The 114,505-nt window shown below is 50.7% G+C and carries 119 protein-coding genes, 2 tRNA genes and 3 pseudogenes (1 of these 124 cut by a window edge); 48 read left to right on the top strand and 76 right to left on the bottom strand.

Going from position 1 to position 114,505, the window contains the following annotated elements:
- Positions 1-167: 167 nt before the first annotated feature.
- From J4645_RS04625 to J4645_RS04610, 4 genes are all read right to left on the bottom strand, one after another.
- On the bottom strand, positions 168-350 hold the full coding sequence (locus J4645_RS04625) for a DUF1869 domain-containing protein (RefSeq protein ID WP_000513733.1): 183 nt from the start codon (positions 348-350) through the stop codon (positions 168-170).
- Positions 351-352: 2 nt separating this feature from the next.
- Positions 353-715, bottom strand: coding sequence for a DUF1971 domain-containing protein YeaR (gene yeaR / locus J4645_RS04620; RefSeq protein WP_001248994.1), 363 nt, complete (start codon positions 713-715; stop codon positions 353-355).
- A 171-nt stretch (positions 716-886) separates the two neighbouring features.
- The gene (leuE, locus tag J4645_RS04615) at positions 887-1,525 is read right to left on the bottom strand and encodes a leucine efflux protein LeuE (RefSeq protein WP_000457186.1); all 639 of its coding nucleotides are present in this window, start codon (positions 1,523-1,525) and stop codon (positions 887-889) included.
- A 196-nt stretch (positions 1,526-1,721) separates the two neighbouring features.
- Positions 1,722-2,267: a chorismate mutase gene (locus J4645_RS04610; protein ID WP_000617984.1), complete on the bottom strand. Its 546-nt coding sequence runs from the start codon at positions 2,265-2,267 to the stop codon at positions 1,722-1,724.
- 82 nt (positions 2,268-2,349) lie between these two features.
- On the opposite strand from J4645_RS04610, the pseudogene J4645_RS22165 reads away from it, so the two are divergent.
- Both J4645_RS22165 and J4645_RS04605 read left to right on the top strand, forming a co-directional pair.
- Positions 2,350-2,504: pseudogene (locus J4645_RS22165) on the top strand (hypothetical protein).
- Positions 2,505-2,582: 78 nt separating this feature from the next.
- A complete protein-coding gene (locus J4645_RS04605; RefSeq protein WP_000208086.1) occupies positions 2,583-2,831 on the top strand; it encodes a biofilm/acid-resistance regulator YmgB/AriR in 249 nt (82 codons plus the stop codon).
- A 254-nt stretch (positions 2,832-3,085) separates the two neighbouring features.
- Here J4645_RS04605 and J4645_RS04600 read toward each other — a convergent pair whose 3' ends face one another.
- From J4645_RS04600 to J4645_RS04575, 6 genes are all read right to left on the bottom strand, one after another.
- Positions 3,086-3,934, bottom strand: coding sequence for a MerR family transcriptional regulator (locus J4645_RS04600; RefSeq protein ID WP_000190269.1), 849 nt, complete (start codon positions 3,932-3,934; stop codon positions 3,086-3,088).
- 68 nt (positions 3,935-4,002) lie between these two features.
- Complete coding sequence (locus J4645_RS04595) at positions 4,003-4,596, bottom strand: helix-turn-helix transcriptional regulator (protein WP_023214502.1); 594 nt, start codon at positions 4,594-4,596, stop codon at positions 4,003-4,005.
- Between the two features lie 144 nt (positions 4,597-4,740).
- Positions 4,741-5,529: a cryptic aminoglycoside nucleotidyltransferase ANT(3'')/ANT(9) gene (gene aadA / locus J4645_RS04590; protein WP_023214503.1), complete on the bottom strand. Its 789-nt coding sequence runs from the start codon at positions 5,527-5,529 to the stop codon at positions 4,741-4,743.
- 108 nt (positions 5,530-5,637) lie between these two features.
- Positions 5,638-6,285, bottom strand: coding sequence for a metal-binding protein ZinT (zinT, locus tag J4645_RS04585; RefSeq protein WP_001537483.1), 648 nt, complete (start codon positions 6,283-6,285; stop codon positions 5,638-5,640).
- Between the two features lie 111 nt (positions 6,286-6,396).
- Positions 6,397-6,473: transfer RNA gene (locus tag J4645_RS04580), tRNA-Arg, on the bottom strand.
- Between the two features lie 8 nt (positions 6,474-6,481).
- Positions 6,482-6,808 carry a four-helix bundle copper-binding protein gene (locus J4645_RS04575; protein WP_023136871.1) on the bottom strand — a complete coding sequence of 109 codons (327 nt, stop codon included), beginning with the start codon at positions 6,806-6,808 and terminating at the stop codon, positions 6,482-6,484.
- A 193-nt stretch (positions 6,809-7,001) separates the two neighbouring features.
- Here J4645_RS04575 and J4645_RS04570 point away from each other — a divergent pair, with 193 nt between their 5' ends.
- Entirely contained in the window at positions 7,002-8,135 is a 1,134-nt protein-coding gene (locus tag J4645_RS04570) for a mechanosensitive ion channel family protein (RefSeq protein ID WP_000456065.1), read from the top strand.
- 81 nt (positions 8,136-8,216) lie between these two features.
- On the opposite strand, the gene J4645_RS04565 is transcribed toward J4645_RS04570, so the two are convergent.
- From J4645_RS04565 to J4645_RS04545, 5 genes are read right to left on the bottom strand one after another with little or no spacing between them, the layout of a single operon-like run.
- Positions 8,217-8,807 (bottom strand): ATP-binding cassette domain-containing protein, encoded by a 591-nt coding sequence (locus J4645_RS04565; RefSeq protein ID WP_000947460.1) that lies wholly within the window; start codon positions 8,805-8,807, stop codon positions 8,217-8,219.
- Entirely contained in the window at positions 8,801-9,598 is a 798-nt protein-coding gene (locus J4645_RS04560; RefSeq protein WP_023212259.1) for an ATP-binding cassette domain-containing protein, read from the bottom strand. The genes J4645_RS04565 and J4645_RS04560 overlap by 7 nt, the downstream gene beginning before the upstream one ends.
- Positions 9,592-10,404: an ABC transporter permease gene (locus J4645_RS04555; protein ID WP_000966649.1), complete on the bottom strand. Its 813-nt coding sequence runs from the start codon at positions 10,402-10,404 to the stop codon at positions 9,592-9,594. The genes J4645_RS04560 and J4645_RS04555 overlap by 7 nt, the downstream gene beginning before the upstream one ends.
- Entirely contained in the window at positions 10,394-11,368 is a 975-nt protein-coding gene (locus J4645_RS04550; RefSeq protein ID WP_001662605.1) for an ABC transporter permease, read from the bottom strand. The genes J4645_RS04555 and J4645_RS04550 overlap by 11 nt, the downstream gene beginning before the upstream one ends.
- On the bottom strand, positions 11,368-13,002 hold the full coding sequence (locus tag J4645_RS04545; RefSeq protein ID WP_000946072.1) for an ABC transporter substrate-binding protein: 1,635 nt from the start codon (positions 13,000-13,002) through the stop codon (positions 11,368-11,370). Before J4645_RS04545 ends, J4645_RS04550 begins: the two co-directional genes overlap by 1 nt.
- Positions 13,003-13,683: 681 nt before the next feature.
- On the opposite strand from J4645_RS04545, the gene J4645_RS04540 reads away from it, so the two are divergent.
- Both J4645_RS04540 and J4645_RS04535 read left to right on the top strand, forming a co-directional pair.
- Complete coding sequence (locus J4645_RS04540) at positions 13,684-13,998, top strand: TRL-like family protein (protein WP_000182479.1); 315 nt, start codon at positions 13,684-13,686, stop codon at positions 13,996-13,998.
- 148 nt (positions 13,999-14,146) lie between these two features.
- A complete protein-coding gene (locus J4645_RS04535; protein WP_000929974.1) occupies positions 14,147-14,677 on the top strand; it encodes a cytochrome b in 531 nt (176 codons plus the stop codon).
- 82 nt (positions 14,678-14,759) lie between these two features.
- On the opposite strand, the gene J4645_RS04530 is transcribed toward J4645_RS04535, so the two are convergent.
- From J4645_RS04530 to J4645_RS22330, 4 genes are all read right to left on the bottom strand, one after another.
- Positions 14,760-15,803 (bottom strand): exo-alpha-sialidase, encoded by a 1,044-nt coding sequence (locus tag J4645_RS04530; RefSeq protein ID WP_001529161.1) that lies wholly within the window; start codon positions 15,801-15,803, stop codon positions 14,760-14,762.
- A 338-nt stretch (positions 15,804-16,141) separates the two neighbouring features.
- On the bottom strand, positions 16,142-16,609 hold the full coding sequence (locus J4645_RS04525) for an Hsp20 family protein (protein WP_001218118.1): 468 nt from the start codon (positions 16,607-16,609) through the stop codon (positions 16,142-16,144).
- Positions 16,610-16,806: 197 nt separating this feature from the next.
- Positions 16,807-17,034 (bottom strand): hypothetical protein, encoded by a 228-nt coding sequence (locus J4645_RS04520; RefSeq protein WP_031623502.1) that lies wholly within the window; start codon positions 17,032-17,034, stop codon positions 16,807-16,809.
- A 211-nt stretch (positions 17,035-17,245) separates the two neighbouring features.
- Positions 17,246-17,371, bottom strand: coding sequence for a hypothetical protein (locus tag J4645_RS22330; RefSeq protein WP_000758944.1), 126 nt, complete (start codon positions 17,369-17,371; stop codon positions 17,246-17,248).
- Between the two features lie 377 nt (positions 17,372-17,748).
- Between J4645_RS22330 and J4645_RS04515 the strand changes: the two genes are divergently transcribed.
- Positions 17,749-18,093: a c-type lysozyme inhibitor gene (locus J4645_RS04515; protein WP_000977720.1), complete on the top strand. Its 345-nt coding sequence runs from the start codon at positions 17,749-17,751 to the stop codon at positions 18,091-18,093.
- Positions 18,094-18,847: 754 nt separating this feature from the next.
- Here J4645_RS04515 and J4645_RS04510 read toward each other — a convergent pair.
- A tRNA-Arg gene (locus J4645_RS04510) sits at positions 18,848-18,924 on the bottom strand.
- Positions 18,925-19,329: 405 nt separating this feature from the next.
- Positions 19,330-19,887: a virulence membrane protein PagC gene (gene pagC / locus J4645_RS04505; protein ID WP_001529121.1), complete on the bottom strand. Its 558-nt coding sequence runs from the start codon at positions 19,885-19,887 to the stop codon at positions 19,330-19,332.
- 806 nt (positions 19,888-20,693) lie between these two features.
- On the opposite strand from pagC, the gene pagD reads away from it, so the two are divergent.
- The 4 genes from pagD to msgA all read left to right on the top strand — a co-directional run bounded on the left by pagD (position 20,694) and on the right by msgA (position 22,669).
- Positions 20,694-20,957 (top strand): virulence protein PagD, encoded by a 264-nt coding sequence (gene pagD, locus J4645_RS04500; RefSeq protein ID WP_001605721.1) that lies wholly within the window; start codon positions 20,694-20,696, stop codon positions 20,955-20,957.
- 131 nt (positions 20,958-21,088) lie between these two features.
- Positions 21,089-21,301 (top strand): cold shock-like protein CspF, encoded by a 213-nt coding sequence (gene cspF, locus J4645_RS04495; protein WP_001537306.1) that lies wholly within the window; start codon positions 21,089-21,091, stop codon positions 21,299-21,301.
- A 416-nt stretch (positions 21,302-21,717) separates the two neighbouring features.
- On the top strand, positions 21,718-22,239 hold the full coding sequence (locus tag J4645_RS04490) for an RICIN domain-containing protein (RefSeq protein ID WP_024134268.1): 522 nt from the start codon (positions 21,718-21,720) through the stop codon (positions 22,237-22,239).
- Positions 22,240-22,429: 190 nt separating this feature from the next.
- On the top strand, positions 22,430-22,669 hold the full coding sequence (gene msgA / locus J4645_RS04485; RefSeq protein WP_000497451.1) for a virulence protein MsgA: 240 nt from the start codon (positions 22,430-22,432) through the stop codon (positions 22,667-22,669).
- A 210-nt stretch (positions 22,670-22,879) separates the two neighbouring features.
- Here the strand turns inward: msgA and J4645_RS04480 are convergent, their stop codons facing one another.
- Positions 22,880-23,044 carry a hypothetical protein gene (locus J4645_RS04480; RefSeq protein WP_023214508.1) on the bottom strand — a complete coding sequence of 55 codons (165 nt, stop codon included), beginning with the start codon at positions 23,042-23,044 and terminating at the stop codon, positions 22,880-22,882.
- 497 nt (positions 23,045-23,541) lie between these two features.
- Between J4645_RS04480 and cdtB the strand changes: the two genes are divergently transcribed.
- Entirely contained in the window at positions 23,542-24,351 is an 810-nt protein-coding gene (gene cdtB / locus J4645_RS04475) for a cytolethal distending toxin S-CDT (protein ID WP_001529135.1), read from the top strand.
- 72 nt (positions 24,352-24,423) lie between these two features.
- Positions 24,424-24,801 carry a DUF1353 domain-containing protein gene (locus J4645_RS04470; protein WP_001277616.1) on the top strand — a complete coding sequence of 126 codons (378 nt, stop codon included), beginning with the start codon at positions 24,424-24,426 and terminating at the stop codon, positions 24,799-24,801.
- 147 nt (positions 24,802-24,948) lie between these two features.
- Here J4645_RS04470 and J4645_RS04465 read toward each other — a convergent pair whose 3' ends face one another.
- The 3 genes from J4645_RS04465 to pltB all read right to left on the bottom strand — a co-directional run bounded on the left by J4645_RS04465 (position 24,949) and on the right by pltB (position 26,833).
- Positions 24,949-25,491, bottom strand: a complete 543-nt coding sequence (locus J4645_RS04465) for a glycosyl hydrolase 108 family protein (protein WP_000158845.1) — start codon at positions 25,489-25,491, stop codon at positions 24,949-24,951.
- Between the two features lie 183 nt (positions 25,492-25,674).
- Positions 25,675-26,403 (bottom strand): typhoid-like toxin S-CDT ADP-ribosylating subunit PltA, encoded by a 729-nt coding sequence (gene pltA, locus J4645_RS04460; RefSeq protein WP_000733630.1) that lies wholly within the window; start codon positions 26,401-26,403, stop codon positions 25,675-25,677.
- A 16-nt stretch (positions 26,404-26,419) separates the two neighbouring features.
- Positions 26,420-26,833: a typhoid-like toxin S-CDT binding subunit PltB gene (gene pltB / locus J4645_RS04455; RefSeq protein ID WP_023214509.1), complete on the bottom strand. Its 414-nt coding sequence runs from the start codon at positions 26,831-26,833 to the stop codon at positions 26,420-26,422.
- 605 nt (positions 26,834-27,438) lie between these two features.
- Here pltB and J4645_RS04450 point away from each other — a divergent pair.
- The 3 genes and pseudogenes from J4645_RS04450 to J4645_RS22380 all read left to right on the top strand — a co-directional run bounded on the left by J4645_RS04450 (position 27,439) and on the right by J4645_RS22380 (position 29,987).
- A pseudogene (locus J4645_RS04450) lies at positions 27,439-28,408 on the top strand (IS3 family transposase).
- 262 nt (positions 28,409-28,670) lie between these two features.
- Positions 28,671-29,459, top strand: coding sequence for a hypothetical protein (locus J4645_RS04445; RefSeq protein WP_023214512.1), 789 nt, complete (start codon positions 28,671-28,673; stop codon positions 29,457-29,459).
- A 321-nt stretch (positions 29,460-29,780) separates the two neighbouring features.
- On the top strand, positions 29,781-29,987 hold the full coding sequence (locus tag J4645_RS22380) for a hypothetical protein (RefSeq protein ID WP_001628910.1): 207 nt from the start codon (positions 29,781-29,783) through the stop codon (positions 29,985-29,987).
- A gap of 192 nt (positions 29,988-30,179) precedes the next feature.
- Here the strand turns inward: J4645_RS22380 and J4645_RS22160 are convergent.
- From J4645_RS22160 to icd, 3 genes and pseudogenes are all read right to left on the bottom strand, one after another.
- Positions 30,180-30,260, bottom strand: a pseudogene (locus J4645_RS22160) (tail fiber assembly protein); the annotation flags it as partial.
- Positions 30,261-30,449: 189 nt separating this feature from the next.
- The gene (gene sopF, locus J4645_RS04440) at positions 30,450-31,574 is read right to left on the bottom strand and encodes a type III secretion system effector SopF (RefSeq protein ID WP_023214514.1); all 1,125 of its coding nucleotides are present in this window, start codon (positions 31,572-31,574) and stop codon (positions 30,450-30,452) included.
- Between the two features lie 446 nt (positions 31,575-32,020).
- Positions 32,021-33,271: an NADP-dependent isocitrate dehydrogenase gene (gene icd / locus J4645_RS04435; protein ID WP_000444508.1), complete on the bottom strand. Its 1,251-nt coding sequence runs from the start codon at positions 33,269-33,271 to the stop codon at positions 32,021-32,023.
- Between the two features lie 171 nt (positions 33,272-33,442).
- On the opposite strand from icd, the gene rluE reads away from it, so the two are divergent.
- From rluE to J4645_RS04390, 9 genes are all read left to right on the top strand, one after another.
- Positions 33,443-34,108 (top strand): 23S rRNA pseudouridine(2457) synthase RluE, encoded by a 666-nt coding sequence (gene rluE, locus J4645_RS04430; protein WP_023214515.1) that lies wholly within the window; start codon positions 33,443-33,445, stop codon positions 34,106-34,108.
- Positions 34,105-34,434, top strand: coding sequence for a lysozyme inhibitor LprI family protein (locus J4645_RS04425; RefSeq protein ID WP_208208939.1), 330 nt, complete (start codon positions 34,105-34,107; stop codon positions 34,432-34,434). The genes rluE and J4645_RS04425 overlap by 4 nt, the downstream gene beginning before the upstream one ends.
- A gap of 11 nt (positions 34,435-34,445) precedes the next feature.
- Positions 34,446-34,907 (top strand): NUDIX hydrolase, encoded by a 462-nt coding sequence (locus J4645_RS04420; protein WP_023214516.1) that lies wholly within the window; start codon positions 34,446-34,448, stop codon positions 34,905-34,907.
- Between the two features lie 53 nt (positions 34,908-34,960).
- A complete protein-coding gene (mnmA, locus tag J4645_RS04415; RefSeq protein ID WP_001293799.1) occupies positions 34,961-36,067 on the top strand; it encodes a tRNA 2-thiouridine(34) synthase MnmA in 1,107 nt (368 codons plus the stop codon).
- Between the two features lie 86 nt (positions 36,068-36,153).
- Positions 36,154-36,795 carry a high frequency lysogenization protein HflD gene (hflD, locus tag J4645_RS04410; RefSeq protein ID WP_001519653.1) on the top strand — a complete coding sequence of 214 codons (642 nt, stop codon included), beginning with the start codon at positions 36,154-36,156 and terminating at the stop codon, positions 36,793-36,795.
- 3 nt (positions 36,796-36,798) lie between these two features.
- Entirely contained in the window at positions 36,799-38,169 is a 1,371-nt protein-coding gene (gene purB, locus J4645_RS04405; protein ID WP_000423763.1) for an adenylosuccinate lyase, read from the top strand.
- Positions 38,170-38,295: 126 nt separating this feature from the next.
- The gene (gene phoP / locus J4645_RS04400) at positions 38,296-38,967 is read left to right on the top strand and encodes a two-component system response regulator PhoP (protein WP_001537766.1); all 672 of its coding nucleotides are present in this window, start codon (positions 38,296-38,298) and stop codon (positions 38,965-38,967) included.
- Positions 38,967-40,430 carry a two-component system sensor histidine kinase PhoQ gene (gene phoQ / locus J4645_RS04395; protein ID WP_001031687.1) on the top strand — a complete coding sequence of 488 codons (1,464 nt, stop codon included), beginning with the start codon at positions 38,967-38,969 and terminating at the stop codon, positions 40,428-40,430. The genes phoP and phoQ overlap by 1 nt, the downstream gene beginning before the upstream one ends.
- 80 nt (positions 40,431-40,510) lie before the next feature.
- Positions 40,511-41,632: a cupin domain-containing protein gene (locus J4645_RS04390; RefSeq protein ID WP_000456512.1), complete on the top strand. Its 1,122-nt coding sequence runs from the start codon at positions 40,511-40,513 to the stop codon at positions 41,630-41,632.
- A gap of 39 nt (positions 41,633-41,671) precedes the next feature.
- Here J4645_RS04390 and J4645_RS04385 read toward each other — a convergent pair whose 3' ends face one another.
- Together J4645_RS04385 and pepT are read right to left on the bottom strand one after the other, a co-directional pair.
- Positions 41,672-43,006: a hypothetical protein gene (locus J4645_RS04385; RefSeq protein ID WP_023214970.1), complete on the bottom strand. Its 1,335-nt coding sequence runs from the start codon at positions 43,004-43,006 to the stop codon at positions 41,672-41,674.
- Positions 43,007-43,009: 3 nt separating this feature from the next.
- Positions 43,010-44,239, bottom strand: a complete 1,230-nt coding sequence (gene pepT / locus J4645_RS04380) for a peptidase T (RefSeq protein ID WP_000359410.1) — start codon at positions 44,237-44,239, stop codon at positions 43,010-43,012.
- Positions 44,240-44,489: 250 nt separating this feature from the next.
- Here pepT and potA point away from each other — a divergent pair, with 250 nt between their 5' ends.
- The 5 genes from potA (at position 44,490) to potD (ending at position 49,978) form a co-directional block, all read left to right on the top strand.
- A complete protein-coding gene (gene potA, locus J4645_RS04375; RefSeq protein ID WP_000531583.1) occupies positions 44,490-45,626 on the top strand; it encodes a spermidine/putrescine ABC transporter ATP-binding protein PotA in 1,137 nt (378 codons plus the stop codon).
- Positions 45,610-46,473 carry a spermidine/putrescine ABC transporter permease PotB gene (gene potB, locus J4645_RS04370; RefSeq protein ID WP_000799391.1) on the top strand — a complete coding sequence of 288 codons (864 nt, stop codon included), beginning with the start codon at positions 45,610-45,612 and terminating at the stop codon, positions 46,471-46,473. The genes potA and potB overlap by 17 nt, the downstream gene beginning before the upstream one ends.
- A gap of 328 nt (positions 46,474-46,801) precedes the next feature.
- Positions 46,802-47,812: an SPI-2 type III secretion system effector SifA gene (sifA, locus tag J4645_RS04365; protein ID WP_023214971.1), complete on the top strand. Its 1,011-nt coding sequence runs from the start codon at positions 46,802-46,804 to the stop codon at positions 47,810-47,812.
- Between the two features lie 315 nt (positions 47,813-48,127).
- Positions 48,128-48,907, top strand: coding sequence for a spermidine/putrescine ABC transporter permease PotC (potC, locus tag J4645_RS04360; RefSeq protein WP_000580299.1), 780 nt, complete (start codon positions 48,128-48,130; stop codon positions 48,905-48,907).
- 24 nt (positions 48,908-48,931) lie between these two features.
- Positions 48,932-49,978, top strand: coding sequence for a spermidine/putrescine ABC transporter substrate-binding protein PotD (gene potD, locus J4645_RS04355; protein ID WP_000759329.1), 1,047 nt, complete (start codon positions 48,932-48,934; stop codon positions 49,976-49,978).
- Positions 49,979-50,059: 81 nt separating this feature from the next.
- On the opposite strand, the gene cobB is transcribed toward potD, so the two are convergent.
- Genes cobB through lolC form a run of 5 tightly spaced genes read right to left on the bottom strand, consistent with a single transcriptional unit; the run spans position 50,060 to position 54,977 of the window.
- Positions 50,060-50,881 carry a Sir2 family NAD+-dependent deacetylase gene (cobB, locus tag J4645_RS04350; protein WP_001191856.1) on the bottom strand — a complete coding sequence of 274 codons (822 nt, stop codon included), beginning with the start codon at positions 50,879-50,881 and terminating at the stop codon, positions 50,060-50,062.
- Positions 50,882-50,899: 18 nt separating this feature from the next.
- Complete coding sequence (nagK, locus tag J4645_RS04345) at positions 50,900-51,811, bottom strand: N-acetylglucosamine kinase (RefSeq protein ID WP_000291330.1); 912 nt, start codon at positions 51,809-51,811, stop codon at positions 50,900-50,902.
- Positions 51,812-51,839: 28 nt separating this feature from the next.
- Positions 51,840-53,084, bottom strand: coding sequence for a lipoprotein-releasing ABC transporter permease subunit LolE (lolE, locus tag J4645_RS04340; RefSeq protein ID WP_000168091.1), 1,245 nt, complete (start codon positions 53,082-53,084; stop codon positions 51,840-51,842).
- Entirely contained in the window at positions 53,084-53,785 is a 702-nt protein-coding gene (gene lolD, locus J4645_RS04335; protein ID WP_001033714.1) for a lipoprotein-releasing ABC transporter ATP-binding protein LolD, read from the bottom strand. The genes lolE and lolD overlap by 1 nt, the downstream gene beginning before the upstream one ends.
- The gene (lolC, locus tag J4645_RS04330; protein WP_001518787.1) at positions 53,778-54,977 is read right to left on the bottom strand and encodes a lipoprotein-releasing ABC transporter permease subunit LolC; all 1,200 of its coding nucleotides are present in this window, start codon (positions 54,975-54,977) and stop codon (positions 53,778-53,780) included. The genes lolD and lolC overlap by 8 nt, the downstream gene beginning before the upstream one ends.
- Before the next feature lie 337 nt (positions 54,978-55,314).
- Between lolC and mfd the strand changes: the two genes are divergently transcribed.
- Both mfd and J4645_RS04320 read left to right on the top strand, forming a co-directional pair.
- Positions 55,315-58,761 carry a transcription-repair coupling factor gene (mfd, locus tag J4645_RS04325; protein WP_001114323.1) on the top strand — a complete coding sequence of 1,149 codons (3,447 nt, stop codon included), beginning with the start codon at positions 55,315-55,317 and terminating at the stop codon, positions 58,759-58,761.
- A gap of 147 nt (positions 58,762-58,908) precedes the next feature.
- The gene (locus tag J4645_RS04320; RefSeq protein ID WP_000482962.1) at positions 58,909-59,874 is read left to right on the top strand and encodes a L,D-transpeptidase family protein; all 966 of its coding nucleotides are present in this window, start codon (positions 58,909-58,911) and stop codon (positions 59,872-59,874) included.
- Between the two features lie 96 nt (positions 59,875-59,970).
- Here the strand turns inward: J4645_RS04320 and bhsA are convergent, their stop codons facing one another.
- On the bottom strand, positions 59,971-60,228 hold the full coding sequence (gene bhsA / locus J4645_RS04315) for a multiple stress resistance protein BhsA (protein WP_023214950.1): 258 nt from the start codon (positions 60,226-60,228) through the stop codon (positions 59,971-59,973).
- A 241-nt stretch (positions 60,229-60,469) separates the two neighbouring features.
- Here bhsA and comR point away from each other — a divergent pair, with 241 nt between their 5' ends.
- Positions 60,470-61,105, top strand: coding sequence for a TetR family copper-responsive transcriptional repressor ComR (gene comR, locus J4645_RS04310; RefSeq protein ID WP_023214949.1), 636 nt, complete (start codon positions 60,470-60,472; stop codon positions 61,103-61,105).
- A 73-nt stretch (positions 61,106-61,178) separates the two neighbouring features.
- On the opposite strand, the gene J4645_RS04305 is transcribed toward comR, so the two are convergent.
- The 8 genes from J4645_RS04305 to hinT form a co-directional block, all read right to left on the bottom strand.
- A complete protein-coding gene (locus J4645_RS04305; RefSeq protein ID WP_001043448.1) occupies positions 61,179-61,718 on the bottom strand; it encodes a glycine zipper 2TM domain-containing protein in 540 nt (179 codons plus the stop codon).
- Positions 61,719-61,896: 178 nt separating this feature from the next.
- Complete coding sequence (ndh, locus tag J4645_RS04300; protein WP_000211053.1) at positions 61,897-63,201, bottom strand: NADH-quinone dehydrogenase; 1,305 nt, start codon at positions 63,199-63,201, stop codon at positions 61,897-61,899.
- Positions 63,202-63,455: 254 nt separating this feature from the next.
- Positions 63,456-63,998, bottom strand: coding sequence for an alpha/beta hydrolase YcfP (gene ycfP / locus J4645_RS04295; RefSeq protein ID WP_000587945.1), 543 nt, complete (start codon positions 63,996-63,998; stop codon positions 63,456-63,458).
- Between the two features lie 24 nt (positions 63,999-64,022).
- Positions 64,023-65,048, bottom strand: coding sequence for a beta-N-acetylhexosaminidase (nagZ, locus tag J4645_RS04290; RefSeq protein ID WP_023376846.1), 1,026 nt, complete (start codon positions 65,046-65,048; stop codon positions 64,023-64,025).
- A gap of 10 nt (positions 65,049-65,058) precedes the next feature.
- Complete coding sequence (gene thiK, locus J4645_RS04285; RefSeq protein ID WP_023214948.1) at positions 65,059-65,883, bottom strand: thiamine kinase; 825 nt, start codon at positions 65,881-65,883, stop codon at positions 65,059-65,061.
- A complete protein-coding gene (lpoB, locus tag J4645_RS04280; protein ID WP_000164359.1) occupies positions 65,864-66,502 on the bottom strand; it encodes a penicillin-binding protein activator LpoB in 639 nt (212 codons plus the stop codon). The genes thiK and lpoB overlap by 20 nt, the downstream gene beginning before the upstream one ends.
- A gap of 13 nt (positions 66,503-66,515) precedes the next feature.
- Positions 66,516-66,890, bottom strand: a complete 375-nt coding sequence (locus J4645_RS04275) for a YcfL family protein (RefSeq protein WP_000589563.1) — start codon at positions 66,888-66,890, stop codon at positions 66,516-66,518.
- A gap of 2 nt (positions 66,891-66,892) precedes the next feature.
- The gene (gene hinT / locus J4645_RS04270) at positions 66,893-67,252 is read right to left on the bottom strand and encodes a purine nucleoside phosphoramidase (protein WP_001532068.1); all 360 of its coding nucleotides are present in this window, start codon (positions 67,250-67,252) and stop codon (positions 66,893-66,895) included.
- Positions 67,253-67,593: 341 nt separating this feature from the next.
- Between hinT and fhuE the strand changes: the two genes are divergently transcribed.
- Positions 67,594-69,768, top strand: coding sequence for a ferric-rhodotorulic acid/ferric-coprogen receptor FhuE (gene fhuE, locus J4645_RS04265; protein WP_023214947.1), 2,175 nt, complete (start codon positions 67,594-67,596; stop codon positions 69,766-69,768).
- An 84-nt stretch (positions 69,769-69,852) separates the two neighbouring features.
- On the opposite strand, the gene ptsG is transcribed toward fhuE, so the two are convergent.
- The 6 genes from ptsG to pabC form a co-directional block, all read right to left on the bottom strand.
- Positions 69,853-71,286 carry a PTS glucose transporter subunit IIBC gene (ptsG, locus tag J4645_RS04260; RefSeq protein WP_000475705.1) on the bottom strand — a complete coding sequence of 478 codons (1,434 nt, stop codon included), beginning with the start codon at positions 71,284-71,286 and terminating at the stop codon, positions 69,853-69,855.
- Between the two features lie 294 nt (positions 71,287-71,580).
- The gene (locus J4645_RS04255; protein WP_000480268.1) at positions 71,581-72,378 is read right to left on the bottom strand and encodes a metal-dependent hydrolase; all 798 of its coding nucleotides are present in this window, start codon (positions 72,376-72,378) and stop codon (positions 71,581-71,583) included.
- Between the two features lie 10 nt (positions 72,379-72,388).
- Positions 72,389-73,393, bottom strand: a complete 1,005-nt coding sequence (holB, locus tag J4645_RS04250) for a DNA polymerase III subunit delta' (protein WP_000872450.1) — start codon at positions 73,391-73,393, stop codon at positions 72,389-72,391.
- On the bottom strand, positions 73,390-74,031 hold the full coding sequence (tmk, locus tag J4645_RS04245) for a dTMP kinase (RefSeq protein ID WP_000535395.1): 642 nt from the start codon (positions 74,029-74,031) through the stop codon (positions 73,390-73,392). The genes holB and tmk overlap by 4 nt, the downstream gene beginning before the upstream one ends.
- Positions 74,021-75,043: a cell division protein YceG gene (yceG, locus tag J4645_RS04240; RefSeq protein ID WP_000736471.1), complete on the bottom strand. Its 1,023-nt coding sequence runs from the start codon at positions 75,041-75,043 to the stop codon at positions 74,021-74,023. Before yceG ends, tmk begins: the two co-directional genes overlap by 11 nt.
- A gap of 2 nt (positions 75,044-75,045) precedes the next feature.
- Entirely contained in the window at positions 75,046-75,855 is an 810-nt protein-coding gene (gene pabC, locus J4645_RS04235; protein WP_023197352.1) for an aminodeoxychorismate lyase, read from the bottom strand.
- Between the two features lie 414 nt (positions 75,856-76,269).
- Here pabC and J4645_RS04230 point away from each other — a divergent pair, with 414 nt between their 5' ends.
- The 6 genes from J4645_RS04230 (at position 76,270) to J4645_RS04205 (ending at position 82,253) form a co-directional block, all read left to right on the top strand.
- Positions 76,270-76,812 carry a fimbrial protein gene (locus J4645_RS04230; protein WP_023214946.1) on the top strand — a complete coding sequence of 181 codons (543 nt, stop codon included), beginning with the start codon at positions 76,270-76,272 and terminating at the stop codon, positions 76,810-76,812.
- Between the two features lie 75 nt (positions 76,813-76,887).
- Positions 76,888-77,565 (top strand): molecular chaperone, encoded by a 678-nt coding sequence (locus J4645_RS04225; protein WP_001046428.1) that lies wholly within the window; start codon positions 76,888-76,890, stop codon positions 77,563-77,565.
- Positions 77,566-77,588: 23 nt separating this feature from the next.
- Positions 77,589-80,144: a fimbria/pilus outer membrane usher protein gene (locus tag J4645_RS04220; RefSeq protein ID WP_023136615.1), complete on the top strand. Its 2,556-nt coding sequence runs from the start codon at positions 77,589-77,591 to the stop codon at positions 80,142-80,144.
- 37 nt (positions 80,145-80,181) lie between these two features.
- Positions 80,182-81,180 carry a fimbrial protein gene (locus tag J4645_RS04215; protein WP_000754357.1) on the top strand — a complete coding sequence of 333 codons (999 nt, stop codon included), beginning with the start codon at positions 80,182-80,184 and terminating at the stop codon, positions 81,178-81,180.
- Positions 81,181-81,192: 12 nt separating this feature from the next.
- Positions 81,193-81,714 (top strand): fimbrial protein, encoded by a 522-nt coding sequence (locus J4645_RS04210; protein WP_012513009.1) that lies wholly within the window; start codon positions 81,193-81,195, stop codon positions 81,712-81,714.
- A 14-nt stretch (positions 81,715-81,728) separates the two neighbouring features.
- Positions 81,729-82,253, top strand: a complete 525-nt coding sequence (locus J4645_RS04205) for a fimbrial protein (RefSeq protein WP_000068580.1) — start codon at positions 81,729-81,731, stop codon at positions 82,251-82,253.
- Positions 82,254-82,323: 70 nt separating this feature from the next.
- Here J4645_RS04205 and fabF read toward each other — a convergent pair whose 3' ends face one another.
- The 8 genes from fabF to yceD form a co-directional block, all read right to left on the bottom strand.
- Positions 82,324-83,565 (bottom strand): beta-ketoacyl-ACP synthase II, encoded by a 1,242-nt coding sequence (gene fabF / locus J4645_RS04200; protein ID WP_000044666.1) that lies wholly within the window; start codon positions 83,563-83,565, stop codon positions 82,324-82,326.
- Positions 83,566-83,650: 85 nt separating this feature from the next.
- On the bottom strand, positions 83,651-83,887 hold the full coding sequence (gene acpP, locus J4645_RS04195) for an acyl carrier protein (protein WP_000103754.1): 237 nt from the start codon (positions 83,885-83,887) through the stop codon (positions 83,651-83,653).
- A gap of 155 nt (positions 83,888-84,042) precedes the next feature.
- The gene (gene fabG, locus J4645_RS04190) at positions 84,043-84,777 is read right to left on the bottom strand and encodes a 3-oxoacyl-ACP reductase FabG (protein WP_000007236.1); all 735 of its coding nucleotides are present in this window, start codon (positions 84,775-84,777) and stop codon (positions 84,043-84,045) included.
- 12 nt (positions 84,778-84,789) lie between these two features.
- Positions 84,790-85,719 (bottom strand): ACP S-malonyltransferase, encoded by a 930-nt coding sequence (gene fabD, locus J4645_RS04185; protein ID WP_000191343.1) that lies wholly within the window; start codon positions 85,717-85,719, stop codon positions 84,790-84,792.
- 15 nt (positions 85,720-85,734) lie between these two features.
- Positions 85,735-86,688 (bottom strand): beta-ketoacyl-ACP synthase III, encoded by a 954-nt coding sequence (gene fabH / locus J4645_RS04180; protein ID WP_000288148.1) that lies wholly within the window; start codon positions 86,686-86,688, stop codon positions 85,735-85,737.
- 79 nt (positions 86,689-86,767) lie between these two features.
- Entirely contained in the window at positions 86,768-87,847 is a 1,080-nt protein-coding gene (plsX, locus tag J4645_RS04175; RefSeq protein WP_001518286.1) for a phosphate acyltransferase PlsX, read from the bottom strand.
- 133 nt (positions 87,848-87,980) lie between these two features.
- Positions 87,981-88,154, bottom strand: coding sequence for a 50S ribosomal protein L32 (gene rpmF / locus J4645_RS04170; RefSeq protein ID WP_000290727.1), 174 nt, complete (start codon positions 88,152-88,154; stop codon positions 87,981-87,983).
- A 51-nt stretch (positions 88,155-88,205) separates the two neighbouring features.
- Entirely contained in the window at positions 88,206-88,727 is a 522-nt protein-coding gene (gene yceD, locus J4645_RS04165; protein ID WP_001174492.1) for a 23S rRNA accumulation protein YceD, read from the bottom strand.
- Between the two features lie 198 nt (positions 88,728-88,925).
- On the opposite strand from yceD, the gene J4645_RS04160 reads away from it, so the two are divergent.
- Positions 88,926-89,510 (top strand): nucleoside triphosphate pyrophosphatase, encoded by a 585-nt coding sequence (locus J4645_RS04160; protein ID WP_001137605.1) that lies wholly within the window; start codon positions 88,926-88,928, stop codon positions 89,508-89,510.
- A gap of 71 nt (positions 89,511-89,581) precedes the next feature.
- Here the strand turns inward: J4645_RS04160 and J4645_RS04155 are convergent, their stop codons facing one another.
- The 3 genes from J4645_RS04155 to rluC form a co-directional block, all read right to left on the bottom strand.
- Entirely contained in the window at positions 89,582-89,806 is a 225-nt protein-coding gene (locus J4645_RS04155; protein ID WP_000528427.1) for a hypothetical protein, read from the bottom strand.
- Between the two features lie 202 nt (positions 89,807-90,008).
- Complete coding sequence (locus J4645_RS04150; RefSeq protein WP_077906407.1) at positions 90,009-90,752, bottom strand: DUF3053 domain-containing protein; 744 nt, start codon at positions 90,750-90,752, stop codon at positions 90,009-90,011.
- Between the two features lie 155 nt (positions 90,753-90,907).
- Positions 90,908-91,867, bottom strand: a complete 960-nt coding sequence (gene rluC, locus J4645_RS04145; RefSeq protein WP_000846319.1) for a 23S rRNA pseudouridine(955/2504/2580) synthase RluC — start codon at positions 91,865-91,867, stop codon at positions 90,908-90,910.
- Positions 91,868-92,440: 573 nt separating this feature from the next.
- Here rluC and rne point away from each other — a divergent pair.
- Positions 92,441-95,647: a ribonuclease E gene (gene rne / locus J4645_RS04140; RefSeq protein ID WP_023214967.1), complete on the top strand. Its 3,207-nt coding sequence runs from the start codon at positions 92,441-92,443 to the stop codon at positions 95,645-95,647.
- Positions 95,648-95,903: 256 nt separating this feature from the next.
- On the opposite strand, the gene flgL is transcribed toward rne, so the two are convergent.
- The 11 genes from flgL to flgB all read right to left on the bottom strand — a co-directional run bounded on the left by flgL (position 95,904) and on the right by flgB (position 105,754).
- Positions 95,904-96,857 carry a flagellar hook-associated protein FlgL gene (gene flgL, locus J4645_RS04135; RefSeq protein ID WP_001223032.1) on the bottom strand — a complete coding sequence of 318 codons (954 nt, stop codon included), beginning with the start codon at positions 96,855-96,857 and terminating at the stop codon, positions 95,904-95,906.
- Between the two features lie 14 nt (positions 96,858-96,871).
- Positions 96,872-98,533, bottom strand: coding sequence for a flagellar hook-associated protein FlgK (gene flgK / locus J4645_RS04130; protein WP_000096425.1), 1,662 nt, complete (start codon positions 98,531-98,533; stop codon positions 96,872-96,874).
- Between the two features lie 64 nt (positions 98,534-98,597).
- Positions 98,598-99,548: a flagellar assembly peptidoglycan hydrolase FlgJ gene (gene flgJ, locus J4645_RS04125; protein ID WP_000578685.1), complete on the bottom strand. Its 951-nt coding sequence runs from the start codon at positions 99,546-99,548 to the stop codon at positions 98,598-98,600.
- Positions 99,548-100,645: a flagellar basal body P-ring protein FlgI gene (locus J4645_RS04120; RefSeq protein WP_001518955.1), complete on the bottom strand. Its 1,098-nt coding sequence runs from the start codon at positions 100,643-100,645 to the stop codon at positions 99,548-99,550. The genes flgJ and J4645_RS04120 overlap by 1 nt, the downstream gene beginning before the upstream one ends.
- An 11-nt stretch (positions 100,646-100,656) precedes the next feature.
- Positions 100,657-101,355, bottom strand: coding sequence for a flagellar basal body L-ring protein FlgH (flgH, locus tag J4645_RS04115; protein WP_001174897.1), 699 nt, complete (start codon positions 101,353-101,355; stop codon positions 100,657-100,659).
- Positions 101,356-101,409: 54 nt separating this feature from the next.
- Positions 101,410-102,192, bottom strand: a complete 783-nt coding sequence (gene flgG / locus J4645_RS04110) for a flagellar basal-body rod protein FlgG (RefSeq protein ID WP_000625851.1) — start codon at positions 102,190-102,192, stop codon at positions 101,410-101,412.
- A 13-nt stretch (positions 102,193-102,205) separates the two neighbouring features.
- The gene (locus J4645_RS04105; protein ID WP_000349278.1) at positions 102,206-102,961 is read right to left on the bottom strand and encodes a flagellar basal body rod protein FlgF; all 756 of its coding nucleotides are present in this window, start codon (positions 102,959-102,961) and stop codon (positions 102,206-102,208) included.
- Positions 102,962-102,981: 20 nt separating this feature from the next.
- Entirely contained in the window at positions 102,982-104,193 is a 1,212-nt protein-coding gene (flgE, locus tag J4645_RS04100) for a flagellar hook protein FlgE (RefSeq protein ID WP_000010562.1), read from the bottom strand.
- Between the two features lie 26 nt (positions 104,194-104,219).
- Positions 104,220-104,918 carry a flagellar hook assembly protein FlgD gene (flgD, locus tag J4645_RS04095; RefSeq protein WP_000020450.1) on the bottom strand — a complete coding sequence of 233 codons (699 nt, stop codon included), beginning with the start codon at positions 104,916-104,918 and terminating at the stop codon, positions 104,220-104,222.
- An 11-nt stretch (positions 104,919-104,929) separates the two neighbouring features.
- On the bottom strand, positions 104,930-105,334 hold the full coding sequence (gene flgC / locus J4645_RS04090) for a flagellar basal body rod protein FlgC (RefSeq protein ID WP_001196448.1): 405 nt from the start codon (positions 105,332-105,334) through the stop codon (positions 104,930-104,932).
- Positions 105,335-105,337: 3 nt separating this feature from the next.
- On the bottom strand, positions 105,338-105,754 hold the full coding sequence (gene flgB, locus J4645_RS04085) for a flagellar basal body rod protein FlgB (protein ID WP_000887043.1): 417 nt from the start codon (positions 105,752-105,754) through the stop codon (positions 105,338-105,340).
- 156 nt (positions 105,755-105,910) lie between these two features.
- On the opposite strand from flgB, the gene flgA reads away from it, so the two are divergent.
- The 3 genes from flgA to flgN all read left to right on the top strand — a co-directional run bounded on the left by flgA (position 105,911) and on the right by flgN (position 107,382).
- Positions 105,911-106,570: a flagellar basal body P-ring formation chaperone FlgA gene (gene flgA, locus J4645_RS04080; protein ID WP_001194086.1), complete on the top strand. Its 660-nt coding sequence runs from the start codon at positions 105,911-105,913 to the stop codon at positions 106,568-106,570.
- Between the two features lie 91 nt (positions 106,571-106,661).
- On the top strand, positions 106,662-106,955 hold the full coding sequence (flgM, locus tag J4645_RS04075) for a flagellar biosynthesis anti-sigma factor FlgM (RefSeq protein WP_000020893.1): 294 nt from the start codon (positions 106,662-106,664) through the stop codon (positions 106,953-106,955).
- 4 nt (positions 106,956-106,959) lie between these two features.
- Positions 106,960-107,382: a flagella biosynthesis chaperone FlgN gene (gene flgN / locus J4645_RS04070; protein ID WP_000197547.1), complete on the top strand. Its 423-nt coding sequence runs from the start codon at positions 106,960-106,962 to the stop codon at positions 107,380-107,382.
- 81 nt (positions 107,383-107,463) lie between these two features.
- Here flgN and murJ read toward each other — a convergent pair whose 3' ends face one another.
- From murJ to rimJ, 4 genes are all read right to left on the bottom strand, one after another.
- Entirely contained in the window at positions 107,464-108,999 is a 1,536-nt protein-coding gene (gene murJ, locus J4645_RS04065; RefSeq protein WP_001537775.1) for a murein biosynthesis integral membrane protein MurJ, read from the bottom strand.
- Positions 109,000-109,302: 303 nt separating this feature from the next.
- A complete protein-coding gene (locus J4645_RS04060) occupies positions 109,303-110,226 on the bottom strand; it encodes a Gfo/Idh/MocA family oxidoreductase (protein ID WP_001259725.1) in 924 nt (307 codons plus the stop codon).
- Position 110,227: 1 nt separating this feature from the next.
- Positions 110,228-110,875 carry a YceH family protein gene (locus J4645_RS04055; protein WP_000873047.1) on the bottom strand — a complete coding sequence of 216 codons (648 nt, stop codon included), beginning with the start codon at positions 110,873-110,875 and terminating at the stop codon, positions 110,228-110,230.
- 35 nt (positions 110,876-110,910) lie between these two features.
- Positions 110,911-111,495: a ribosomal protein S5-alanine N-acetyltransferase gene (rimJ, locus tag J4645_RS04050; RefSeq protein WP_000468204.1), complete on the bottom strand. Its 585-nt coding sequence runs from the start codon at positions 111,493-111,495 to the stop codon at positions 110,911-110,913.
- Between the two features lie 236 nt (positions 111,496-111,731).
- Between rimJ and mdtH the strand changes: the two genes are divergently transcribed.
- The 4 genes from mdtH to pyrC all read left to right on the top strand — a co-directional run.
- The gene (gene mdtH, locus J4645_RS04045) at positions 111,732-112,940 is read left to right on the top strand and encodes a multidrug efflux MFS transporter MdtH (RefSeq protein ID WP_000092178.1); all 1,209 of its coding nucleotides are present in this window, start codon (positions 111,732-111,734) and stop codon (positions 112,938-112,940) included.
- A 63-nt stretch (positions 112,941-113,003) separates the two neighbouring features.
- Positions 113,004-113,651, top strand: coding sequence for a glutaredoxin 2 (gene grxB / locus J4645_RS04040; RefSeq protein ID WP_000780893.1), 648 nt, complete (start codon positions 113,004-113,006; stop codon positions 113,649-113,651).
- Between the two features lie 124 nt (positions 113,652-113,775).
- Positions 113,776-114,336 carry a lipoprotein gene (locus J4645_RS04035; RefSeq protein ID WP_000713057.1) on the top strand — a complete coding sequence of 187 codons (561 nt, stop codon included), beginning with the start codon at positions 113,776-113,778 and terminating at the stop codon, positions 114,334-114,336.
- Between the two features lie 103 nt (positions 114,337-114,439).
- A protein-coding gene (gene pyrC / locus J4645_RS04030; protein WP_000126607.1) for a dihydroorotase crosses the window boundary here: on the top strand, positions 114,440-114,505 show its 5' end (the start). Its footprint extends 981 nt past the window's final position; 66 of the gene's 1,047 nt are visible here — the first part of the coding sequence; it begins with the start codon at positions 114,440-114,442; its stop codon lies beyond the right edge, outside the window.

Below are 114,505 nucleotides of genomic sequence, written 5' to 3'. Positions count from 1 at the left end.
GCAAACAATGCGATATTCTTAATGTTTTCTTAATGTTTCTTTTCAACCCATGTCTGATGTAAATAAACAGCGCTTTTCAATACGCAAAAACCGCATCACGCTGGCGACGCGTGATGCGGTTTCTCATTTAAAAAATCAATTTATATCAAATAGATACTACAAGATCCTTACCAACCGCAAACGTCGTGTTCGTTTTCGGTATCGTAGGAACGCACGGTATTGACCAAATCCTTCACAACTTCTGCTGCAACTTCAGGTACCAGCAACGTCATCGGTGCTTCCGTTTCATAGTCCACAGAGACGCCGTTGCTATTATTCGTGACCGTGACGGTATAAGTAGCTTTTCCCATTATTATTTTCTCCCGGCATGAATGACTTTTCGTGAGGTCGCCCCTTCCATCAGTACTTCCGGCGCGACAAAAAAGTCGATGTTAAAATAGGTATCATCCGTCATGACCTCAATATTGTGCCACTTTTCCGGAGGAAACACGCCAAACTCGCCGGCATTGATCACCATGATCTCTTCCGGCTCAGAGCAATGTTCATCAGCGTATCCGAGATATTTGACCGCCCCCTGCATCACCGAGAGGCGAGGATAAACGCCGGGTCGCGTTCCCTTATCAAGGTGGCGTTCGAAAATTCCGGCAGGCGCCGTCTCTTTGTTCCAGAATGGCGTGGAACGTGTATGAATATGATTTTGTGGAATTTGCCGCATTTGCTTCCCTCTTCCCGCAAGTTACTCAGCGATAATCTCATCGCTGTCGTAAAAAGGTTACGCTCCAAAAACAGCATTTTAAATACCATTTATTGGTTACTATTTTGCTGTTTTCCACGCCATAAAACCGAAAGGAGAGCAATAACCCGCCGTTGACGACGGGTCCAGGGGTTAAGACTGGAGCGTTGCCAGCCGGGCGGCAAATCCGACGAAAAGAAGGCCAATCAAAGAATTGCCCACTTTTGCCAGTTTCTTTTTGGTACCAATATAGTGGGTTACAAAAGCGCCAGAAAGAATTAAAAAGCTCAGATAGCAAAAACTGACGATTTCAAGGGTGGTCGCCAAAATAAAAAATGACACCCCAGTATGCGGCGCAGTAACGTCAATAAATTGCACAAAAAAGGAAACATAAAAAAGTATGGCTTTAGGATTAGTCAGGCTAAGAATTAAAGCACGCTTAAAAATAGCGCCAAAAGGAACTACCGTTTCCGTCGCCGCCCCCCCCTTTGAGGTCAGCGTGGCGTAAAGGATTTTTGCGCCAAGGTAGAGCAGATAAAACGCGCCGAGATAGCGAACAATGTTAAACAGAACCGGCGTTGTTTTGATCAGCGTCGCCACGCCCGCATACGCCAGAAACATTAATATCGCATCGCCGATAAACACGCCGCATGCGGCAAGATATCCTCCTTTAACCCCGCGTCCCACGCTGTTTTTAAGCACAAAAAGCGTATTCGGCCCCGGTACCAGAACGATAAAAATCGCCCCAACCAGGTACGTCCAATAATTCAGAACACCATACTCCGCGAACACATTAACCTCTTCCTGAAAACATTTACGCTTAGCTGCGAAACAGTATGCTAACGAATGCACCGGAAGATGGGAAGCGAAACCACGTCCCTCCAGCCGCTATTCCGCCACGCTTATATCCACATCACCCAAAAACGTTCTTGTATCGCGCCCCCCGCAGGCAATCACCAGGTATTGGCCCACGTTTCCTCATGGGGAATTAACGCGCGCGTCGCACCAAAGACAGAGATGCCAACACATCACTGATATCGCTCTCATTCAGATTCGGCGCATTAAAGTGCGTTCTCAGCCACACCATATCCTCATGGCTGAAAGCGCCGACCATCAGGCGCTGGCTGATAATGATCAACATTTGATTATCAAGTTGTCGAATACGTTGCCGGGTGACCGACAAGGTTTGTATAGGAAAGGAGGGTTCTGGGCCGGTTCGCCACTGCGCTAAATAGCGGTACTGTATCGCTTTACTGGCATCCATTAGCGAACGAATAAAAGGGGTTATCGAATGCGGGTCCAGACCGTTATTTTTCGCTTCTTCTTCAGCCTCGGCAAAAACATTTTGTTCACGCGTGAAATCCTCTATCGGCAGATGGTGCTTCATTTTATAAGCAGCCACATCTTTCATTAATAACATGCGTTCATTGAGCGCGGTTAAGAGTGCGCCAAGCGATACCGACGTTACCGAATCGGCAAAAGTGGTGCTGCACATCAATAAAGAACAAAGAAAAATGGCGATATGACGAATCATTAATCAACCTCCTTTTACGGAGGCCTGACAGTAATTTACCTTTATTAAGATAACATTAAGTAATTATTACAGATTGGTATTAATGCTTATTCGTTTAAACTGGAGTGATAAAAAGAACAGGCCGTTGATTCTGCGGAATCTTCACCTTCACTTAAAGTGCATAAAATATACAACAAATCACACAAATGTGATGCACATCACGTTTTTATGATTTTTTATTACGGTTTTATGATATAGGTCTAATTTTAATAGGTCACTAATTTCTCTCCCCCGCTCAGGGAGATCGGCTTCAATTTACATCGAATATGGTGAAATATGACTACCATTACACTAGTCAACGAACAAAATAGTACTGGCAATCCTTTTTCTGCACATATGTTATGTGAACAGCGAGCTATTCAGGAAATTACTTACGAACTATTGCAATCGCAGCAGCATGTCTCAAATAAAGATATCATCGCCAAACTTATTGAAAAACTGGAAACAGAAAAAGACGTAGTGCAGCTTGATATTTACCGTAATGCCTTAGAAGCCGTTTTGTTTCAGACACCTGACGACATCTAATATATACCCAAAATAATTCGAGTTGCTTAAAGGCGGCAAGGGAGTGAGTCCCCAGGAGCATAGATAACTATGTGACTGGGGTGAACGACAAATCTGCCGGGAGCAGATTTGAACGTCGCGTGCGACGGCCCGTCAGGGCGAGGCCCATGGATGGGCCGAGTAATCCGTAGCCAACACATAAGCAACTTGAAGTATGAAGGGTATAAACAAGGGAGGGGGTTACTCCTCCCCTGTTCGTTAATAATGCAGATGCCTCAACGTGCGGTGCCTGATTTTTCGTAGCCGTTTGCATGGATTTGCGGTGCAACATGCTGCATGCTTTCTGGCATCTCATGCTGCCGGTATACGGCTGGCAGTAATGTTAAGCCTGAGCCATTTTTCACATGAAGACTAAATTTACCCGATTCTTTTAACGCCTGAATAAGATTTTCCTGGGCGGGAGTTAATGTCTCATCATGCCACAGAACAATATGCTCGAAAGACGTTGATAAAAGATCGGGCATCGGCGCCTGCCAGGGGATGACTTCAACTCGCATACCTTCACTACAATATTTAATCGTTTCCAGCCATAGCTCAATGGGGTCGTTCAGCGAAAACGCAGCAATAAGCATTGTGCCTGCTGGCGCCTTTCGTACGCTACTTAGCTGGAACGTGGCGTATTCAATAATCGCAGTATCCAGTAATGCCTTTTCAAATCGGCGTGCATCATCATCGCCTGCGGACAACCACAGCCGTAAAGGACGCAGTATTGACTCAATTACGATACACGGCGGAATTTCCCGACCATAACGCCAGAGTAATTTTCGCAATTTGGCGGGTTCGAATTTTCTACACTGCGCTAAAATCTCTTCCTGGTAGAATAACCATCCCGAGCGGCAATGCGTTTCTTCACCATAGAGGGCAGGTTTAATCTCTTTTAATGAGAAGCCTTTGCTTAACGCGTCGATAATATGCTGTATTCTGATAGCATCTTCTATGCAATAAAAACGATTGCCAACTTCATCTTTGGTAGGTTGAAGCAGGCCATAGCGTTCCCAGGACCTGATATTTGCTGTTGTGACACCACACTGCGCCGCCATTGCGCTAATACTAAAAGTAGCCATGCCTGTCTGGCCTCATGATGATGTAAGAAAGCATAGTGAACCTAAACGCCATCAGAAGCAAATCATTATTAAGCAATGACCTTACTATTTACACGTGAAATTACATTATCGACATTATTTATTGTCAGCCAGTGCGTAAAGGCTTTAGAGACGGACAGTATTTGATAATCCAGAACTGTTCTACAACCTAATTTAGTCAGAACATGGTAGCGTACTGAGTAAATAGTTTTTAAATGTACATTCAGCTCACAGCTTATTTGTCGGATATCCATTCCTTTAACAAGCATCGCCAAAACATTTCTTTCATTCGCCGTTAATCTGACTTTCTCTGACCTGGGAAAAAATTGACCAGCAGCGGCCAAAATCAGTAATTCACGCCACTCAGCTATAGAGGCATCGACCTTTATTCGATATATGGCATGATGTTCATCAATAAAGTTATATTCATTATGGGTAACAATCCCAATGAGTACCGTTTTAAATGTGGAAGTAATATACTGCTGTACTGTGTAGTAATCGTCGATATCAAAAATAATATAATTTACGTTGCCAACTATTATTGCGACGTCCTTAAATAAGGACTCCAGACCATAATTAAGAAACAGGTTTTCGCTCAATAACCTTGTATCTGTCTTTAAAACAGATGATGCGGAACCAGTCATATCCACCTCAACAAAACGAGAGCCATGTGGGAATATCCATTCGATGGCCCGCATAAGATCATCTGCTTACTTCAGCGATGAGAACCTATTAAGTAGTAGTTGAGGAACGCCGTTTGCGCAACCTGACAGACGTCCTGGGGCATCTTATGTGAACTGCGTGGGGATGTGCGTTTTGGCAAAATCCACAAAGCGTACGACCGCAGGCAGCAAAATATGCCAGTCCTTTTGCTCCAGACCTAAATATTCACGCTGCGCCGCACGCAACGTAGCAGCATACTCTTCCGGCAACTGAGGTAACAGCCAGTCAGCCGCCGCATCCTTAGAGGTAAATTTCCCGGTAGAAAGGGTGTACCAGATACGCGCCAGGGTTAAAACGATATGATACTCATCTCCCTGCACATCTGCCGTGGATTGCCAAAGGTCGAGGGGATAACGCAAGGCCTTCAGCAACTGCGCCGCAGGGGCTGGCGTGAACAGCCGTTCCGCGCGTTCGCCCTTTAGCGGTATACTGGTTTCCAGAATTTGGGTTATCAGTAACACCATGTCCCAGTCCTGTTGCGCTGGTTCATAAATCCCCTGACAAATGTCCTCTCTTAGCCACTCGCCAAATTGCATTTCCCGGGAAGGTGGAAAACACCAGGGAACCAGCTGCGAATAAAGCACGACAGTGACCTCCAGAGCGCGTTTTTCTGCCGACGCCCCCGGCGGCGATGAAAGCGCCAGCAATTCCTGCATCAGCATTGCGCGTTGAGTCTCCGTCAGCGGCTGACATATTGTCACCAGCAGATCAATGTCGCTGTTTGGCTTCAGACCGCCCGCGACAGCGGAACCATATAAATGAATAGCACGCAACGTATCGCCTGTGACACGAGTAATCAGGCGACATGCCGCTTCCGTTTGGCATTGAATCGAGGGCGGTATGGACAGCGTCATCATCGCTCCGGGGGCGCAGGTATTTTTTATATTGATTGCCAGAAATATGGCATAACGGCAGAAAAAAAGCTCGCTATTCATAGCGAGCTTTTAACATTGCAATCAGACTTAATGATGTAGCATTTCGTCAACGACCTCATTCGCCTTTAACTGATAAGGATAATAGGTAGGCCAGTTTTCCATCTCTTGCAACAATGCCTGCTGCGAGGTATTTCCCATAAAGATATGGAAATGCGCCGATTTGCGCGGGGCAATGATATGATCGCTAAACTGAACATATTTAGGCGCTTTGCTATTCGCATCTTTACATTCGAACAGATAGCGCACCCCTTTTTTACCCGATGCGTAAGTCAGAATTTTATAGCCGGCATAATTGTATTTACAGGATGCAACGTTATTGTCGCGATGGAATTCTATAACGCCATTTTCAATGCCGATAGTCTCAACATTCGTCGCGTATCCTTTGCGATAATACGCTTTAATATCCTCAAACGTTTTCTCCGGGTCTTTCTTCGCCTTTTGCCTGAAGACAGGGTCCAGTTCGCCGCTGACCAGATAAGGATAGACGGATTGCCACATACCATCCCAGTCGGTGAGCGCGCGATCGCGTACATTAGCGTCATCAAACACGCCCGCTGCCGCTTTTTGCTCAACCTCCGTCATCGGCGCGCCATGAGCATGATGACCATGCGCGAAGGCAGGACTATTTACCAACAGCATTCCCAGAAGCATTGTCAGTTTTTTTAAATGAATCACCAAAACGTTACCCTCATCTTTTTTAGAAAGATGATTGTTATATTATAACATTACATTTATTTCAACAAAAACTCAGCGGCCACCGCGCAGGTGGCCTTTTTTGATATCAACTGGTCCGCCATCGAGGAATTGAACCCCGAACCTTAGAGGTAGAAGCTCTATGCTCTATCCGGTTGAGCTAATGGCGGAAGAAAAATTACGCGGCCATTTTAAGGCAGACGTCTGCGCATTGGCTGCATGCCCGCGCACAATTCTGGCAATGGTCGTGATCGTGCCTTGCACACTCTTCGGCGCAGGCTTTGCAGATATCCGCGCACAGGCGGCATAATTTTTGTGAGTACTCGCTTTCCAACGCCATAAATTGCGCCGCCAGGCGACAAATGGCCGCACATTGCATATCTAACTGGATGCAGTGCTTCATCATTTCGACGTTATCTTCACGCAGACAAGAAGAGGCGCAGATATCACACGCCGCCGCGCATTCATAACACTGCTCAATACACTCACGATGTTCTTGTTGCATAAATGACTCCTTATTTTATTAAGAGGAGTAGATAAGTCTGCACAGAAACGCCGGGATAGCCAAACGGCTACCCCTCTTTTTCATACTTTTTGAACAAAAGTGCTGAATAAAACAGCAATAGTAAAGCCGGAAATCGGCCTCCGTGATGTGACGTCTATACTGTAATGTTCATCTGCTTTTCATCGGAGGTAAAATGGAGTATTTAGCACGACTAAATATCGTTGCGATGCTGATGTCAACGACGTTCTGGATCAATCTGGCGGTCGTTTTTTTCGTCACCCTCATTACTTACTGGCTCATCAACTGGCTACTTAATGTGGTCTATAAAGCGCTACAACGCCCGGATAAAAAGGATGACGCTCATGGGCGGCTGCGGCCTATTGTTTTCGAGATGCTGAAAAAGACCAGTAAAATGCTCATCTTTTTTGCCGCATTTCTCTTTAGTCTGCGCTTTGTCGCCCTGCCCGACCGGTTATTCTCTACCCTCTCTCACGCCTGGTTTTTAGTGGTTGCGATTCAAATGGCGATTTGGCTTGATCAGGGCGTACAGTCATGGATGCGTCATTTACTGTATGCCCCAGGCTCCAATAAAAACCCGGTGACGTTAGTCATTCTTGGTATGATTTTGCGCGTGCTCGTCTGGTCTATGATGCTGCTCTCCATCCTGGCGAACGTCGGCGTGGATATTACCGCACTGGTAGCCAGCCTCGGCGTGGGCGGTATTGCTATTGCCCTGGCGGTACAAACCGTTCTGAGCGATGTCTTCGCTTCGCTGTCGATTGGTTTCGATAAGCCCTTCGAGATCGGCGATTTCGTCGTCTTTAATGATGTAGCCGGTACGATTGAACATATCGGTTTGAAAACCACTCGCATCCGTAGCCTCAGCGGCGAACAGATCGTTTGTGCGAACGCGCAGTTGTTGCAGCAAACCATACACAACTATAAGCGGATGCAAACGCGTCGTATCGTGTTTACTTTTGGCGTCGCCACTGCGACACCGCCGGAAAAGTTACGCCTCATCGGCGATATGGTGAAAAAGATTATTACCGATGTCGGCGAAACACAATTCGACCGCGCCCATCTACTGGCCTTTGGTCAGGATCGGCTGACCTATGAGGTGGTGCATATCGTCAATACCGCGGATTACAATAAATACATGGATATTCAGCAAGAGATAAATATCCGTATTATTGAAAAACTCATTGAGAATGATATCGAACTGGCGCTGCCTAGTCTGGTCGTCAGAGCCCCTGTACAGGTTGAAGAGACCAGGGACTACAGTAATACCGCTGATGCAAAAAACGCAGATAAACGCGTCATGCAGTAAAATCTCTGCCGACAATACCGGGAACCCATGGGTTCCCGGTGCGTTAACGGCGACACGGCAATGCGGAGAAACGACTTGCGGCTATTCCACCTGTAAATGGCGGGTACAGACTTGATCAAGTAGCGCAGACTGATGACTAATCACCAACATCCCTAATGAACGGCTGCGACACACCTCAAGCACGTATACCCATATCGCTTTTTGAATAGACGGATCGAGTTGCGCCGTCATTTCGTCGGCAATCAGAAAACGCGTTCGCGGGTCAAGCGCGCGCAGTATCGCAATTCGCGCCAACTCCCCGCCTGAGAGCTGCATTGGCCTACGCGTCAGCCACTCGGGCTGCACATGCAAACGCCTCATCGTTTCCGGGTCAGGCTGCCAGGCATCACGCACAGCGTCTCCGGCGCTTCGCCAGGGATTAAACGTCAGTTCAGGATGCTGGGGGACAAGCTGTACCGGACAATACTGATGCAGGGGTAACGGGCTACCGTCCAGCAGAACGTCGCCCGCCGTCGGTTTTTGCCATCCGGCCAGGACGCGCCCCAACGTTGTTTTCCCCGTTCCGCTTGGCGCATGAATTCCTACCCGTTCACCGGCAGAAATCGTAAACGTCAGGTTCTGCCATAAGACTTTCCCACCCTGACGAATAACGAGGTCGCGGCAACTTAGCATTCTATTCCCTCTCCGGTCGGCATAAATAACGGGTTTAGTTCAGGCAATGCTTGCCATTGTCGTTTTAACGGCTCACTCATCTCTTCCGGCTGTAATCGTTCACAGCGAATATTGTCCGTGATATAACCCTGATGCAGCGCCACAATGCGATCGGCATACCGCGCCGCCAGCAGCAGGTCATGAGTCACCCACAGCACGCCGCATCCCCGCTCGCAGAGACCTCGCAAGTGCTCAAGCAACTGGTTTGCCAGTGCGGTATCAAGCCAGGCGGTGATCTCATCCGCGAGGATATAACGTGCCTGGCTGAGCGAGGCGTGGCACGCCAGAATTCGTTTAGCCATCCCGCCGGAGAGCTGGCGAGGAAAGCGTTCCAGGACTGTCGGTTCAAGATCGCTTTGCTGCAATAGCTGTACCATCTGCGTCTCATCCCAGGCGCGTCCGGTCAGATGACATGCTCTGTTCAAATGTTTTCTGATATTCAGCATGGGATTAAGCGCCTGTACCCCCTGCGGCACGTAGCTAAACGTATTGCCCCTAAGCTGCCTGATGGTATGTCTGTCCAGCCGGTTGCCATCAAGCGTAATTTCCCCCCGAAAGCGTAAATTTTCCGGCAGCAGATCGAGCAGGCATTGCAGCAGCAGACTTTTTCCCTCCCCGCTGCCGCCAACCAATGCCACCATTTCGCCGGGCGCGATATCAAAAGAGACATTCTGTAATAACGGCGACCAGCGTCTCGCGCCATACCAGCGATAACGCGCGCTTTCCAGCGTAACCTTTTGTAAACTCAGCATACGTCACTCCTTAGCCACAGCCGCTGAGTGGCGCGCGCAAACTGATCGAAGAGCATCACCAGCGTGAATAACATTAGGCCGGGAAACAGCACCAGCCACCAGTTACCATGGCTAATAAACCGTAACGCATCCGCCAGCAACAGCCCCAGCGAAGGCTCATGCGGCGCCAGCCCAAACCCCAGAAAACTTAACGCCGCGCTGTGCAATACCGCATGAGGAAACATCAATAACGTTCCCGTCAACCATTGCGGCAATAGCGCCGGAAAATAGTGATATCGCCAGCAATAAAGGTGTCCATGCCCCAGACGATAGGTCAATGTCAGGTAGTCACTCTGCGCTACCCGCTCTGCGTCGGCGCGCAGAATCAGCGCCAGACGGGGCCAGTGCGTTAACGCCACGGCCGCAATGACGCCGCTTTTACCGCCGCCGAGCGTAAAACAGATAAGGATCAGCAAAAGTAAATGCGGCATGGCGAGCATGGCATCGGTTATCAGCCGCATCAGGAGGTCCAGCCGGGGATGAATGCGCGCCACTGCCGCCATCACTAGCGCGATAACGCCGCTGCACAGCGCGGCGCCAACGCCAATTTGTAAACTTGTGAAGGCCCCCTGAAAGCAACGAAGCCATACATCGCGCCCCAGATTATCGGTGCCAAACCAGTGCTGGATATCAGGCGACAGATGCCGGGCAAGCAGATTAACCTCTGGCGGCTGGCTCAACGTGGCATAACCGTATCCGGCAATAAACAGCAGGCAGGTAACGGAGAGGATCAGACGAAGCAATGTCGGGGCAGGATTATAGAGCATCGGGACGCTCCAGCGATCGATTAAGCACCACCACAAGCCAGGCTGAAATCGTATTTCCGGCAAACACTAATAGCGTACAGAATAAAACGATCCCCATGAGTAGCGGGACATCGCCACGCAGGCCGGCATCGATAGTGGCCTGTCCCAGCCCCGGATACGCAAAGACTTTTTCTGCCAGTAACGCCCCCCCCATCAGTTCGCCCAGAGAAGCAAACTGTAAGCAGAGCGCTGGGGTAATCGCATGACGTAACACCTGGTGACGTAACAGCGACCATCCTTTATCCCCCTGAGCGCGCGCAAAACGAATAAATTCGCTCTTCATTACGCTGGCTATTTTTTCTCGCGTATGCAGCGCAATTTGCCCCATGCCCAATAGACTTAACGCACATACCGGCAACACAAGATGGCGTAAACGTTCCGATAAAAGAGCTGTTCCTGCATTATTTCCGGGGTCCCAGGCGCAACAAACAGGTAATACCGGCCAGCGGACGGCAAACAGCGCCAGCAACAGCATTGCTATCCAGAAAGTGGGCAACGATGACAATAAGTAGCTGATACGGCAAATTATCTTATCCGGCCAACGGTGGAGAAAACGTCCGGCCAGAAAACCCAATGTCACGCCCAGCACACCAGACAACAGCCAGGCGCCAGCCAGCAGCGCGAATGACGTCGCAAAACGTTCCCGGATCACGCTGGCGACAGGCATGTTGAACAGCATGGAATACCCCATGTCTCCCTGGAGCAGACGCCAAAACCAGTGACCGAAACGCTCCCACAGCGGCTGGTCAAGCCCCCAGCGCGCCGCAATCCGCGCATATTGTTCTGGCGGAACATGGAGCAGATCGTTGCCGATATAAGCACGGATAGGATCAACGGGCGAAAAGCTGAGCAAAATGAAGGTGCCGGCAGCCACCAGCACCAACAGAATAATCAGCCGCAAAAAATGGCTGAAGAACAATTTCATCACCGACAGGTCCAGGTCCAGTCATCAAGATTGTTTAACACCGACCAGCTACCGTGGATTTCTGGCGCGCCTTTCCCCAGATCAATACAAGGGTTGGCCAAATAGGTATGCTGAATATTAAGCAGCCATGCCCATGCCGCATCGCCCTGAACGCCCGCGCCCTGCTTTCCATCCCACTCAACCTGCTGCCAGAAAGGAATCGCCTTTTGCCAGTCAGGCGCATCTATAGCCTGTTTCAGATGTGCTTCTACCGCAGGGTTGCTGTAATAGCCCGGGTTATAATATTCCACACCAGCGGCTTTCCCGCTGTAGTGATGGAAGAGTTCCATCGGGTCCAGACTTCCCCAGCCAAACAGCGTAGGGTTAGCGTGCATATGGCGCTCTACGGTTTCCCAGCTTCCCGATTGCAACGAGACGACAATGCCTAAAGGCTGCAACATGGCGCGCACCGCCTCGGCCAGATCCCGCCGGGTGCTGTCGCCACTGGCATACCATAAGGTCAGACGCGCTTCTTTACCTGCTTTTTCACGCACGCCCGCACTGTTTATCTTCCAGCCAGCCTCTTCCAGGATGGCGCGCGCTTTTGCAATATCGCCATCGCTGAATACCACTGAAGGATTTTGCCACGGCAATCCCTGCACCGCGCTATAGGCGGGTATCGCATGGCCTTCCATCACCTGTTCCGCTAGTTGCTTACGATTAATGGCATAGTTAATTGCGCGTCTGATAGCGACATCAGCGGTCACATCGTTGCCGACAGGATAACCGTTAGCATCCTTTTTACCGGCTGGCACCATCGGGAAGACTATGCCCCGGTTTTCAACGCTATCGCGTACCCAGAGTTTAAGATTATCCTGCTGCGGAGCCACCGCCATAGAAGGGGCAATGCGCACCAGTCCCAACTGTCCGCTGCGCGCGGCGGCATAAGCATTATCTTCATCCAGGAAGACAAAAACCAGCCGGTTAAAGTCATTCTTTTTACCTGCATACCAGGGGTTGGCTTCAACAATCAGTTGCTGACCAGGCTGGAAACTGACCAGTCGGTACGGACCGGCGCCTATCGGTTCGCGGGCAAACGTTTTTTCATCATAACGGCTGGCCGGAACAATCCCTAACGACCCGAGTACATTCACAAAGGTGCTCTGCGGATGGCTCAGCGTCATCTCAAGTCGGCGCGCATCCAGCGCTCGCGCATGACTAAAGTTGCCCATGTCAATTTTACCGCCACTCTTCGCCGCTTTGTTATATGTAAAAACGACATCTTCGGCAGTCAATGGCGAGCCATCGGAGAATTTCAGATCGGGTTTTAAGGTCAGTATCCAGGTTTTACCATCGGGGCTGGTGTCCACTTTTTCCGTCAGTAAATTACCCCAACTCATATCGGCGTTTTGCTTGAGCAACGGCGCATGAAGCAATAAGTAACTGCCGTGGCTCCAGCCCAGCATAGGATCAAAGCCTTCCGTTGGCTCAGGGCCAATGGCCAGCTTTAAGGTATGGCCATCTGCCGTGTCCGACGCAGCGAAAAGCGGCGAGGTGAATGCCAGAGCCATCGCGCACGTTATGAGCGCCAGTTTGCCTTTAATCATCAGTTTACCCCAGATTATACGTTGTTTTTGTTCCTCCCGGCGCAGCATAAACGTCGGGAGGCCTCCTGAGGACGGCATTATGGCGAGCATTTGTAATGAAAAAATTGATGCAGAACAGAAAGTATGACGATCTTTTAAAAACATCATACGCACAAACGCCGGGAGCGCCAACGTGGGCTAAAGGCCGCTTTTGATGGGGATAAAACGCAAGAGAAATGATGCCAGGAATAGCGGGTTAATTAACGCCATCTTATTCTCTTATTGCCTTTCTATTCTGTATTACGTCTTCCCATCCGACGCTGTTCATTTTCTCAACGTTATTAGTCAGTGCTGAAACGTAAGAAGGTATCGTAATTAGCGCCTCCTGGCTTTAAACCTAAACCAATATTAAACGAACCGGGCGTTAATGAAACTTACCAGCAGAACGCCAGTCATATGGCAACCCGATGAAATGACATGCTATGGAGTCCAACCGAAAAATGTTAACGCCGCCAGGGCTCGTGATGATTTTTTTAGCCGTACTGTTCTCATTACTGACAGGATGCGCAAGTTATAAAAACACGGCGTGGGGAATATATCCGGCTTCAACGGATATTTGTCCATCAGGTACGACATCAACAGGAGGGTGCAAAGAGTAATATCGCATATTTAATATACACCACTTTTTAAATGACTGTCCGGACATTTTCGGACGGTAAATTTTCTATTAATTTATAATGGACTAATCCCATGACAAATAAAAAACACATTTTTTCAATTATCTTTATTGGTTCTCTTTTAACGGGGTGCGCTACAGGACCATCACCGACAGGGATTGGCTTATATACGGATGTTAAAGGGCCAATTACTGCCACGAGTCTCCCGGCAACCAAAACCGGTAAAGCGTGTGCGCAAACGGTATTGGGTATTGTAAATACCGGCGACGCATCTATTGATTCAGCGAAAAAAGCGGGCGATATTTCTTTAGTGTCGAGTGTTGATTATGAAACTACGGGCTCATATCCGTTTTATGGTAAAACCTGTGTTGTCGTAAGAGGACAATAACAACAGTAAGCCGGCGATGCCGCCGGCTTTTTATCCCATTTTACGTGCCGCTATCTCTGTCTGTTCCTTGCGACTCAGCCCCCGCTTTAAGGTTCTGTTAAGATTTTACGCATACTCTACAAGCAGTTGTTAATAAAGGATAATAATAATGGCACATTTCTCAAGACTGCAAATAACGCTTCACTGGTTAACACTGCTCCTGACAGGCATCGCATATGCGGCTATTGAGTTACGAGGGTGGGCGCCAAAAGGCTCCAGCGTTTATCTGTTTATGAAAGACATGCACTATGATATGGGCGTTCTGGTCTGGGCGCTGATGTTTTTACGGTTATATCTTAAACACAAATACCCGGATCCGGTCATTACGCCTCCCCCTCCTCACTGGCAGCACGTAGCCGCTAAATTAATGCATATCGCGCTTTATCTCACTTTTCTCGCCTTACCGCTGCTGGGCGTCGCGATGATGGCGTCAGGCGGGAAAAGCTGGAGCTTTTTTGGTTTTACTGTACCGGTATTTTTGACGCCAGATAGCACCCTAAAATCGGATATAAAGCGTATTCATGAAATGCTGGCCAATATCGGCTATTTCCTGATTGCCATGCATGCAGCAGCGGCGTTGTTTCACCATTACATACAAAAAGACGATACATTTTCAAGGATGTTACCCGGTAAATCATGACTATTTCGGCCATCCCGGCGTGAGAGAGCACGCCGGGCAAGGCATTATTATTCCAGCGCTATCGGTTTCGACTGATAGCGCCTTATACCGTTTGTAATCGACAATATACGATATTTTTCCGGTTCCACGTGTAGGTGATATGTACGACGCCGCCCTCGCTAATAATAGCGGGATAAGAATACTCACCGTGGTCACTTTCCAGGTCCAGTAGCGGTAGCCATGATTCGCCATTATCCTGGGAAGCAATCAGTGAAAGCGGATAGCGCTTTCCCCAGTTGCCGTTGACCGGATTTAACGCAAGAATCAGCGTACCGTCCTGCATACTAACCAGATCGATACCACTATTATTATTCGGTAAAGATGTCGCGCGGGCAACAGACCAGGTAGCGCCATAGTCGATTGAATCACTGCGAAAAATTGCCCCGCGTGTGCTTCGTAACAACATATGGATATGCCCCGGAGAAGACTCCCACAGCGTAGGCTGAATAACGCCATCCCAGCGCAGGAGGTTTTCCAGACAACATTCCCACAACATCCCCTTTTTTACACCATCCCACAACGCTACGTTTGTCCCGGGAATAGCGTTATCAGCCTCCAGTGGAACAAAAGAGATATTCCAGTGTTTTCCTTCGTCAGAGGATCGATCCACAAATGCCCTCCACCGTTCAGGACTTTCAATCGACCCTGGCGCAATCCAGGCGCCATTTGATGCCAGCAGGAGTTTATTTTTCACGGGACCGCGCGGCAAAATATCATCGTTAACCAACGGAGCTGGCGTACTCCAGGTAAATCCTCTATCGCTGGAGGTGATAAACCAGGTTTTCCACACGTGTACGTCGCTGCCTACTTTATAAAATAACCACAATTTATCCGACGGGTAAAATAACACCGGATTCCAGTGCGCTTCCCCCTCGCGTGCCGCCACTCGCTGCGGTGTTGTCCAGATATTATGTTCATAGCGAGATAGCCAGATGGCTGTATCTTCGCTTCCTTCGCGCAACCCCGCGAACCATGCGGCCACGAGCGTACCGCACGGTAAGCGAACAAGCGTAGAGGCATGGCACTGGAAGGGCTCGGTTCCGCTTTCCGGTAAAATGACCTGCCGATTGACGAGCGCTAATTTCATACCTGCCTCTATTAAATAAGGTAAAAAGCATCAGCTTTTTTATGTATGAAAGTAGTGTTAGCAGAAATAGCATCAACGCGGTGAAAACGATGAACCGCTATACGAATTTATGTTCAGATATCGCGCCCATAACAGGCAGAATGTCGAGAGTGGACAAAAATTGGACTGACCTCGCGGATAATTCCAACTTACCGCCGTCCAATGGCGACGAGGTCAGTGGCACGGGATAATATAGAGGTCAGGGCTATAATATTTAGCGATCTGTGCCTACAAGCATGACGGGATACTTTTCGCTACAGGCAATGAAGGCCCGTCTAAACGGGCCTCTATTAACGCGATTATGATTTGTGTTCAATCGCCTTTGGTTTGCTTTCTATGGCAATTTTTTTCGGTTTCTCGCTTTCAGGGATCTCCTGGTAAATCTCGACCAACAAGAGGCCCTGTTCCAGTTTCGCATTATTCACCTTAGCATGTTCAGGCAAAGAAAAACTCAACTGGAAATCCGCCTTACGAATACCACGATAAATCCAGTGCGTCTGATCCTCTACCGTCTCTTCAGTGTGTTTACCCGTAATATTCAGGTTGCCGCCAACCGTTTCAATTTCAAGCTCTTCCTCTTTCCAGCCAGGAACGCTCACGGTAAGCAGATAGTTATTCGCATCGCGCTTTTGCAGATCGTAAGCTGGCGTCGCAGCGACTGGCGTATCTCCTGTTAATTGACTGAAAAGTCTATCAATACGGTTGAAACGGTCAGAGAAAAGAGAATCAGCAAACACGGGAAGTGCTGACAAGGTTCTGAGTGCCATCATTAACCTCCTGAATCACTATTCAAAAGTTCAACATCAAGGCAAGCATTGCTTGTCCACTGACTACATAGGGACGGAAAAAACATTTTCAAGCCTATAAAAGCCTTTTTTTAGTCACGAATTTAAGTGGTTAACGAAAAGTCTCATCCCGTTCATTGCCATTTCCGCTGTCCCTTCATCTTTACAATTTTTCTTCATCAGCATAATTGATAATGATTATCAATTGCATTAGTGTATACAGGTTGGTTATGGCAGTGACCAACGCCCTTCTCCATTATCAAACCCAGCGCCGCCTTCGGGCGGCCTTTTGGGAGGAAATATGGTCGCCAAAAATAAAATTCACGGTCGTCGTATTCATCAGTCTCTGCAACAGTTACATCATCGTTGTCTTTTTCAGCAACTGGCGGTAAGCCCACCAGGAACAAAATATGTTTCAGTCACCGCTGAAACAAAAAACTGGCTTATTCATCTTGTGACTTCAGAGGGTCGTTAGCACGCGATAGTGGCTGTCCATGTTGTCGCTAAAATTTTAATGAAATGACATTTGAAATGACATTTATACATCTACAATTTGCGCCCGGCTACTCCGGGCGCCATACCTGAAGATATGACACCCGTTGCCAGCTGACAGGAATTTTAGTCATCGTCTCCGGCGTAGAAAAATTCGATATCTTTATTAAACCATTTATCAATGTTGTGCCACATCAGACAACCGGTCAGAAAACTTGCGATCAATATCCCTCCTATAAGCCACTTTTTCACATATACTCCTGAATAACCCCTGTTGATGTCATTATCTGATCGATAATAAAAAGACCATCATTTGAAGAAATAGTTTCACTGACAGATACCGTATGAAACGAGACAGTGAACAGTACCGTTTTCTTCGGTTTTTATGCCATAGTATTGAGCAGTGGTGACAATCATTTTCTATCGCGCCATAATGATTTGCAGCCTATAGTTTATGATTTTAAGATTTGTCTACTCATCACCTATGTCAGTGATGGATAAATTATAATACGCTTTTCTGGCGCACTTTTCGTCAGTAAACAGGAATACTACAGCATTCATCGTATTGATGCCGCTTTATCTCCCGTTCTGCAGGGAATTAACGACAATTTTATGCACAAAGGATACTAATGATGAAACGTAAATTGATCCCATTTGCCCTCTTTCTCGCTGCGCTTAGCGCCAGTACCACCTCTATAGCAGCTTCGCAGGAGATTTCTAAATCTATATACACCTGTAATGATAACCAGGTTATGGAGGTGATTTACGTCAACACTGAGGCTGGAAACGCCTATGCGATTATCAGCCAGGTAAACGAGATGATCCCGATGCGGTTAATGAAAATGGCCTCCGGAGCAAATTACGAAGCCATAGACAAAAATTATACTTATAAACTTTATACCAAAGGCAAAACGGCTGAACTGGTGGAAGGTGATGATAAACCTGTTCTCAGTAACTGTTCCTTAGCTAACTAACCTTCAGAAATGCCTGAAGGCTCATCAGGCATTTCCACTTCAACCTTCCTGTAACGTAACGTTAAAAAATATGTGAATCACTACAATAAAATAATGGCTAATTAGTAACCACTTTTAAACATGGCTAATCCTATTTTTAAAGAAAAGTTCGAACTGTCTTAATTGTCGTTGTTTAGTGTTTAAATGTTTTGCTTTATTAAGTGGCCCAGGTAGAATTCACAGCGGCTGGTAACCATTCATATTCGCACTATTGAACGATTACCAGCCAACCGCGCCAGGGTCTTGCATACGCTCTGGCGCGGTTAAATCCCCAGGCCATAAACGAAATCACAGGTTTCTGCTATTGCTCATATCTTTCACGTTAACCTGCATTATGCTTGCCCACCTGATGTAGAAAAACACCGCTCTGAACCATAGGGTGTGAATTTCATTTTATAAAAAATTGCGGTGCCGGGTGCCTCCCGGTGAACCATACCACAGTCAATATGGCTCGCGAGGAACATTAACTATTTGACTGGACGCCCCGCCGCAAAGGGGGATTCACCGCATAAGAAAAATCTACAACTCACAAGTAATAAAAGACAATAACATTTTTGTGCATTTTTTATAAATGACTATCTTGTCACGTAATAAATGAAATTATTCTGTAACAGTATTGCAGGACAATACTTATTCAAAACTGAAGTGGTCAGTGGGAGTCGAACCCACATCATCAGCCTGACACTGAGGTAATAACATTATACGATAACCACATTGGACCGCCACCGAGGCCTCGAACCTCGCACCATCAACTTAGGAGGTTGATGCTCTATCCAGCTGAGCTAGTGGCGGCTGGGGACTTCTGCCAGGCGCAAAAAAGGTGCTCTCCTGGATAAGATACATACCTTGCTACTTTTCAGTAGTCGTTCAACGGCAGGTACAATATGCGAAGGCGGTCACAAAATCTTGATGACATTGTGATTAATTCCAGGAAAATTTTTCAGAGTGAATCTTGTGAGATCTGGCGTTATTTACACCAGATTGTCCTTCCTGCTTATCACCTACCTGAGCAACCTTGATTGCTTACCACAATCCTTTATCTGTGCTTATGCTGGTGAGATGTTATGTACAGCGTCACTATGACGAAGAGAGTATGACGAAGAGAGAAAAGTCAGGCAGGTACGTGTCACTGGTAAAGAAGCCCTGTTTTATTGACTGGCGGTGCGGAAGGCGAACCTTCCGCATAGCTTATGCTTTTCAGAAACGGTATCCAACCCCGACGTTGAAGCCGTTTATTTTTGTAGAGGAGATGTTGCTTCCTTCATACCCAACATCGACGACGATATTCTCCAGCGGATTCATCTGTACACCTGCGCCCCAGGCAAATCCCGTTTTCCTTGAGGAAATTTTGTTAGAAAAAGAATCGCCATCCTGAGTGGAATGTTCTTTAAACGTCGCCTTTACCGTGCCGACACCTGCCAGCGCGTATAACGAAAAATTGTCAGACAATCGATAGGCTGGCCCAACCATAAAAGAGCCGTACTTCACCTCAAACTTGTCATGGTAATGAATACCTTCAGGCTCAACAGACCCGGAAGCCTGTCTGTCTCCATATAAGTAACTTAGCGAGGAAATAAAACTTACCGGAGAGTCATCCTCATAACGATATTTCACATTTACCCCTCGGATATTTTTGAAATCCTGAACTTTACTTTGTGCATACCCCACGGAAAAGGCGTTAGTATCGGCCTGTGCAACATTTACAACCAAAACGCCTGTAGTAATAACTAAAGTGGATAAAATAATATTTTTCATAACAACTCCTTAATACTACTTATTATTTACGGTGTGTTTAAACACCTGCGGTACCGATCCGGCATTCAGTTATCGCCACTATGCCGAATCGACAAAACCACGAATAATTCACCACTATCGCTCCTGATACGTTTACTTCCTGAAAGAGATTTTTACTACCGAAGTTCTCTATCGCTCCTTAAGGTAACCGGTTCTACAATGTCATCTCACTTTTATAGATTTGAATGCTAATTTTTCTCACGCATATATATTTAACAGAAACTATAAAGTGTTTAGCCACTATGGAACAATAAATTCACCACATAACCTTTTGATATTTAAAGAAAAATCCAACAACCATGCTAAGAGAACTGACGCCGCGTGACTAGAAACATATCAGTAAGCAAACTCGCCATATAACCAGAACATATCTCATTGTGCTTCACAGCCCTCACTTGACGCTCCAGCCGAAATACCGTTATATGCCATCGCTGGTGCCGTAACCATATTCACTATGATGCTCAGCACGCTTTATTCCCGCTCCGATTTAACCTTTTTAATATATCTATCAGTTACAACATTTCTTGTTATAAGAATAGAATCAATACCACAATTACAATATAAATATCACCTGTGTTGAGAGAGAATTTACATTCCAGAAAAATAATAACGGACGCAAATATTGAAAACCCGATAAAAAAGTCTATTTCTCTATAAAACCCATTATTATTAAGAATGGTTAACTCTTCGTTGAATAAAAAATGCCAATGACGTTCCATAATTCTGGAGATGAACTTCACAAGTCATTGCGTATAACAGGAGGCGTTATGAAACATCATGCTTTTATACTTTGGTCATTACTTATTTTTTCATTCCATGTTTTGGCCAGTTCAGGCCATTATCCTGGTTTACAACAGGCATCATGGGAAATTTTTATCTACGATTTTGGTAGTAAAACCCCGCAGCCGCCTGCAAGTACCGATAAAAAGCAAGCCAGGCAGATTAGTTCACCATCCTGCCCGACGGCAAAACCCATGATGTCCGCACCAGTCAATGACGCCAGGAAAGGGAATACTTTCTCCAGAACATAATGTTCTTTATCTACAATGGTGCCGAACGACTACTTTTAGCCGTCCGGAAATCTTGATTGCCATCAAATATAGCTGGCATTATTTATCCTGACGTGTATAGTGCGCCTCGTTATCCCCATTAAGGAATTTATTTGTCTCGTAAAATGACAGGAATTGTCAAAACCTTTGATTGTAAGAGCGGTAAAGGTCTCATCACCCCCTCCGATGGACGCAAAGATGTTCAGGTCCACATTTCAGCATGTCGCCAACACGAAACAGAAGCGCTTATCCCCGGTATACGCGTTGAGTTTTGTCGTATTAATGGCCTCCGCGGACCTACCGCCGCCAACGTTTATCTTTCATAATTCGTCCCTCGGCATTTTTTCAGAAAAATTTAGCGAGCCCGTATACCTCCACAGTCTGCTATGAGGCTTTGCCTGAAAGGCTGCAGAATGTTTTCAGTGGCGAAAATCTAAAGGATTTATTTTGCTGATGACTCCCGTGACCTCTCTTATCATATATCGGGTGTCAGCCCCCTTCTCACTTTGTTTAACGTGAAGAAATGTACAGCCGTTTTTCACTGTGATAGCATCTAATATTGCAAAAGTATTTAACGCTATATACCCATCGTCACAGGAGTGGCTGGCTGCGCGCATTTAACCGAAGTATTTATGTGATTCTATCGGAATTATCTCTATTGCCGCTCAATGCTACGTCATATTCAGTGGGTATAAATCGCCAATATAGTTGTAACGCTATTTATTTTTAGGGTAATAATTGAATGACTTTGCTTTCAGGAAAAACTACACTGGTTCTCTGCCTCTCCTCTATTTTATCTGGATGTACGACGAACGGCTTACCCGCACCTTATAGTATTAATTTGTCGTTCCCGGTCATTACACAAAACCAAATTAATTCCGGTGGTTATTACATAAATGACGCGGAACAAATTCGGACAACTGATGGTCTGTGCCTTGATACAGGCCCAGATCAACAGAATCGTTTGACGCTGCGGGAGTGTAAGCATGTGCAATCTCAGCTTTTCTCATTTCACCGAGACAGAATCATGCAGGGTGAGAAATGTCTGGATGCTGCAGGACAGGGTACGAAAGAAGGCACGCCAATCATTCTTTATTCATGCACGGGTAATGATAACCAGCGCTGGCTCACTGATGATAACAAAATTAAGGGGAAACAGAGCCGAAAATGCCTGGGCACAAATAGCATTATTGTCAGAAAAGGCGACCCTGTTGTATTGGCCGATTGCGATTTTAGTCGTGCCCTGGAATTTACCATCAGGTAGCAGGACACCGCTGTGAAGAGAGAGCCGCTAACCTCATGACACGACAACAGGTTAGCGACCTTTACTTCCACGTGCGGTCAATTTACTTTACGCCCGCAACGTCAGGATGACAAAACGGCGGCTAAACCTTGACACCAGTTATATACCCAGCTTAAATACTGGTCATCCAACCAGTAAAAAGGAAATGGCGATGTTCGTCGAACTCGTTTATGACAAGCGAAATGTTGAAGGTTTGCCAGGCGCACGCGAAATCATCCTCAATGAACTCACAAAACGTGTACATCAACTTTTTCCCGATGCGCAAGTGAAAGTTAAGCCAATGCAGGCGAACGCATTAAACAGTGACTGTACAAAAACCGAGAAAGAACGGCTGCACCGTATGCTGGAAGAGATGTTTGAAGAGGCTGATATGTGGCTGGTCGCCGAATAACGTCCCCTCCTGCGAAAGCGACATATCCGATCGAAAACAGCGCCCTGAGGCGCTGTCTGTGACGATATAACGCAAACGCCACCACTCAGAACATGTAGCGGAAGTGGCGTTTATCGCATGGTCAACATTCTATTTGCCAAATGCCGCCAGCTCCAGTCCTTGCCACTGAACGTTTTGCCCAGTGCCACACCTGTACGCCCTATCAACGGATTATACGTTTTGCTGCGCATCGACACTATTGGTCACGGTTTTACAGTAAAAACGGTACCTGTTCTCAGGTTCTTCCGGCATCAGTGCACCGTTATAATGGTGAGGTGTGACGCTATTGTAGTCGTTCAAGATGTATCCATTAATTTGTCCGGTTTTCTTGTTCATTAAGTCACCTGTTTTGTGTTGAGGTGAGAATATCACCTTTAATCAGGTGACCAAATTTACTGTGTCACTACAAGAATGAGAATAGATGAAATGTTACCTTCCACACAGGGATATAATAATTCTGGTAATTAAAAATTTATGTTTACTTATAAAGTACTAATGATATCGAATCTCTATTTCCGCATATAAATCAACCCAATACAGTTACAATGAGATAAGTGAATGTAGTTTTAAATTCAGTTAGTTGTTTATCTATAGTTGTTTCTTTGGTATTAACAATAATTAATTGATTGTACTGAATAAACTATCATTTTACCTCTGTAATAGACATCTATTTTAGTTTTATTGACGTTAGGCTATGTATCTTACTATCTGCATAAGACATAGAACCAGAAACAAGTCAGGCATTGCCAGAATAAAATCAACGTCATGAAACAATGGGTTATGAACACATATATCATTCAGATAAAAAAGTAATAATCGGGAGAGTAGATATCATGAAAAAACCTGTTTTTTTCCTTCTGACCATGATCATCTGCAGCTATATTTCTTTTGCCTGCGCTAATATCAGTGACTACAAAGTTATGACCTGGAATCTTCAGGGCTCTTCAGCATCTACAGAAAGTAAATGGAATGTCAATGTCAGACAGCTTTTAAGTGGTACTGCCGGTGTGGATATTCTTATGGTACAGGAGGCCGGTGCTGTTCCCACCTCAGCGGTTCCTACCGGACGACATATTCAGCCTTTTGGAGTGGGTATTCCCATTGATGAATACACCTGGAATCTCGGAACCACCAGCCGTCAGGATATAAGATATATCTACCACTCGGCTATTGATGTTGGAGCACGCCGTGTTAATCTGGCAATAGTTTCCAGACAAAGAGCGGATAATGTTTATGTCTTGCGTCCGACAACTGTCGCATCTCGCCCCGTCATTGGCATCGGACTGGGTAATGATGTTTTTCTGACAGCGCACGCACTGGCTAGTGGAGGTCCGGATGCTGCAGCTATTGTCAGGGTTACCATTAATTTTTTTAGACAACCTCAGATGCGGCATTTATCCTGGTTTCTTGCCGGGGATTTTAATCGCAGCCCAGACAGACTTGAAAATGACCTGATGACTGAGCATCTGGAACGAGTTGTAGCCGTACTCGCACCTACAGAACCCACGCAAATTGGCGGTGGTATTTTAGATTATGGGGTCATTGTCGATCGAGCACCTTATTCACAAAGGGTTGAAGCATTACGTAATCCACAACTCGCTTCTGATCATTATCCCGTAGCCTTTTTGGCACGAAGCTGTTAATGAGTAAATAGCGTTGACGACATGTACTTTGAGCGTAAGGTGCAGAATATATATTTATTATAAGGTAAAATTATGAGTTGTTTTACCAGTCCAGCAATTATGGAAATGTTAGGTCATTATAAATGGCGTGTTTATGAGCCATTCAGGTTTTATCTCAGTGAAGATAAAAATGATGTCATTGAAGTACCGGTAGGATTCGTTACCGACCTTGCCACTGTTCCGCGTATTTTCTGGTCATTATTACCACCGGATGGTGAATATGCCAAAGCGGCAATCATTCATGACTACCTGTATCATTATCCATTACGTAACAGAAAAGAGTCCGATCTCATATTCCTGGATGGAATGAAAGTTCTGGGCGTGCCAAAATGGAAAAGGATAATAATGTATTTAGCCGTAAGAATATTTGGCTGGAAATACTATCATTCTCATACCATACAACATAATTAATTTCTCGTTTTTAACACACAAAGAACTATAGAAAAACCTAACGCCTTAATATAGTAATAATGAGACTTAGTGGCTTTCACCAGTTCTCTGTGTGAATATATCATTATATGCTATCATCACAAACCGCCATAGTGGTAAGTAAGGGGATTACAACCTTACCCGTTCCTTTATCCATCCATAAACAAATGACTCATTCGCCTGGCGCTTTTCAGCTAACTCCAGATAGCGTTGTCCCTGACTACAATTCAATGCCCGGATAAGTATCATTTCGCCCTCATCTCTCCGGTGAGAGAGAAAAAATGTTAGTGCCGAAAGCGTCCGTGGCCCAATCTGACCATCTGCTATCAAATCCGGATAAATTTTTTGCTGATCATTAAAAACATTAAGCCAACGCTGGAAGTACTTAATCGGGATTGAGGGTCCCATGTTCACACCAGTATCACAAAGCTCAGCTGCGATAGAGTGAGAGATAATGGCAACCTGATCAAGTCGTGGACCATACCAATAATCTGCCTCAAGGATTTTTAATGCTTGATTACGGGTAAGATTCCGCATATCCCCCATATAGCCATTAGCCCGGGCCGTCGTCAGGGTTATACCCCAATGCGTTGGTCCCCCCCTGTCGTCAGGGTGATCAACGTAACCACCTTCTCTACTAAGGATAGATGCAAAGATTTCATCTTTAGTCATAATGACTCCTTCTAATATTAATAAAATACGTACCTGAATGCTATGATTGATAATGCAATGAATCTGATAAAAAACTTATTGAAGTATATAAACTTAAGTGGATAGCCAACTTAATAAACAATATTAACCAGACCACTAATAAACGGTCTGTTTAATTTAATAGGCAACATAGGTAAGTTTCATTTATTTAGAAAGTATAAGTTCTATTACAGGTCTTGCATCATAAAAAGACATGTTGTATACGTCAGCTCTTTGCCCTCGATGTGATTGACATACGCTACCTATTGAAAAGCATGAACTTATTAATGGGCCGAATGCATCAATTCGTTGTTGGGTATACGTCTGCGGTTCCGGAAGAAAAGGTATCACGCCAGGATTAGACGTAGTGCTTAAACCTAAATAACTGGAATTCATTGTGCTTACACCATCCTTTACCAGACCTGTTGCGCTATCATAAACAAGCGCCACGGCCTTTTGAATATTCTCGGGTAAAATAGATAATGTGGAAACATACTCTCTTTGCAATCGCATCATCGTTTTTTCATAAGCATTAAAGTGACCACCTTGCGTTTCCAGATAGGTGATGGATGGGAGCAAGCTGTAGAAATTATTATCTGCACGAATCTGATATCTGTATAAATTACCTTTGAATGTTGAGCGAGAATAGTACGCTCTGGCTATAGCATATGTTTGATTAACACTTGAGGTTGTTGCAATATAGCGACTGTCACTACTTCCACCACTACATGACCTTCCACTGATAAATTGCTGAAAGTTACGGTTATACCCAAGTAGTGAAAACCCATCGCGAAAAATAACGTCCGGCGGGGTTGAGTCCACACGATACACAAAATCTACTGCATAGTTATTAAAGCTAACTATAGATAAGGTTAAGAGTATTAACTTTTTCATTATTTCTTCCCCCCTCTTACTTGGGTCCAAAGCATTGTGTCGCACTGCACGATGATAGTCCCACAAGAGCATTTGCTGAAAAGGCATTTACAAAAAGCGGATAGGTCCAGATATTTTTTTGAACATGAATCCTTACGGATTGCCCTGTACTATAAAAATATCTTGCCTGGTCAAGAAGTTCTTTAAAGGAGGGTGCCCATATGCTCTGCTTTGATACCGCACATGCAACAACTGGTGTACCACTACCGTTAGCTTTAACCGTTTTTATGCAAAAATAAGGACCAGTATCTATCTGACCAACATGTAATTCACTGATAACTTCGTCTGAGTAATAGGCGTTCGTTTTATCTCCTGTCCACTCAGCGCTGGCATTAAAAGAATAAATGAGAATTAATAATGTATAAACAGGCACAAACTTATTTATATACATACTACTCTCCTGTACATTTAAAATAATTAACAAAGCACAAATTTATTATATCTCATCACATCTAAATCCAGTCTATCATGATTTACTTCAACACAATGTTACCAACCACAACAAACACTCAAATTACTTGTGAATAGCAATTGATACATATATAAAAATTTCATCACTGATAATAAGCACACCTGTTTTATCAGTTACAGAATTCCTGCCACGGTAATAACACAGGTACTTCCGGCTCATATTGATCGCCGTCGTCTGTCTACTGGTTTTCATTTTCAGCAAAGCAGGACATAACTCATTAAGAAATTGACGGTAATTTAACAAACCCGCCCTCTGCAAGAACGTTCTGGATAACTATCAGATCACTATTATAGGATCAAAGAGTGGGGAATAAATCATTATCATCCAACTGAATCATGGACGACATCTTATTAATTAGCAATCTTTTTCCGGTGTAGTGATCCTACCCGCGTAATCTGTCTGTACCCTCCAGGTAAAGTGTCCGGCAATTTAGTCACCCTATTGTTGACCTTCCCCCTGTAAACAGTACCAGTCTAAACTGAAGTTTCCGGGCTTTCTTCCATCTCACAGAAAGGCGCATTGTCATGAAAAAGACCCGTTATACCGAAGAACAAATTGTATTTGCCCTGAAACAGGCTGAAACTGGCACCCGCGTCGGGGAAGTCTGCAGAAAGATGGGAATTTCTGAAGCCACATTTTACAACTGGAAGAAAAAATTTGCCGGGCCGGGCGTGACGGAGCTGCGGCGTCTGCGGCAACTGGAGGATGAGAATCAGCGTCCGGCGGGGATGCTGGTTGCTGATGCAGAGCAGAACCGTTTACCACTGGCAGAGCCGTCGTGACGATCGGGCGATAACCCTGCGTATCCGGGAAATAGCGGAAACCCGGATACGCTACGGTTGCCCGCGTATTCATATTCAGTTGCGCCGGGAGGGATGGCCTGTTAACCACAAGAAAACCCACCGGATTTATTGTCCGGAAGGCCTGAATCTGCTCAGAAAACGCCCCCGCAGACATGTCAGTGCAGCACGCCGTCAGCAGCGCCTGGTCCTGACGCATGTCGATCAGTGCTGGAGTATGGATTTTGTGCCAGATAATCTGTTTAACGGGCGGCGTTTTCGGGCGCTGACTGTAGTGGATAATTTTAGTCGGGAATGCCTGGCGATCCATGCCGGAAAATCGTTAAAAGGCGAGGATGTGGCCAGAATAATGGAGGCACTGCGGGTGCCGGATAAGCGGCTGCCGGTACGAATCCAGACGGATAACGGCAGCGAGTTTATCTCAAAAAGTCTGGATAAATGGGCGTATGAACACGGCGTCACAATGGACTTCTCGCGCTCCGGAAAGCCGACAGATAGCCCGTTTATTGAATCATTTAACGGCAGTCTGCGGGATGAATGCCTGAACAATCACTGGTTCCTGTCACTGGAAGATGCGCAGGAAAAACTCGGCAACTGGCGCAGGGAATACAATCATGAGAGAACGCATTCATCATTAAATGACATGACTCCGGCTGAATTTATCCGAAGTCTCCGGAAAGACGAAGATCTCTGATTTAGCACTTACTGAATTTGGGCCAAGGTCACTTTTATTCGCCAAACTGGCTTTAACGATTACGCCTACTGGGATAGGTTCTAAGTTGATCATCAATACGTAAAATATCTATTTACGAACAAAAAGTAACAGGTAAAAATCTGAAATAAAACCAGCATGACTAAAACTTACTGCAGAGATGCATACGTATTATTACTATGTTTCCAGGATAGCCTTGACTAGTTAAGGCATCTATTTTATATAAATAATGGAAATACTTCACATGAATAAAATACATGTTACATATAAAAATCTCTTACTTCCGATTACCTTCATCGCAGCAACTCTAATTAGCGCCTGTGATAACGATAAAGATGCCATGGTGGAAGCTGAAAAAAATCAAGAAAAATACATGCAAGAAATCCAGCAAAAAGAGCACCAGCAATCAATGTTCTTTTACGACAAAGCCGAAATGCAAAAAGCTATTGCCAATATCAACGCAAAAGGTGGAGCCAATCTTGCGATTATTGAAGTCCGTTTCTTTAAGGGCGGGTATTCATTCATTCGACAGAGCGTTAACACCCCTGCTAAAGTAGAGATGTTTAAATTTAACAACGGCTACTGGGGGGGACCTTCGCCTGTCAACTTAACCATCTTTGGCACTATAACAGAGGAGCAAAAACAAGAAGCACTAAAAGAAGCTTTATTCAAATTCGACTCGATCAATTTCAGCATTATACCAGAGCGTATTAAGGAAACAATTAAACGCGCTAACGCCAGTGGCATCATTTCCGTTACGGAAGATAGCGATATCGTTGTACGAGCAGAGATAGCTCATAATGGCGAATTCGTCTATGACATTACCATTACTGCTAAAAATACAGCACGTGCGGTAATGACCTTAAATAAGGATGGTTCTATTGCCGGATATGAGACCAAAGAACCTTTCGACCCCAAAAAAGAAGCCGAAAAAGCACAGCAACTTGTTGAACAATCGAGAAAAGACATTGAAAGTCAGCGTAAAAAAGCAGCTGAAAAGATGAACGAAATACAGCAGACATTTAAAAAATAGTAGGCGATACAAACATTGATAAAAATTATAGCGCGAAAGAACACGTGCCAGGTACTAAAGCACTGCCTGAAGACAGCGAATCGCCATTTCATTCTCTGACACTGTAATTTTTCGTACTCAAGATGTTTATTTATTGAGTCTTTTTTGGATAACTAGGTGAAGTTATGTGACGCCAGGAACCTGGTCCAGTGGGCGTACTTGTTGGAGCCAGTGTAAGGCCGGGCAGCGCGCAGAAACCGGAGCGTATACGTTGTACGTGAGAATTTCGAGCACTGCCCGGCCTAAAAATGACGAATAAGATAGATAGTTTAAAGAGGCAATATGAAGAATTTTTTCAAAATAATTACTGATTTCATCACGAACATTTCCCTTGATCTATTTGCTATATTTTTATGCATGTTATTCGTATACAAAACAGGACCATCAATTGGTGTGATATCCTTTTTTATTGCATTAATTATGTATCTCATTCTTCATTTTGTTTTTTACTCATTTCGTGAAAAAATCATAAAAAAAATATTCAAATAAGTATTTGAAATTATTGTTTTGAGGTACAAATTCAGCGTAATAAAACAGAGCAACTTAAAAACAAAAAATTAGACGTAGCGAAGTGGAAGAGGACTGCCATGTACTGGACCATGCGACAGGTCGGGAGAGGAATGTACGGGAAAGAGCGCAATACTGTCATTGATATGAACAGGAATATCGATAGCCAGTAAATCACTCCTGTGGTAATGCAGGCCACCTGATGACTGTGAAGGTCGCTTCATCTGAAGCGCCGGTGAAGTCCAGCGATTTAAGTGAAAAGTAGCCAGCAGGCGCTTCTGCTGGTCCATATTCCTCTATTTTGCCAGGCCATACTGAAGTGCCACACAGGTATCTGCCAGAGCGGTCCTAAGCTAATAAATATAAAAGCAGTTACTGCCTACCTCAAGAAATATGCGCTCATGATCATTTAAAGCTCTTTTCAAGAAACTGATAATAAGCTTGTCAATATAATATTATGCAGTCTCTATTAAGCGCCTGGTTTATTTGTTTTGCATAATCATATAGTTGACTTTTCGAGTAAGAATTTTCTTGCAAAGACAAATAAACGTGTTTTATATCTCTAAATAAGCATACATCACCATGGATATGAGCCTCTATATAATTCCCTTCATAGCCTGTACCATAATTAGAGTGAGCTAAAAACTTTTCGCCCTTAGCCATTTTAACCAAACTCTTAAAGCAATTATAACCAAAAAAATCATTTTGACAGGATGCGATCAGGTTCTCCATATGCCAAAATGTAGATAATTTACTCGTATCCAGACCAAATCTGTGGCCGTAGGTATCAAAAGGTGAGAATGTACAATTTGTTTTTACATTATCATTTAATTCAAAAAATGATTTCCCATAGGCGCTGGCACCTCCATTTTTACCGTTCAGAAAGTCCAGTGCAGCATAAATTGGTCTGCTTGTAGGGCTAAAGGTTCTACTATTGGGAGTATATGCTACGGAAAAACCGCCTGTCTGACCATATGGGGCATAAGGTGAATCTGCAAGCTTCTCCAGTTCAAATGCTTTAGTTTCAACTGAATCACGTCCGACATTATAAGCAGGTAAATCGCCAGGTCTGCAACCTAATGCATAAGAGTTCAGATATTCTTTATTTTTTAAGAGAGAGACAAAGTCAATTTTGGCTGCATTAAAATTTATTGTCAGTCGGGCATTTTGTAAAATATCCACCATCTTATTTAGCAAAAGAGTGGAATCTATTTCGGCACCACACTCACGGCTTATCCGCCTGAGCGCTTTTTCTCTTATTATGTCAGCGTCGCGCTGACACCTGGAATGAATATGTGCAAGTACTTGTTTTCCAAAAAGGCGACCATACACCTTTTTACGCTCTTCATTGCTGAGACCGCAAAACACTTCGTCAAAAGAAAGCCTGTACGCTGCGCTTACAGAACCTCTCGCCGCTCTGCTTTCTGGAAATGGCGGAACATCTTCAACAACATTTTTAACTTGCTGAATGTCTGAAGACAGAGGAGTATGTCCGACATTTTTTTCCTTATCTGTTTCCAGATATTGCGGAACCTTTACACTTCCACTATAGCAGATAGGTTTGAGCATATGTCTCCTGAATTTTTACGACTAATAGTATTCACTTTCGCTGACGTATTCTTTATCAGGCTGATATTTCAACACTTCTTAGCCGCCTTGTAGAAGTGCAAATAAAGCATACTAATAATTTCATAAAATACTTAATCTACCCACTATTGCAGTCTATAAATTATCACCTTTTATTGAAATATTATCCTGATAATAACAACAAATCTGATAAGGCACTTTCAAAAAATAGCCAAACCACACATCATAAAGAAAACCACTACAATCAAAACCGGTAACTATCAACTTTCAGGGGGGCTCAGGTTACCATGACGATCGGGGTAAAGGATAGATTACTATTGCGGTCTGAATTGAGGGAGTTTTGATAAATTATTTTGATAACCGTTCGAATGCTAATAATAAAAACGGGAACGTTAAGTCCCCGTTTTAGTTTTTAACAATTATCGTTATCACATATTTGCGATGATCGCGTCACCAAACTCTGAACATTTCAGCAACTTAGCGCCTTCCATCAGACGTTCGAAGTCATAGGTCACGGTCTTCGCGGCAATCGCGCCTTCCATACCTTTAACAATCAGATCCGCCGCTTCAAACCACTGCATATGACGCAGCATCATCTCCGCAGACAGAATAATGGAGCCTGGGTTGACTTTATCCTGGCCCGCATATTTCGGCGCAGTCCCGTGAGTGGCTTCAAACAACGCGCATTCGTCGCCGATATTCGCACCCGGTGCAATACCGATACCGCCAACCTGAGCCGCCAGGGCATCGGAAATATAGTCACCGTTCAGGTTCATACAGGCGATAACGTCGTATTCCGCCGGACGCAACAGGATCTGTTGCAGGAACGCATCGGCGATAACGTCTTTAACCACGATCTCTTTACCCGTGTTCGGGTTCTTAATTTTCAGCCACGGACCGCCGTCAATAAGCTCACCGCCGAACTCGTCGCGCGCCAACTGGTAGCCCCAGTCTTTAAACGCGCCTTCGGTGAACTTCATGATATTGCCTTTATGTACCAGCGTAACGGAATCGCGATCGTTAGTAATAGCGTATTCAATCGCCGCGCGAACCAGACGTTTAGTGCCTTCTTCAGAACACGGTTTGATACCGATACCGCAGTGCTCCGGGAAGCGAATTTTCTTCACGCCCATCTCTTCGCGCAGGAACTTGATCACTTTCTCAGCGTCTGCAGAGTCAGCTTTCCATTCAATTCCGGCGTAGATATCTTCAGAGTTTTCACGGAAGATGACCATATCGGTCAGCTCCGGATGTTTCACCGGACTTGGCGTGCCCTGATAGTAACGAACGGGACGCAGACAAACGTACAGGTCAAGCTCCTGACGCAGGGCAACGTTCAGAGAGCGGATACCGCCGCCAACCGGCGTGGTCAACGGACCTTTAATCGCTACGCGGTAATCACGAATTAAATCAAGGGTTTCAGCGGGAAGCCAGACATCCTGGCCGTAAACCTGTGTGGATTTTTCTCCGGTGTAAATTTCCATCCAGGAAATTTTACGCTCGCCTTTATAGGCTTTCTCGACGGCGGCATCGACCACTTTAAGCATGGCTGGAGTGACATCAACACCGATACCATCGCCTTCAATAAACGGGATAATCGGATTCTCAGGAACGTTGAGTTTGCCGTTTTGCAGGGTGATCTTCTTACCTTCCACCGGAACAACTACTTTGCTTTCCATTCACCTCTCCTTCGAGCGCTTCTGGTTTGCTCGTCTGTCATCGCGCTGCATGTGCAATGGCGTCCTGCTGCACGACTGCGTTAGAGCAATTTTTTGTTAATGTTTTGTAATGAGCATGTCAATACTACCCTATTGTTTGCCGCCATGAAAGACACTCATTATTGCGCTATAATGCGGCAATTAATAAGTTCTGAAAACACCATGCAAAAAACTTCTTTTAGAAATCACTACGTTAAGCGATTCAGCTCACGACAAGCATCTAAATCACGGAAAGAAAACCAGCCAAAACGCGTGGTTTTGTTCAATAAACCTTACGATGTGTTGCCGCAGTTCACGGATGAAGCAGGTCGCCGCACGTTAAAAGATTTTATTCCTGTGCAAGGCGTTTATGCCGCAGGCCGCCTGGACCGCGACAGCGAAGGGCTTTTGGTGCTGACTAATGACGGCGCGCTGCAGGCGCTCCTCACGCAACCGGGCAAGCGCACCGGCAAGATTTACTATGTTCAGGTAGAAGGCATCCCGGATAATGAAGCGCTACAGGCGCTTCGTACTGGCGTCACGCTCAACGATGGCCCTACCCTGCCCGCCGGTATTGAGATTGTCGCGGAGCCTGACTGGCTGTGGCCGCGCACCCCGCCGATTCGCGAGCGGAAGAATATTCCCACCAGTTGGCTAAAAGTCACCTTATATGAAGGCCGCAACCGCCAGGTAAGACGCATGACAGCGCATGTCGGTCATCCCACTCTACGATTAATTCGTTACAGCATGGGCGACTACACGCTCAACGGCCTCGATAATGGACAGTGGCGCGAGATCGCACAGGAGAAAGACAGATGAAACGGCTTCTCATTGCTTTTGCTTTATTAACACCGTTATCCGTTAATGCGGCCAGCTTCGACTGCCAGAAAGCGCAGGCTGCGGATGAAAAGGCTATCTGCGCGCACCTGACGCTGAATGATAAAGACGTGGAAATGCACACCAAATATCAGTTTCTGAAAGGGTTGTTCGCGATGGGCAGTCGCGGCGTGCTGCAGGACGCCCAGCAGAGCTGGCTTATACAGCGTCAGCAGTGCAAGGCCGACGTCACCTGCCTGACAAAAGCTTATAACGAGCGTCTGAAACAGCTTGACGCGATCTATGACCACATTGATAAACCGCTTTAATAAGGATGCCTATGTTCAAGCCGCACGTGACCGTTGCCTGCATCGTACATGCCGAAGATAAATTTCTGGTGGTGGAAGAGACCATCAACGGTAAATCGTTATGGAATCAACCTGCCGGACACCTGGAGGCAGATGAAACGCTGGCGCAAGCCGCCGCGCGTGAACTGTGGGAAGAGACTGGCATCACGGCGCAACCACAGTATTTTATCCGTATGCATCAGTGGATTGCGCCGGATAAGACCCCGTTCCTGCGCTTTTTATTCGCTATCAAGCTTGATCATATTTGCGCGACTGCCCCCCATGACAATGACATCGATTGCTGCCGTTGGGTGAGCGCCGACGAGATTCTGAACGCGCCGAATTTACGTTCTCCGCTGGTGGCTGAAAGCATTCGCAGTTATCAAACGGGGCAATGTTACCCCTTATCTATAGTGGGCGAATTTAACTGGCCGTTTACAGAGGGTGTCAAGTAAAGGGCTGCGTGGTAGAATACGCCGCCTTGAAGTTCAATGTCGCGAGTATTCCAATGTCAGAAAACCCAAAAAAAGTGATCGTCGGCATGTCCGGCGGTGTCGATTCCTCCGTTTCCGCCTGGCTGTTGCAACAACAGGGTTATCAGGTAGAAGGCCTGTTCATGAAGAACTGGGAAGAGGACGATGGTGAGGAATACTGTACCGCGGCAGCCGATCTGGCTGACGCGCAGGCCGTGTGCGACAAGCTTGGCATTGAACTGCATACCGTCAATTTTGCCGCAGAATATTGGGATAACGTCTTTGAACTGTTCCTTGAAGAGTACAAAGCGGGCCGTACGCCGAACCCGGATATTCTGTGCAATAAAGAGATCAAATTTAAAGCCTTCCTTGAATTTGCCGCAGAAGATTTAGGCGCCGACTATATCGCCACCGGTCACTACGTTCGCCGCGCGGATGTAAACGGCAAAAGCCGGTTGTTGCGCGGGCTCGATGGCAACAAAGATCAGAGCTACTTCCTCTATACGCTTGGCCATGAGCAGATTGCGCAAAGTCTGTTCCCGGTTGGCGAGCTGGAAAAACCGCAGGTGCGTAAAATCGCCGAAGATCTGGGGCTGGTAACCGCCAAGAAAAAAGATTCTACCGGTATCTGCTTTATCGGCGAGCGCAAGTTCCGCGACTTTTTAGGGCGCTATCTGCCTGCGCAGCCGGGGAAAATTATTACCGTTGACGGCGATGAAATCGGCGAGCATCAGGGTCTGATGTATCATACGCTCGGTCAGCGTAAAGGGCTGGGAATCGGCGGCACCAAAGACGGTAGCGAAGACCCCTGGTATGTGGTGGATAAAGACGTTGAAAACAATGTGTTAATTGTCGCCCAGGGGCATGAGCACCCACGCCTGATGTCGGTAGGCCTCATCGCCCAGCAGCTACATTGGGTCGATCGCGAACCGTTCACCGGCACCCTGCGCTGTACGGTAAAAACCCGCTACCGCCAGACCGATATTCCGTGCACGATTAACGCGCTGGATGACGATCGTATCGAGGTCATTTTTGACGAGCCGGTTGCCGCCGTTACGCCGGGCCAGTCCGCTGTCTTTTACAGCGGCGAAGTCTGCCTGGGCGGCGGCATTATCGAGCAGCGACTGCCGCTGACGGTCTGATTATTCAATACACAACATCATTCAAGTCGCCTCAAAGCGGCTTAAAAGATGAAGTGTATTTTATTTGATACAAGGAAGCAGTGATTGTGGCAAAGAATTATTATGACATCACCCTCGCGCTGTCTGGCATTTGCCAGTCGGCACGCCTGGTGCAACAACTGGCGCACCAGGGGCACTGTGATGCCGACGCGTTGCACGTTTCACTCAACAGTGTCATTGATATGAATCCCAGTTCTACTCTGGGCGTGTTCGGCGGCAGCGAAGCTAACCTGCGTCTTGGTCTGGAAACACTGCTCGGCGTGCTGAATGCCAGCAGCCGACAAGGACTTAACGCCGAACTGACGCGTTATACGCTTAGCCTGATGGTGCTGGAGCGCAAGCTGTCATCCGCCAAAGGCGCATTGAATACGTTAGGCGATCGCATTAACGGCCTGCAGCGCCAGCTTGATCATTTTGATTTACAGTCAGACACGTTAATGAGCGCCATGGCGGGCATCTACGTGGATGTGATTAGCCCATTGGGCCCGCGCATTCAGGTGACGGGCTCCCCGGCCGTTCTGCAAAGTCCGCAGGTTCAGGCCAAAGTCCGCGCTTCGCTACTGGCAGGCATCCGTGCAGCCGTGCTCTGGCATCAGGTAGGCGGTGGTCGCCTACAGCTTATGTTTTCTCGTCATCGCCTGACGACTCAGGCAAAACAAATTCTTGCTCATTTAACCCCGGAGTTATGATCTATGGAATTATCCTCACTGACCGCCGTTTCCCCTGTCGATGGACGCTACGGCGATAAAGTCAGCGCGCTGCGCGGAATTTTTAGCGAATACGGTTTGCTGAAATTTCGTGTACAAGTCGAAGTACGTTGGCTGCAGAAATTAGCCGCGCACGCAGCGATCAAGGAAGTTCCTGCTTTTGCTGCCGACGCAAACGGTTACCTGGATACGCTTGTTGCAAACTTCAATGAAGAAGATGCCGCGCGCATTAAAACCATTGAGCGCACCACGAATCACGATGTGAAAGCGGTTGAGTATTTTCTGAAAGAAAAAGTCGCCGCGATCCCGGCGCTACATGACGTTTCCGAGTTTATCCACTTTGCCTGCACTTCTGAGGACATTAACAACCTGTCGCACGCGTTAATGCTCAAAACCGCGCGCGATGAAGTGATCCTGCCTTACTGGCGTCAGGTGATTAACGCGGTTAAAGATCTCGCCACGCAGTATCGCGACATTCCGCTGCTCTCCCGCACCCACGGCCAGCCGGCAACGCCTTCCACTCTGGGTAAAGAGATGGCGAACGTGGCGTATCGTATGGAGCGTCAGTTCCGCCAGCTCAACCAGGTGGAGATCCTCGGTAAAATCAACGGCGCCGTAGGCAACTATAACGCGCATATCGCCGCCTATCCGGAAGTTGACTGGCATCAGTTCAGCGAAGAGTTCGTCACCTCACTGGGCATCCAGTGGAACCCTTACACCACCCAGATTGAACCGCATGATTATATTGCGGAACTGTTTGACTGTATCGCGCGCTTTAACACCATCCTGATCGATTTCGATCGCGATGTCTGGGGCTATATTGCGTTGAACCATTTCAAACAGAAAACCATCGCCGGGGAGATCGGTTCTTCTACCATGCCGCACAAAGTTAACCCCATTGACTTTGAAAACTCAGAAGGCAACCTCGGTCTGTCTAATGCAGTGTTGCACCATCTGGCAAACAAACTGCCGGTTTCCCGCTGGCAGCGCGATCTGACCGACTCAACCGTTCTGCGTAACCTGGGTGTCGGCATCGGCTATGCGCTTATCGCTTATCAGTCCACCCTGAAGGGCGTCAGCAAGCTGGAAGTAAACCGCGATCATCTGCTTGACGAACTGGATCACAACTGGGAAGTATTAGCCGAGCCGATCCAGACCGTCATGCGCCGCTATGGTATTGAAAAACCATATGAAAAACTGAAAGAGTTGACCCGTGGCAAGCGTGTCGATGCCGAAGGAATGAAACAGTTTATTGATAGTCTGGCCCTGCCGGAAGCAGAAAAAACGCGCCTTAAAGCCATGACGCCGGCAAATTATATCGGTCGCGCGGTGACTCTGGTCGACGAACTTAAATAATGCCTGCCTCACCCTCTTTTCTTCAGAAAGAGGGTGACTATTTGTCTGGTTTATTAACTGTTTATCCCCAAAGCACCATAATCAACGCTAGACTGTTCTTATTGTTAACACAAGGGAGAAGAGATGATGCGCGTACTGGTTGTAGAGGATAATGCATTATTACGCCACCACCTGAAGGTTCAGCTCCAGGATTCAGGTCACCAGGTCGATGCCGCAGAAGATGCCAGGGAAGCTGATTACTACCTTAATGAACACCTTCCGGATATCGCTATTGTCGATTTAGGTCTGCCGGATGAAGACGGCCTTTCCTTAATACGCCGCTGGCGCAGCAGTGATGTTTCACTGCCGGTTCTGGTGTTAACCGCGCGCGAAGGCTGGCAGGATAAAGTCGAGGTTCTCAGCTCCGGGGCAGATGACTACGTGACGAAGCCATTCCACATCGAAGAGGTAATGGCGCGTATGCAGGCGTTAATGCGCCGTAATAGCGGTCTGGCCTCCCAGGTGATCAACATCCCGCCTTTCCAGGTGGATCTCTCACGCCGGGAATTATCCGTCAATGAAGAGGTCATCAAACTCACGGCGTTCGAATACACCATTATGGAAACGCTTATCCGTAACAACGGTAAAGTGGTCAGCAAAGATTCGCTGATGCTTCAGCTGTATCCGGATGCGGAACTGCGGGAAAGTCATACCATTGATGTTCTCATGGGGCGTCTGCGGAAAAAAATACAGGCCCAGTATCCGCACGATGTCATTACCACCGTACGCGGACAAGGATATCTTTTTGAATTGCGCTAATGAATAAATTTGCTCGCCATTTTCTGCCGCTGTCGCTGCGGGTTCGTTTTTTGCTGGCGACAGCCGGCGTCGTGCTGGTGCTTTCTCTGGCATATGGCATAGTGGCGCTGGTCGGCTATAGCGTAAGTTTTGATAAAACCACCTTTCGTCTACTGCGCGGCGAAAGCAACCTGTTTTATACCCTCGCCAAATGGGAAAATAATAAAATCAGCGTTGAGCTGCCTGAAAATCTGGACATGCAAAGCCCGACCATGACCCTTATTTACGATGAAACGGGCAAATTATTATGGACGCAGCGCAACATCCCCTGGTTGATTAAAAGCATTCAACCGGAATGGTTAAAAACGAACGGCTTCCATGAAATTGAAACCAACGTAGACGCCACCAGCACGCTGTTGAGCGAAGACCATTCCGCGCAGGAAAAACTCAAAGAAGTACGTGAAGATGACGATGATGCGGAGATGACCCACTCGGTAGCGGTAAATATTTATCCTGCCACAGCGCGGATGCCGCAGTTAACCATCGTGGTGGTCGATACCATTCCGATAGAGCTAAAACGCTCGTATATGGTGTGGAGCTGGTTCGTATACGTGCTGGCCGCCAATTTACTGTTAGTCATTCCTTTACTGTGGATCGCCGCCTGGTGGAGCTTACGCCCTATCGAGGCGCTGGCGCGGGAGGTGCGCGAGCTTGAAGATCATCATCGCGAAATGCTCAATCCGGAGACGACGCGTGAGCTGACCAGCCTTGTGCGCAACCTTAATCAACTGCTCAAAAGCGAGCGCGAACGTTATAACAAATACCGCACGACCCTGACCGACCTGACGCACAGTTTAAAAACGCCGCTCGCGGTTTTGCAGAGTACGTTACGCTCTTTACGCAACGAAAAGATGAGCGTCAGCAAAGCTGAACCAGTGATGCTGGAACAGATCAGCCGGATTTCCCAACAGATCGGCTATTATCTGCATCGCGCCAGTATGCGCGGTAGCGGCGTGTTGTTAAGCCGCGAACTGCATCCCGTCGCGCCGTTGTTAGATAACCTGATTTCTGCGCTCAATAAAGTTTATCAGCGTAAAGGGGTGAATATCAGTATGGATATTTCACCAGAGATCAGTTTTGTCGGCGAGCAAAACGACTTTGTCGAAGTAATGGGCAACGTACTGGACAACGCTTGTAAATATTGCCTGGAGTTTGTCGAGATTTCGGCTCGCCAGACCGACGATCATTTGCATATTTTCGTCGAAGATGACGGCCCAGGCATACCCCACAGCAAACGTTCCCTGGTGTTTGATCGCGGTCAGCGCGCCGATACCCTGCGACCAGGACAAGGCGTAGGGCTGGCTGTCGCACGCGAGATTACGGAACAATACGCCGGGCAGATCATTGCCAGCGACAGTCTGCTCGGCGGCGCCCGTATGGAGGTCGTTTTTGGCCGACAGCATCCCACTCAGAAAGAGGAATAAACATTTCTGTGCGTTCTTCCACGCATCTCGTTAAGCATCCGTTATAATCGGTGTCAGATACCAGCCTGCGGATACTTAACATGGAATACCAATTAACTCTTAACTGGCCCGACTTTCTTGAACGCCACTGGCAAAAACGCCCGGTGGTGTTAAAACGTGGGTTTAGCAACTTTATCGATCCGCTCTCGCCGGATGAGCTGGCGGGGCTGGCGATGGAAAGCGAAATCGACAGCCGTCTCGTTAGCCATCAGGATGGCAAATGGCAGGTCAGCCATGGCCCTTTCGAAAGCTACGATCATCTGGGTGAGAGCAACTGGTCGCTGCTGGTACAGGCGGTAAACCACTGGCATGAACCCACCGCCGCGCTGATGCGCCCGTTCCGCGCTCTGCCGGACTGGCGTATCGACGATTTGATGATCTCCTTTTCCGTCCCCGGCGGCGGCGTTGGCCCGCATCTGGATCAGTATGATGTGTTTATTATCCAGGGAACCGGTCGCCGTCGCTGGCGCGTGGGCGAAAAGCTGCAAATGCGTCAGCACTGCCCGCATCCCGACCTGTTACAAGTCGATCCGTTCGAGGCCATTATTGATGAAGAGCTGGAGCCGGGCGACATTCTGTATATTCCGCCAGGATTCCCGCATGAAGGCTATGCGCTGGAAAACGCCATGAACTATTCGGTTGGTTTTCGCGCGCCCAATAGCCGTGAGCTGATCAGCGGTTTTGCCGATTACGTCCTGCAACGGGAGTTGGGCAATACATACTACAGCGATCCGGATATGCCGTCCCGCAAGCATCCGGCGGATATCCTGCCGCAGGAGATGGATAAACTGCGTAATATGATGCTCGATTTGATCAATGAACCCGCGCATTTCCAACAGTGGCTTGGCGAGTTTCTCTCTCAGTCACGCCACGAACTGGATATTGCGCCGCCGGAGCCGCCGTATCAGCCTGATGAGATTTACGATGCCTTAAAGCAAGGCGAGGTATTAGTACGTCTCGGCGGGCTTCGCGTATTGCGCATCGGCGATGAGGTCTATGCGAATGGCGAAAAAATAGACTCTCCGCATCGCCCCGCTCTGGAGGCGCTCGCCAGTCATATTGCACTAACCGCTGAAAACTTCGGCGATGCGCTGGAAGACCCGTCCTTCCTCGCCATGCTGGCGGCGCTGGTGAATAGCGGGTACTGGTTCTTCGAAGGATAAGAACATCGCAATGCCCGGCGACCGCCGGGCTGACGCAAACTATCCACAACGATCGCCGCCAGGTTTGGCGAAATCGTTATATTGCGGATCGCTTGGGTAAATCGAGTGGGCCATTCGATGGCGAAATGACATTTGCCGGTAACGTCGCGCCAGTACGTTATCGCCAAGACCTTCGGCAATATTAGCCAATTGCTGTAATCGTTCATACTGCATCTTTGCTGGATAAGCTACGGCATCAAGCGTAAAGGCGCGTTCCGCAAAGTATTTTGCTTGTTCAAACTGTTGATTATTCTGATAAAGCAGCGAAATACCATGCAACACCATTGATACGTCAGACTGCCGACGTTTATATTCTGCCAGCAATGGGAGATAGAGGGAGGTACTGTCCAGGTCGATGTTTTCGGGCAAATAAAAGCGTAATCGTGATATTACCGTCGCCATTGGTGTTAAACGGCTCTGGTAATACGCGATAAGTTTAAGGTAGAGATCTTTCGCTTCCTTATAATGATGGCCCTGTGCATAAAAGCCAGCAAGATTATTGCTGTCAACCGTCATTTCGCCGAATTCGGCGCCATAAAGCGTTTGCTCAATTTTTAGCGCCTGACTTAGCGCATTAATCGCCTCGCTAATATGCCCTGCATTATAAGCAATATCCGCTTTCTGCTGCAAAAAAGAGGCGACGCGCTCACGATTATCCCAGGTTTTATCTCGTAAAATAACGCTCAGCCACTGCCGCTCCGTTGCGTCTACCTTCGCCAAATAATAGGCTTTACGCGCACTATCACATTCGACATCCCGCTCTTCCAGCGCATCAGAATAAGCGTCGCGCATCCTGTTTAAGGTATAAACCAATGCCTCCGTCGATGCCTTTTTGTCTTTAAGACGCCACGTTAATGCCTGCTCTTGCCAGGCTATCCGCTGACGGTAATCAACCTTGATCTCGTATCGCCACTGCTCTGTAGATGAATACTCTATATGGCGATCGTCACTGTAAACATTAAAGGCCGCCAGGTGTTCAAACATATCGGCCCGATCGCCCGGATAAGTGCCCGCCGGAAATGTTTTCATGATTGCCCGCGCTCGCAGCAGCATTTGCGGCGTTAATTCAGGTTTACCCAGCCATTGATAAATATCGCTTTGTAATAGCAGGCTACGAACAAGCTGTATTGAGCGTTTGCCATATTGCCGCGAGGCCAGCCTCACCGCATCATCAATAAACGTTATGCAGGTTTCATCGCCGGTCATAAAACATGCTGCAGATTGTTGCTGGCGCTGAGACCAGGAAGGCGGATATTCGGCGCTCCAGGCAGAAAAATTTATGGCGGAAAATATCCCGCCATAAATAATAAAACGCTTCACCACAATGCGTAACATTCGCTACTGGCCGCGCTTCGCCGTCAGCTCCGCGATACGTACAATCACCTGTACCGCTTTTTCCATCCCCTCCAGCGTCACAAACTCATGTTTACCATGATAGTTATATCCGCCGGTAAAGAGATTAGGACACGGCAGGCCCATAAACGACAGTTGCGCCCCGTCTGTACCGCCGCGAATCGGTTTCATCTCCGGCGTAATATGACAGTCGCGCATCGCCTGTTGGGCGATATCGAGAATATGCGGATGTTCAACCACTTTTTCGCGCATATTGTAATAACTGTCTTCTATCACCAGCTCGATATAGCAGTCCGGATGCAGTCCCTTACCGACTTTTTTGGCAATCTCCATCATTTTGCGTTTACGCGCTTCAAACTGCTTACGGTCGAAATCGCGAATGATGTAGTGCATTTCGGCCCGATCAACGGTGCCTTTCATGCTGGCCAGATGATAAAACCCTTCGTAACCTTCGGTGGTTTCAGGCGCTTCATCCGCCGGCACTTCCGCGTGAATCCTCGCCGCCAACGACAGCGCATTGACCATCACGCCTTTCGCCGTACCAGGATGCACGTTATTGCCGACGATTTTGATATTCACCGAGGCGGCATTGAAGTTTTCAAACTCCAGTTCTCCCACGCCGCCGCCGTCGACCGTATAGGCCCACTGCGCGCCAAAGGCCTCAACATCGAAGTGCTTCGCGCCTTTCCCTACCTCTTCGTCAGGCGTAAACGCCACTTTAATGTCGCCGTGGGGAATAGGATTACCTTTCAGCACCGCCAGCGCGGTCATGATCTCCGCAACGCCGGCTTTATCGTCCGCGCCCAGCAATGTCTTACCATCGGTAGTAATCAGCGTCTGTCCCAGTAATTGATGCAGTACCGGGAACATCACGGGTGACAACACCTCATCGCCAATCCCTAATGCTATATCGCCGCCGCGATAATTCTCGACAATCTGCGGGTTAACGTTTTTACCGCTGAAATCCGGAGAGGTATCCACATGGGAGATAAAACCAATGGCGGGAATATCCCCCTCAACATTGGCCGGGAGCGTCGCCATCAACGTCCCTTTTTCACTTAATGTAATGTTAACCAGCCCCATCTCTTCGAGCTGCTGTTTGAGCAAACGTAGTAACTTCCACTGCCCCTCAGTGCTGGGAACCTGCCGAACACCCGACTTTGATTGGGTATCCAGCGATACGTAGTGTAAAAAACGCTCAAGTAGTTTATCCATGCAGTCACCCTCACTTTTCGTGACAACATTATTAATAAGCAAGAAAAGACAAATATTGCGTCAGGTCACTTTTATCCCTGCAAACAAGAATATTTCACTTTGACACGCTTTCTGACTATAAAGCTAAGTCAGTAATTCGCAACAAGGATTGGCGATCACAGTGGTTTGCCGTAGAATGACCGCCCTCATTAAGAGTGATTAAGGTGGTTAACCACAAACCCCGCAGCGGTCAGCCATCCGTTGCGTTTACATGGGACAGAGTAAGAAATTGAATAAACAACCGCGTTCGCTTTCACCGCTGGTGCTTTTGTCGGGAATTAGCAAAAGTTTCGATGGCAAAGAGGTCATTTCACAACTGGATTTGACCATTAACAATGGCGAATTCCTCACGCTGCTTGGCCCTTCCGGCTGCGGTAAAACAACCGTTCTTCGCCTGATTGCCGGCCTGGAAACCGTTGATGCCGGGCATATCATGTTGGATAACCAGGATATCACCCACGTTCCCGCCGAAAATCGTTATGTGAACACCGTATTTCAAAGCTACGCTTTATTTCCGCATATGACGGTGTTTGAAAATGTCGCGTTTGGCTTACGGATGCAAAAAACGCCAGCCACCGAGATTGCGCCCCGCGTGACCGATGCGCTGCGTATGGTGCAGCTTGAAGAGTTTGCACAACGTAAACCGCACCAGCTTTCCGGCGGACAGCAGCAGCGTGTGGCTATCGCCCGCGCGGTGGTGAATAAACCTCGCCTGTTATTACTGGATGAATCGCTCTCCGCGCTGGACTATAAATTGCGCAAACAAATGCAGAACGAGCTTAAAGCATTACAGCGTAAACTCGGTATCACGTTTGTTTTTGTCACTCACGATCAGGAAGAAGCGCTCACCATGTCCGATCGTATCGTGGTAATGCGTAATGGCGTGATTGAGCAAGACGGCACGCCGCGTGAAATCTATGAAGAGCCAAAAAACCTGTTTGTCGCCGGTTTTATCGGCGAAATTAACCGCTTTGACGCAACCGTCATTGAACGGCTTGATGAACAGCGCGTCCGCGCCAGCGTAGAAGGTCGGGAGTGCAATATATACGTCAATTTCGCTGTCGAACCAGGCCAAAAACTGAACGTCCTGCTGCGACCGGAAGATCTACGCGTCGAAGAGATCAACGATGATAACCACATCGAAGGGCTTATCGGCTACGTGCGCGAGCGCAATTATAAAGGTATGACGCTGGAGTCGGTGGTTGAACTGGAAAATGGCAAAATGGTGATGGTCAGCGAATTCTTCAACGAAGACGATCCTGACTTCGACCATTCACTTGACCAAAAAATGGCCATTAGTTGGGTAGAAAGCTGGGAGGTCGTACTGGCTGATGAAGAACACAAGTAAATTCCAGAATGTAGTGATTGTCACTATCGTCGGTTGGCTTGTGTTGTTTGTTTTTCTGCCCAACCTGATGATCATTGGCACCAGCTTTCTGACCCGTGACGACGCCAGTTTCGTTAAGATGGTCTTTACGCTGGATAACTACGCACGCCTGCTCGATCCGCTCTATTTTGAAGTGCTCCTGCACTCTCTGAATATGGCGCTGATCGCCACCCTCTCCTGCCTGGTGCTAGGCTATCCTTTTGCCTGGTTTCTGGCGAAGTTACCGGAAAAGATACGTCCGTTATTGCTGTTTTTGCTGATCGTTCCTTTCTGGACCAACTCACTGATCCGCATCTATGGGTTGAAAATATTCCTGAGCACTAAAGGTTATCTCAATGAATTCCTGCTGTGGCTGGGCGTGATTGATACGCCGATTCGCATCATGTTCACCCCGAGCGCCGTTATTATCGGCCTGGTTTACATTTTGCTGCCGTTTATGGTCATGCCGCTCTACTCCAGCATTGAGAAGCTCGACAAACCACTACTGGAGGCCGCACGCGATCTCGGCGCCAGTAAAATGCAAACGTTCATCCGCATCATTATTCCATTAACCATGCCGGGCATTGTCGCCGGTTGCCTGCTCGTGATGCTACCGGCAATGGGCCTGTTCTACGTCTCCGATTTAATGGGTGGCGCGAAAAACCTGCTGATTGGTAACGTCATTAAGGTACAGTTCCTGAATATTCGCGACTGGCCGTTTGGCGCGGCTACCAGCATTACGCTGACCATTGTGATGGGACTCATGCTGTTGATTTACTGGCGGGCTTCCCGCTTATTGAATAAGAAGGTGAGTGATATAAGCGATTAATTGCGCAACGCTAACAAATCCACACGCATCCAGGCATGAAGTTTATTCAAGGGTAAACTTCATGCCTCCGGCATAAAAAACGCATGAAAGCAGTTGCCGCCAGTATTGCAAATCTACAACATCATCCGCGCCAGGCCTTCTTTTACTTTTACCTGTACCGACGCTATCACAGACAGTAATGCGTTTATACGCGAAGCTCTCAGGTTTTATACTGATTGCCAGTCTCTTTTAAAAATTATATTACATCCGATGCGCCCGCAGTTGAGATAAAAAGGGTCGATTTAATCAATTATGTAGTCATTTTTACTCCAGTATAAGTGAGATTAATATGCCGATTACTATAGGGAATGGTTTTTTAAAAAGTGAAATCCTTACCAACACCCCAAGGAATACGAAAGAAGCATGGTGGAAAGTTTTATGGGAAAAAATTAAAGACTTCTTTTTTTCTACTGGCAAAGCAAAAGCGGACAGTTGTCTACATGAGATGTTGTTTGCCGATCGCACCCCCACACGAGAGCGGCTTACAGAGATTTTTTTTGAGTTAAAAGAGTTAGCCTGCGCATCACAAAGAGATAGATTTCAGGTTTATAATCCTAATGAAAATGATGACACTATTATTCTTCGCATCATGGATCAAAACGAAGAGAACGAATTGTTACGTATCACTCAAAATACCGATACCTTTAGCTGTAAAGTCATGGGGAATCTTTATTTTTTAATGAAAGATCGCCCGGATATTTTAAAATCGCATCCACAAATGACGGCCATGATTAATACAAGATATAGCGACATCGTAGATTACCCCCTCCCTTCGACATTATGTCTCAATCCTGCTGGCGCGCCGACATTATCGGTTCCATTAGACAACATAGAGGGGTATTTATATTCTGAATGGAGAAAAGGAAATTTAGATGAGTGGAAAACGCAAGAAAAGGTAACCTACCTGGCAGCGAAAATTCAGTCTGGGATTGAAAAGACAACGCGCATTTTACAGCATGCGAATATATCCGAAAGTACTCAGCAAAACGCATTTTTAGAAACAATGACGATGTGTGGCTTAAAACAGCTTGAAATACCACCACCGCATACCCACATACCTATTGAAAAAATGGTAGAAGAGGTTTTACTGGCGGATAAGACGTTTCAGGCGTTCCTCGTAACGGATCCCAGCGCCAGCCTAAGCATGTTAGCTGAGATAATCGAAGCCATCTCTGATCAGTTTTTTCACGCCATTTTTAGAATAGCCCCCCAGGCTATACAAAAAATGGCGGAAGAACAGTTAACCACGCTACACGTTCGCTCAGAACAACAAAGCGGCTGTTTATGTTGTTTTTTATAAAATCAGACGACGCTTTCTCAAACGTCACGTTCAGGGTTTACTCACGTACTCCATGTTTGCCTACAGAGTAACCTCTTGCCTGGTGCAATAATGCCGCATATGACCGGATCGGATGAGAATAGTCATTTAAATGGCCTTTTTTTCCCGCTCGTCTGGCAATTTGTTGTAAAATTCGCGGCTTCAAGCGGCAGCTTGCTTCTTCCTGGCTGCTGATAACCGCGAGACGTTTTGGAGAGATTTTGGAGAAGAGAAAAAATTGATCATTTTCAATACTCTAAAAGCACCCCATCCTCTGAATAAGAAGGTGGAACTTGAATGATCGGTCGGCTGCTCCGTGGCGGTTTCATGACTGCCATCTATGCGTATCTGTATATTCCCATCATTATTCTGATCGTGAACTCCTTCAACAGTTCGCGGTTCGGCATTAACTGGCAGGGCTTTACCACTAAATGGTACGAACTCCTGGTCAATAACGACAGTCTGTTGCAGGCCGCTCAACATTCACTGACGATGGCGATTTTTTCAGCGACCTTCGCCACGTTGATTGGCTCGTTAACCGCGGTGGCGCTTTATCGCTACCGCTTTCGCGGGAAGCCATTCGTCAGCGGGATGCTGTTTGTAGTAATGATGTCGCCGGATATCGTGATGGCGATCTCCCTGCTGGTGCTGTTTATGTTACTCGGCATTCAACTGGGCTTTTGGTCGTTGCTGTTCTCGCACATCACCTTTAGCCTGCCGTTTGTGGTCGTCACGGTCTATTCGCGCCTGAAAGGCTTTGATGTCAGAATGCTGGAAGCCGCAAAAGACCTGGGGGCCAGTGAGGTAACGATTTTACGCAAAATCATTCTGCCGCTGGCGATGCCGGCGGTGGCGGCGGGCTGGTTGCTGAGCTTTACGTTGTCGATGGACGATGTAGTGGTCTCGTCGTTTGTCACCGGGCCGGGCTATGAAATTTTACCCTTAAAGATTTATTCCATGGTAAAAGTCGGCGTTTCACCAGAAGTGAACGCGCTGGCGACCGTTTTATTGGTGCTGTCTCTGGTAATGGTCATTGCCAGCCAGCTTATTGCTCGTGATAAAACCAAGGGCCGATAAGGCCCGTAATTCAGGGGACGTTAAATGAAAAAATGGTCACGCCACCTGCTCGCGGCGGGCGCCCTGGCGCTGGGTATGAGTGCCGCTCATGCCTCCGACAACGACACGCTCTATTTCTATAACTGGACTGAGTATGTACCGCCGGGCCTGCTGGAACAGTTCACTAAAGAGACAGGCATTAAGGTGATTTATTCGACCTACGAGTCGAACGAAACCATGTATGCCAAACTCAAAACCTATAAAGATGGCGCGTATGACCTGGTTGTTCCTTCTACATACTATGTCGACAAAATGCGCAAAGAAGGCATGATCCAGAAGATCGATAAGTCGAAATTAACCAATTTCCACAACCTCGATCCGGAAATGCTCAACAAACCGTTTGACCCCAACAACGATTATTCTGTTCCGTATATCTGGGGCGCAACGGCGATTGGCGTGAACAGCGATGCTATCGATCCAAAAACCATTACCAGCTGGGCTGACTTGTGGAAACCGGAATATAAAAACAGCCTGCTTTTAACCGACGATGCGCGAGAAGTCTTCCAGATGGCGCTGCGCAAGCTAGGTTATTCCGGTAACACTACCGATCCGAAAGAGATCGAAGCGGCATATGAAGAGTTGAAAAAACTGATGCCGAACGTAGCGGCCTTCAACTCCGATAATCCGGCGAATCCGTATATGGAAGGGGAAGTCAACCTGGGGATGGTGTGGAACGGTTCGGCCTTCGTTGCTCGTCAGGCTGGCACGCCGCTGGAGGTCGTCTGGCCGAAAGAAGGCGGTATTTTCTGGATGGATAGCCTGGCTATTCCGGCGAACGCGAAAAATAAAGAGGGCGCGCTGAAGCTAATCAACTTCCTGCTGCGTCCTGACGTCGCGAAAGAGGTGGCAGAAACCATCGGCTACCCTACCCCCAACCTGGCGGCGCGTAAGCTGTTAAGCCCGGAGGTCGCCAATGATAAGTCGCTCTATCCGGATGCGCAAACCATCAGCAAAGGCGAGTGGCAAAACGATGTCGGCGACGCCAGCGCCATTTATGAAGAGTATTATCAGAAGCTAAAAGCAGGACGCTAATTCAGCCAAAGCGCCTGTCGGGCCTACAGATGAACGTAACGTGAAATGTAGGCCGGATAAGGCGTTACCGGGCAAACAGCACTACAGCCCTTTCAGGAATTTATCAACAAATTCCGGCACAACCTGGCTTGCCGGGCCGTAGTGCTTCTCTTCAAACTCGCTGCCGACCTGGCTTGGCTCAAGATTCAGTTCCACCGTATGTGCGCCGTGCAGTTTTGCTTCATGCACAAAACCCGCAGCCGGATAGACATGACCGGATGTGCCAATGGCGATAAAAATATCCGCCATCGACAGCGCCATATAAATTTCATCCATGCCAAGCGGCATCTCGCCAAACCACACCACGTGCGGACGTAGCGGCGCCGGGAACTGGCAGCAGTGACATTTATCTTCCGGCATCACATCGCCGTTCCATTCCAGAATCTGGCCGCTTTGCGAACAGCGCACCTTCAACAGCTCGCCATGCATATGAATGATGTTGCGATTGCCCGCGCGTTCATGCAAATTGTCGATGTTTTGCGTCACCAGCAAAAAGCGATCGCCAAGCGCTTCTTCAAGCTTCGCTAACGCCAGATGCGCCGCATTGGGTTGTATTTCCGGCTGTTGAAGCTGCTGACGGCGGGCATTATAAAATGTCTGCACCAGCCCCGGATTACGGGCGAATCCTTCCGGCGTCGCCACATCTTCAACCCGATGCTCTTCCCAAAGGCCATCCGCCGCGCGAAACGTACGAATACCAGACTCTGCAGAAATTCCTGCACCTGTAAGGACTAATACTCTTGGGTTTTCCATCATTTCCGGCACCACTCTGTCTCTGAAAAAGATCCGCTGGCGCAGACGTTCACGCAACAGACGTTTATTTTTACGAAAGCGGCTTAATCGATGAAACCGACGCGACTGCATAACAACCTCTTTTTTTGATTAGTCGGTAAGATGTAAAAAAGCAGCACCGCGCATCCCACCTGCATCCCCATGCCGCGCACGCTCAATGCGCGGCGCGCGGGCAACAGGGAGGAGATGGCGCGGCAGTCTTTCCGCCAGTTGCGTTGTTATTGCCGTAAAGTTCGATAGTCCGCCGCCGATCACTAATAAATCGGGATCGACAATCGTCAGTATATTCCCCAGACAAACCGCCAGTAAATCCAGATAGCGCTCAACATGCGCGTGCGCCTGCTCATCGCCCTGCTCCCACAACGCGATAATCTCCGGCGCCTGCAGCGATTGATCATAATAATGCTGATATAGCCACGCAAACCCGCGCCCGGACAGATAATTCTCAATGCAGCCCATCTGACCGCATCCACAACGGCGGAGAGGAAAATCAAACCCCATCAACGTTAGCGCGTCAACCGGCAAACGCATATGACCAAACTCGCCGGTGATATAGCTCTGACCGGTAATCGGCTTCCCGTTTAGCACCAGGCCGCCGCCGACGCCGGTGCCGAGGATAAGCCCCATAACCAAAGGATATTGCGTGAATTCATCATCCCAGGCTTCGGACAAGGCAAAACAGTTAGCGTCATTGTCCAGACGCACATCGCGATCCAGTCGGGCGCTGAGATCGGCGCGCAACGGCTTACCGCTGGCTGCCGGGACATTCGCGGCGTACAGCGTGCCGTCTTCGGTTTCCGGCATACCGGGTATGCCAATCCCTACCGACCCTTTTACGCCAAATCGCTGGTCGGCTTCCGCGACCAGTTCGCACACGGCGTCTAAAAAGGCGCTATAGCTGGTATGGGGCGTGGGAACCCGTTTTTCCCACTGCAGCCGCCGCGTTGAGTCAAATACGCCTAACGCAATCTTTGTTCCGCCAATGTCAAACCCGTAATACATCACCGCTCCTTGTTTTTATATTCCGCGATTACTGGCCGCTCAATACTCGCGCAGGGTCAATGTTGCTCGCCCGCCGCGCCGGATACCAGCTCGCCAGTAAGCTTAACAACAACGCCGTGACCAGTACGTAAACAACGTCCAGCCAATGTAATTCGGATGGCAGGAAGTCGATAAAATAGATATCGCCGGACAAAAACTGATGCCCGATCGCCTTTTCAATCCCATTAATAATGGCGGTAAGCTGAAGCGAAACAACAACGCCGATCGCCACGCCAATCAAACTGCCCAGCAAGCCCGCCAGTAGTCCGTACCAGACGAAAATGGCACGAATCAAACCATCTTTCGCCCCCAGCGTTCTTAATACCGCAATGTCGCCGCTTTTGTCTTTTACCGCCATCACTAAGGTGGAAACGATATTAAAACAGGCCACGCCGATCACCAGAATCATCGCCAGATACATAATGGCGCGAATCATCTGGATATCGCGATACATATAGCCGTAGGTGCCGATCCAGCTCTTAATGTAGACATAGCTGTTAGTCACCTCACCCGCGTCACGCACCAGTTTGTTCGCATTAAACACGTCATGGACTTTAAGCGCGATACCGGAAACGCTGGACCCCATATCCAGATACTGCTGCGCATCCTCAAGCGGGATCATGGCGAAGCTGTGATCGAGCTGGCCGCTCAGTTGCAGAATCCCGATGACATGCAAACGCACGCGTTTGGGCTGGAGCAGCTTATGGTCGGCATTCGCATTGGGGATCATGATGGACACCCAGTCGCCCTGTTTCACGTTCAGCGCATCGGCGACACCTTTGCCGATAATGATCTGCTGTTCGCCCGCTTTGAAATGATCCCAGGCGTGATTTTGCACAAATGACGGTAACGCGCTAAGCTGCTGCTCTTGCTTAGGGTCGACGCCTTTAACCTGAATGGCGCGCAAATTCGCCCCGCTCTCTACCAGGCCGGTAAAATTGATATACGGCGCGGCGGCGGCAATGCCCGGCACCTTCTGCACTTTTGCCAGCGCTTCACGCCAGTTAGTCCACGGCTGATTGACCGCTTCAATCTCCCCGTGTGGAACCACCGCCAGAATACGGTTGTTCAACTCGCGTTCGAAACCGTTCATCGCGCTTAAACCGACAATCAATACCGCCACGCCCAGCGCGATACCGATGGTAGAAATGACGGAAATGAGCGAAACCATACCGCCGCGCCGCCGCCCACGGCTGAAGCGCAACCCAATTAATAATGATAAAGGCGACGCCATTACTCAGCCCCCATCAGGCTCAGTTCCGCCGTCAGGCGACCATCGCGCATCTCAAGCTGGCGGCTCATACGTTTCGCCAGTTGCAAATCGTGAGTCACCACCAGAAACGCGGTTCCCTGCAGACGATTTAACTCGCCCAGAAGCTCAAAAATACTGTCGGCATTACGCGCATCCAGATTACCGGTCGGCTCATCCGCCAGTACCAGACGCGGGTTATTCACCAACGCGCGCGCTATCGCGACACGCTGGCGCTCACCGCCGGAAAGTTCCGAAGGTCGATGGGTTGCGCGATGCTCCAGCCCTACGGCGTGCAGCATTTCTCGCGCCCGAGCGTCAATCTCCGCCGGTTTCTTTTTGCCAATTAATAATGGCATCGCCACGTTTTCCAGCGCCGTAAAATCCGGCAGGAGATGATGAAACTGATAGATAAACCCCAGTTTCTGGTTACGTAATTCCGCTTTTGCCGCAGAAGAGAGTTTGCTCATCGGCTGGCCGCTAAAAATCACATCGCCAGAGGTAGGCGTATCCAGCCCGCCTAACAGATGCAGCAACGTACTTTTACCCGAACCGGAACTGCCGACGATCGCCATCATTTCGCCTTCGCCGATACTGAAGCTGACATCGTGCAACACGTCGGTTTGTACGGTGCCTTCCTGATAGCGTTTGCACAGGTTGTCGCATTGCAACAGGATCTTATTCATAACGTAAAGCCTCAGCGGGTTGAGTGGCGGCAGCGCGCCAGGAAGGATAAAGCGTAGAAAGCAGCGCGATGGCCATTGCCACCAGCGCGATAACGATCACCTGTAATGGCTCTATCGCCACGGGCAACGCAGCGCCATCCAGAAACGCGCCGATGATCGGCATCAGGTTATTTAGTTGGCTGGCAAGCAATGCGCCCAGCGCGGCGCCCAACAGCGCGCCGATAATCCCGGCGCTGGCCCCCTGCACCATAAAGACCATCATAATTTGTCGCGGCGTCAGCCCTTGAGTTTGTAAAATCGCCACTTCGCCCTGCTTCTCCATGACCATCAGGCCCAACGAAGTAATAATGTTAAAAGCCGCGACCGCCACGATGAGACTCAGCAACAATCCCATCATGTTCTTTTCCATGCGCACAGCCTGGAACAACTCGCCTTTGCGTTCGCGCCAGTCCTGCCACTTCGTGCCTTGCGGCAGCGTCTGTTGACTGAGGGTATCGACTTGCAGCGGTTCATCCAGCCACAGACGCCAGCCGGTAATATTGCCTGCCGGATAGCGCATTAAACGCGACGCGTCCTGAATATTGACCAGCATTTCATAGCCATCGACCTCGCTATTGGCGGCAAATGTGCCAATCACCGTAAACAGACGCTGGCTGGGCAGGCGTCCCATTGGCGTAAACTGGCTGGCAGATGGCACCATTAGCCGAATCTGATCGCCGCGGTTGACCCCTAACTGTCCGGCGAGCTGCTCGCCGAGGATGACATTATACTTACCCGGCTGTAATTCGCTTTGCTTCACATTGACCAGATACGGCGTTAATGGATCTTTTTGCGCCGGATCGATACCCAACATCACGCCAACCGCAACGCTACGCGCGCTTTGCAGTACGACATCGCCCGTCGTCAGCGGCGCAATACGGTTAACGCCTTGCAGATTCACCGCTTTTTCCGGCATCTGATTCGGGTTAAGAGAACCATGTTCAGCAGAGAGGATGGCCTGAGGCATCAAACCAAGAATGTTATTTTGCAGTTCGCGCTCAAAACCGTTCATCACCGACAATACCGTGACCAGCGCCATCACCCCCAGGGTAATGCCGATAGTGGAAAGCCAGGAAACGAAGCGACCGAAGCGATCTGCTGCACGCCCGCGCATGTAACGCAGGCCGATGAATAGAGCGACAGGTTGATACATGTAATCCGTCTGGTTGCTGTTAGCAAAGTCCCGAGTATATAAGCGAAAGCGGAATGCGTAAATGTCTGAACCGTAAGAGTTCGTCAGCGCTATTCTGAAAAAGGCCGACAAATCAAGTCACTTACATGTTCATACTTTACCTGTTCGACGTGTTATCCGGCGGATTCAATTTGCTAATAAACAACGATCGCGGATAATAAAGAACATTGCTTATCAGTCATATGCCCCTGAATACCTGAGTCCTTCATGCTGTCCCGGCGCGCAGCCAACCATGAAGCAGCCTGAAGGGTGACGCGTAGAGTGCGGCGTAAAACAAAAAGAGATACTGACAACCGTTATGCCTGAAAAACAACGTTACACGCTGCCGACAAAAGCGGGCGATCAGCGCCAGTTGGGCGAACTTACCGGCGCCGCCTGCGCTACGCTGGTGGCGGAGATAGCCGAACGCCATGCCGGTCCGGTGGTACTCATAGCGCCTGACATGCAAAATGCTCTGCGATTGCATGATGAAATCCGCCAGTTTACCGATCAGATGGTCATGAACCTGGCGGACTGGGAAACGCTACCGTATGACAGCTTCTCCCCGCATCAGGAAATTATCTCTTCGCGCCTGTCCACGCTCTACCAGTTGCCGTCAATGCAGCGCGGCGTCTTGATTGTACCGGTAAACACCCTGATGCAGCGCGTTTGTCCGCATAGCTATCTGCATGGTCATGCGCTGGTGATGAAAAAAGGCCAGCGGCTGTCCCGCGACGCTCTGCGCGCGCAGCTTGACAGCGCCGGTTATCGGCATGTCGATCAGGTGATGGAGCATGGCGAATACGCGACGCGCGGCGCGCTGTTGGATCTCTTTCCGATGGGCAGCGAACAGCCTTATCGCCTCGACTTTTTTGATGATGAAATCGACAGCCTGCGTCTGTTTGACGCGGATACCCAGCGTACGCTGGAGGAGGTCGAGGCCATCAATTTGTTGCCCGCGCACGAATTTCCTACCGACAAAGCCGCTATTGAGCTTTTCCGTAGCCAGTGGCGCGATACCTTTGAGGTAAAACGCGACGCCGAGCACATCTATCAGCAGGTCAGCAAAGGCACCCTGCCCGCCGGGATCGAATACTGGCAGCCGCTCTTTTTCAGCGAACCGTTACCGCCATTATTTAGCTACTTCCCCGCCAATACTCTGGTGGTGAATACCGGCTCGCTGGAAACCAGCGCCGAACGCTTTCAGGCCGATACGCTGGCGCGTTTTGAAAATCGCGGCGTCGATCCTATGCGCCCGCTTTTGCCGCCGGAAGCCCTCTGGCTACGGGTAGATGAGCTCTTTTCCGAGCTTAAACGCTGGCCTCGCCTCCAGCTTAAAACCGACCATCTGCCGGAAAAAGCCGCCAATACCAATCTCGGTTTCCAGAAATTACCGGATTTGGCTATCCAGGCGCAGCAGAAAGCGCCGCTGGACGCGCTGCGTAAGTTCCTCGAATCTTTCAGCGGCCCGGTGATTTTTTCGGTGGAAAGCGAAGGACGCCGCGAAGCTCTGGGAGAGCTCCTGGCTCGCATAAAAATCGCGCCGAAGCGGATATTACGCCTGGACGAGGCGCAGGATGCGGGACGCTATCTGATGATTGGCGCCGCAGAACATGGTTTTATCGACACCCAACGCAATCTGGCTCTGATTTGTGAAAGCGATCTCCTGGGTGAGCGGGTTGCACGTCGCCGCCTGGATTCCCGTCGTACGATCAACCCGGATACGTTGATTCGTAACCTGGCGGAGCTCCACGTCGGTCAACCGGTAGTGCATCTGGAGCACGGCGTCGGGCGTTATGCCGGCATGACCACGCTGGAGGCTGGCGGCATCAAGGGTGAGTATCTGATGCTCACCTACGCCAATGACGCCAAACTGTATGTGCCGGTCTCCTCGTTGCATCTGATTAGCCGCTATGCCGGCGGCGCGGAAGAAAGTGCGCCGCTGCATAAACTGGGCGGCGACGCCTGGTCGCGCGCCCGGCAGAAAGCGGCGGAAAAAGTGCGCGATGTCGCAGCGGAACTGTTGGATATTTATGCGCAACGGGCGGCAAAAGAGGGTTTTGCCTTTAAGCATGATCGTGAGCAATATCAGTTATTCTGCGACAGCTTCCCGTTTGAAACGACGCCCGATCAGGCACAGGCGATTAACGCCGTATTGAGCGATATGTGCCAACCGCTGGCGATGGACAGGCTGGTGTGCGGCGACGTCGGCTTCGGCAAAACCGAAGTGGCGATGCGCGCCGCGTTCCTGGCGGTGGAAAACCATAAACAGGTGGCGGTACTGGTGCCGACTACGCTGCTGGCGCAGCAACACTATGACAACTTCCGCGACCGTTTCGCCAACTGGCCGGTACGCATTGAGATGCTGTCCCGCTTTCGCAGCGCCAAAGAGCAGACGCAAATCCTGGCGGAAGCCGCCGAGGGTAAGATCGATATTCTGATCGGTACGCATAAACTGCTACAAAGCGATGTGAAGCTGCGCGACCTCGGCCTGCTGATTGTCGATGAAGAGCACCGTTTCGGCGTGCGCCACAAAGAGCGAATTAAGGCGATGCGCGCCGATGTCGATATTCTGACGCTCACGGCGACGCCGATCCCGCGGACGCTGAATATGGCGATGAGCGGTATGCGCGATCTCTCCATTATCGCCACCCCCCCTGCCCGTCGTCTGGCGGTAAAAACCTTTGTCCGCGAGTATGATAGCCTGGTAGTAAGGGAAGCGATTCTGCGTGAAATCCTGCGCGGCGGTCAGGTTTACTATTTGTACAATGACGTCGAAAATATTCAGAAAGCCGCAGAGCGGCTGGCGGAACTGGTGCCGGAAGCGCGAATCGCTATAGGCCACGGGCAGATGCGCGAACGTGAGCTGGAACGGGTCATGAACGATTTCCACCATCAACGTTTTAACGTGCTGGTGTGTACTACCATTATCGAAACGGGGATCGACATTCCCACCGCTAACACGATCATCATTGAACGCGCGGATCATTTCGGCCTCGCGCAGTTGCACCAGTTGCGTGGCCGCGTAGGGCGCTCGCACCACCAGGCCTACGCCTGGCTATTGACGCCACATCCTAAGGCTATGACCACCGATGCGCAAAAACGGCTGGAGGCGATTGCGTCGCTGGAGGATTTAGGCGCCGGGTTTGCGCTGGCGACCCACGATCTGGAGATCCGCGGCGCGGGCGAACTGCTTGGCGAAGAGCAAAGCGGCTCAATGGAAACCATTGGCTTCTCACTCTACATGGAACTGCTGGAAAACGCCGTCGATGCGCTGAAAGCAGGCCGCGAACCCTCGCTGGAAGATCTCACCAGTCAGCAAACGGAAGTCGAGCTGCGAATGCCGTCGTTACTGCCGGATGATTTTATTCCGGATGTTAATACCCGACTGTCATTCTATAAACGCATTGCCAGCGCGAAGAACGAAAACGAGCTGGAAGAGATCAAAGTGGAATTGATCGATCGCTTCGGCCTGCTGCCCGATCCAGCGCGTAATCTGCTGGATATCGCCCGCCTGCGCCAACAGGCGCAAAAGCTCGGCATCCGAAAACTGGAGGGTAACGAGAAAGGCGGAACGATTGAGTTCGCCGAGAAAAACCACGTTGACCCTGCCTGGCTTATCGGGTTGCTGCAAAAACAACCGCAGCATTTCCGTCTGGATGGCCCGACGCGCCTCAAGTTTATTCAGGATTTAAGCGAACGTAAAACGCGTATAGACTGGGTACGCCAGTTCATGCAGCAACTGGAAGAAAACGCTATTGCATAAGCGTCAGGCCGGGCGTCATTACCCTGCGTCCGGCCTAATCTTTACAAATTCTTTGCACTTCCCTGCAGTTCCAGACACAGCCAGCCGCCATAATTCTTATTTCCGCTTTTATAAAAATAACCACATAATAATCATGGGTTTATTATAATGTTCAACAATACGCGACTCTCTCGCTGGTGGGCGTTGTTTGCGCTTACCGCGACCATCATGCTTGCCCTTCCCGCGCAGGCAAATACGTGGCCTCTTCCGCCCCCCGGCAGTCGACTGGTGGGAGAAAATAAATTCCATGTCGTTGAAGACGACGGCGGCTCGCTGGAGGCGATCGCCAAAAAATATAACGTGGGCTTTTTAGCCCTGTTACAGGCCAACCCCGGCATTGATCCTTACGTGCCACGCGCAGGCAGCGTGCTGACGATTCCGCTGCAAACACTGCTACCGGACGCGCCACGTGAAGGTATCGTCATTAACCTCGCGGAATTACGGCTTTACTATTATCAACCGGGGAAAAATACGGTCACGGTCTACCCTATCGGGATTGGCCAACTGGGCGGCGATACCCTGACGCCAACGATGGTGACGACCATTTCGGATAAACGCGCCAATCCAACCTGGACGCCGACCGCCAATATTCGCGCCCGTTATAAAGCACAAGGCATCGATCTCCCCGCCGTGGTGCCTGCCGGTCCCGATAACCCAATGGGGCATCACGCGATTCGTTTAGCGGCCTACGGCGGCGTCTATCTGTTACATGGCACGAATGCCGATTTTGGCATTGGTATGCGCGTCAGTTCCGGCTGTATCCGTCTGCGCGACGGTGATATAGAGACATTGTTCCGTCAGGTCACGCCGGGAACCAAAGTGAATATTATCAATACGCCGATTAAAGCCTCGGTGGAGCCAGGCGGCGTGCGACTGGTGGAAGTTCATCAGCCGCTGTCTAAAAATATAGGCGACGATCCGCAGGTGCTGCCGATTGTGCTGAATGGCCCGATGCAAACCTTTAAGGACGCGCCGCAGACCGACGCCGCGGTGATGGAACATGTTATGGAAGTGCGCTCCGGAATGCCGGTGGATGTAACCCGTCAATCAGAGGCGAAACCGCAGTCGCTGTAAGCGTGAATAGCTGACCGATAAAAAAGCCTCGCGATGCATCGCGAGGCTTTTTCTTTTTATTGTGGCAATCGCAGCGGCATTAATGAGGGTTAATGCTTACTTATAGATTACCGCCGTACCGTGAAGGGTATTCGGGCCGGTAACAGAGGTAATACGGAAAGACTTCGCCCCCATCTCCTGCGCTTTTTGCGCCAGCTGATCTTCCAGCGAGCCCAGATTCGTGCCGCCATTCGCGGAAATGGTGCCAAACTGCTGTTGACCTTCTGGCGTTGCCTGAACTTCAACGGCGGCGAAGCTGGCGAATGAGAGCGAACTCAGTACCACAGCAGCGATGAGGGTTTTTACGTTTTTCATAGTGATGACCTTTAGCAGATGAATGGGTGTCGTAAGCATTAACTTAACGATCGATAAGTTAATCATAGATGTGATCTACATCACACGTCAACTTCTTTTTATAATGATCGTTATATAATTTATAAAGATGTTATTTTTCATGTGAATAGAATTGATTTATTTTTCTAATGAATACTCTGGAGCCAGAAGTGGTTTGTTTTTATAATAGAGAGACCGCTCTTTAAACAGGTACAACGGCATCATGACAACGGATACCACGAGTTGCGCGAAGAAAAGCCGTGGCCGACCAAAAGTGTTCGACAGGGAAGCTGCGCTTGATAAGGCCATGACTCTCTTCTGGCAGCACGGCTATGAAGCAACTTCGCTTGCCGATCTCGTAGAGGCTACCGGGGCGAAAGCGCCTACTCTCTATGCGGAATTCACTAACAAAGAAGGATTATTTCGCGCTGTCCTGGATCGCTACATCACTCGCTTTGCCTCAAAGCACGAAGCCCAGCTCTTTTGTGAAGAGAAAAGCGTGGAATCGGCGCTGGAAGATTACTTCACAGAAATTGCCGCCTGCTTTACCAGTACGGACACGCCGGCTGGCTGCTTTATGATTAATACGTCCGCCACCCTCGCCGCCTCCTCGCGCGATATCGCTCGCACGGTAAAATCACGCCACGCCATGCAGGAACAGACGCTCATCCAGTTTTTGCGCCAACGTCAGGAGCGCGGTGAAATTCCGGCGCACTGTAACCCGCAGGTGCTCGCGGAATATATAAACTGTATTTTACAGGGAATGTCGATCAGCGCCCGCGAGGGAGCCACCTTCGAACAACTGATGCAAATTACGCGTACGACCCTGCGCATCTGGCCTGAACTGCTCAAGTCCTGAACGACGCGGCTTCGGATAAAAAAAGCCCCTCAGCCTGAGCGAATGAGGGGCTAACTTGCAGAGTACAGCTTTTTTATGCTTTGTTATCCAGAACCAGTTGACCATTGCCGTCGAGGGGAATTTGCGTTCCGGGGTCTTTATCCATGCGGATTTTGCCCTGCTGATCGCCAATTTTGTAGGTCACGTCGTAGCCAAGCATCTTTTCAGATTTGTCATACACCGTCTTACAGCGTTGCTGCGTGGTAGTGTAAGTATCACTTTCCTGCATTGATCCCTGGATTTGATTGCCAGCATAACCGCCGCCCAGCGCCCCGACGACCGTCGCCACATCTTTACCACGACCGCCGCCAAATTGATGTCCAATCACGCCGCCTGCTACTGCGCCAAGCACCGAGCCGGCAATACGGTTTTCGTCCTGAACCGGTCTGCGATGCGTGACCGTGACATTACGGCACTCCTGACGCGGCGTTTTTACCGTCTCTTTAATCGGTTTAGCCGATATCACCTGCGCATATTGCGGACCACGATCAAATACGTTGAGACTGGCCACTGCCGCCACACCCAGCGCAGCCGCTACGCCAATCCCTATACCCGCCAACATTGATTTATTCACGGGAGTTCCTCCTTCGTTGCTATTGGTAACAATTTTGCAACCAGTATGCGAACAAAGCCAATCGGAATGAGGATGAAAAATGCGGGATGAGGCGGTAAAGCTGAAGGATTCGGACAACTCCGAAGCGAGTGATGGAGAAGCGCTCACCGGCGCGAGCAGCCGGTGAGGCGCAGAGAAATTAATGCAGTTTCAGGCGCGGACGAATGACGCGGTTAATACTGCCCACCAGCATCATCAGGCCGGTTTTAAAATATCCATGCAGCGCTATCTGGTGCATACGGTATAGCGAGATATACACGAAGCGGGCGATACGTCCTTCAATCATCATTGAACCGCGGGTCAGGTTCCCCATCAGACTACCCACGGTAGAGAAGTTGGACAGAGAGACCAGCGATCCATGATCTTTATACTGGTAAGCTTTCAGCGGTTTGCCATTCATCTGCGCCAGAATGTTATTCATCGCGCAGGTAGCCATCTGATGCGCCGCCTGAGCGCGAGGCGGCACAAAACCTCCCTCCGGACGTGCGCAGGAAGCGCAGTCGCCAATCGCATAAATATCAGGATCGCGCGTGGTTTGCAGCGTCGGTTCCACCACCAGTTGGTTAATGCGGTTCGTTTCCAGACCACCAATCTCTTTCATAAAATCTGGCGCTTTGATACCCGCCGCCCACACCATCAGATCGGCCTGAATATATTCACCTTCTTTCGTATGCAGACCGCCTTCGTCGGCGCTGGTGACCATAGTTTGCGTCAGCACGCGAACGCCCAGTTTGGTCAGTTCATTATGCGCGGCGCTGGAGATACGCGGCGGCAACGCAGGCAGAATACGCTCGCCAGCCTCAACCAATGTCACGTTCAGCGCGTCGTTGGTCAGCCCCTTATAACCATAGCTATGCAGCTGTTTTACCGCATTATGCAGTTCAGCCGACAGCTCAACCCCCGTCGCACCGCCGCCAACGATGGCGATATTGACCTTACCGTTCGCGCCCAGATTAGCCGAATACTTGAGGAACAGGTTCAGCATCTCCTGGTGAAAACGGCGCGCCTGATGCGGGTTATCGAGGAAGATACAGTGCTCTTTCACGCCCGGCGTGTTGAAATCATTAGAGGTGCTGCCCAGCGCCATCACCAGCGTGTCATACGCGATTTTGCGCTCCGGCACCAGCAGTTCGCCCTTTTCATCACGCAGCTCGGCAATGGTGATGGTTTTCGCTTCGCGATCGATATCCATCACCGACCCCAGTTGGAACTGGAAACCATGATTACGCGCATGAGCCAGATAGCTCAGCGCATCCACGCCTTCGTCCAGAGAGCCAGTCGCCACTTCGTGCAGCAATGGTTTCCACAGATGGCTGTGATTTCTGTCTACCAGCGTGATTTTCGCTTTTTTCTTGCGCCCCAGTTTATGGCCTAACTGCGTCGCCATTTCCAGCCCGCCAGCGCCGCCGCCGACAATCACGATCTTTTTTAATGGTGTAGTCAACGTGACCCCCTTAAATTTATTAACCAATTGTTAATTAAAAGTTATTAGCATAGCCTTTAATTAACAACAAGTTACGTTAATGAGAATAAGCTTCTGATATGAGAATAGCATGAACGGTGCATTGGTCATACCAAAATTGATGTGCATCAAGTTTTCATGCTGAAAAGATAGACAGTTTGCGAGAATTGAGCATAAAAAAACCAGCCGCAAGGCTGGTTATCCGGTCACTGATAACGCCATATTGCCGGATGGCGTTATCCCAGCGTTTTAAACGCTTTGATACGTTGCAAGTGCGGCGAAATATTTTTGAATTTGTGAGTCTGTTCCTCATCCCACACAATTTCATAATACGGGTGAAGCGCTTGCGCTGAGCGTTGGCTATCCAGCGCTTCGTCATGACGCGAGAGGATCACCAGACAACGATCGCGATTTTTTTCGCGAAAGTTGGTCACGCACTTTGTGGCGATGTCCGCATATTCTTCCGGGCGATCGATTTTCCCCTCCATGTTTTCATAGGGAAACAGGTTCGGGTTAAAAACCACCTGACGGATATCGCACAAAAAGCCAATCCGCTCCGCCCAGTAACCGCCCAGCCCCACGCCACAGATTAAAGGGCGCTCGTCCACATTCAACTGCAACATTTTGTCCACTTCTTTCAGCAGATGCTGCATATCGTGCTTAGGATGCCGCGTACTGTAGCTTACCAGCCGAACATCCGGGTCGATAAACTGTAATTGCAACACTTTTTCATGGTTGCCCGGACTATTTGAATCAAAACCGTGTAAATAAATAATCATCTGGCACCCTCACGAAAACTCGAGTTAATGACCTGCTTTTTCTTCCTGCCAGCGTTCATGTAACTGGTTGAGCTGGGCGCTGGCTGTTTTCCAGCGTGCTGAGTCCATGAGCTCCCGGCGTGAAAATGAACCTTTATGATACAAACGTGTAACACGTTCTGCTTTGATCGGCGACAGATTATCCAACACGCTGACTGCGCCTTTACGATTATTGCAGACCAGAATCATATCGCAACCCGCATCCAGCGACGCCTGAGCGCGCTCAGCATAGCTGCCCATAATCGCCGCGCCCTCCATAGACAGATCGTCGGAGAAAATGACGCCGTCAAAGCCTAACTCCTGACGCAGCACCGTTTTCAGCCAGTACGGCGAACCGCTTGCCGGGCGTGGATCGATAGCGCGGTAGATCACGTGGGCAGGCATAATCGCATCCAGTTTATTCTCGCTAATCAGCGTGCGGAACACCGACATATCTTTGCCACGGATGTCCGTTTCAGGACGTGGATCGCACGGCGTCTCTTTGTGGGAGTCCGCCGTGACCGCGCCGTGGCCGGGGAAATGCTTACCGGTCGTTTTCATCCCGGCGTCATGCATGCCGTCAATAAAGCGCGTTGCCATTGCCAACGCTTTTGCGGGATCGGCATGATAGGAGCGCTCGCCAATTGCCGCGCTGATATGCCCGACGTCCAGCACTGGCGCAAAACTGATATCAATATCCATCGCGATCATTTCGCTGGCCATCAGCCACCCTGCCTCCTGCGCCAGTCGCCCCCCCTCTTCCAGCCCATGCAGCGCAAAAAAAGATTGCGCCGCGGGCAGGTGGGTAAACCCGTCACGGAAACGCTGTACGCGTCCGCCTTCCTGATCGACGGCCACCACCAGATGGTTACGCGATGCCGCCCGAATCTGGCGCACTAATTCGCGCAGCTGTTCCGGGTCATGGTAATTACGCGTGAACAGAATAAGCCCGCCAACCAGCGGATGCGCCAGTATCTCGCGCTCCTCCGCATCCAGCTCACATCCTTCGACATTCAACATTACTGGGCCCACACTGCTCTCCTTATCCTTTCATACGTAGCTGGCGCCAGGTTTCATCGGCCAGCCTGATAAATTGTTGCTCGCCGGTTTGTCGCCAGCGGTATTCGAACCACCCTGCTTTTAGCATAATGACCCACGGGTGCCATAATCGTATCTGTCGCCATAGCTGCCGGGCGTCGATTCGCGCGCGCGCAGCATAAGCGTCTGCCAGTTGTCGGTGCTGGCGTTCATCCTCAACCCATACTGCCGCCAGCTCCAACGCAATATCGCCGTCTCCGGCATACTCCCAGTCAATCAGTCTCAACCCAGCGGGCGTTAATACTATATTGTCGCCATGGACATCCATATGCAAAGGCGCGAGCCGCAGCGGGCGAGGTTCACCGTTTTTTTGCAACTGTTTGAGCCGCCGCAACCAAAACGGCGTACGCCTTGCCGGATCGCAACACGACCAGTACTGCGCCAATAGTGGCGATAGCGCGATACGCCAGCCAAAACGCGGCTGTTGATGCAAATGATACAGTAAGGCCGCCAGTTCGTCGGCATCTGGCAAAGCGGAATTTACCACACCATGCAGATATTCTACCGCCATCCAGCCTGGCGTATAAAAAAGCGCTCGCGGCGCAAGACTGGCCGGCAATTGGGATAAGGCGCGGTAATGACGTAAAAAATGGGCTGGTGGAGCGTCGGGGTCGTGATGACGACGCAGCACGACACGGTGAGTATCGTGAGCAATAATACAGCTCCCGCCGCTTAGCCCCTGCGATGCGGCGACGGCGGGACGATACTGGGGAAAATAGCGCGACAGGATCTCGTCGCGCGTTAAGGGATTATTGTTGTTGGACTGCACCTTTACCTGACCAGATTATCTCGCCCGTTTGCACCAGCATTAACTGCATCTGTAATGCAGGCGCGTTAACGTTACCGGATGCGCTGGAGTAAAGTACATATTGCGCCCCGACATTGCGCGCAATGCCAATAGCTTTACTGCGCGTTCCCAGACTATCCTGCGGAGACAACCCTAACTGTTGTTTTGCCATCGAGAGTTGCTGTACGGAGACCAGCGTAAATTTACCGTTGTTCGCCAGCGCATTACGTAACGTTTCCGTTGCCTCGTTCGCATTTAACGACCCATTCGTCCGGTTATTCACGCTGTCGACAAGCAATACGCTTCCGGCCGTCACGCCATCAGCCTGCAACATTTTGCTGACCAGCGGTTGCATCGCGCCGTTCCAGTCATAGTGGCGCACCTTAGGCGCTGGCTGGCCCGTTTGATCTTCATGTTCGATCGGCCCCGGTTGCTGTGGAATGGTTGGCACAGACGGCACAACAGGAGGCTGTGGTGGCTGCGCGGGTTGTTCTGGCGCTGGTTTTACCTCTTCAACTGGCGCAGGTTGACGTTGCGCCATACACCCGGAGAGAAATATCGCCAGCGCAGCAATGGCAGCGTAGCGATGCATTTTTGTCATCAAAATTCACTCCTCACAAATAAAGATAAAGCCTGACCTTATGCGCCCCCAGATAATTGGCGCTGCCAAATAGCGTTACCGACGAACGCGCGGGTATGGTTACGCTACGCGGCGCCTCCAGCGGATGCATCTCCAGCCCCCGCGCGTCATACCAGTAAAACCGATAATGAACGGTTATGGGCTCTTGCCTTTCGTTATAGACGCGGGAAGAAGCTGATGGCTGGATATCAGACGCCGTCAGTTCAGGCGGCTCTGCGGTGACCCCCGCCGCCAGAACCGTGGACTCCATCACCAGCGACTGCGCGTCGCTTACCGGAATTTCAGGGTGTGACCGGCAGCCGGTAAGCAGCAGCAAGCCCAGAGAAACCGCGATGCATCCTTTGATCATATTTACAAGCCTTTATGCGCCAGCATCGGGCCTAGCGGGCGGCCGCCCAGTAGGTGCATATGGATATGATAAACCTCCTGGCCCCCATGACGGTTGGTATTCATGATTAAACGATACCCATCCTCGGCAATGCCTTCCTGTTCGGCGATTTTCGCCGCCACGGTGATCATCCGACCTAACGCCTGTTCATGTTCCGCCGTCACGTCATTGACGGTTGGGATCAGAATATTGGGAATAATCAAGATATGCGTCGGCGCCTGCGGTGAAATATCACGAAAGGCGGTGACCAGCTCATCCTGATAAACGATATCCGAAGGGATTTCACGACGAATAATTTTGCTGAATATAGTTTCTTCTGCCACGACGTTTTCCTTTTTCATAATAGCCCTTGCAGCGCACATGCTACGCCGAGCCATACTGCGAGTATAGAGTATGAGCGAGTTACCGACGCTCTTTCAACTTTAACCCACGATTTATTAAGCGAAAAATGACTACATGCTGGACTTACCGCCATATCCCCCTGCCATGACGCCTTTGTACGCTTAAAAAATATTTTTAGTTTGCCTGTTTATACCGTTTTACACATTTAATACAAATGCGTATATTTCTCATTTGCATTTTTATGCGCATTAACTAGCAAAGAATGAAAAGGTTCAACGTCATACGTCCTGAACTTACCCCAATAACAAGCAAGGATTTTCAGATGTCTTTCATTCAATACCGCCGGGACAAACACCTTCAGTCCACCGCCGCACCGTCGCTGTTAGCTATGGGTATGGCGATGGCATTTATGCCTGTCGCCTTCGCGGCTGAGGATACCGTTATTGTCGAGGGCGCGACGACCGCTGACGCCGTAAACCGCGAAGAACAGGATTACAGCGTGAAAACGACCGCAGCGGGCACCAAAATGCCGATGACTCAGCGCGATATCCCGCAGTCGGTCAGTATTGTCAGCCAACAGCGTATGGAAGACCAGCAGTTGCAAACCCTGGGCGAGGTGATGACCAATACGCTGGGGATCAGCGGAAGCCAGGCTGACTCCGATCGCATCAGCTATTACTCGCGCGGGTTTGAAATTGACAACTATATGGTTGACGGTATTCCAACGTATTTTGAGTCCCGCTGGAATCTGGGCGATGCGCTAACGGATACCGCGCTGTATGAGCGCGTGGAGGTGGTTCGCGGCGCGAATGGGCTGATGACCGGAACCGGTAATCCTTCTGCCTCAATAAATATGATTCGTAAACACGCCACCAGTCGGGAGTTCAAAGGTAACGTCTCCACAGAATACGGTAGCTGGAATAAGCAGCGTTACGTCATGGATCTGCAAAGTCCGCTCACCGCAGACGGCAATGTCCGTGGGCGCATCGTGGCGGGTTATCAGAATAATGATTCCTGGCTGGACCGCTATAACAGTGAGAAAGCGTTCTTTTCCGGAATTGTCGATGCCGATCTGGGTGCAACCACTGGCCTTTCAGCCGGTTATGAATATCAAAAAATTGATGTCAATAGCCCGACCTGGGGCGGTCTGCCGCGCTGGAACACCGATGGCAGCAAAAATAGCTATGACCGCGCGCGTAGTACCGCCCCGGACTGGGCTTATAACAACAAAGAGATAAATAAATTCTTCGTCACGCTTAAGCAGCGTTTTGCCGAAAGCTGGCAGGCGACCCTGAATGCGACCCATACTGAGGTCAAATTCGACAGTAAAATGATGTATATCGATGCGTTAGTCGATAAAGAGACAGGTACGCTGGTGAGTCCTTATGGCGCAAGCTACCCCGTGGTCGGCGGTACGGGCTGGAACAGCGGCAAGCGCAAAGTAGATGCCATAGATCTCTTTGCCGATGGCGCTTATGAGCTGTTTGGCCGTCAGCACAATATGATGTTTGGCGGCAGTTATAGTAAGCAGAATAACCGCTATTTTAGCGCCTGGGCGAACGTCTTTCCGGACGACATTGGCAACTTCAGCGCCTTTAACGGTAATTTCCCCAAAACCCACTGGGCGCCACAAAATCTGGCGCAGGACGATACCACGCATATGAAATCGCTGTATGCCGCTACGCGCATTTCGCTGGCTGATCCGCTGCATCTGATTCTTGGCGCTCGTTATACCAACTGGCGTGTTGATACACTGACCTACAGCATGGAGAAAAACCATACCACGCCGTATGCCGGGCTGATTTATGATATCAACGACAACTGGTCCGCTTATGCCAGTTATACCTCTATCTTTCAGCCGCAGAATAAACGTGACAAAGCAGGTCAATATCTGGCTCCGATTACCGGTAATAACTATGAAGCGGGCCTGAAGTCCGACTGGATGAACAGCCGCCTCACCACCACGTTGTCCGTGTTCCGCATTGAGCAGAATAACGTCGCTCAGGCAACCACTATTCCCATCCCTGGCAGTAATGGGGAGTTTGCCTGGAAGTCTACTGACGGAACGGTGAGCAAAGGCGTCGAATTTGAAGTGAACGGCGCAATTACCGATAACTGGCAGATGACTTTCGGGGCTACCCGGTATGTTGCCGAGGACAATGAAGGTAACGCCGTGAACCCTAATCTCCCGCGCACCAGCGTGAAGTTATTCACCCGCTATCGTCTGCCGGCGATGCCGGAGCTGACGGTCGGCGGCGGCGTGAACTGGCAGAATCGGGTTTACAAAGATACCACGACGCCGTACGGCACTTTCCGCGCCGAACAGGGCAGCTATGCGCTGGTCGATCTGTTTACCCGCTATCAGGTGACGAAAAATTTCTCCGTACAGGGAAACATCAACAACCTGTTCGATAAAACCTACGACACCAATATTGATGGTTCCATTGTTTACGGCGCGCCGCGTAACGTCAGCCTCACCGCCAATTATCAGTTCTGACAGACTGTCGGAGAGCGGCATATAAAGCGCCATTAAAAAAGGCAGCCGAATGGCTGCCTTAATTCTCCCCAACATCATTACTGCTTAGCTGTTACGGATGTACTCATCCATTTCCGTTTTCAGGTTATCGGATTTCGTACCGAAAATAGCCTGAACGCCGGAACCCGCGACGACAACGCCTGCCGCGCCCAGTTTCTTCAGGCCAGCCTGATCCACTTTCGCTACATCGGCTACGCTCACGCGCAGACGCGTGATACAGGCATCCAGGTTAGTGATGTTCTCTTTACCGCCAAACGCCGCAACCAAAGCCGGCGCCATTTCGCTGGTCGCGCCCGCTTTTGCGTCATCAGTAGTGTCTTCACGACCCGGCGTTTTCAGATCCAGCGCTTTGATCAGCACGCGGAACACGGTGTAGTACACAATCGCATAACCGGCGCCAACAATCGGGAACAGCCACAATTTGCTGCTGTTACCGGACAGCACGATAAAGTCGATCAGACCGTGGGAGAACGACGTACCGTCACGCATCCCCAGCAGAATACAGATCGGGAATGCCAGACCTGCCAGAATCGCGTGAATAATGTACAGGATCGGCGCCACGAACATGAAGGAGAACTCGATAGGCTCGGTAATACCCGTCAAAAACGAGGTCAGCGCGGCGGAAATCATGATACCGCCCACTTTTGCGCGGTTTTCCGGTTTAGCAGAGTGCCAGATAGCAATGGCCGCAGCCGGCAGACCGTACATTTTGAACAGGAAGCCGCCAGACAACATACCCGCCGTCGGATCGCCCGCCATATAGCGCGGAATGTCGCCGTGGAATACCTGACCCGCTGCGTTGGTGTATTCGCCGATCTGCATCTGGAAAGGAACGTTCCAGATATGATGCAGACCAAACGGCACCAGGCAACGCTCGATGAAACCGTAAATGCCAAACGCGACAACCGGGTTCTGATAAGCCGCCCACTGCGAGAACGCCTGGATAGCCGTACCGATTGGCGGCCATACGAAAGACAGCACCACACCGGTAAAAATAGCGGCCAGACCCGAAATGATCGGCACGAAGCGTTTGCCCGCAAAGAAGCCCAGATACTCAGGCAGTTTGATACGGTAGAAGCGGTTAAACATATACGCTGCGATCGCACCGGAGATAATCCCCCCGAGAACACCCGTATCAGCAAGGTGTTTAGCGGCGATCTCTTCAGCAGGTAAATGCAGAACCAGCGGCGCAACCACAGCCATGGTTTTCACCATGATGCCATACGCTACTACCGCCGCCAGAGCCGAAACGCCGTCGTTGTTGGTAAAGCCCAACGCCACGCCGATAGCGAAAATCAGCGGCATATTGGCAAAAACAGATCCGCCCGCTTCTGCCATAACGTGCGATACAACGGCTGGCAGCCAGCTGAAGTTAGCGGAACCGACACCCAGCAGGATACCTGCGATAGGGAGTACGGATACCGGCAGCATCAGCGATTTACCGACCTTTTGCAGGTTAGCAAATGCATTCTTAAACATAATTGAGAGTGCTCCTGAGTATTTGTGCTTTTCTACGTTCTCACGCATTGGCGAGGGGGGAGAACCCCGCCGTGGACAGGACATCTAAGTGCCCTTTTATTTATTACACAGAGTAAAATAAATACGTCTGATTTTGTTTGACGGCTATCACGTTTCAGCGCCAGATAGCCTAAAAAGTATCACATTCTGCCAAAATGGGTTTCCGAATGTTTCTATAAGCTCGCTCACCGCCCCTTTTGTGGCGGTGAACTTTACGCGTTTTGCTTATTAATTACGAGCTTTAAAAAAACTCGTTTAACGGATTGATGACAGACGAGACGCGTCAATATGGAACAGGCGAGCAAAGTTATCGGTGGTGATCTGCGCCAGTTCTTCAACGGCAACCCCTTTCAATACCGCCATATATTCTGCGACGTCGCGTACCATCGCAGGCTGGTTCTCTTTACCGCGATGCGGCACCGGCGCCAGATAAGGAGAATCGGTCTCGACTAATAACCGATCCAGCGGCACATAGCGCGCCGCATCACGCAACTGTTCAGCGTTACGGAACGTTACGATGCCGGAAAAAGAGATATAAAACCCCAGATCCAACAATTTGCCGGCCGTTTCTCTGTCTTCTGTAAAACAGTGTAGTACGCCGCCGCAATCCGTCACTTTTTCTTCGCGCAGGATAGCCAGCGTATCTGCACGCGCGTCGCGAGTATGGACAATCACCGGTTTATGCAATTCGCGGCCAATCTGGATATGATGAATAAAAGACGCCTGCTGGCGGATTTTGGTCTCAGGCGTGTAAAAATAATCAAGCCCGGTCTCGCCCATCGCCACCACATCGTCTTCTGCAGCAAGGAGGCGCAGTTCTTCTACGTCATACGCTTCATCCTGATTTAACGGATGCACGCCGCAGGAAAAGACCACATTATCGCGCTTGCCCACCAGCTCGCGCATATGGCGATACCCCGGCAGCGTCGTCGCCACCGCTAAACAGAACTTCACATCGCGCGCGGCGGCTTTCGCCAGCACATCGTCCACGTCCTTATGCAAAGATTGATAATCCAGACCATCAAGATGGCAGTGTGAGTCGACTAAAAACATAATGTCTCTCTCAAAGATGAGGAACAGGCAACAAGGTGCCTGGTTGCAGGTAATGCTCGATGCGGAGAATGAGATCGGTTAATACCAGTTCGCGGTTTAATCCGGTCACATGAAGTAATTGATCACGACAATGGCAAACATCGTTCAGGATTGCCTGAATACGCGCCGGGGATAGCGGCCCCGCCAGCGCGGCAACAACCGCGTCCGCATCAACGTTTGTCAGGTACGACGCGCCGTGCTGACGTTTAAGAGCATCAACCAGCAGCGTCGCCAGCCAGTGCAGGCGCGCCGGGGCTTGCTCATGATTGAGCGCCGTTAATAACGCATACCAGTCGCCCGTATGTAAACTGTCCATTAACGCCTGACACAGCGCCTCACGCTGCGCCCAACGTTCAGACTGCAACAGCGCCAGCGCGGCGCCGGGCGACCCCGCATTCAGGCGTAGCGCCGTGAGCAATGCTTCTTGTGACGCCGTCACTTCTCGCGACAGCCATGACATCGCATACGATTCGGACGGCGGCGCCAGATGATGCAGCCGGCAGCGGCTGCGTAATGTCGCCAACAGACGAGCAGGCTCCGGGCTGGCAAGGAAAAACCAGGTTTGCTCCGGCGGCTCTTCCAGCGTTTTGAGCAACGCATTGGCGGCGGCGTCGGTTAATAGCGCCGCATCCGCAATCCACACCACCTTCGCACCGCCCAGACGGGAGTGCTCGTACAATTTCTCGCTGACCTCGCGTACCGCATCTACGCCGAGACTGCTTTTGCCTTTATCCGGCGTCAGCGTGTAATAGTCCGGATGCGTGCCAGCCTGCATAAGCTGACAACCACGGCAATGCCCACAGCTTTTGTGGCCCTCAGGCTGCTGGCATAACAGATAACGGCTCAGCGCATAGCACAGCGCCTCGTCGCCCATGCCAGGTAAGGCCTGAATCAGTAGCGCATGGTGCCCACGTCCCGCCTGGTAACTTTCTACCAGTTTTTCATAGGCGGGCCGTAACCATGGATACCATTTCATGCCGCTTGCTCCTGCACCCACTTCGTCACAGTGGCGCGAATGTCGCGCATGACGGCATCCAGCGGCTGGGTCGCGTCAATGGTGCGGATACGCGAGTCTTGCGCCGCCAGTTCCAGATAGCGCGCGCGAGTCCGGTTAAAGAAATCAAAAGATTCCTGCTCAATGCGATCCAAATCGCCGCGCGCTCTGGCGCGTTTTAGCCCGACTTCCGGCGTGACATCCAGATACAGCGTCAGGTCAGGGCGAAAATCGCCCAGCACGGCATCGCGTAGTGTCGCCAGCATGGTTTGATCAATGCCGCGCCCTCCCCCCTGATACGCCTGGGTCGAGAGATCGTGTCGATCGCCGATCACCCATACGCCTTGCGCCAGCGCGGGTTTGATTACCGTTTCGACGAGCTGTACGCGAGCGGCATAAAACATCAGTACTTCCGCTTTATCGGTAATCACTTCGTCGCCTACCGCTCGAATATCCAGCACCAGACTTCTTAGTTTTTCGGCAAGCTGCGTACCGCCCGGCTCACGGGTAAAAATCATGTTACGAATACCCAGTTGCTCAAGGGTCTCCACCACCACGTCGCGCGCAGTGGTTTTTCCGGCGCCTTCCAGGCCCTCGATGACGATATAATTACTGCCCATTTTTTTCCTTAAGCACTTTCAGGTACTCCTGCACTGACCGATTATGGCTGGCAAGATTGGTGTTAAATGTGTGACCGCCTTTACCGTCGGCCACAAAATAGAGATACGGCGTTTTCGCCGGATGCGCCGCCGCCTGCAATGACGCTTCGCTGGGCGATGCAATCGGTCCTGGCGGCAGCCCGGTTATGGTATACGTGTTATAAGCCGTCGGCTTTTCCAGATCCGCACGCGACAAGTTACCATTATAACTCGTCCCCATCCCGTAAATCACGGTGGGATCGGTCTGAAGGCGCATACCGATTCTCAGGCGATTAATAAAGACTGAGGCCACCTGATCGCGTTCGCTGGCGACAGCCGTCTCTTTTTCAATAATCGAGGCCATTGTCACCAGTTGGTTCTGATCTTTATAAGGCAGCCCCTCGGCCCGGCCTTTCCAGACAGTATCGACAGTTTTCACCATCTTTTGGTGCGCTCGCTTGAGAATAGCGACATCGCTGGTGTTGGCGGTATACATCCAGGTATCGGGCCAGAACCACCCTTCTACCCATTCAGGATGCGCAAGCTTTAATGCCTGAGCGACAGTGGCGTAGTCATCATCCGGCAATGTATGGCGAATATACGGCGCCTCTCGTAGCTGTTTCAGGTAATCGCTAAGGCGCATCCCTTCCACAAACCGCAACGGGAATTGCGCTTCTTTGCCGCTCTCCAACAACTCAAGCATCTCCCGTACGGTCATCCCCGGCGTAAAACGGTAAGTTCCCGCTTTAAAGTGCGATAACTCAGGCTCCACGCGCAGCAGCCACTGAAATACCCGGGGGCGATTAATGATTTTTTCATCATAAAGCTGGTCGCCAAGCGCCAGCCGCCCCGTTCCCGCCTTGAGCGTAAAGATAGTCTCGTCTTTAATAAGTAACGTGCTGTTCGCCAGATGGCGAACTTTCCACATCCCCACGCTCGCGGCAATACCCAGCACAACCAACAGCAGAAGGAAAACGCCTGACAATTTTTTCATAACTAATTCGGATGCTCACAAAATGGGGCTAAAAATTGAAACAGTGTTCGCGAAGAATACGACGTCCCGTGATAGGCGCGTATGGGAATAATCGGCATTAGCGCGTTGCAGATGATAACCTCATCCGCCTGCCTGACCGCCTCCTCTCTCGCCTGAACTTCAAGGACCTGGAAAGGAGATTGCGCCAGTTGGCGTAAACAAAATTGTCGCATAATGCCGTTCACCCCGGCCTGATCCAGACGCGGCGTAAAAACAATGTCGCCTGTACGCCAGAACAAATTAGCCGCACAGCATTCCGTAACCCATCCCTCGCTGTCAAGAACCAGCGCCTCATCGGCGTCCGTCTGCTCAAGATGAGAGCGAATCAACACCTGTTCGAGGCGGTTCAGATGTTTTAATCCGGCAAGATAAGGATTGCGCCCAAGCGGTATGGGACTAAGGGTAAGAGTGATGCCCTCGTCTTTCCAGCGGGCGTAGTGGGCAGGATAAGGCGACACGCTAAGAATCCGTGTGGGTAATTGACAACTGGCGGCGCTGTAACCGCGTCCGCCTGCGCCGCGGGTAATCATCACTTTCAGCACGCCTTCCCGATGCGGTTGTGCCAGGCAGCGCATCTCTTTTACTAATGCATCCCAATCGTTAAAGGGGATCGCCAAACGAGAGCACGTTTCTTCCAGGCGAGCCAGATGACGGGAAAACAAGGCAATCTCCCCCGCCGCGATCCGCGCAGTGGTAAAGCAACCGTCTCCGAACTGCACCCCCCGGTCATTCACCGCGAGTCGTTCAGTGGATTGGCCGTTAATCAGATACATTCATCCTCCAGATAACCGCCCATCAGAGTGTCAGGGGAATGGCCTGCGCGCAAGGACTTTGCCAGCAAGATAACACGTTATTTATCAGGTTTTCCTTATTTTAATAAGAAAAGGCATATTTATGTCAACCATAACAAATAAATTATAGCAATAATATTAATCACAGCACCTTAAATGAGGAAATTAATTTATTTAGCGAATATATTTAGCAAAACAAAAAGCATTAATTAGATATTATTTATAGTCATAACTTTCACATATGGTCAAAATGTAATTGGGTATCGTCTGACGTTACCCTATCATATTTAATACTGCAATTAGAAAGTCATAATTAATATATTTATTACTCAAAGCCTATTTATCGTGCGCTGAGTAATATCTACGTATCGAGTCGACCATGAAAGGACATTTTTAATGAAAGGAAAATTTGCCGCTGCCGTATTATTCACCGCAATGGGGCTTGCTTCGACTGCAATGGCTCAGGATGGCCAGGTTAATTTTACCGGCAAAATCATCGAAGCAGGTTGCAAAATTAACGGCAGTGTCACCAGTTCTCAGGATGTCAAGCTGGGCGAGGTCTCTAAAACAGCGTTTACCGCCGCTGGCTCAACGGCAGCAACCACCAAGTTTTCATTGGTATTAACCGCCTGCCCTGCAGATCTGCTGGGGAAACCGGTTTCCGTAAAATATGACGGTATGCCGGACACCCTGAATAACGACTATCTGCAAATTACCGGTTACGGTACTATCGGCGTCGCTAAAGGTGTCGCTATCCAGTTGTTGAATAGCGATACCAGCGAACTGCCGCTGGGTACTGAGTCTAAATCCGTTACCATTGCCTCCGATGCGGCAGAAGAAACGAACCTCGACTTTTTCGCCCGTTATATCGCGACAGAAGATAGCGTATCAGGCGGCGATGCCAACGGCGTCGTTAACTTTACCCTGACCTACAACTAATCGCGCGGAATTTATTCTCTCGTTTTAGTAAACCAATAAAGCCGGATGGACCCGGCTTTGCTTTGGAGATACTCCATGAATAAATATAGTTTACTCACTGCCGCCACGCTTATATTCACTACGGCAACCGTACAGGCCGGTGTTATTATCGGCGGAACCCGTATTATTTATAACGGCGATAAAAAAGAAACGTCGATTAGCGTTAAAAATCCGGACCAATCTTCTTATCTCATTCAGTCATGGAGTGACGCCGGGGAAAAAAGCAGCGATAAATCGCCGTTTATGGTCACGCCGCCGCTTTTTCGTTTAGGCGCAGGGCAGGAAAATAATCTGCGAATTCTCCGTACTGGCGGCAATTTGCCGGAAGATCGTGAGTCCCTCTACTGGATGAATATTAAGTCGATCCCATCGACGACAGAAAAGCAGGATAACGTTAACACTCTGCAAATTGCGGTGAAAACCCGCATTAAATTAATTTACCGTCCGCAGGCGTTGACGGAGCAACCGGAAAACGTCACCGCGAAGCTGACCTGGCAGCACAGCGGTAACCGTCTTACCGTGACCAATCCCACAGCCTACTATATGAACTTCAGCACGGTGAAGATAGGAACCAGCACCGTGAAAGACGCTACCTATGTCGCGCCGATGAGTTCCGCCAGCTTTACCGCGCCCGCCGAAGCCAGCGGCGACGTAACCTGGACACTTATTAACGATTTCGGCTCTATCGGGTCTGAACACCACACACGCCTGTAAGACCACACCGAAAGGATATCGGGATGAATGCAGACGCATACAAAAAAATAATGACGCTCAGTCGAATCGCCTGCTTTATCGCCCTGCAGTGCGCACTGCCAGCCGGTAACACTGCGTTTGCCCGCGAATATTTTAACCCAGCGCTGCTGGGGATCGACGGGCCGGGAAAAGAGCTTACCGATCTTTCCGCTTTTGAAGAAGGCATCGGCCAAATGCCTGGCACCTATCGCGTTGACGTCATTGTGAATAAATCGTCCGCTGGCGTGCATGACGTTAATTTTGTTATGCAAAAAGATACGGCAGGCAACACCACTCTGCAGCCCTGCTTCAGCGTTGACTCGCTGCGCGAGTTCGGTATTCGTACCGACGCGTTTCCAAATCTTGCTGGTCACGGCGACTGCGCTAACCTGGCGGCGATCCCGCAGGCCAGCGCCGAGTTCGCCTTTGAACGCCAGCAGCTACGGCTGTCTATTCCGCAGGCCGCCGTAGACAGCCATGCCCGCGGCTACGTCGCCCCGGAACGGCTCGATGAGGGCATTAACGCCCTGCTGCTCAACTATAGCTTTTCCGGCGCCAACACCGAAGCGCGCCGCGGCGATATGACCGACTCCGACAGCTATTATCTGAGCCTGCGTCCGGGCCTGAATATTGGCCCCTGGCGCATTCGCAACTACAGCACCTGGAATCGCAACGTCAACGGCGATAGCGCCGATGAAAGCTGGGATTCGCTCTACACCTACGCCCAACGCAATATTATCGCGCTGAAAAGTCAGCTAACATTCGGCGACAGCACCGCGCCCTCCGAGCTGTTTGATAGTGTGCCGTTCCGCGGCGCACAGCTGGCCTCCGACGATGATATGTTGCCCGATAGCCTGCGTGGCTACGCGCCGGTGGTGCGCGGCATCGCCCGTACTAACGCGCAGGTAATTATCAAACAGAATGGTTACACCATTTATCAAAGCTATGTTTCGCCGGGCGCATTTGAGATTACCGATATGTACCCAACCGGCAGCAGCGGCGATCTTGACGTCACAATTAAAGAGGCCGACGGTAGCGAACAGCATCAGACGGTGGCCTTCGCCTCTCTGCCTATTCTGCAGCGCGAAGGGCGGCTGAAGTACAGCGTGACCAGCGGCCAGTATCGCCCCTATGAGAGCGATATTGACAAAAAAATGTTTACCCAGGCCACCCTGATTTATGGCCTGCCAGCCGGGTTTACGGTATATGGCGGGGGCCAGTTCTCACAGCACTACAAGTCCCTGCTCACCGGGCTTGGAAAAAACCTCGGCGAGTTGGGTGCCGTCTCGGTGGATGGCACTCAGGCATGGTCAACGCAAAAAGATCAGGATAAAGAGAGCGGCCAGTCCTGGCGCATCCGTTACAGTAAAAATATTCTCGAAACCGGCACCAATATATCCATTTCCGGTTATAGGTATTCAACATCAGGTTATTACACTCTCCCGGAAGTACTGGATACCTGGCGTGACGACGAGTCGCAAAATAATAACGACCGCCGCCGCAACCGTGCTGAACTTCAGCTTAACCAGAGTATCGGGGCGAGTCTGGGGTCACTGTCGCTCAATGCTATTAGCGAAGATTACTGGAACAGTGACCGGAAGATGCGCTCTCTCGGTGTGGGTTACAGTAATAGCTGGGGCGGCGTGACGTACAACATCAATTACAGCTATAACCGCAATACCACCGACAGTGACGATAGCGACAAAATCTACGATGAAGATCAGGTCTTCTCACTGAGCATAAACATCCCGCTCGACCGCTGGTTAAGTCACAGTTACGCCACTTACAACCTGAATACCAGCAAACGGGGCAATACCAACCATACCGTCGGGCTAAACGGGTCAGCATTAGAAGACAATAACCTGAACTGGAGTCTCCAGCAGAGCGAAACGAATCACGGCGAAGGGAATGGCGGTTACGCCAGCCTCGATTATCAGGGGACCTACGCACGAATGAATGGTGCCTACAGCTATGACAACGACCAGAAACGCGTTAACTACGGCATGGAAGGCGGCATTGTCGCCCACGCGCATGGTGTCACGCTCAGCCAGTCGTTGGGCGAAACCTCAGCACTGGTAGAAGCCCCCGGGGCGAATGGCGTTACGATAAGCAACCAGACGGGTGTAAAAACCGACTTCCGCGGTTACACCGTGGTGCCTTACGTGACGCCGTACCGTGAAACCGCCGTCTCACTGGATACCGAAACGCTGCCTGATGGTGCTGACGTCGACCTGACCAGCCAGATGATTACCCCCACGCGCGGCGCAATTGTACGCGCACATTTTGATACCCGTATCGGTAAAAGGGTACTCATGAATTTGTCACGTACCCCTACGGAGATAGTGCCATTTGGAGCGCTGGCAACGATAGAGGGTCAACCTGCGGATAAGAGCTTCATCGTGGGTGACCACGGGCAAGTCTATCTTACCGGTGCGCCCGAACGCGGAACCTTAAAGGTAACGTGGGGCCGTACAGCGAATGACACCTGTCACGTAACATTCAATTTAACAGAATTGAATGCGACTGATGGTGTGATGGAAACGCAAGAATCTTGTCGTTAATAACGATGACCATAATCGTCATAAGGAAAACGTATTCGTGAAAAAAACAGTCGGCCTTGCGTTGTTAATATCTGTGTGCCCGTTGATAACGTCCGTTGATGCTCTTGCAGGTATCATAAATACAAGCAGTGCGAATACATCAACTTTACCTTATAAATTCAGCTCCTTTACTATGCCGAGTTCGGCCGGGGGGACAACCTGGTTTGACGACTGGGGGGAACACTGGAAATTGCCAATAATAGCTAGCAGCCAAAAAGGTTATATTGATTTTACTGTGAATGGCGAACCGACAGGGGGAACGACTACTAATGACGCAACGGTGTATAAAACCAATAACCCGGGTGTAGGCATTGCCTATCAAATGACTTACACCCCAGCGGGCGTAGTAACCCCGGATAAAGATTATACGGCTCCATTTCGTTTAGACGTCGATAGTAATGTCAACGCATCCGGCGACCTAATTATTCGCTACATGCTGGTGCGTTTAACGGATGAACTACCGGCGGGCCCCATTACTGAGGTGCCAAGCGTTACTGTTTCTTATCATAACCCAGCGGATAGCGGATATGGAGATGTGACTTTCGTGGCCCGTTCTGGTGTGGCTAGTCAGCCAAAGTATACGGCTTGTGGAATTAACGCACCAACAGAAATTAAACTCAACCCACTTTATGGGAATAGCCTAAAAACGGGCGCACAAAATAGTATTCAGGCGCCGACGATAACGCTCACAAACTGCCCGGGGGCCATCAATGGTATCTCTTATAATTTTTCCGCAGTCTATGGAGCCCACGACGAGGCCAATGGGGTTCTTAATACTGTGACGGGTGATACCTACGCGAAAAATGTTTATGTGCAGATACAGAATACCGATGGTACGCCTCATACAATTAATTCAGCGATCGCGCTCCAGAATTATAACGGCTCCGGGGATTATGTGTTGCCTGACTTTAAAGTGTCTTATTTTATAGATGATGCTGAAAGCGTAACTGCGGGTAATGTCAAAACAGCCATTGAGCTTAAAGTTACTTACAACTAATAGGGATTATATATGATTGTTACAAACAGGAAAAAGACAGTGGCATTCATCATTGCGCTTGGTTGGTTATTTTCCTCATCCAGTCAGGCTGTCAATATTGATATCAGCGGTACCGTTATCGCCTCACCTTGTGTGGTTAACGGCGGCGATGAGTCTCTCGCTATTAATCTGGGGACCGGGATTCAGGCCAATACTCTGGAAACAAGTGGCAGCACTACCCCATGGGTTGAAAAGACATTGACGCTCACCGATTGCCCAGCCTCCACCACCTCATTTAGCGTAGCCTTTGCTGGCACCGCCGACACGGATACAGACTTCTACAAAAATACCGGCACTGCCACCAACCTGAAGCTTGAGTTAACGGATGACAAAAGCGAGCACGCCTATAAAAATGGCGCTGCTCTGAAGGACATCGCAATCCCATCCGACACGCATGCCTATGACCTGAAACTGCGCTCCCGTGCAGTGGCAACAGGCCTCGTGATGCCAGGCACCATCGAGGGCCAAGTACAGGCAACCTTCACCTACCAGTAATCCAGGACGGGACAATGGCGCAACAGATAAATAAACTGCTCCCCGCGTTGGCCTGTCTATGGGCGGTAAGCAGTATTTATTCCGTGCAGGCAACCGATATTAACCTGAGCGGTATAGTAATTGCTTCTGCCTGCATCGTGGATACGGGCACAAAGGAACAGACGGTCACGTTCCAGCAGGCACGCGCCGTTGATTACCTGAAGGTGGGCGATACCAGTGAGTGGCAGGATTTTGAACTGACCCTCTCCTCCTGCCCGCCATCAACTACTCAGGTGACTGCCCTGTTCAGCGGTGATGCCGACACTGACGATGCTACCAAATTCGCTAACAGCCAGGGCAGCGCTACCGGTATGGCACTGGAAATTATGACCCGCGATCATCAGACGGAAATCTCACCGGCGGATACGCTGGCCGTGAAAGTGAACGGCAATGACCACCGGGCCGTTTTCCCGCTCTCTGCGCGCATGTACACACCGACGGGTCGCGTAACGCCAGGGGAATTCAAGACTGTCGTTCAACTGAACTTTACGTACCAGTAGCCTTCAGATCAAGAATACATAAAAAAGCGGAGCGCCAGGCGCTCCGCTTTTTTATTCATAACAGTACTGACTAGATACGTTTGAAAATCAACGAACCGTTAGTACCGCCAAAGCCAAAGGAGTTACACAGAGCGTACTCCAGATCGCTGACCTGGCGCGCTTCATGCGGCACGAAGTCCAGATCGCAACCTTCATCCGGGTTATCCAGATTAATGGTTGGCGGAATGGCCTGATCGCGCAGCGCCAGAATAGAGAAAATAGACTCTACTGCGCCTGCGGCGCCCAACAGATGGCCGGTCATCGATTTGGTCGAGCTCACCATCACTCGGCTTGCGGCATCGCCAAAGACTGACTTAACCGCCTGCGTCTCAGCTTTGTCGCCGGCAGGCGTCGACGTGCCGTGCGCGTTGACGTAGCCAATCTGAGCAGGCTCAATCGCGGCATCACGCAACGCGTTAACCATCGCCAGCGCAGCGCCTGCGCCATTTTCCGGCGGCGACGTCATATGGTAAGCATCGCTGCTCATACCAAAGCCGACGATTTCAGCATAGATTTTCGCACCACGCGCTTTTGCATGTTCATACTCTTCAAGCACCAACATACCGGCACCGTCGCCCAGTACAAAACCATCGCGTTCTTTATCCCACGGACGGCTCGCCGCCTGTGGGTTATCGTTGCGGGTCGACAGCGCGCGCGCTGCGCCAAAACCGCCTACGCCCAGCGGCGTACTGGCTTTTTCTGCGCCACCCGCCACCATCGCGTCCGCATCGCCATAGGCGATGATACGCGCAGCATGACCGATGTTATGCACGCCTGAAGTACAGGCAGTCGCAATAGAGATGCTTGGCCCACGCAGGCCATACATGATAGTCAGATGGCCTGCTACCATGTTAACAATCGTCGACGGGACGAAGAACGGGCTAATCTTACGCGGTCCGCCTTTTACCAGCGAACTGTGGTTTTCTTCGATCAGACCGAGACCACCGATACCGGAGCCGATAGCGGCGCCAATACGGCTTGCGTTCTCTTCCGTCACTTCAAGGCCAGAATCCTGCATGGCCTGTACGCCAGCGACAATTCCATATTGAATGAAGGCATCCATCTTGCGCTGTTCTTTGCGCGAGATAATGTCATCACAGTTAAAATCCTTTACTAAGCCAGCAAATTTCGTTGCATAGGCGCTAGTATCGAAATGGTCGATCAGGCTGATGCCACTCTGACCGGCAAGGAGAGCTTTCCAGGTAGACTCTACGGTATTGCCGACAGGAGACAACATGCCCAGTCCGGTCACAACTACACGACGCTTAGACACGGTTGTCCTCCAGGGAGGGAAAATGATTCTAGTGGGACAAAAAGATAAAACTCAGGCGGTCGAACGACCGCCTGGAGATGTTCACTTACGCCTGGTGGCCGTTGATGTAATCAATGGCAGCCTGAACGGTGGTGATTTTCTCAGCTTCTTCGTCCGGAATCTCAGTATCAAACTCTTCTTCCAGAGCCATTACCAGCTCAACGGTGTCAAGAGAATCTGCGCCCAGGTCTTCAACGAAAGAAGCATTGTTGGTTACTTCTTCCTGCTTAACGCCCAGCTGTTCGCCGATAATTTTCTTAACGCGTTCTTCGATAGTGCTCATACTCTTAAATTTCCTATCAAAACTCGCTTTCGCGATGGTTTTCGTAGTGTATAAAATGTTGAAAAATTTGCAACTAAATCCCGGCAGGTCTTACCACGATTTTACGTTATTTTGCGGCCTTTCGCCCTAATAACGCAAATATTTTTCAATCGTGATTAAACCATGTACATTCCGCCGTTGACGTGCAGAGTCTCACCAGTGATGTAACTCGCTTCGTCAGAGGCTAAAAATGCAACCGCACTGGCGATTTCCTGAGCGCCGCCGAGGCGACCCGCAGGCACCTGCGCCAGGATACCCGCACGCTGATCGTCAGACAGCGCACGCGTCATGTCCGTTTCAATAAAACCCGGAGCCACAACATTGACAGTAATACCACGGGACGCAACTTCACGCGCCAGTGATTTACTGAAACCGATCAGGCCCGCTTTCGCCGCAGCGTAGTTTGCCTGACCTGCATTTCCCATGGTACCAACCACAGAACCAATAGTGATAATGCGACCACAACGCTTTTTCATCATAGCGCGCATTACCGCTTTTGACAGGCGGAAAACGGATGATAAATTGGTTTCGATAATATCGTTCCACTCATCATCTTTCATTCGCATCAACAGATTATCACGAGTGATACCGGCATTATTAACCAGGATATCCACTTCACCAAATTCTGCGCGAATATTTTCCAGAACAGATTCAATAGATGCAGGATCGGTCACATTCAACATCAAACCTTTCCCGTTAGCACCTAAATAGTCGCTAATGTTCTTCGCACCATTTTCACTGGTCGCAGTCCCGATAACTTTCGCGCCGCGGGCAACGAGAGTCTCTGCAATTGCGCGGCCTATGCCACGGCTTGCACCAGTCACCAGCGCAATCTTTCCTTCAAAGCTCATGGTTTTCCTCTTTTATTGCGTAAGTGCCGCAGACAGCGCCGCCGGCTCGTTCAGCGCCGACGCTGTCAGGGTGTCGACAATACGTTTCGTCAGACCAGTGAGGACTTTACCTGGACCCACTTCATAAAGATGTTCAACGCCCTGCGCCGCGATAAATTCCACGCTCTTCGTCCACTGTACCGGATTGTACAACTGGCGAACCAGCGCATCGCGGATAGCGGCGGCATCGGTTTCACATTTCACGTCAACGTTGTTTACTACCGGCACCGTTGGCGCGCTAAAGGTAATTTTGGCTAATTCAACCGCCAGCTTATCTGCCGCTGGTTTCATCAGCGCGCAGTGCGACGGTACGCTCACCGGCAGCGGCAGCGCGCGTTTCGCGCCAGCGGCTTTACAGGCTGCGCCCGCGCGTTCTACTGCCTCTTTATGCCCGGCGATAACCACCTGTCCCGGCGAGTTAAAGTTAACCGGCGAAACAACCTGCCCTTCGGCAGATTCTTCACAGGCTTTAGCAATAGAGGCATCATCCAGACCGATGATCGCAGACATGCCGCCAGTACCTTCCGGAACCGCTTCCTGCATGAATTTACCGCGCATTTCCACCAGACGAACGGCATCAGCAAAGTTGATGACGCCAGCGCAAACCAGCGCGGAATATTCGCCCAGGCTGTGACCTGCCATTAACGCAGGCATTTTACCGCCCTGCTGCTGCCAAACGCGCCAAAGCGCGACGGAAGCGGTTAATAACGCCGGCTGCGTCTGCCAGGTTTTATTCAGTTCTTCCGCTGGACCTTGCTGGGTGAGCGCCCACAGATCATATCCCAGAGCCGCAGAAGCTTCAGCAAACGTTTCTTCTACGATAGGGTAATTTGCCGCCATCTCGGCCAACATCCCAACGCTCTGAGAACCCTGACCGGGGAACACAAATGCAAATTGCGTCATGTTTAAATCCTTATACTAGAAACGAATCAGCGCGGAGCCCCAGGTGAATCCACCCCCGAAGGCTTCAAGCAATACCAGCTGACCGGCTTTAATTCGCCCGTCACGCACGGCTTCATCCAGCGCGCACGGCACAGAAGCCGCGGAGGTATTGCCGTGCCTGTCCAGCGTGACGACGACATTGTCCATCGACATGCCGAGTTTTTTCGCTGTCGCGCTAATGATACGCAGGTTAGCCTGATGCGGCACCAGCCAATCGAGTTCTGAGCGATCCAGGTTATTAGCCGCCAGCGTCTCATCGACAATATGCGCCAGTTCAGTGACCGCCACTTTAAAGACTTCATTGCCCGCCATCGTCAGGTAAATCGGGTTATCCGGATTTACGCGATCGGCATTCGGCAGGGTCAGTAATTCACCGTAACGGCCATCGGCATGAAGATGAGTGGAGATAATACCCGGTTCTTCAGAAGCGCTCAGTACGGCCGCGCCTGCGCCATCGCCGAAAATAATGATCGTACCGCGATCGCCAGGATCGCAAGTGCGGGCTAATACATCGGAACCGACCACCAGCGCGTGTTTAACCGCGCCGGATTTAACGTACTGGTCGGCGATGCTTAACGCGTAGGTGAAACCTGCGCACGCTGCCGCGACATCAAACGCCGGGCAACCTTTAATACCGAGCATACTTTGAATCTGACATGCCGCGCTTGGAAATGCATGCGTTGCTGATGTGGTAGCCACCACAATCAAGCCAATTTGGTCTTTATCGATCCCCGCCATCTCAATCGCGCGATTCGCAGCGGTAAAGCCCATCGTCGCGACAGTTTCATTCGGCGCGGCGATATGGCGTTCACGAATACCTGTACGAGTGACAATCCACTCGTCAGAGGTCTCAACCATTTTTTCCAGATCGGCGTTAGTCCGCACTTGTTCGGGCAGATAGCTGCCAGTACCAATAATCTTCGTATACATGTACGCTCAGTCACTTTTCGGTTATATACCGTTACCTGTAAACGTCTGGCACGCTGGCGGCGCCGGGGAGACAGCGATATTATCTGTGCGCCCGCAGGTTTACGCCTTTGCCATCGTCCAGCGGTTCAAATCCGGCTGGGTATACAGATTCCAGGCGAGCGGCAATTCGCTGAGGAACTTGTCGCTGCACCGCCTGCACTGCCTGTTCAATCGCGACTGCAAATGCTCGCTGATTGGCCGCACCATGACTTTTTATCACCGTGCCGCGCAATCCTAACAGACAGGCGCCATTATACTGGTCGGGGTTGAGGTGACTGAATCGCCTCGTCAGGCTTTTTTGTAACCAACGTTTTAATAACAGCAGCCACCACGACCGTTTTTTCCCTTCGCCCTGTGATTTCAGCAGTGAAAGGAACATTCTGACAACCCCCTCCATCGTTTTAAGTGTGACATTGCCTGTAAAGCCGTCACACACCAGTACATCGGTTTTTCCCGTCAGTAACTCATTCGCCTCAAGGTAGCCGATGTAATTGATGGTTGGAACTGTTTTTAACATTAAAGAGGCTTCGCGAATACTGTCGAGGCCTTTGGTTTCTTCTTCCCCGATATTGAGTAGCGCCACGCGGGGATTTTTGATCCCGACGACCTCTTCCGCCAAAACGGCACCCATCACGGCAAACTGCACCAGCATGGTACTGTCGCAGTCGACGTTGGCCCCCAAATCAAGCACTACCGTTTTGCCCTTTTGCTGGTGCGGTAATACCGTCACCAACGCCGGACGCTCAATCCCCTCAAGAGGCTTGAGCAATAATTTCGCCAGCCCCATCAGCGCCCCGGTATTACCGGCGCTAACGCAAGCTTCGGCTCGGCCTTCTTTCACAAGCTCCAGGGCCACACGCATGGATGTCCCGCGACTGGCGCGGATCGCCTGCGAAGGCCGGGCATCACTGGCAATAACTGACTGTGCAGGGATAATCTGCAGACGCGAACGTTGTTCAAAGTCAGCTTTGGCAAGTAATGGCGTGATAATATCGGGATTCCCGACTAAAAGAAGAGTGAGCTGCGAATTAGCGTTCAGTGCCTGCAATGCTGCAGGCACCGTCACGGAAGGACCAAAATCGCCCCCCATGACATCTAACGCCAGGGTTAGACGTGTCAAGGTATCGTCGCTGCCTGGTTCGGTGTTCTCCGCTTACGCGGAGAAATCCTCACTAAGCTTTATCACGCTTGTACTCTTCGGCTTTTACACCACAGGCACACCTGTGATGCAAAAGGCATCGAGTATCGCGCGATTACTTAGCGATGACCTTACGGCCGCGGTAGTAACCGTCGGCAGTGATGTGGTGACGCAGGTGTTTTTCACCAGAAGTTTTGTCTACAGACAGGCTGGTGACTGCGGTCAGAGCGTCATGGGAACGACGCATGCCACGTTTGGAACGGGTTGGTTTATTCTGTTGTACGGCCATGGACCTTACTCCTCAATTACGGTTTATCCCTGCGTCCGCGGGGAAGACCTATTACTTACGCTTTAAGCTGGCTAATACGGCAAATGGGTTTGGCTTTTGCGCTTCATCAGGCAGTTCGCCAAAGACCATGTCCGCCTCGGACACTTCACAGTGTTCAGAATCATGCACCGGAACTACCGGCAAGGCGAGGATGATTTCATCTTCAACCGTCGCCAGCAGATCGATTTCGCCGAATTCGTTTACCTCAATCGGCTCATACGCTTCCGGCAGTGCTTCAGCCTGCTCGTCGGAACGGACAGGGCTAAAACAATACGTTGTGTGAACCTGATGGGTAAACGGTTTCCCGCAACGCTGGCATTCGAGCGACACCGTAACGACCGCATCGCCGGTTAAAACGGCGAGACGCTGGTTATCGATAGCGAACGACATGGAGCATTCCACATCACTGTCCACACTGACTACAGACTCGGCAACGCGCTCAACCTGATCGGGGGTATAGATACCCTGGTAATCAAGGCGTTTTTGAGCGGTACGAACCGGATCAAGAGTCAGGGGTAATTTTACCTTTTGCATAGGGCGCGCATATTAACTTCGTAACGTCATATAGTCAAAGAAAAAGGCAGCCTGCGGTTGCCTTTTGCCAATAATTCGCACACATTGCGGGTTACAGACTTATTTTCGCTCAAGACGAGTCAGTATGACAGGCTTGAAGACCGAAGAGCATAGTTTAAGATGGCTCTCATCATTACGCTATATCTGAGGGAAAAAAATATGCCCCGTCTCATCCTTGCGTCTACCTCTCCCTGGCGTCGCGCGCTGCTGGAAAAGCTGACGATTCCTTTCGAATGCGCCGCGCCGGATGTTGATGAAACCCCCATGCCGGGCGAAGCGCCGCGTCAGTTGGTGCTGCGGCTGGCGCAGGCTAAGGCGCAATCGCTCGCCGCGCGTTTCCCGAATCATTTGATTATTGGCTCCGACCAAATTTGTGTTCTGGACGGCGAAATCACCGGCAAACCGCTGACGGAAGAAAAAGCGCGTCAGCAATTAGCCAAAGCCAGCGGAAATATTGTGACGTTTTATACCGGACTGGCACTGTATAACTCCGCCTCCGGGCACTTACAAACCGAAGTGGAGCCTTTTGACGTTCATTTTCGCCATTTAAGCGAAGCGGAAATAGACGACTATGTCCGTAAAGAGCATCCGCTGCACTGCGCGGGAAGTTTTAAAAGCGAAGGTTTAGGCATTGCATTATTTGAACGCCTGGAGGGTCGCGATCCGAACACGCTGATCGGCTTGCCGCTTATTGCCCTGTGCCAGATGCTGCGACGGGAGGGCTTCAACCCGCTACAGCAGTAAACGGCCTACTCTGTAGGCTTTTCAAATACCGCTAAAAGCCGTTTCTGCACGTGTTGGTAGCTATCTCCCGTTTATAGGGGAGCAGTTTCGACCGCTTCCAGTTCTAACCAACTGGAAAGCGCTTGTTGTGAACAATTTAGCGCCTGCCGATCTTCACTCTCTTCGTGCGGGCCCGTTTCCTGGTCAATCCATTCACCGACCAGAAAAAAAGCATTGGCATTACGAACTGATGTACGGTGCGTTTTATCCCATAGGGTATCAACAGCGGTATACGTGCGCGTTAAAGAATTCCCCATCTCAGTTCAGTTTTGTAAAAACACGTGTTCTCAATACTCGCCTGACGCGCTCTACGGCGTCAAAAGCGGCTTACGAACTTATTCTCGCGAGCAACTCTCAGGACGTTTACTGTCCTGAAACCTTCCCCTTGCGACTCGTTAAATTCCATCTCGCGATGAGTTTACGCCCCCCTAACATTGCTTCACCTCACGACACATTCCTTTAATTAACGCCGCCAGCATCAGCCGCATCTTGTTGACTATTTATAAATTCAACCATCTGCTGAGTAAGATGGTTTATATCATTCTGCGTAATGAAAAAATTAAATTGTTGATCCTGAAAGTGTTCTTTTGCTGCCAGGTCGGCAAAAACCGCTTTTCCATTCGTTTCAAAGCGGACTTTATTTCCCTGTTTTTGCAGAAACTCGCCCATTGCGACCAGTTGGTCGAGCCGCTTTCCGCGCAGAAAATAATAGCGAGTCATCGTCTCATCCAGCGGTGTTACGGTTTTATTCCACGCAGCGTCAAAGACAAGCTTCACATCAGAGGGGAACTTTAAAGCAGAATGTTTTTTTCTGTTTTCACTACTCACATTTTTCAACCGAAGGATAAATCGATTGTTTACGTCGCGAGCCACACGTAGCTCGTTCAGGAAAACCAGATTATCACGCTCAGACTGAATAACACCGGTGATCTTATCCTCCTGGCCGGTCTCATACACCACAGCAAAGATTTGCCCGTAGGCAGCTAATAGTACATCGTAGTCATCGGCGTAATGACCAAAAGCCTGACGTTGGGCTGGCGTCAACTCACAGACGCCCACCACGGGAGACGTAATGATTTGCGTATTCAAATACTCAACGAAAGCCCGTCGTGAACTATCGCCCTTTCCTTCGCAACCGGTCAGCATCGCGATCACGAGCGGCACGATAACGTATTTTCCCCAACGCTGAGTAAATGAGCGCATCCAGCTAGTATTGGCCATCTGTTCGTCCTTAAACACGCCGAAATCCGGATCGCAAGAATAAACAGTGCACAACGGTAAAAATGCGTCGGATACAGCAAAACAAAAATATTATGAGAAAAGTGAGATTCGGGCAGATAACCTGCCCGAAAGAGGAACTATTTTGCGTTACGCAGCACCTGCAGACAGCGCTTCAGGGCGTTATCCATTGGCGCTTCAATGCGCATGACTTCGCCCGTTCCCGGATGCGTGAACTTCAGCGCCGCGGCGTGCAGAAAGAGACGTTTAAGACCGGTTCCCGCTTCGGTAAGCTGTTGATCAAACTCACGGTCGCCGTAGCGATCGTCGAACGCAATAGGGTGACCGGCATATTGGGTATGTACGCGAATCTGATGCGTACGGCCCGTTACCGGGCTACAGCGCACCAGCGTGGCGAAGGCATAGCGCTCTTCCACCTTGAAGCGCGTTTCTGACGGTTTGCCTTCCTGGCTCACGCGAACAATGCGTTCGCCGCTTTGCAGAATGTTCTTTAATAATGGCGCCTGTACGGTTTTAACGTGCGATTGCCACTGGCCGCGCACCAGCGCCAGATAATCTTTCTGCATTCCCTTTTCGCGCAGTTGCTCATGCAGCGAACGCAGCGCGGAGCGTTTTTTCGCCACCAACAGCACGCCGGAGGTATCGCGGTCAAGACGATGCACCAGTTCCAGGAATCGCGCTTCCGGGCGCAATGCCCGCAGCCCTTCGATGACGCCGAAACTTAACCCGCTCCCGCCGTGTACGGCGGTGCCGGAAGGCTTATTCAGCACCAGAATATGGTCGTCTTCATACAAAATGACGTCCGCCAACGCCGCCACTTTTTGCAAATGCGGCGACACGGCCTCTTCTTCGCGTTCAGCAACGCGAACCGGCGGAATGCGGACTTCATCGCCCGCTTCCAGTTTGTATTCCGGTTTAATGCGTTTTTTGTTCACCCGCACCTCGCCTTTACGCAAGATGCGATAAATCATACTTTTTGGTACCCCTTTCAGTTGGGTGCGCAAAAAGTTATCAATGCGTTGCCCCGCTTCGTCAGCGGCGATAGCAACAATTTTTACGGATGGCGTTTCTGTTTTCATGGGGGGCGATTCTAAATAGCCTGTGAGATTCGCGCCACACATTTTTCTATGCTTATAGAGACGTCTACGCCAGTGGATGAACATTTTTCACTGCGGTTTTGCTGGTTATTAAAGCGATTGGCTCACGCTGGTGAAAAAACTGTGAGTAAGCGGGTGATAAATGGTAAAAGTCATCTTGCTATAACAAGGTTAGCAGTGGAATAATGATGCGGTTTCCGCACCGAAACTTGTTAAAACAAAAAGTTTAGCGGAATAACCCATTTTGTCTGACCGATCATCAACGCAGCAATGGCGTAAGACGTATTGATTTTTCAGACAGTTAGCGGGCTGCGGGTTGCAGTCCTTACCGGTAGATAGGATCTTCTCTGGAGAGTAATGCCCAGGCTGCTTCCCTGATAATTGCGCTGTGTTTCCGTATGAAATACAGGCAACCGACACTCTGCGCCTCTTTGAGCTGACGATAACCGTGAGGTTGGCGACGCGAAATAGTCACGAGGCCATCGGTTCATGCCCGGTAAGGCGTCACCATGCCCGCAGCTTAGTCGTCAACGTAAGAATAATGAGTAAGTTACGATGAAAAGAATGTTAATCAACGCGACTCAGCAGGAAGAGTTGCGCGTCGCCCTTGTAGATGGGCAGCGTCTGTACGATCTGGATATAGAAAGCCCCGGACACGAGCAGAAAAAAGCGAACATCTATAAAGGCAAAATTACCCGTATTGAACCGAGCCTGGAAGCGGCTTTTGTTGATTACGGCGCAGAACGCCACGGTTTCCTCCCGTTAAAAGAAATTGCCCGCGAATATTTCCCCGCTAACTACAGCGCTCATGGTCGCCCGAACATTAAAGACGTGTTACGCGAAGGCCAGGAAGTCATTGTTCAAATCGATAAAGAAGAGCGCGGCAACAAAGGCGCGGCGTTAACCACCTTTATCAGTCTGGCGGGCAGCTACCTGGTGCTGATGCCGAATAACCCGCGCGCGGGTGGTATTTCCCGTCGCATTGAAGGCGACGATCGTACCGAGTTAAAAGAAGCGTTGGCCAGCCTGGAACTTCCTGAAGGGATGGGGCTTATCGTGCGTACCGCGGGCGTGGGTAAATCCGCCGAAGCGTTGCAGTGGGATTTAAGCTTTCGCCTGAAACACTGGGAAGCCATTCAGAAAGCCGCTGAAAGCCGTCCCGCGCCGTTCCTGATCCATCAAGAAAGCAACGTCATCGTACGCGCGTTTCGCGACTATCTGCGTCAGGATATCGGTGAAATCCTGATCGACAATCCAAAAGTGATGGAAATGGCGCGTCAGCATATCGCCGCGTTGGGCCGCCCGGATTTTAGCAGCAAAATTAAGCTGTACACCGGTGAAATCCCGTTGTTCAGCCATTACCAGATCGAATCGCAGATCGAATCAGCGTTTCAGCGTGAAGTGCGCCTGCCCTCCGGCGGCTCCATCGTCATTGACAGTACCGAAGCGTTAACCGCTATCGATATCAACTCCGCCCGCGCGACTCGCGGCGGCGATATCGAAGAAACGGCGTTTAATACCAACCTGGAAGCAGCCGATGAAATTGCCCGCCAGCTGCGTCTGCGCGACCTGGGCGGCCTGATCGTTATCGACTTTATCGATATGACGCCGGTACGTCACCAGCGCGCGGTAGAAAACCGCCTGCGTGAAGCGGTGCGTCAGGACCGGGCGCGTATTCAGATTAGCCATATTTCCCGCTTCGGCCTGCTCGAAATGTCGCGTCAGCGCCTGAGCCCGTCGCTGGGCGAATCCAGCCATCACGTGTGTCCGCGCTGTAGCGGTACCGGCACCGTGCGCGATAACGAATCTCTGTCGCTGTCCATTCTGCGCCTGATTGAAGAAGAAGCGCTGAAAGAGAATACGCAGGAAGTCCATGCCATTGTTCCGGTGCCGATCGCCTCTTATCTGCTTAACGAAAAACGGACGGCAGTTAACGCTATTGAGACGCGTCAGGATGGCGTCCGCTGTGTCATCGTCCCGAACGATCAGATGGAAACGCCGCACTATTCCGTGCTGCGCGTACGCAAAGGGGAAGAAACGCCGACCCTGAGCTACATGCTGCCGAAGCTGCACGAAGAAGCGATGGCGCTGCCTTCTGAAGAAGAGTACGCCGAGCGTAAACGCCCGGAACAGCCTGCGCTGGCGACATTCGCTATGCCAGATGTGCCTCCGGCGCCGACGCCTGTCGAACCGGCGGTTAGCGTCGCCACGGCGAAAAAGGATAATGTTGCCGCCGCGCAGCCTGCCCAGCCGGGTCTGTTTAGCCGCTTCCTAAACGCGCTGAAACAACTGTTCAGCGGTGAAGAAACGAAAGCCGTCGAAACAGCCGCGCCGAAAGCGGAAGAAAAAGCGGAGCGTCAGCAGGATCGTCGCAAGCCACGGCAGAACAACCGTCGCGATCGTAACGAACGCCGCGACACCCGTGATAACCGTGCCGGACGTGACGGCGGCGAGAGCCGCGACGATAATCGTCGTAACCGTCGCCAGGCGCAGCAGCAAAATGCGGAAGCGCGCGATACCCGCCAGCAGGAAACGGCGGAAAAAGTGAAAACCAGCGATGAGCAGCAACAGACGCCGCGTCGCGAACGCAGCCGCCGTCGCAATGATGACAAACGCCAGGCGCAGCAGGAAGTAAAAGCGCTTAACCGCGAAGAGCAGCCTGTCCAGGAGACCGAGCAGGAAGAACGCGTTCAGCAGGTTCAGCCGCGCCGCAAGCAGCGTCAGCTTAATCAGAAAGTCCGCTTTACCAACAGCGCAGTGGTTGAAACGGTTGATACGCCAGTCGTCGTCGACGAACCACGCCCGGTTGAAAACGTTGAACAGCCCGTTCCAGCGCCGCGTACCGAATTGGCGAAAGTTGATTTACCTGTCGTTGCCGATATCACGCCGGAGCAGGATGATAGCGTAGAACCTCGCGATAATACCGGTATGCCGCGTCGCTCCCGTCGTTCTCCGCGCCACCTGCGCGTAAGCGGTCAACGTCGCCGTCGCTATCGTGACGAGCGCTACCCGACACAATCGCCGATGCCGCTAACCGTCGCCTGCGCGTCGCCGGAAATGGCGTCCGGTAAAGTCTGGATCCGCTACCCGATTGTCCGTCCTCAGGAAACGCAGGTTGTTGAAGAGCAGCGTGAAGCAGATCTGGCGCTGCCACAACCGGTTGTCGCTGAACCGCAGGTTATCGCTGCGACCGTAGCGTTAGAACCACAAGCGTCGGTACAGGCGGTAGAAAACGTTGCCGTTGAGCCGCAGACCGTCGCCGAACCACAGGCGCCGGAAGTCGTCGAGGTCGAGACAACGCATCCGGAAGTGATTGCCGCGCCGGTTGATGAACAGCCGCAACTGATTGCCGAAAGCGATACGCCGGAAGCGCAAGAGGTTATTGCTGACGCCGAACCGGTAGCAGAAACCGCCGACGCGTCCATTACGGTGGCTGAAAACGTGGCTGATGTTGTCGTTGTCGAGCCAGAAGAAGAGACAAAAGCGGAAGCGGCTGTTGTGGAGCACACGGCAGAAGAAACCGTTATCGCACCGGCCCAGGTGGTGGAAAAGCCGCAGGACGTTGTCTGCGTTGACGACGATCATAATCACGCCAGCGCGCCGATGACGCGTGCGCCAGCGCCGGAATATGTGCCGGAAACCCCGCACCATAGCGACTGGCAGCGCCCTTCCTTCCACTTTGAAGGTAAAGGCGCGGCAGGCGGACACAGCGCCACACGTGTCGCCAGCGCCCCGGCGACACGCCCACAGCCGGTAGAATGATGTAAATGCTGATACAAAGCCGACCGCCAGGTCGGCTTTTTTATGCCCCTTACAGGGCGATGCCTCACCCCATAGCGTCTTTTAGTCACTCCAGGCGTTTATGAGATCGGGCGGGATAATACGTACGGATGGCGTCGCTACGGGCGCGACAATATGACCACTAACTCAATGACGACTAAAAAAATGCCCGCGCCGGGGTGGATGGCGCGGGCAGACAAAACATATCCAGTTTCGTGATATGTTTCAAAAAGAGGCGTTACCGGTTCAACTGGAAAAGCGACATTCCCTGCATATCGGTAAACGTTTTATAGGACGCCTGTAATGCCGCCTGTTGCATGACGTAGGAGGAAATGACCGAGTTCCAGTCCACATCTACCAGGTTGCTCATCTGCAGTTTCTGTCCCAGCGCACGATCGCTTCCCAGTGAATCCAGCGTACTGAGTTCGCTCAGTTGCGTTCCCAGTTCCGCACGAACGGTCAGGACGTTATTAAGCGAATTTTTTAAGCCGCGATTGGTTTTATCAATGGCGGCAGCGGCCTTTTCTTTTTCCACGTCATTGCCTTCCACCGGGGTCTTGAGTGCGGCAATTGCCGTATCGAGCATGACAAACAGATTCTTTTCGGAGTCCGAGCCATCCGGTTCCGGCACCGCATTGCTGGTGATGCTATTAAAAATTTGCGCTCCCGTATGGCCAATTACCATCGTGCGTGCGGAATCCACCTGCTGGGTAACACTTTTCTCGCCGCCATGATAACCACCTGTCGCCTGGTCGAATGGCGCCGCTTCCGTTTTATACCCGGCAAAGATATAGCGACCATTGCCGTCAGTGCTGTTTGCCAGGTTCATCAGCTGATCGCGGATCCCCTGTAAATCCGTCGCCAGCGACGCGCGGTCATCGTCGCTTAACGTGCCGTTTCCGGCATAGACGATTTTTTCCTGCGCGGTTTGAATCGCCGTCGTCACCTGACTGAGTACGCTTTCTTCCAGCGACACTTTTTGGGTGGCAAACGTACGCGCCAGGGCGTACTGGCTATTCTGCGCCTGCGCCTGAGAGAGTACTACCGCCTGCGACGCGGCGATCGGATCGTCAGATGGGTTGGTAACGCGCTTACCGGTAGACATCTGCTCGCCCAGCTTCATCCATTCGGCCTGAGAATTAGTGATGCCGCTCATATTTTGTTCGTACATCATCTGGGTACTGATACGCATGTCATCCTTCTCCTTTAGCGAATATTCAGTAACGCATCAAACAGCGCATTCGCGGTCTGCAATACTTGCGCATTCGCCAGATAATACTGCTGATAACGCTGCAAATTGCCGTACTCTTCGTCGAGGTTAACGCCGGAAACCGACTGTTGCTGTTTATAAAGCTGTTTAACCACATTCGCCTGCGTGGTGCTGCTGGTTTTCAGCGTTGACGTTTTGTTACCCACATCGCTGACCAACGTGGCATAAGCATCGTTAAAGGTTTTGTTGCCGCCCACTACATTGCTGTTTTGTAAGTCCAGCAATGCCTGACCATTGCGGTTATCGCTGTCGCCGGTATCCACATCAGGATCGAGTTTTGACTCAGACGCCATCGCAATCTCGGCTTCATTTGTCACTTTAACGTTCATGTCGACGATAGCATTGCTGACCGGCTTGAGAAGAAAACTGTCGTTTTTCTGTGCGCCGGTCCCTACCGTCACTTTCAGACCGTCAATCTCCAGTTTTCCGTCAGCATCTTTTGTCGCCGTGAAGGTGGTGTTATCCGCAGTGCGAGTAACCTGCCAGTCTGTACCGTCAAAAACAATCTTATAATCCGTCGCCTGAACCTTCGTGCTGTCGACCACCTTAGCGGTTAGCGATACCGTTTTATCGGCATTATTACTGTTGCTATATACCACCGGCGAGCCAATGCTAAAGAAGTCTTTCCCTTTATTGCCGTCGGCGTCATAACCTTTGGTATGCTGCGCGTTAAACGCATCGGCAAACGCCAACGCCAACTGGCCCAGCGTATTACGAGTCTGATCCAGATCCTGAGAACGGAACGTCAGTAGCCCGCCGAGCGAACCGGTGTTCAGCAACTTTTCCGGAATTTCGATGTTACCGGCAGCCTCATCGACATAAGCGACAGTCGTTCGCGTCGGGTCGGCGCTGGAGGGAACCGCCGCCAACTGACGCGCCGTCGACCCCTGCACCAGCGTATAGCCATTGGCCATCGTCAGGTTATAGGTGCCGCCGTCCTGTACACTCACCTCGACGCCAACGATCTTGTTAAGCTCGCTGACCAACTGATCACGCTGATCGAGCAGGTCGTTCGGCGATGCGCCCGCGCCTACGCCCGTCATACGGGAGATTTGATCGTTCAGGTTAGCTATCTGCTTCGCGTAATTGTTGATTTGCGCCACGCTGGAGCCAATCGCGATATTGACCTGTTTATCCTGATCGCGCAGATACTGATCGGTGGTTTTGAACTGGTTTACCAGCCCTTCCGCTTTACCAATCAGCGCCTGACGCGCCGCAGGATCTTCCGCATTACTGACTAACGTTTGCAGGCTGGTAAAAAAACTCTGCAACGAACCAGACAGTGAGCTGGATTTATCGGCCAGCAGGTTGTCGATTTTCGACATTTGTTCATAGCGCGTGGTCAAGCCGCTGCTCTGGTTTTGCGCGCCGCGTAGCTGATTAGTGATAAACGCATCATATTCGCGCTGTACGCCTGAAACGTAAACGCCATTACCTATCCAGCCGCCAGCCCCTAACGTACTGTTTGCCTGCGCCAGAATAGTTGTCTGCCGGGTATAACCCGCAACGTTATAATTGTTGATGTTATTACTGACGGTATTTAACGCGGCCTGCGCAGCGTTAAGTCCGCTCATGGCGTGATTAATCAAGCTGGACATGATGGTTCCTTTTAATCCTTCAATACTCGTTGTTATCGGCAGCGACTACGTGGACTTGAGCAATTTAAAAGAGATTGTCGAGATTCGCGCTGTAGGTTTTGCTGACCTTTTCACTCATCGCTTTCAACTGCTGAATCATGCTGGTCAATTTACGCGCGTAATTCGGGTCAGTGGCGTATCCGGCGTTTTGCAGGGCCACTGCGCCCTGCTCTGCCGTGGCGGCAGTGGTCACGGCAGCGTAGCGTGGGTTACGCGTTAACAGCGCGACATAATCCGATAACGCCTCCAGATACGAGCTATAGACGCGGAATTTCGCTTTCACTTTTTTCGCTTCGCCATTTTCGTATTCAGTGGTGGTGATTTCCGTCACCGGCCCTTTCCAACTGGCGGTCGCTTTCACGCCAAATACGTTATAGCTGGGTTCGCCATTCTCCCGCAGGATTTGCCGTTGCCCCCAGCCCGACTCCAGCGCCGCCTGCGCCAGAATCAGATGATGCGGCACCCCGCTTTGTTCGCTGGCCAGTCTCGCCGGGAGCGAAAGCCGGGCCAGAAAGTCTTTACTGTCGCCGGAGAGCGGCGCATCGCTGCTGTCCGGCGTTTTCGGTATGGCTTTGCGCACCAGTTGGGTCAGCGCCTGATTTTGATAGCTGTTTACCGTCTCCAGGGAGAATTTAAGCGGTACTTGCGGCGCGTCATCCGCAGGCATCGTCTGCCCGCCCGTCATCTGTTTAACCATCATATCCGCCAGCCCCAATCCCTTACCGGCGGTCATCTGCTGGGCGATCTGCTGGTCATACATGCTGGTATACAGACGCGTCTGATCGCTGCTGAATAAACCATCTTTGGGTAAAGCCTCGCGCATACTTTTCAGCATCATCTGCACAAACATCCCTTCCACCTGACGGGCCACAGGACGGATATTCGCCGCCGGGTCCTGGCCCGCTTTCGCTTTCAGTTCGTTCAGAGATTGCGCATCCCAGGCCGCGCTGGCCAGCAATTTACCGTCTCCGATCATCAGATGATTTCCAGTTTGGCGCGTAGACAGCCCGCGCTCTGCATGGACTGCAAAATCGACATCAGGTCCATCGGCGTCGCGCCAAGCGCATTCAGCGCACGCACTACGCTGTTCAGATTGGCGCTGGAACGCACGCTCTGTAGCGATCCGCCGCTCTGACGCAAATCTATCTGAGTCTGTGGCGTCACCACGGTCTGCCCGCCGCCAAATGGCGTATTCGGCTGGTTGACGTTGAGCTGGCGATTGACTGTCACTGACAAATTGCCCTGCGCCACAGCGCAGCTATCCAGCGTGACTTCCCGATTCATGACCACCGAACCGGTACGCGAGTTGATCACAACTTTTGCATCCTGCGGCGTCACGTTGACTTCCATATTTTGAATGTCCGCCAGAAAACGCACCTGCGAGCTGTTGCCGCTGGGCACGCGTACCTGTACCGTTCGCGCATCAAGCGCAGTGGCGCTGCCGTAACCGCGGGCGCGGTTGATGGCGTCCGTAATTTGCTGCGCCATCGTAAAATCTTCGTCGTTCAATTGCAGATTAATGGTGTTGCCAGCGCCGAACTGAGTCGGCAACTCACGTTCGATAATCGCGCCATTAGTGATGCGCCCGCCATTAAGCTGGTTAACCTGCACGCTACTGCCGCCTGCGGAAGCGCCCGCGCCGCCGACCAGAATATTGCCTTGCGCCAGAGCATACACCTGGCTGTCCACCCCTTTTAACGGCGTCATTAATAACGTCCCGCCACGCAGACTTTTAGCGTTCCCCATTGAGGAAACGACGACATCGATCGTTTGTCCCTGTCGCGCAAAAGGCGGATACGACGCCGTCACCATCACCGCCGCCACGTTTTTCAACTGCATGTTGGTGCCGGTGGGGACCGTAATCCCCAGTTGTGACAGCATGTTATTCAGCGTCTGGGTGGTAAATGGCGTCTGAGTCGTCTGGTCGCCCGTACCGTCCAACCCGACCACCAGCCCGTAGCCGATCAGCGAGTTTTCCCGTACTCCCTGGACACTGGTCAGATCCCGGATACGCTCGGCGTGCGCCAGAGTGGCAACCAGTGCCAGAACGATTCCTGCAAGAGCTTTAAACACATACACCTCGCTTACATCGGCGACAAATTAAGGAAGAAACGTTGCAGCCAGCCCATATTTTGCGCTTCGTTAATATAGCCGTTCCCGACATATTCAATCCGCGCATCCGCCACCTGTGTCGAGGGAACAGAGTTGCTGCCGCTGATGGTGCGTGGATTTACCACGCCGGAGAAGCGGATGAATTCCGTTCCCTGATTAATCGCGATCTGTTTTTCCCCCACGACGTGTAAATTGCCATTGGCCAGAACCTGATCGACGGTCACGGTCAGCGTGCCGCTAAAGGTATTGCTGGCATTCGCGCCGCCTTTGCCGTTAAAAGAGTTGCCGCCGGAGGCCTCCATATCCGCGCGGGAATTACCGAATAATCCCTGCAGATAACGCGGTACCGTATCAAAACCAAAACTGGTTTTGCCGTCGCGACTGGCATTTGCCGACGAGCTTTTACTGGCGCTGACGTTTTCCTGTAACACAATCGTGAGCGTATCGCCGATATTACGCGGTCGACGATCTTCAAAAAGCGGCTGATAGCCATAATTAATCGGCTGCGCAGACTGAAATATGGAGCCATTCGCCACCGGTACCGGGCCAGGTATCGGCTGCGCCGTGGTCGCCCCCTGCACAAGCGGTTTAGCGGGTATCCAGGCGCATCCTGTCAGCGTCGCGACCATCAGGGCCATAACTGGGTAAGCGTGAAGCGCGTATTTTTGCATTACCTTCATCTTCAAAATCAGGGAGCCGGTGGCGTATCCCCCACCGGCGGCCCCTTAGAGTTGCGTCAGTTTCTGCAGCATCTGATCGGTCGTCGATACTGCTTTACTGTTAATTTCATAGGCGCGTTGAACCTGAATCATGTTCACCAGCTCTTCCGCCACGTTAACGTTCGACGTTTCGACATACCCTTGATACAACAACCCCGCGCCGTTGAGCCCCGGCGTGCTTTCGTTCGGCGCGCCGGACGATTGCGTTTCGATATAGAGGTTCTCGCCAATGCTTTCCAGCCCGGTGTCGTTCATAAAGGTGGTCAGGTTAAGCTGCCCGACCTGAACCGGCGCGGCCTGCCCCTGCTGGGTAACGCTGACCACGCCGTCGCGGCCAATCGTGATGCTTAACGCGTTGGCCGGAATGGTGATTGCCGGCTGCACCTGAAAACCGCCCGCCGTCACCAGTTGACCATTCTGATCCACCTGGAAAGAGCCGTCGCGGGTATAGGCAGACGTACCGTCCGGCAGCATGACCTGGAAAAAGCCCTGCCCTTTAATCGCCACATCTTTACTGTTGTTGGTCTGCGACAGGTTCCCCTGACTGTGCAGACGCTCCGTGGCGACCGGACGCACGCCGGTACCGATTTGCAGCCCGGAAGGCAGCGTCGTCTGCTCGGACGACTGCGCGCCCGGCTGGCGGATGGTCTGATACAACAGATCTTCAAATACCGCGCGCTGACGCTTAAAACCATTGGTGCTGACGTTTGCCAGGTTATTGGCAATCACATCCATATTGGTTTGCTGCGCGTCCAGACCGGTTTTGGCGATCCATAATGAACTGATCATAAAATGTCCTGTATTAACTCATCGACAGCAGTTGGTTAGCTCGCCCTTCGTTCTCATCTACGCTGGTGATAACCTTCATCTGCATTTCAAAACGACGTGCGTTGGCGATCATGTCGGTCATGGCTTCAACCGGCTTGACGTTACTGCCCTCCAGCACGCCCGACATAATGCGAATTGACGGGTCGGCGGCCAGTACCGCCCCGCGTTCAGCCTGTGCCTCGGCGGTAAGGCGGAATAAACCGTCATCGCTCCGCTGCACCTCATTGCCTTCCGCTTTGACCAGCTTCAGTCGCCCAACGGGCGCCACCGTGTTTGGCGGGTCGCCGGGATTGAGCGCGGAGATCGTGCCGTCTGCCGCGATGGTGATTTCCGACCCTTCAGGAACGGTGATCGGGCCGCCTTCGCCGATAACCGGATGTCCCTGAATGGTTAACTGCCCGGTCGGCCCCACCTGGATATTCCCGTTACGGGTATATCCTTCAGCGCCATCCGCCGCTTGCACCACCAGCCAGCCGTCCTGCTGCAACGCAACATCCAGCGGGCGGGACGTGTAGTCCAACTGACCCGGGGTCATATCCGCCCCCGGCGTCGACGCCGTAACCAGCGTGCGCGTCGCTAAAGAGAGGCCATCAACGGGCACCGCGCGTAGCGCGTTAAGCTGCGCGCGAAAGCCCGGCGTTGAGGCATTAGCCAGGTTGCTAGCCGTTACCGCCTGCTGGTTAAGCGTCTGGCTGGCCGCCCCCATGGCGGTATAAATTGCGTGATCCATTAAGCTATCCCGTCAGGCGCTTAGCGCAGGTTAACCAGCGTATTGAGGATCTGGTCCTGGGTTTTGATGGTCTGCGCATTCGACTGGTAGTTACGCTGCGCTACGATCATATTCACCAGCTCTTTACTCAAATCCACGTTAGAGGCTTCCAGCGCGCCGTTCGTCAGCTTACCGAAGTTGCCGGAACCGGCAGTCCCCAGCAGCGCTACCCCGGAGGCCTGCGTCGCCGCCCAGACGTTATCGCCCTGGGATGCCAGACCTTCGTTGTTGGCGAAGTTAGCCAGCACTATCTGCCCCAGCACCTGCTCCTGCTCGTTGGAATAGTTGCCAACTACGGTGCCGTCGTTGTTAATCTGGTAGCTCACCAGGTCGCCCGGCTTATAGCCGTTCTGATTGGTGGCGACGATGTTGTTAGCCCCGGTGTTCTGCTGCATGGAGTTAAGGAAGCTGAGGGAGAAGGTGGCCGCTGTCGCGCCATTAATCGTACCGGTGGTGATGTTCACCGTACCGCCGGATTGCAGTGTCCCGTTTGCGTTAAATACCAGAGTGGTTGATGGTGCCGCCGGCGCTGTGGCTGCAGGATCGCTACTGTCATGGGTGTACACGGCCCATTCATTATCTTTGGTTTTCACAAAATAGACGTTCATGTCATGGGCATTACCCTGGCTGTCATAAACGGTGACGGTGCCTTTTTTGTTATACGAATCCGCATCACTCACGCTAAAGGGCGTTTTAGACGGTACAGGGTCCGTCGAGTTCAGGTTGATCTGCATTGACGCGGTGGTGGTCGATTTCGCCGCCATCAGCGTGTTCGGAATGGTGATCGGCGCAGGATTCGCCCCCTGCTGAATGGTCGGCGGCGTACCGGTGGCCGGATAGCCGGTCAACTGCATCCCCTGCATATTGACCAGGTTACGGTTCTCGTCCAGTTTGAACTGGCCGTTGCGGCTATAGAACACGGAACCGTTGCTGTCTACCAGGCGGAAAAAACCGTTCTGGCTAATCGCGACATCCAGCCCGCGCCCGGTGTTCGTTGTCGTACCGTCGGTAAAATCCTGGGTAATCCCCGCCACTTTTACGCCCAGCCCCACTTTGGAACCGGCAAACATATCGGCAAATGATGCCGTACCGGACTTAAAGCCATAGGTGGCGGAGTTGGCGATGTTATTACCGATAACATCAAGGTTGGTGGCCGCAGCGTTCAGGCCGCTAACCGCTTGAGAAAAAGACATGACTGACTCCTGATAAGTGTAAGGGCTTAGATTATTTGCCGAACTTCGTCGAGTGTGGTGGTGCCGTAGGTACCCAGATCCAACAGGTTGCCGTTACTGCCCTTCGTCACGCCCTGTACCAGAGCGAATTGCAGCGGCTGCGCCACCAGTTGCGTCCCGCCATTGCTGGCGGTAATCGCAATGTTGTAAGAACCATTCGGTACCGTTGTTCCGTCCGTTTGCTTACCATCCCAGGTAAAGGTGTGTACCCCGGCTCGCAACTCACCGATCTCCAGCGTCCGTACCACCCGGCCATCTTTATCGGTAATGGTTGCCGTCACTTTGTCCGCAGGCTGTTGCAATTCCACGCCAAACGGCGTCGTGGACGTCACGGCCCCTTCTTCCGCGCCTTTACCCGCCAGAATTGTGGTGCCAGGCACCATAACGCCATGCCCAATCAGCGTGGTCGCCTGTAGGGACTGACTATTATCGATTTGCCCGGAAATAGCCCCCAGCGTCGTATTCAGTTTTTCAATGCCGCTCACGGTACTGATTTGCGCCAACTGTGTCGTTAACTCATTATTTTGTAATGGGTTAGTCGGGTCCTGGTTCTTCAATTGCGCGACCAGTAAGGTCAGGAAACTGCTTTGCAGATCGGCAGCGTTGCTTCCGGTCATCGACCCGCTGCCGGTCGTCGTTTTGACGCCCGTGTTGGTCGGGTCATTCATATTTACGGCAATAGACATACGCGCCTCCTTTACTGGCCTAATGTCAGCGTTTTAAGCATCATGCTTTTTACGGTATTCAGGACTTCGATATTTGCCTGATAGCTGCGCGAGGCTGACATCGTGTTAACCATTTCGCCGACCACATCGACGTTGGGCATTTTGACGTAACCATTAGCGTCCGCCAGCGGATTGCCTGGCTCATAAACCAGCTTTTCCGGTGCCTGACTTTCAATCACGCTGGCGACCTTTACCCCGCCAGTGGCTTGACCCGGCGCGGCGTCCACCTGAAAAACCACCTGTTTGGCGCGATAAGGCTGTCCGTCCGGGCCGGTGACGCTATCCGCATTCGCCAGGTTACTGGCCGCAACGTTCAACCGCTTGGACTGCGCGGCAAGCGCCGATCCGGCAATATCAAAAATGTTTAACAGCGCCACGAATTAGTTTCCTCCCTGTAGCACATTCATCATGCCTTTGAGTTGGCTACCCAGAACGGTAAGCCCCATCTGATATTTGAGACTGTTATCCGCAAACTGCGTACGTTCCCTGTCCATATCTACGGTGTTACCATCCAAAGAAGGCTGATCGGGTACGCGGTAAAGCAGATCCACTGCGGGAGAAGAGACCGCCTGAGCGGGAATATGGTGAGAGGAAGTCAACGTTAACGCGACGCCGCCGGTTTCTTCCCGTCCACGCACCATCACCTTTTTTAACTCACTGGCAAAATCAATATCGCGTGCCTGATACCCCGGCGTATCGGCATTGGCGATATTCGCCGCTAATATTTCCTGACGTTGCGCGCGCAGATTTAGCGCTTCCTGCTGAAATCGTAAGGCGGCATCGAGCCTGTCGAGCATATCTCCTCCGCAAATGGCAAAATTCAGCCGACAGCTTAAATGCCTTCACGCGCGCGTTATCGCCGGAATAAACGCAAAATGCGTCGCTATTTATTGCGTTGATGCTTGCTTCACACGGGTAGAATCCTGTCATGACATCAACCAGGGGGAAGTACCATGCAAACGTTAAAACGAGGATTCGCCGTGGCGGCTTTGCTGTTCAGCCCCCTGACAATGGCGCAGGACATCAACGCCCAATTGACCACGTGGTTTTCCCAGCGTCTGGCTGGCTTCAGCGATGAGGTGGTTGTCACGCTCCGTTCATCGCCTAATCTGCTGCCGAGCTGCGAGCAGCCAGCCTTCAGCATGACGGGCAGCGCGAAGCTGTGGGGCAACGTCAATGTGGTGGCGCGCTGCGCCAATGAAAAACGTTATTTGCAGGTGAATGTGCAAGCGACCGGCAATTATGTCGCCGTTGCCGCGCCCGTCGCGCGCGGCGGAAAATTGACGCCGGCCAACGTCACGCTAAAACGTGGCAGGCTGGATCAGTTACCGCCGCGGACGGTACTGGATATCCGTCAGATTCAGGATGCCGTCAGTTTGCGCGATCTCGCTCCTGGGCAGCCGGTACAGCTTACGATGATACGTCAGGCCTGGCGCGTCAAAGCGGGGCAACGAGTACAGGTCATCGCCAATGGCGAGGGGTTTAGCGTCAATGCGGAAGGTCAGGCGATGAATAATGCCGCCGTCGCGCAAAATGCGCGCGTGCGCATGACATCGGGTCAAATCGTGAGTGGAACCGTCGATTCTGATGGGAATATTCTTATTAACCTATAATTGTGTAAAGATTTTGTCGCGGCTGCCGATGAGATATTCAACCATGATGGTAGCTGGCCGCTACAACGTAACCCTCGATGAGGATAAATAAATGAGCATTGACCGTACCTCACCTTTGAAACCCGTTAGCACTGTCCAGACGCGCGAAACCAGCGATACGCCGGTACAAAAAACGCGTCAGGAAAAAACGTCCGCCGCGACGAGCGCCAGCGTAACGTTAAGCGACGCGCAAGCGAAGCTCATGCAGCCAGGCGTCAGCGACATTAATATGGAACGCGTCGAAGCATTAAAAACAGCTATCCGTAACGGTGAGTTAAAAATGGATACGGGAAAAATAGCAGACTCGCTCATTCGCGAGGCGCAGAGCTACTTACAGAGTAAATAAGCGTATGACTCGTTTGTCAGAAATACTTGACCAGATGACCACCGTCCTGAATGACCTGAAGACGGTGATGGACGCCGAGCAACAACAGCTTTCCGTAGGCCAGATTAACGGCAGCCAGCTACAGCGTATTACAGAAGAAAAAAGCTCGTTGCTGGCGACGCTGGATTATCTGGAACAACAGCGCCGTCTGGAGCAGAACGCGCAGCGTAGCGCAAACGATGACATTGCAGAGCGCTGGCAGGCGATTACCGAAAAAACGCAGCATCTTCGCGACCTCAACCAGCACAACGGCTGGCTGCTGGAAGGGCAAATTGAGCGTAATCAACAGGCGCTGGAGGTGCTGAAACCTCACCAGGAGCCGACCTTGTACGGGGCTGACGGTCAGACTTCCGTCTCTCACCGCGGCGGTAAAAAAATTTCTATCTAATCAGTGCCGGATGGCGACGTTGCGCCTTTCCGGCCTGAATGCCTTGTAGGCCTGATAGCACAGCGCTATCAGGCACTGAATTTACGCCGTCCGGCGAACAAACTCTTTCACTTTAAAGCCCAGCACGGCAAGCGCGGCGAAATAGGCCGCGATACCCGCGATCACTACCGCCATCAAACGTAGCAAACGCCATAACATCGACCCTTGCGACCACTCCGGCATAATATGCAACACGCCGAACAATACGGCGGCCATCACCAGTACGGAAATGATCAGACGCATCAGGAACCACATCCAACCCGGTTGTGGCGTAAAGATATTCTGTTTGCGCAGTTGCCAGTACAGCAGCGACGCATTGAGACATGCCGCCAGACCAATAGAGAGCGACAGTCCGGCGTGTTTCAGCGGTCCAATAAACGCCAGGTTCATTAACTGAGTCATGATTAACGTCACGATGGCGATTTTCACCGGCGTTTTAATATCCTGGCGAGAATAGAAGCCCGGGGCCAGCACTTTTACGACGATCAAGCCAATCAGCCCCACCGAATAGGCGATTAACGCCCGCTGCGTCATTGCCGCATCAAAGGCGGTGAATTTACCGTACTGAAACAGCGAGACCGTCAGCGGCTTCGCCAGAATGCCTAACGCTACCGCGCTCGGCAACGCCAGTAAAAAGCACAAACGCAGCCCCCAGTCCATCAGGCGGCAGTACTCATCATGATTGCCGCTGGCAAAGCTTTTCGACAATGACGGCAACAGGATGGTTCCCAATGCCACGCCCAGCACGCCGGACGGGAACTCCATCAACCGATCGGCATAGTACATCCATGAGACCGAGCCGGAGGCCAGAAACGAGGCAAAAATGGTATTGATGATAAGGGAGATCTGACTGACGGATACGCCCAAAATCGCCGGCCCCATCTGTTTGACCACCCGCATCGCCCCGGTGTCGCGAAAGTTAATGCGCGGCAGCACCAACATACCGATCTTTTTCAAATACGGAAGTTGATACACCAGTTGCAGCACGCCGCCGACGGTGACTGCCCAGGCTAACGCCAGCACCGGCGGATTAAAGTATGGCGCGGCGAATAATGCAAAACCGATCATGCTGATATTAAGAAATGTCGGCGCAAAAGCGGGAATAGAGAAGCGATTCCAGGTGTTGAGAATGGCGCCAACCAGTGAAGCCAGCGAGATCAGCAGAATATAGGGAAACGTAATCCGCAGCAGTTGCGTCGTCAGCGCGAATTTATCCGCAGTATCGGCAAAACCCGGCGCGGTTACCATAATCACCCACGGGGCGGCCAGCATACCGGCCACCGTCACGACGGCCAATGCCAGCGTCAACAGGCCGGAAACGTAAGCGACAAAGATCCGCGTCGCTTCTTCACCCTGCTTGCTCTTATATTCCGCCAGGATAGGCACAAAGGCCTGAGAAAAAGCGCCTTCGGCAAAGATCCGGCGTAGTAAATTAGGGAGTTTAAACGCCACAAAAAAGGCGTCGGTCGCCATCCCTGCGCCAAAAATTCTGGCGACAATCGCATCACGGGCAAAACCCAACACGCGTGAAAACATAGTCATCGAGCTGACGGCAGCCAGCGATTTCAATAAATTCATTTCTTTTGTATTCCAGACCCTGGCGTAAAACTCCTGCATGGCTGATCCATCGACCGGATAACGCAACTTCTGCCGTATCCGGCTGTATCACCGCGCCTGACGACGACGTTAAAACGTCTTATCAGGCCTTACAGACTCCCCACGGTTTGCCATTATTCACTGTGAAAAGAGGTATTATGTAGAGTGGGCATATATACCCGCCATACTTCGAGCTGCATGTGCGTTGGCTTTTCTGCAACTCGAATTATTGAGGGTATAGTACCTGGATTACGATGAATTACTACCGCCAGATGTTACAGAGGATTATTCGCTGATGGCGTCCCGCCACAGCGCCTCCACGACGCGCTGGGCCAAAATCGCCTGCTCCCCCGCCGTTTCCGGAACCGTCTGATTTTGTACGCAGTCAATGAAATGCCGCGCGCATCCGACAAAACCACGCTGTTCAAGCGTCGTTTGCCAACCCGGAATGGGTTTGATGAGAATACCCTGCCCGCGCTCTTCGCGCCATTCACGCATATCCGTCACGTCATACAGCCCGCCGTCGGTGACGGCCTGGACCGATTCACGCTGACTTCCGGCGCGCCGGTGCATACTGGTAGTAATTTGTAGTTTGTCGGCGGAAAAATGATGTTCCGCATAGCACATTTCGCCGGACTCGCTGGTGAGCAACGTGCCGCTGGCAAGGCGCGCCTCGCCGCCCGCCAGCCACAGAGCGGTATCCACGACATGCAGATAGTCATCGAGCAAAGTAAAACGTAAGTCGTGCGGCCCGATGCTATCGGTACGATGTTTATCCATACGCAGTGACGCCGCAGTACCGAGGCGCGTCTTCAGTTCGCGGTACAGCGGCGCGAAACGGCGATTAAAGCCAACCATCAGCGTCAATTTTTTTTGCGCCGCCAGCGCCACCAGCCGTTCGGCATCACGTAGATTTTCCGCCAGCGGTTTATCCACGCAAACATGGACGCCGGCATTGAGAAGTTCGCTGACCACGGCATAATGGCTTGCGGTACTGGAGTGGACGAAGACTGCATCGCAGCCGGACGCTAAATTCGCCAGCGAATCCACATACGGTATGCGCCAGCTTTCGCAGATACGTAAGGCTTTATCCCGCGAAGGAGACCAGGCGCCCTGTAACGTCCATCCGGCGGTGTTGGTTAATACCGGCAGCCAGGCCTTCTGCGCAATACCGCCTAATCCGACAATGCCAATCCGTAATGTTCTCACATTACTCTCCCAGGTGAGCTAACAAAGAATCCAGCCGCTGCTTTAACTCCGCCACTTCGCTTTCCAGCGCTTCGACGCGCGACTGAAGATCGCCCGACGCACTTTCCGGCGCAGACGTCTGGAGAGACAGTTCATCGACGTCGCCGCAAAAAAGGTGCATATAACGGCTTTCGCGCTTACCCGGTTCACGCGCCAGACGGACGACATACGGGCCGTCCTCACGACTGGCAAGCCGTTCCAGCGTGGATTCAACTTCCGCCATATCGCTGAATTCATGCATCCGCGACGCCCGACTACGCAACTCGCCGGGCGTTTGCGCGCCGCGCAGCAGCAGCGTAGTGACGAGCGCCACTTCCGCCGCGCTAAGTTTCAGATCGCCAAATTCGGAATTACAGAAACGCTGTTCATATTTGGTGACGCGATTGCCAAACCCGCTGACCGTACGCAAAAAGTGGCGTTTCACCAGGTTATCGAGTTGTTCTTGTACCTCTTGTTCCGTCAGGTTCATCACCGGTTCACGGTTGGTTTTCTGATTACAGGCTGTCACCACGCCGTTGACGGAAAGCGGATACTGTTCCGGCGTTGTCACCTGCTTTTCCAGCAGACAGCCAATCACTCGCGCTTCAGTGGCGGTTAATTCATATTTCATCGTTTTCTCCCTTTGCCTCTCATTCCGTAAGCCGCTCAACGCCCCGGCGTCCATAACGGCGTGGTTAACGCCGTCAGGACATGGTCGCGCCATTGTCCATCAATCAACAGATAATCTTTCGCATAGCCTTCTTTTTCAAAGCCAAGCCGCGCCAGCAACGCGCCGCTACGTTTGTTGTGCGGCATATAGTTCGCCATGATACGGTGGATATGCTGAGTGCGCTGCATATAGCGAATCGCAGCGGTTAAGGCTTCAAACATCAGCCCCTGCCCCTGCCACTTCTGCGCAATGGAATAGCCCAGATAACAGGCATGAAAAGAACCGCGCACCACATTGGAAAAATTCGCCACGCCGATAATTTCTTTTTCTTCCGGATCAAGTAGCGCGAAATAGAAGGCGGAGCCCTGTTTGTGAAATTCACCGATCATTCCCAGACGCGCCTGCCATCCTGAAGGATAACAATGACTTTCATCTCGGACCGGTTCCCAGGGTTTTAAAAAATGACGATTTTCCGCGTAATAATCGGCCAGACGCCAGGCATCACGCTCATGCACTAAACGTACCACCAGACGATCGGTGGTTAAGCGCACTTTTGGCACGTTACTACGATAGCCAAACATTCTATACCTACTCCTTCCTGTAACGTCTTCAGCACGCCAGTAACATTACTATACCTGCGCAACCAGGCTCTGTGAAAAGCGCAAATCGTCATTTTTTGAATTGCTGCCACATTTTGATGAAAACTCTCGATTAAAAAGGACTTTTGATAAAAAAATATTGTCCCGCTAACGGTAGGAAAAAACGAAACGCCGCCGCAGAATAGAAGACGCTCATCTATTATTTCCCGGGAGGGGAAATGTCGCGCGTCTCGCAGGCGAGGAACCTGGGTAAATATTTTCTTCTCATCGATAACATGTTGGTGGTGCTGGGTTTTTTCGTCGTATTCCCGCTCATCTCTATTCGCTTTGTCGATCAAATGGGGTGGGCTGCCGTAATGGTAGGGATCGCGCTCGGCCTGCGCCAGTTTATTCAACAAGGTCTGGGCATTTTTGGCGGCGCCATCGCCGATCGCTTTGGCGCGAAACCGATGATTGTCACCGGTATGCTGATGCGCGCCGCCGGCTTTGCCACCATGGGTATCGCGCATGAGCCCTGGCTCTTGTGGTTTTCCTGCTTTCTTTCCGGTCTCGGCGGTACGCTTTTCGACCCGCCGCGCTCAGCGCTGGTGGTCAAATTAATTCGTCCGGAGCAACGGGGCCGCTTCTTCTCTCTGTTGATGATGCAGGACAGCGCGGGTGCGGTGATTGGCGCGCTACTGGGAAGCTGGTTGCTACAATACGATTTTCGTCTGGTCTGCGCGACAGGCGCTATTTTGTTCATATTATGCGCCCTTTTCAATGCATGGCTGCTTCCGGCCTGGAAGCTATCAACGGTCAGAACGCCGGTGCGTGAAGGAATGCGCCGCGTCATGAGCGATAAAAGGTTTGTCACCTACGTGCTGACGCTGGCGGGCTACTATATGCTGGCGGTACAGGTCATGTTAATGCTGCCGATTATGGTAAACGATATCGCCGGCTCGCCTGCTGCCGTGAAATGGATGTACGCTATAGAGGCGTGTCTCTCGCTGACGTTGCTCTACCCGATTGCCCGCTGGAGCGAAAAGCGTTTTCGGCTAGAGCATCGGCTGATGGCCGGTTTGCTCGTCATGTCGCTGAGCATGCTCCCCATCGGGATGGTGGGCAATTTACAGCAGCTTTTTACGCTTATTTGCGCTTTCTATATCGGCTCGGTTATCGCCGAACCGGCGCGCGAAACGCTCAGCGCGTCGCTCGCGGACGCGAGGGCGCGGGGAAGCTATATGGGCTTTAGCCGTCTGGGATTAGCCATTGGCGGCGCGATTGGTTATATCGGCGGCGGCTGGTTGTTTGATATGGGTAAAGCGCTTGCGCAGCCTGAACTACCGTGGATGATGCTCGGTATTATCGGCTTCATCACCTTTTTGGCTTTAGGCTGGCAATTTAGTCATAAACGCACGCCGCGCCGCATGCTGGAACCCGGCGCCTGATTTGATACCTGTCGCTATCTCCTCCATACTGGTCAGATACCGACAGTCAAATGGAGGAGAAACGTGAAGCTTTATATTTACGATCATTGCCCTTTCTGCGTTAAAGCCCGCATGATTTTCGGCCTGAAGAACATCCCCGTTGAACTTAACGTGTTACAAAATGACGACGAGGCGACGCCCACCCGGATGATTGGTCAAAAGATGGTGCCCATCCTGCAAAAAGATGATAGTCGCTACCTTCCTGAAAGTATGGATATTGTACATTATGTCGACAACCTCGACGGCAAACCGCTGTTAACCGGGAAACGCAATCCAGCCATTGAAGAGTGGTTGCGCAAAGTTAACGGTTACGTTAATCAGCTACTGCTGCCGCGATTTGCAAAATCCGCTTTCGATGAATTTTCTACCCCTGCGGCGCGCCAGTATTTTATCCGCAAAAAAGAAGCCTCATCTGGCAGTTTTGACAATCATCTTGCGCACTCTGCCGGACTGATTAAAAAGATCGGCGATGATTTACGTTTGCTGGATAAACTCATCGTACAGCCTAACGCCGTTAACGGCGAATTATCGGAAGATGATATTCATCTGTTTCCGCTTCTGCGTAATCTGACGCTGGTCGCCGGTATCCACTGGCCGACAAAAGTCGCGGACTATCGCGATAATATGGCAAAGCAGACGCAAATTAATTTACTCTCCTCAATGGCTATCTAACGCCCGCCAGGCGGCAACCCTTTCTTGCCGCCTTTTTCGGCTTTTTCTAGTGGCGCCATGTCCGCTGGCGCGACATGCTGCTTTGTGTCAAGATTAGGGCATAGGCAACATGCTAAGGAACGCCATGAAAAAGTTTTTTTTTGCCGCTGCGCTGGTAGTTAGCGGCCTGTTAGTGGGCTGTAATCAACTTACGCAATACACCATTAGCGAACAAGAAATCAATCAAGCGCTTGAAAAACGGAATAATTTCTCAAAAGATATTGGTCTGCCCGGCATTGCCGACGCGCATATCGTATTGACTAACCTTGTCAGCCAGATTGGTCGGGAAGAGCCTAATAAAGTCACCCTTACTGGCGATGCCAGGCTGGATATGAATTCCCTGTTTGGCAGTCAAAAAGCGACGATGAAACTCAAGCTAAAAGCCCTGCCGGTCTTTGATAAAGAAAAAGGCGCCATCTATCTTCAGGAGATGGAAGTAGTAGACGCCACCGTGACGCCGGAGAAAATGCAATCGGTGCTACAAACGCTCCTGCCCTATTTAAATCAGTCTTTACGTAGCTACTTTAACCAGCGGCCCGCTTACGTGTTGCGTGAGGACAGCAGTAAAGGCGAAGCGTTAGCGAAGAAACTCGCGAAAGGCATTGAAGTTAAACCTGGTGAAATCGTTATTCCTTTCACCAATTGATTTCGGAGGGCGCGCTCGCGCCCTTTTTTTACGTGCAAACGAAAACGTTTCCGCTTATCCTTTGTTTCCGGCAAAAAGACTATTCCTCAGCCGGAGCTTATTAATGACTGCACCATCCCAGGTTTTAAAGATCCGCCGCCCGGACGACTGGCACGTTCACCTTCGCGAT

It is taken from the genome of Salmonella sp. 32082101201600294FB01SM01, assembly GCF_017572865.1.
GTDB classification, from domain to species: Bacteria; Pseudomonadota; Gammaproteobacteria; order Enterobacterales; family Enterobacteriaceae; genus Salmonella; species Salmonella enterica.
The sequence above is the reverse complement of the archived record's forward strand: the minus strand, read 5'-3'. Positions and strand labels throughout refer to the sequence as shown.

What these genes read in the sequence shown, in the direction of transcription:
- potB (WP_000799391.1), top strand. Translation starts at nt 45,610, where the DNA reads ATGAAGAACACAAGTAAATTCCAGAATGTAGTGATTGTCACTATCGTC.
- J4645_RS04470 (WP_001277616.1), top strand. Translation starts at nt 24,424, where the DNA reads ATGAGTTGTTTTACCAGTCCAGCAATTATGGAAATGTTAGGTCATTAT.
- rimJ (WP_000468204.1), bottom strand. Translation starts at nt 111,495, where the DNA reads ATGTTTGGCTATCGTAGTAACGTGCCAAAAGTGCGCTTAACCACCGAT.
- J4645_RS04480 (WP_023214508.1), bottom strand. Translation starts at nt 23,044, where the DNA reads ATGAACAAGAAAACCGGACAAATTAATGGATACATCTTGAACGACTAC.
- potC (WP_000580299.1), top strand. Translation starts at nt 48,128, where the DNA reads ATGATCGGTCGGCTGCTCCGTGGCGGTTTCATGACTGCCATCTATGCG.
- aadA (WP_023214503.1), bottom strand. Translation starts at nt 5,529, where the DNA reads ATGACGCTGTCCATACCGCCCTCGATTCAATGCCAAACGGAAGCGGCA.
- yceG (WP_000736471.1), bottom strand. Translation starts at nt 75,043, where the DNA reads ATGAAAAAATTGTCAGGCGTTTTCCTTCTGCTGTTGGTTGTGCTGGGT.
- rluE (WP_023214515.1), top strand. Translation starts at nt 33,443, where the DNA reads ATGCGGCAATTAATAAGTTCTGAAAACACCATGCAAAAAACTTCTTTT.
- J4645_RS04160 (WP_001137605.1), top strand. Translation starts at nt 88,926, where the DNA reads ATGCCCCGTCTCATCCTTGCGTCTACCTCTCCCTGGCGTCGCGCGCTG.
- J4645_RS04610 (WP_000617984.1), bottom strand. Translation starts at nt 2,267, where the DNA reads ATGATTCGTCATATCGCCATTTTTCTTTGTTCTTTATTGATGTGCAGC.
- cdtB (WP_001529135.1), top strand. Translation starts at nt 23,542, where the DNA reads ATGAAAAAACCTGTTTTTTTCCTTCTGACCATGATCATCTGCAGCTAT.
- rpmF (WP_000290727.1), bottom strand. Translation starts at nt 88,154, where the DNA reads ATGGCCGTACAACAGAATAAACCAACCCGTTCCAAACGTGGCATGCGT.
- flgM (WP_000020893.1), top strand. Translation starts at nt 106,662, where the DNA reads ATGAGCATTGACCGTACCTCACCTTTGAAACCCGTTAGCACTGTCCAG.
- mfd (WP_001114323.1), top strand. Translation starts at nt 55,315, where the DNA reads ATGCCTGAAAAACAACGTTACACGCTGCCGACAAAAGCGGGCGATCAG.
- J4645_RS04535 (WP_000929974.1), top strand. Translation starts at nt 14,147, where the DNA reads ATGGCACATTTCTCAAGACTGCAAATAACGCTTCACTGGTTAACACTG.
- J4645_RS04600 (WP_000190269.1), bottom strand. Translation starts at nt 3,934, where the DNA reads ATGGCTACTTTTAGTATTAGCGCAATGGCGGCGCAGTGTGGTGTCACA.
- lpoB (WP_000164359.1), bottom strand. Translation starts at nt 66,502, where the DNA reads ATGACAAAAATGCATCGCTACGCTGCCATTGCTGCGCTGGCGATATTT.
- mdtH (WP_000092178.1), top strand. Translation starts at nt 111,732, where the DNA reads ATGTCGCGCGTCTCGCAGGCGAGGAACCTGGGTAAATATTTTCTTCTC.
- J4645_RS04225 (WP_001046428.1), top strand. Translation starts at nt 76,888, where the DNA reads ATGAATAAATATAGTTTACTCACTGCCGCCACGCTTATATTCACTACG.
- phoP (WP_001537766.1), top strand. Translation starts at nt 38,296, where the DNA reads ATGCGCGTACTGGTTGTAGAGGATAATGCATTATTACGCCACCACCTG.
- acpP (WP_000103754.1), bottom strand. Translation starts at nt 83,887, where the DNA reads ATGAGCACTATCGAAGAACGCGTTAAGAAAATTATCGGCGAACAGCTG.
- tmk (WP_000535395.1), bottom strand. Translation starts at nt 74,031, where the DNA reads ATGGGCAGTAATTATATCGTCATCGAGGGCCTGGAAGGCGCCGGAAAA.
- fabG (WP_000007236.1), bottom strand. Translation starts at nt 84,777, where the DNA reads ATGAGCTTTGAAGGAAAGATTGCGCTGGTGACTGGTGCAAGCCGTGGC.
- J4645_RS04555 (WP_000966649.1), bottom strand. Translation starts at nt 10,404, where the DNA reads ATGCTCTATAATCCTGCCCCGACATTGCTTCGTCTGATCCTCTCCGTT.
- flgB (WP_000887043.1), bottom strand. Translation starts at nt 105,754, where the DNA reads ATGCTCGACAGGCTCGATGCCGCCTTACGATTTCAGCAGGAAGCGCTA.
- J4645_RS04105 (WP_000349278.1), bottom strand. Translation starts at nt 102,961, where the DNA reads ATGGATCACGCAATTTATACCGCCATGGGGGCGGCCAGCCAGACGCTT.
- flgL (WP_001223032.1), bottom strand. Translation starts at nt 96,857, where the DNA reads ATGCGTATCAGTACCCAGATGATGTACGAACAAAATATGAGCGGCATC.
- pabC (WP_023197352.1), bottom strand. Translation starts at nt 75,855, where the DNA reads ATGTATCTGATTAACGGCCAATCCACTGAACGACTCGCGGTGAATGAC.
- comR (WP_023214949.1), top strand. Translation starts at nt 60,470, where the DNA reads ATGACAACGGATACCACGAGTTGCGCGAAGAAAAGCCGTGGCCGACCA.
- flgH (WP_001174897.1), bottom strand. Translation starts at nt 101,355, where the DNA reads ATGCAAAAATACGCGCTTCACGCTTACCCAGTTATGGCCCTGATGGTC.
- J4645_RS04595 (WP_023214502.1), bottom strand. Translation starts at nt 4,596, where the DNA reads ATGACTGGTTCCGCATCATCTGTTTTAAAGACAGATACAAGGTTATTG.
- J4645_RS04560 (WP_023212259.1), bottom strand. Translation starts at nt 9,598, where the DNA reads ATGCTGAGTTTACAAAAGGTTACGCTGGAAAGCGCGCGTTATCGCTGG.
- J4645_RS04575 (WP_023136871.1), bottom strand. Translation starts at nt 6,808, where the DNA reads ATGCAACAAGAACATCGTGAGTGTATTGAGCAGTGTTATGAATGCGCG.
- J4645_RS04275 (WP_000589563.1), bottom strand. Translation starts at nt 66,890, where the DNA reads ATGATCAAAGGATGCATCGCGGTTTCTCTGGGCTTGCTGCTGCTTACC.
- lolD (WP_001033714.1), bottom strand. Translation starts at nt 53,785, where the DNA reads ATGAATAAGATCCTGTTGCAATGCGACAACCTGTGCAAACGCTATCAG.
- J4645_RS04625 (WP_000513733.1), bottom strand. Translation starts at nt 350, where the DNA reads ATGGGAAAAGCTACTTATACCGTCACGGTCACGAATAATAGCAACGGC.
- J4645_RS04445 (WP_023214512.1), top strand. Translation starts at nt 28,671, where the DNA reads ATGAATAAAATACATGTTACATATAAAAATCTCTTACTTCCGATTACC.
- lolE (WP_000168091.1), bottom strand. Translation starts at nt 53,084, where the DNA reads ATGGCGTCGCCTTTATCATTATTAATTGGGTTGCGCTTCAGCCGTGGG.
- flgN (WP_000197547.1), top strand. Translation starts at nt 106,960, where the DNA reads ATGACTCGTTTGTCAGAAATACTTGACCAGATGACCACCGTCCTGAAT.
- J4645_RS04210 (WP_012513009.1), top strand. Translation starts at nt 81,193, where the DNA reads ATGATTGTTACAAACAGGAAAAAGACAGTGGCATTCATCATTGCGCTT.
- ycfP (WP_000587945.1), bottom strand. Translation starts at nt 63,998, where the DNA reads ATGATTATTTATTTACACGGTTTTGATTCAAATAGTCCGGGCAACCAT.
- J4645_RS04205 (WP_000068580.1), top strand. Translation starts at nt 81,729, where the DNA reads ATGGCGCAACAGATAAATAAACTGCTCCCCGCGTTGGCCTGTCTATGG.
- pagD (WP_001605721.1), top strand. Translation starts at nt 20,694, where the DNA reads ATGAAACATCATGCTTTTATACTTTGGTCATTACTTATTTTTTCATTC.
- J4645_RS04425 (WP_208208939.1), top strand. Translation starts at nt 34,105, where the DNA reads ATGAAACGGCTTCTCATTGCTTTTGCTTTATTAACACCGTTATCCGTT.
- pepT (WP_000359410.1), bottom strand. Translation starts at nt 44,239, where the DNA reads ATGGATAAACTACTTGAGCGTTTTTTACACTACGTATCGCTGGATACC.
- J4645_RS04605 (WP_000208086.1), top strand. Translation starts at nt 2,583, where the DNA reads ATGACTACCATTACACTAGTCAACGAACAAAATAGTACTGGCAATCCT.
- J4645_RS04230 (WP_023214946.1), top strand. Translation starts at nt 76,270, where the DNA reads ATGAAAGGAAAATTTGCCGCTGCCGTATTATTCACCGCAATGGGGCTT.
- J4645_RS04530 (WP_001529161.1), bottom strand. Translation starts at nt 15,803, where the DNA reads ATGAAATTAGCGCTCGTCAATCGGCAGGTCATTTTACCGGAAAGCGGA.
- ptsG (WP_000475705.1), bottom strand. Translation starts at nt 71,286, where the DNA reads ATGTTTAAGAATGCATTTGCTAACCTGCAAAAGGTCGGTAAATCGCTG.
- J4645_RS04545 (WP_000946072.1), bottom strand. Translation starts at nt 13,002, where the DNA reads ATGCTGCGCCGGGAGGAACAAAAACAACGTATAATCTGGGGTAAACTG.
- murJ (WP_001537775.1), bottom strand. Translation starts at nt 108,999, where the DNA reads ATGAATTTATTGAAATCGCTGGCTGCCGTCAGCTCGATGACTATGTTT.
- msgA (WP_000497451.1), top strand. Translation starts at nt 22,430, where the DNA reads ATGTTCGTCGAACTCGTTTATGACAAGCGAAATGTTGAAGGTTTGCCA.
- rluC (WP_000846319.1), bottom strand. Translation starts at nt 91,867, where the DNA reads ATGAAAACAGAAACGCCATCCGTAAAAATTGTTGCTATCGCCGCTGAC.
- sifA (WP_023214971.1), top strand. Translation starts at nt 46,802, where the DNA reads ATGCCGATTACTATAGGGAATGGTTTTTTAAAAAGTGAAATCCTTACC.
- flgJ (WP_000578685.1), bottom strand. Translation starts at nt 99,548, where the DNA reads ATGATCGGAGACGGTAAATTGCTGGCCAGCGCGGCCTGGGATGCGCAA.
- J4645_RS04490 (WP_024134268.1), top strand. Translation starts at nt 21,718, where the DNA reads ATGACTTTGCTTTCAGGAAAAACTACACTGGTTCTCTGCCTCTCCTCT.
- phoQ (WP_001031687.1), top strand. Translation starts at nt 38,967, where the DNA reads ATGAATAAATTTGCTCGCCATTTTCTGCCGCTGTCGCTGCGGGTTCGT.
- J4645_RS22380 (WP_001628910.1), top strand. Translation starts at nt 29,781, where the DNA reads ATGAAGAATTTTTTCAAAATAATTACTGATTTCATCACGAACATTTCC.
- flgD (WP_000020450.1), bottom strand. Translation starts at nt 104,918, where the DNA reads ATGTCTATTGCCGTAAATATGAATGACCCGACCAACACGGGCGTCAAA.
- J4645_RS04385 (WP_023214970.1), bottom strand. Translation starts at nt 43,006, where the DNA reads ATGTTACGCATTGTGGTGAAGCGTTTTATTATTTATGGCGGGATATTT.
- flgK (WP_000096425.1), bottom strand. Translation starts at nt 98,533, where the DNA reads ATGTCCAGCTTGATTAATCACGCCATGAGCGGACTTAACGCTGCGCAG.
- sopF (WP_023214514.1), bottom strand. Translation starts at nt 31,574, where the DNA reads ATGCTCAAACCTATCTGCTATAGTGGAAGTGTAAAGGTTCCGCAATAT.
- holB (WP_000872450.1), bottom strand. Translation starts at nt 73,393, where the DNA reads ATGAAATGGTATCCATGGTTACGGCCCGCCTATGAAAAACTGGTAGAA.
- bhsA (WP_023214950.1), bottom strand. Translation starts at nt 60,228, where the DNA reads ATGAAAAACGTAAAAACCCTCATCGCTGCTGTGGTACTGAGTTCGCTC.
- pagC (WP_001529121.1), bottom strand. Translation starts at nt 19,887, where the DNA reads ATGAAAAATATTATTTTATCCACTTTAGTTATTACTACAGGCGTTTTG.
- J4645_RS04220 (WP_023136615.1), top strand. Translation starts at nt 77,589, where the DNA reads ATGAATGCAGACGCATACAAAAAAATAATGACGCTCAGTCGAATCGCC.
- rne (WP_023214967.1), top strand. Translation starts at nt 92,441, where the DNA reads ATGAAAAGAATGTTAATCAACGCGACTCAGCAGGAAGAGTTGCGCGTC.
- potD (WP_000759329.1), top strand. Translation starts at nt 48,932, where the DNA reads ATGAAAAAATGGTCACGCCACCTGCTCGCGGCGGGCGCCCTGGCGCTG.
- J4645_RS04255 (WP_000480268.1), bottom strand. Translation starts at nt 72,378, where the DNA reads ATGTTTTTAGTCGACTCACACTGCCATCTTGATGGTCTGGATTATCAA.
- pltB (WP_023214509.1), bottom strand. Translation starts at nt 26,833, where the DNA reads ATGTATATAAATAAGTTTGTGCCTGTTTATACATTATTAATTCTCATT.
- J4645_RS04465 (WP_000158845.1), bottom strand. Translation starts at nt 25,491, where the DNA reads ATGACTAAAGATGAAATCTTTGCATCTATCCTTAGTAGAGAAGGTGGT.
- potA (WP_000531583.1), top strand. Translation starts at nt 44,490, where the DNA reads ATGGGACAGAGTAAGAAATTGAATAAACAACCGCGTTCGCTTTCACCG.
- cobB (WP_001191856.1), bottom strand. Translation starts at nt 50,881, where the DNA reads ATGCAGTCGCGTCGGTTTCATCGATTAAGCCGCTTTCGTAAAAATAAA.
- yceD (WP_001174492.1), bottom strand. Translation starts at nt 88,727, where the DNA reads ATGCAAAAGGTAAAATTACCCCTGACTCTTGATCCGGTTCGTACCGCT.
- J4645_RS04155 (WP_000528427.1), bottom strand. Translation starts at nt 89,806, where the DNA reads ATGGGGAATTCTTTAACGCGCACGTATACCGCTGTTGATACCCTATGG.
- mnmA (WP_001293799.1), top strand. Translation starts at nt 34,961, where the DNA reads ATGTCAGAAAACCCAAAAAAAGTGATCGTCGGCATGTCCGGCGGTGTC.
- pltA (WP_000733630.1), bottom strand. Translation starts at nt 26,403, where the DNA reads ATGAAAAAGTTAATACTCTTAACCTTATCTATAGTTAGCTTTAATAAC.
- nagK (WP_000291330.1), bottom strand. Translation starts at nt 51,811, where the DNA reads ATGTATTACGGGTTTGACATTGGCGGAACAAAGATTGCGTTAGGCGTA.
- purB (WP_000423763.1), top strand. Translation starts at nt 36,799, where the DNA reads ATGGAATTATCCTCACTGACCGCCGTTTCCCCTGTCGATGGACGCTAC.
- J4645_RS04055 (WP_000873047.1), bottom strand. Translation starts at nt 110,875, where the DNA reads ATGAAATATGAATTAACCGCCACTGAAGCGCGAGTGATTGGCTGTCTG.
- icd (WP_000444508.1), bottom strand. Translation starts at nt 33,271, where the DNA reads ATGGAAAGCAAAGTAGTTGTTCCGGTGGAAGGTAAGAAGATCACCCTG.
- J4645_RS04390 (WP_000456512.1), top strand. Translation starts at nt 40,511, where the DNA reads ATGGAATACCAATTAACTCTTAACTGGCCCGACTTTCTTGAACGCCAC.
- J4645_RS04420 (WP_023214516.1), top strand. Translation starts at nt 34,446, where the DNA reads ATGTTCAAGCCGCACGTGACCGTTGCCTGCATCGTACATGCCGAAGAT.
- flgE (WP_000010562.1), bottom strand. Translation starts at nt 104,193, where the DNA reads ATGTCTTTTTCTCAAGCGGTTAGCGGCCTGAACGCTGCGGCCACCAAC.
- lolC (WP_001518787.1), bottom strand. Translation starts at nt 54,977, where the DNA reads ATGTATCAACCTGTCGCTCTATTCATCGGCCTGCGTTACATGCGCGGG.
- J4645_RS04515 (WP_000977720.1), top strand. Translation starts at nt 17,749, where the DNA reads ATGATGAAACGTAAATTGATCCCATTTGCCCTCTTTCTCGCTGCGCTT.
- fabD (WP_000191343.1), bottom strand. Translation starts at nt 85,719, where the DNA reads ATGACGCAATTTGCATTTGTGTTCCCCGGTCAGGGTTCTCAGAGCGTT.
- flgG (WP_000625851.1), bottom strand. Translation starts at nt 102,192, where the DNA reads ATGATCAGTTCATTATGGATCGCCAAAACCGGTCTGGACGCGCAGCAA.
- J4645_RS04570 (WP_000456065.1), top strand. Translation starts at nt 7,002, where the DNA reads ATGGAGTATTTAGCACGACTAAATATCGTTGCGATGCTGATGTCAACG.
- J4645_RS04550 (WP_001662605.1), bottom strand. Translation starts at nt 11,368, where the DNA reads ATGAAATTGTTCTTCAGCCATTTTTTGCGGCTGATTATTCTGTTGGTG.
- J4645_RS04540 (WP_000182479.1), top strand. Translation starts at nt 13,684, where the DNA reads ATGACAAATAAAAAACACATTTTTTCAATTATCTTTATTGGTTCTCTT.
- J4645_RS04565 (WP_000947460.1), bottom strand. Translation starts at nt 8,807, where the DNA reads ATGCTAAGTTGCCGCGACCTCGTTATTCGTCAGGGTGGGAAAGTCTTA.
- fhuE (WP_023214947.1), top strand. Translation starts at nt 67,594, where the DNA reads ATGTCTTTCATTCAATACCGCCGGGACAAACACCTTCAGTCCACCGCC.
- J4645_RS04320 (WP_000482962.1), top strand. Translation starts at nt 58,909, where the DNA reads ATGTTCAACAATACGCGACTCTCTCGCTGGTGGGCGTTGTTTGCGCTT.
- flgA (WP_001194086.1), top strand. Translation starts at nt 105,911, where the DNA reads ATGCAAACGTTAAAACGAGGATTCGCCGTGGCGGCTTTGCTGTTCAGC.
- yeaR (WP_001248994.1), bottom strand. Translation starts at nt 715, where the DNA reads ATGCGGCAAATTCCACAAAATCATATTCATACACGTTCCACGCCATTC.
- J4645_RS04150 (WP_077906407.1), bottom strand. Translation starts at nt 90,752, where the DNA reads ATGCGCTCATTTACTCAGCGTTGGGGAAAATACGTTATCGTGCCGCTC.
- fabH (WP_000288148.1), bottom strand. Translation starts at nt 86,688, where the DNA reads ATGTATACGAAGATTATTGGTACTGGCAGCTATCTGCCCGAACAAGTG.
- J4645_RS04035 (WP_000713057.1), top strand. Translation starts at nt 113,776, where the DNA reads ATGAAAAAGTTTTTTTTTGCCGCTGCGCTGGTAGTTAGCGGCCTGTTA.
- J4645_RS04525 (WP_001218118.1), bottom strand. Translation starts at nt 16,609, where the DNA reads ATGGCACTCAGAACCTTGTCAGCACTTCCCGTGTTTGCTGATTCTCTT.